The organism is Pseudomonas sp. WJP1, assembly GCF_028471945.1.
GTDB lineage: Bacteria > Pseudomonadota > Gammaproteobacteria > Pseudomonadales > Pseudomonadaceae > Aquipseudomonas.
In genome coordinates this window covers 285124-400466 of sequence record NZ_CP110128.1, presented here as the reverse complement: position 1 = coordinate 400466, position 115343 = coordinate 285124, and the positions used below count along the sequence as shown (strand labels likewise).

Annotated in this window: 105 protein-coding genes, 1 tRNA gene and 2 pseudogenes (2 of these 108 only partly in view); 52 read left to right on the top strand and 56 right to left on the bottom strand. The window is 60.1% G+C overall.

Annotation, left to right across the window (positions count from 1 at the left end; translation table 11 throughout):
• From aroB to OH720_RS01795, 7 genes are all read right to left on the bottom strand, one after another.
• A protein-coding gene (gene aroB, locus OH720_RS01825) for a 3-dehydroquinate synthase (RefSeq protein WP_180203922.1) crosses the window boundary here: on the bottom strand, positions 1-368 show its start. 733 nt of this gene lie to the left of the window's left edge; 368 of the gene's 1101 nt are visible here — the first part of the coding sequence; it begins with the start codon at positions 366-368; its stop codon lies beyond the left edge, outside the window.
• Positions 369-519: 151 nt separating this feature from the next.
• Complete coding sequence (aroK, locus tag OH720_RS01820) at positions 520-1038, bottom strand: shikimate kinase AroK (protein ID WP_032831512.1); 519 nt, start codon at positions 1036-1038, stop codon at positions 520-522.
• 4 nt (positions 1039-1042) lie between these two features.
• A complete protein-coding gene (gene pilQ, locus OH720_RS01815) occupies positions 1043-3085 on the bottom strand; it encodes a type IV pilus secretin PilQ (protein ID WP_272604331.1) in 2043 nt (680 codons plus the stop codon).
• A 13-nt stretch (positions 3086-3098) separates the two neighbouring features.
• The gene (locus tag OH720_RS01810; RefSeq protein ID WP_272604330.1) at positions 3099-3623 is read right to left on the bottom strand and encodes a pilus assembly protein PilP; all 525 of its coding nucleotides are present in this window, start codon (positions 3621-3623) and stop codon (positions 3099-3101) included.
• Positions 3623-4243: a type 4a pilus biogenesis protein PilO gene (pilO, locus tag OH720_RS01805; RefSeq protein ID WP_272604329.1), complete on the bottom strand. Its 621-nt coding sequence runs from the start codon at positions 4241-4243 to the stop codon at positions 3623-3625. The genes OH720_RS01810 and pilO overlap by 1 nt, the downstream gene beginning before the upstream one ends.
• Complete coding sequence (locus tag OH720_RS01800) at positions 4240-4806, bottom strand: PilN domain-containing protein (protein WP_272604328.1); 567 nt, start codon at positions 4804-4806, stop codon at positions 4240-4242. The genes pilO and OH720_RS01800 overlap by 4 nt, the downstream gene beginning before the upstream one ends.
• A complete protein-coding gene (locus OH720_RS01795; protein WP_272604327.1) occupies positions 4806-5867 on the bottom strand; it encodes a pilus assembly protein PilM in 1062 nt (353 codons plus the stop codon). Before OH720_RS01795 ends, OH720_RS01800 begins: the two co-directional genes overlap by 1 nt.
• Before the next feature lie 216 nt (positions 5868-6083).
• Between OH720_RS01795 and OH720_RS01790 the strand changes: the two genes are divergently transcribed.
• Complete coding sequence (locus OH720_RS01790; RefSeq protein WP_442967303.1) at positions 6084-8522, top strand: penicillin-binding protein 1A; 2439 nt, start codon at positions 6084-6086, stop codon at positions 8520-8522.
• A 239-nt stretch (positions 8523-8761) separates the two neighbouring features.
• Here OH720_RS01790 and OH720_RS01785 read toward each other — a convergent pair whose 3' ends face one another.
• The gene (locus OH720_RS01785; protein WP_272604325.1) at positions 8762-10030 is read right to left on the bottom strand and encodes a malic enzyme-like NAD(P)-binding protein; all 1269 of its coding nucleotides are present in this window, start codon (positions 10028-10030) and stop codon (positions 8762-8764) included.
• Between the two features lie 286 nt (positions 10031-10316).
• Complete coding sequence (gene rpmE / locus OH720_RS01780) at positions 10317-10535, bottom strand: 50S ribosomal protein L31 (RefSeq protein WP_008047849.1); 219 nt, start codon at positions 10533-10535, stop codon at positions 10317-10319.
• Positions 10536-10711: 176 nt separating this feature from the next.
• Here rpmE and OH720_RS01775 point away from each other — a divergent pair, with 176 nt between their 5' ends.
• From OH720_RS01775 to OH720_RS01730, 10 genes are all read left to right on the top strand, one after another.
• Positions 10712-12931: a primosomal protein N' gene (locus tag OH720_RS01775; RefSeq protein ID WP_272604324.1), complete on the top strand. Its 2220-nt coding sequence runs from the start codon at positions 10712-10714 to the stop codon at positions 12929-12931.
• A gap of 226 nt (positions 12932-13157) precedes the next feature.
• Positions 13158-14894, top strand: a complete 1737-nt coding sequence (gene argS, locus OH720_RS01770; protein ID WP_272604323.1) for an arginine--tRNA ligase — start codon at positions 13158-13160, stop codon at positions 14892-14894.
• Between the two features lies 1 nt (position 14895).
• Positions 14896-15606 (top strand): SPOR domain-containing protein, encoded by a 711-nt coding sequence (locus OH720_RS01765; RefSeq protein ID WP_008058118.1) that lies wholly within the window; start codon positions 14896-14898, stop codon positions 15604-15606.
• 232 nt (positions 15607-15838) lie between these two features.
• Positions 15839-16369, top strand: a complete 531-nt coding sequence (hslV, locus tag OH720_RS01760; RefSeq protein WP_007975582.1) for an ATP-dependent protease subunit HslV — start codon at positions 15839-15841, stop codon at positions 16367-16369.
• Between the two features lie 54 nt (positions 16370-16423).
• Positions 16424-17761, top strand: coding sequence for an HslU--HslV peptidase ATPase subunit (hslU, locus tag OH720_RS01755; RefSeq protein ID WP_272604322.1), 1338 nt, complete (start codon positions 16424-16426; stop codon positions 17759-17761).
• 153 nt (positions 17762-17914) lie between these two features.
• Complete coding sequence (locus tag OH720_RS01750) at positions 17915-18292, top strand: gamma-butyrobetaine hydroxylase-like domain-containing protein (RefSeq protein ID WP_008058116.1); 378 nt, start codon at positions 17915-17917, stop codon at positions 18290-18292.
• Between the two features lie 257 nt (positions 18293-18549).
• Positions 18550-20229, top strand: a complete 1680-nt coding sequence (gene phaC, locus OH720_RS01745) for a class II poly(R)-hydroxyalkanoic acid synthase (protein ID WP_272604321.1) — start codon at positions 18550-18552, stop codon at positions 20227-20229.
• 158 nt (positions 20230-20387) lie between these two features.
• The gene (gene phaZ / locus OH720_RS01740; protein ID WP_008058112.1) at positions 20388-21242 is read left to right on the top strand and encodes a poly(3-hydroxyalkanoate) depolymerase; all 855 of its coding nucleotides are present in this window, start codon (positions 20388-20390) and stop codon (positions 21240-21242) included.
• A gap of 128 nt (positions 21243-21370) precedes the next feature.
• Positions 21371-23053 carry a class II poly(R)-hydroxyalkanoic acid synthase gene (phaC, locus tag OH720_RS01735; RefSeq protein WP_272604320.1) on the top strand — a complete coding sequence of 561 codons (1683 nt, stop codon included), beginning with the start codon at positions 21371-21373 and terminating at the stop codon, positions 23051-23053.
• A gap of 57 nt (positions 23054-23110) precedes the next feature.
• The gene (locus OH720_RS01730) at positions 23111-23728 is read left to right on the top strand and encodes a TetR/AcrR family transcriptional regulator (RefSeq protein WP_008058109.1); all 618 of its coding nucleotides are present in this window, start codon (positions 23111-23113) and stop codon (positions 23726-23728) included.
• Between the two features lie 69 nt (positions 23729-23797).
• Here OH720_RS01730 and OH720_RS01725 read toward each other — a convergent pair whose 3' ends face one another.
• From OH720_RS01725 to OH720_RS01715, 3 genes are all read right to left on the bottom strand, one after another.
• Complete coding sequence (locus OH720_RS01725; RefSeq protein ID WP_272604319.1) at positions 23798-24643, bottom strand: phasin family protein; 846 nt, start codon at positions 24641-24643, stop codon at positions 23798-23800.
• A 10-nt stretch (positions 24644-24653) separates the two neighbouring features.
• On the bottom strand, positions 24654-25076 hold the full coding sequence (locus tag OH720_RS01720; protein WP_180203907.1) for a phasin family protein: 423 nt from the start codon (positions 25074-25076) through the stop codon (positions 24654-24656).
• Between the two features lie 243 nt (positions 25077-25319).
• Positions 25320-25595 (bottom strand): polyhydroxyalkanoic acid system family protein, encoded by a 276-nt coding sequence (locus OH720_RS01715; protein ID WP_008058103.1) that lies wholly within the window; start codon positions 25593-25595, stop codon positions 25320-25322.
• A gap of 155 nt (positions 25596-25750) precedes the next feature.
• On the opposite strand from OH720_RS01715, the gene ubiE reads away from it, so the two are divergent.
• From ubiE to OH720_RS31740, 11 genes and pseudogenes are all read left to right on the top strand, one after another.
• Positions 25751-26521 (top strand): bifunctional demethylmenaquinone methyltransferase/2-methoxy-6-polyprenyl-1,4-benzoquinol methylase UbiE, encoded by a 771-nt coding sequence (ubiE, locus tag OH720_RS01710; protein ID WP_007989286.1) that lies wholly within the window; start codon positions 25751-25753, stop codon positions 26519-26521.
• Positions 26521-27144 carry a ubiquinone biosynthesis accessory factor UbiJ gene (locus OH720_RS01705; protein ID WP_272604318.1) on the top strand — a complete coding sequence of 208 codons (624 nt, stop codon included), beginning with the start codon at positions 26521-26523 and terminating at the stop codon, positions 27142-27144. The genes ubiE and OH720_RS01705 overlap by 1 nt, the downstream gene beginning before the upstream one ends.
• A complete protein-coding gene (gene ubiB, locus OH720_RS01700) occupies positions 27141-28745 on the top strand; it encodes a ubiquinone biosynthesis regulatory protein kinase UbiB (RefSeq protein WP_272604317.1) in 1605 nt (534 codons plus the stop codon). The genes OH720_RS01705 and ubiB overlap by 4 nt, the downstream gene beginning before the upstream one ends.
• A gap of 80 nt (positions 28746-28825) precedes the next feature.
• Positions 28826-29227: a phosphoribosyl-AMP cyclohydrolase gene (gene hisI, locus OH720_RS01695; protein WP_272604316.1), complete on the top strand. Its 402-nt coding sequence runs from the start codon at positions 28826-28828 to the stop codon at positions 29225-29227.
• Entirely contained in the window at positions 29220-29552 is a 333-nt protein-coding gene (locus OH720_RS01690) for a phosphoribosyl-ATP diphosphatase (RefSeq protein WP_007899279.1), read from the top strand. Before hisI ends, OH720_RS01690 begins: the two co-directional genes overlap by 8 nt.
• 25 nt (positions 29553-29577) lie before the next feature.
• Entirely contained in the window at positions 29578-29850 is a 273-nt protein-coding gene (locus OH720_RS01685) for a twin-arginine translocase TatA/TatE family subunit (protein WP_008058096.1), read from the top strand.
• Between the two features lie 10 nt (positions 29851-29860).
• On the top strand, positions 29861-30286 hold the full coding sequence (tatB, locus tag OH720_RS01680; RefSeq protein ID WP_272604315.1) for a Sec-independent protein translocase protein TatB: 426 nt from the start codon (positions 29861-29863) through the stop codon (positions 30284-30286).
• Positions 30283-31077, top strand: coding sequence for a twin-arginine translocase subunit TatC (gene tatC, locus OH720_RS01675; protein ID WP_008058092.1), 795 nt, complete (start codon positions 30283-30285; stop codon positions 31075-31077). The genes tatB and tatC overlap by 4 nt, the downstream gene beginning before the upstream one ends.
• Positions 31074-31781: a 16S rRNA (uracil(1498)-N(3))-methyltransferase gene (locus OH720_RS01670; protein WP_008058090.1), complete on the top strand. Its 708-nt coding sequence runs from the start codon at positions 31074-31076 to the stop codon at positions 31779-31781. The genes tatC and OH720_RS01670 overlap by 4 nt, the downstream gene beginning before the upstream one ends.
• A 141-nt stretch (positions 31782-31922) precedes the next feature.
• Positions 31923-32936: pseudogene (locus OH720_RS31745) on the top strand (methyl-accepting chemotaxis protein); the annotation flags it as partial.
• 39 nt (positions 32937-32975) lie between these two features.
• Entirely contained in the window at positions 32976-33839 is an 864-nt protein-coding gene (locus OH720_RS31740) for a methyl-accepting chemotaxis protein (RefSeq protein ID WP_442967302.1), read from the top strand.
• Between the two features lie 156 nt (positions 33840-33995).
• Here OH720_RS31740 and OH720_RS01660 read toward each other — a convergent pair whose 3' ends face one another.
• From OH720_RS01660 to hutU, 16 genes are all read right to left on the bottom strand, one after another.
• Positions 33996-34730, bottom strand: a complete 735-nt coding sequence (locus tag OH720_RS01660) for an amino acid ABC transporter ATP-binding protein (protein WP_272604313.1) — start codon at positions 34728-34730, stop codon at positions 33996-33998.
• Positions 34723-35682 (bottom strand): amino acid ABC transporter permease, encoded by a 960-nt coding sequence (locus OH720_RS01655; protein ID WP_008058080.1) that lies wholly within the window; start codon positions 35680-35682, stop codon positions 34723-34725. The genes OH720_RS01660 and OH720_RS01655 overlap by 8 nt, the downstream gene beginning before the upstream one ends.
• A 131-nt stretch (positions 35683-35813) precedes the next feature.
• The gene (locus OH720_RS01650; RefSeq protein ID WP_060542934.1) at positions 35814-36611 is read right to left on the bottom strand and encodes a transporter substrate-binding domain-containing protein; all 798 of its coding nucleotides are present in this window, start codon (positions 36609-36611) and stop codon (positions 35814-35816) included.
• A gap of 202 nt (positions 36612-36813) precedes the next feature.
• Entirely contained in the window at positions 36814-39384 is a 2571-nt protein-coding gene (mdoH, locus tag OH720_RS01645; protein ID WP_272604312.1) for a glucans biosynthesis glucosyltransferase MdoH, read from the bottom strand.
• Positions 39377-41194 carry a glucan biosynthesis protein G gene (locus tag OH720_RS01640; protein ID WP_272604311.1) on the bottom strand — a complete coding sequence of 606 codons (1818 nt, stop codon included), beginning with the start codon at positions 41192-41194 and terminating at the stop codon, positions 39377-39379. Before OH720_RS01640 ends, mdoH begins: the two co-directional genes overlap by 8 nt.
• 320 nt (positions 41195-41514) lie before the next feature.
• A complete protein-coding gene (dtd, locus tag OH720_RS01635) occupies positions 41515-41952 on the bottom strand; it encodes a D-aminoacyl-tRNA deacylase (protein ID WP_272604310.1) in 438 nt (145 codons plus the stop codon).
• A complete protein-coding gene (gene pip / locus OH720_RS01630; RefSeq protein WP_272604309.1) occupies positions 41949-42920 on the bottom strand; it encodes a prolyl aminopeptidase in 972 nt (323 codons plus the stop codon). The genes dtd and pip overlap by 4 nt, the downstream gene beginning before the upstream one ends.
• A gap of 225 nt (positions 42921-43145) precedes the next feature.
• Positions 43146-43949, bottom strand: coding sequence for an N-formylglutamate deformylase (gene hutG, locus OH720_RS01625; protein WP_272604308.1), 804 nt, complete (start codon positions 43947-43949; stop codon positions 43146-43148).
• Positions 43950-43959: 10 nt separating this feature from the next.
• Entirely contained in the window at positions 43960-45165 is a 1206-nt protein-coding gene (gene hutI / locus OH720_RS01620; protein ID WP_272604307.1) for an imidazolonepropionase, read from the bottom strand.
• Positions 45166-45266: 101 nt separating this feature from the next.
• The gene (gene hutH / locus OH720_RS01615; RefSeq protein WP_272604306.1) at positions 45267-46799 is read right to left on the bottom strand and encodes a histidine ammonia-lyase; all 1533 of its coding nucleotides are present in this window, start codon (positions 46797-46799) and stop codon (positions 45267-45269) included.
• A 119-nt stretch (positions 46800-46918) separates the two neighbouring features.
• Positions 46919-48442, bottom strand: coding sequence for a histidine ammonia-lyase (hutH, locus tag OH720_RS01610; RefSeq protein ID WP_272604305.1), 1524 nt, complete (start codon positions 48440-48442; stop codon positions 46919-46921).
• Between the two features lie 142 nt (positions 48443-48584).
• Positions 48585-49415 carry a quaternary amine ABC transporter ATP-binding protein gene (locus OH720_RS01605; protein ID WP_008058063.1) on the bottom strand — a complete coding sequence of 277 codons (831 nt, stop codon included), beginning with the start codon at positions 49413-49415 and terminating at the stop codon, positions 48585-48587.
• Positions 49412-50263, bottom strand: a complete 852-nt coding sequence (locus OH720_RS01600) for an ABC transporter permease (protein ID WP_008058061.1) — start codon at positions 50261-50263, stop codon at positions 49412-49414. The genes OH720_RS01605 and OH720_RS01600 overlap by 4 nt, the downstream gene beginning before the upstream one ends.
• 70 nt (positions 50264-50333) lie before the next feature.
• Positions 50334-51302, bottom strand: a complete 969-nt coding sequence (locus OH720_RS01595) for an ABC transporter substrate-binding protein (RefSeq protein ID WP_008058059.1) — start codon at positions 51300-51302, stop codon at positions 50334-50336.
• Positions 51303-51371: 69 nt separating this feature from the next.
• Positions 51372-52844 carry a purine-cytosine permease family protein gene (locus OH720_RS01590; protein ID WP_272604304.1) on the bottom strand — a complete coding sequence of 491 codons (1473 nt, stop codon included), beginning with the start codon at positions 52842-52844 and terminating at the stop codon, positions 51372-51374.
• Between the two features lie 127 nt (positions 52845-52971).
• On the bottom strand, positions 52972-54654 hold the full coding sequence (gene hutU / locus OH720_RS01585) for a urocanate hydratase (RefSeq protein ID WP_272604303.1): 1683 nt from the start codon (positions 54652-54654) through the stop codon (positions 52972-52974).
• 478 nt (positions 54655-55132) lie between these two features.
• Here hutU and OH720_RS01580 point away from each other — a divergent pair, with 478 nt between their 5' ends.
• Complete coding sequence (locus OH720_RS01580; protein ID WP_272604302.1) at positions 55133-56116, top strand: RHS repeat-associated core domain-containing protein; 984 nt, start codon at positions 55133-55135, stop codon at positions 56114-56116.
• A 37-nt stretch (positions 56117-56153) separates the two neighbouring features.
• Here the strand turns inward: OH720_RS01580 and OH720_RS01575 are convergent, their stop codons facing one another.
• Together OH720_RS01575 and hutC are read right to left on the bottom strand one after the other, a co-directional pair.
• Positions 56154-56723, bottom strand: a complete 570-nt coding sequence (locus tag OH720_RS01575; RefSeq protein ID WP_272604301.1) for a HutD/Ves family protein — start codon at positions 56721-56723, stop codon at positions 56154-56156.
• Positions 56720-57430 carry a histidine utilization repressor gene (gene hutC, locus OH720_RS01570; RefSeq protein WP_162135916.1) on the bottom strand — a complete coding sequence of 237 codons (711 nt, stop codon included), beginning with the start codon at positions 57428-57430 and terminating at the stop codon, positions 56720-56722. Before hutC ends, OH720_RS01575 begins: the two co-directional genes overlap by 4 nt.
• Before the next feature lie 146 nt (positions 57431-57576).
• Here hutC and OH720_RS01565 point away from each other — a divergent pair, with 146 nt between their 5' ends.
• Complete coding sequence (locus tag OH720_RS01565) at positions 57577-58941, top strand: formimidoylglutamate deiminase (RefSeq protein ID WP_272604300.1); 1365 nt, start codon at positions 57577-57579, stop codon at positions 58939-58941.
• A gap of 57 nt (positions 58942-58998) precedes the next feature.
• Here the strand turns inward: OH720_RS01565 and OH720_RS01560 are convergent, their stop codons facing one another.
• Together OH720_RS01560 and OH720_RS01555 are read right to left on the bottom strand one after the other, a co-directional pair.
• Positions 58999-59568 carry a lipocalin family protein gene (locus OH720_RS01560; protein ID WP_272604299.1) on the bottom strand — a complete coding sequence of 190 codons (570 nt, stop codon included), beginning with the start codon at positions 59566-59568 and terminating at the stop codon, positions 58999-59001.
• A 31-nt stretch (positions 59569-59599) separates the two neighbouring features.
• Positions 59600-59854, bottom strand: coding sequence for a hypothetical protein (locus OH720_RS01555; protein WP_272604298.1), 255 nt, complete (start codon positions 59852-59854; stop codon positions 59600-59602).
• A 168-nt stretch (positions 59855-60022) separates the two neighbouring features.
• On the opposite strand from OH720_RS01555, the pseudogene OH720_RS31735 reads away from it, so the two are divergent.
• The 4 genes and pseudogenes from OH720_RS31735 to OH720_RS01540 all read left to right on the top strand — a co-directional run.
• Positions 60023-61120: pseudogene (locus OH720_RS31735) on the top strand (cache domain-containing protein); the annotation flags it as partial.
• Positions 61121-61261: 141 nt separating this feature from the next.
• Complete coding sequence (locus OH720_RS31730; RefSeq protein WP_370628229.1) at positions 61262-62026, top strand: methyl-accepting chemotaxis protein; 765 nt, start codon at positions 61262-61264, stop codon at positions 62024-62026.
• 210 nt (positions 62027-62236) lie between these two features.
• Entirely contained in the window at positions 62237-62509 is a 273-nt protein-coding gene (locus OH720_RS01545) for a type II toxin-antitoxin system Phd/YefM family antitoxin (RefSeq protein ID WP_272604296.1), read from the top strand.
• Complete coding sequence (locus OH720_RS01540; RefSeq protein WP_272604295.1) at positions 62506-62838, top strand: type II toxin-antitoxin system RelE/ParE family toxin; 333 nt, start codon at positions 62506-62508, stop codon at positions 62836-62838. Before OH720_RS01545 ends, OH720_RS01540 begins: the two co-directional genes overlap by 4 nt.
• 8 nt (positions 62839-62846) lie before the next feature.
• Here OH720_RS01540 and OH720_RS01535 read toward each other — a convergent pair whose 3' ends face one another.
• The 5 genes from OH720_RS01535 to OH720_RS01515 all read right to left on the bottom strand — a co-directional run bounded on the left by OH720_RS01535 (position 62847) and on the right by OH720_RS01515 (position 71809).
• Positions 62847-63449 carry a DUF924 family protein gene (locus OH720_RS01535; protein ID WP_272604294.1) on the bottom strand — a complete coding sequence of 201 codons (603 nt, stop codon included), beginning with the start codon at positions 63447-63449 and terminating at the stop codon, positions 62847-62849.
• A 3-nt stretch (positions 63450-63452) separates the two neighbouring features.
• Positions 63453-64463, bottom strand: a complete 1011-nt coding sequence (locus OH720_RS01530; RefSeq protein ID WP_180203879.1) for a class 1 fructose-bisphosphatase — start codon at positions 64461-64463, stop codon at positions 63453-63455.
• A 182-nt stretch (positions 64464-64645) separates the two neighbouring features.
• Positions 64646-66025 (bottom strand): DUF3999 domain-containing protein, encoded by a 1380-nt coding sequence (locus OH720_RS01525; RefSeq protein ID WP_272604293.1) that lies wholly within the window; start codon positions 66023-66025, stop codon positions 64646-64648.
• Positions 66022-69201 carry a DUF2339 domain-containing protein gene (locus tag OH720_RS01520; RefSeq protein WP_272604292.1) on the bottom strand — a complete coding sequence of 1060 codons (3180 nt, stop codon included), beginning with the start codon at positions 69199-69201 and terminating at the stop codon, positions 66022-66024. Before OH720_RS01520 ends, OH720_RS01525 begins: the two co-directional genes overlap by 4 nt.
• Positions 69202-69358: 157 nt before the next feature.
• Complete coding sequence (locus tag OH720_RS01515) at positions 69359-71809, bottom strand: glycogen/starch/alpha-glucan phosphorylase (protein WP_272604291.1); 2451 nt, start codon at positions 71807-71809, stop codon at positions 69359-69361.
• 256 nt (positions 71810-72065) lie between these two features.
• Here OH720_RS01515 and OH720_RS01510 point away from each other — a divergent pair, with 256 nt between their 5' ends.
• Both OH720_RS01510 and OH720_RS01505 read left to right on the top strand, forming a co-directional pair.
• On the top strand, positions 72066-72503 hold the full coding sequence (locus tag OH720_RS01510) for a YkgJ family cysteine cluster protein (RefSeq protein WP_179054087.1): 438 nt from the start codon (positions 72066-72068) through the stop codon (positions 72501-72503).
• Between the two features lie 205 nt (positions 72504-72708).
• Positions 72709-73236, top strand: coding sequence for a hypothetical protein (locus tag OH720_RS01505; protein WP_272604290.1), 528 nt, complete (start codon positions 72709-72711; stop codon positions 73234-73236).
• A gap of 125 nt (positions 73237-73361) precedes the next feature.
• Here OH720_RS01505 and typA read toward each other — a convergent pair whose 3' ends face one another.
• Positions 73362-75182, bottom strand: coding sequence for a translational GTPase TypA (typA, locus tag OH720_RS01500; protein ID WP_008058555.1), 1821 nt, complete (start codon positions 75180-75182; stop codon positions 73362-73364).
• Positions 75183-75321: 139 nt separating this feature from the next.
• Positions 75322-76776: a tRNA uracil 4-sulfurtransferase ThiI gene (gene thiI / locus OH720_RS01495; protein WP_008058553.1), complete on the bottom strand. Its 1455-nt coding sequence runs from the start codon at positions 76774-76776 to the stop codon at positions 75322-75324.
• Positions 76777-77104: 328 nt separating this feature from the next.
• On the opposite strand from thiI, the gene glnA reads away from it, so the two are divergent.
• From glnA to ntrC, 5 genes are all read left to right on the top strand, one after another.
• Positions 77105-78511 (top strand): type I glutamate--ammonia ligase, encoded by a 1407-nt coding sequence (glnA, locus tag OH720_RS01490; RefSeq protein WP_008058552.1) that lies wholly within the window; start codon positions 77105-77107, stop codon positions 78509-78511.
• Positions 78512-78687: 176 nt separating this feature from the next.
• Positions 78688-79110 carry a cupin domain-containing protein gene (locus OH720_RS01485; RefSeq protein ID WP_272604289.1) on the top strand — a complete coding sequence of 141 codons (423 nt, stop codon included), beginning with the start codon at positions 78688-78690 and terminating at the stop codon, positions 79108-79110.
• Between the two features lie 25 nt (positions 79111-79135).
• Positions 79136-79651, top strand: coding sequence for a DUF4124 domain-containing protein (locus tag OH720_RS01480; RefSeq protein WP_272604288.1), 516 nt, complete (start codon positions 79136-79138; stop codon positions 79649-79651).
• A gap of 240 nt (positions 79652-79891) precedes the next feature.
• A complete protein-coding gene (gene glnL / locus OH720_RS01475) occupies positions 79892-80977 on the top strand; it encodes a nitrogen regulation protein NR(II) (RefSeq protein ID WP_180203873.1) in 1086 nt (361 codons plus the stop codon).
• Positions 80974-82410, top strand: a complete 1437-nt coding sequence (gene ntrC, locus OH720_RS01470) for a nitrogen regulation protein NR(I) (RefSeq protein ID WP_008058546.1) — start codon at positions 80974-80976, stop codon at positions 82408-82410. The genes glnL and ntrC overlap by 4 nt, the downstream gene beginning before the upstream one ends.
• 545 nt (positions 82411-82955) lie before the next feature.
• Here the strand turns inward: ntrC and OH720_RS01465 are convergent.
• Positions 82956-83396: a hypothetical protein gene (locus tag OH720_RS01465; RefSeq protein ID WP_272604287.1), complete on the bottom strand. Its 441-nt coding sequence runs from the start codon at positions 83394-83396 to the stop codon at positions 82956-82958.
• On the opposite strand from OH720_RS01465, the gene trmL reads away from it, so the two are divergent.
• A complete protein-coding gene (gene trmL / locus OH720_RS01460; RefSeq protein ID WP_090452600.1) occupies positions 83395-83850 on the top strand; it encodes a tRNA (uridine(34)/cytosine(34)/5-carboxymethylaminomethyluridine(34)-2'-O)-methyltransferase TrmL in 456 nt (151 codons plus the stop codon). The genes OH720_RS01465 and trmL overlap by 2 nt on opposite strands.
• Positions 83851-83957: 107 nt before the next feature.
• On the opposite strand, the gene secB is transcribed toward trmL, so the two are convergent.
• From secB to OH720_RS01445, 3 genes are read right to left on the bottom strand one after another with little or no spacing between them, the layout of a single operon-like run.
• Positions 83958-84443, bottom strand: a complete 486-nt coding sequence (secB, locus tag OH720_RS01455; RefSeq protein ID WP_207260644.1) for a protein-export chaperone SecB — start codon at positions 84441-84443, stop codon at positions 83958-83960.
• Between the two features lie 42 nt (positions 84444-84485).
• Positions 84486-84740, bottom strand: a complete 255-nt coding sequence (grxC, locus tag OH720_RS01450; protein WP_008058538.1) for a glutaredoxin 3 — start codon at positions 84738-84740, stop codon at positions 84486-84488.
• Between the two features lies 1 nt (position 84741).
• Entirely contained in the window at positions 84742-85155 is a 414-nt protein-coding gene (locus OH720_RS01445; RefSeq protein WP_180203871.1) for a rhodanese-like domain-containing protein, read from the bottom strand.
• 151 nt (positions 85156-85306) lie between these two features.
• Here OH720_RS01445 and gpmI point away from each other — a divergent pair, with 151 nt between their 5' ends.
• The 5 genes from gpmI (at position 85307) to OH720_RS01420 (ending at position 91899) form a co-directional block, all read left to right on the top strand.
• Positions 85307-86836: a 2,3-bisphosphoglycerate-independent phosphoglycerate mutase gene (gene gpmI / locus OH720_RS01440; RefSeq protein WP_008058534.1), complete on the top strand. Its 1530-nt coding sequence runs from the start codon at positions 85307-85309 to the stop codon at positions 86834-86836.
• A gap of 231 nt (positions 86837-87067) precedes the next feature.
• Positions 87068-88363: a murein hydrolase activator EnvC family protein gene (locus OH720_RS01435; protein ID WP_272604286.1), complete on the top strand. Its 1296-nt coding sequence runs from the start codon at positions 87068-87070 to the stop codon at positions 88361-88363.
• Positions 88364-88397: 34 nt separating this feature from the next.
• On the top strand, positions 88398-89717 hold the full coding sequence (locus tag OH720_RS01430) for a S41 family peptidase (RefSeq protein ID WP_272604285.1): 1320 nt from the start codon (positions 88398-88400) through the stop codon (positions 89715-89717).
• Between the two features lies 1 nt (position 89718).
• Positions 89719-90486, top strand: coding sequence for a divergent polysaccharide deacetylase family protein (locus tag OH720_RS01425; RefSeq protein ID WP_272604284.1), 768 nt, complete (start codon positions 89719-89721; stop codon positions 90484-90486).
• Positions 90487-90597: 111 nt separating this feature from the next.
• Positions 90598-91899: a Vps62-related protein gene (locus OH720_RS01420; RefSeq protein WP_272604283.1), complete on the top strand. Its 1302-nt coding sequence runs from the start codon at positions 90598-90600 to the stop codon at positions 91897-91899.
• Here the strand turns inward: OH720_RS01420 and OH720_RS01415 are convergent.
• The 7 genes from OH720_RS01415 to OH720_RS01385 all read right to left on the bottom strand — a co-directional run bounded on the left by OH720_RS01415 (position 91880) and on the right by OH720_RS01385 (position 97694).
• Positions 91880-92635 carry a substrate-binding periplasmic protein gene (locus tag OH720_RS01415; protein WP_272604282.1) on the bottom strand — a complete coding sequence of 252 codons (756 nt, stop codon included), beginning with the start codon at positions 92633-92635 and terminating at the stop codon, positions 91880-91882. The genes OH720_RS01420 and OH720_RS01415 overlap by 20 nt on opposite strands.
• A 78-nt stretch (positions 92636-92713) precedes the next feature.
• Positions 92714-93484, bottom strand: coding sequence for an imidazole glycerol phosphate synthase subunit HisF (hisF, locus tag OH720_RS01410; protein WP_084318197.1), 771 nt, complete (start codon positions 93482-93484; stop codon positions 92714-92716).
• Between the two features lie 9 nt (positions 93485-93493).
• Positions 93494-94231 (bottom strand): 1-(5-phosphoribosyl)-5-[(5-phosphoribosylamino)methylideneamino]imidazole-4-carboxamide isomerase, encoded by a 738-nt coding sequence (gene hisA, locus OH720_RS01405; protein ID WP_007972753.1) that lies wholly within the window; start codon positions 94229-94231, stop codon positions 93494-93496.
• Between the two features lie 42 nt (positions 94232-94273).
• Positions 94274-94531, bottom strand: coding sequence for a DUF2164 domain-containing protein (locus tag OH720_RS01400; protein ID WP_095077943.1), 258 nt, complete (start codon positions 94529-94531; stop codon positions 94274-94276).
• Positions 94531-95169 carry an imidazole glycerol phosphate synthase subunit HisH gene (hisH, locus tag OH720_RS01395; protein WP_008058511.1) on the bottom strand — a complete coding sequence of 213 codons (639 nt, stop codon included), beginning with the start codon at positions 95167-95169 and terminating at the stop codon, positions 94531-94533. Before hisH ends, OH720_RS01400 begins: the two co-directional genes overlap by 1 nt.
• Complete coding sequence (gene hisB, locus OH720_RS01390) at positions 95169-95765, bottom strand: imidazoleglycerol-phosphate dehydratase HisB (RefSeq protein WP_180203864.1); 597 nt, start codon at positions 95763-95765, stop codon at positions 95169-95171. The genes hisH and hisB overlap by 1 nt, the downstream gene beginning before the upstream one ends.
• A gap of 264 nt (positions 95766-96029) precedes the next feature.
• Entirely contained in the window at positions 96030-97694 is a 1665-nt protein-coding gene (locus OH720_RS01385; protein WP_272604281.1) for an OFA family MFS transporter, read from the bottom strand.
• A 408-nt stretch (positions 97695-98102) separates the two neighbouring features.
• Here OH720_RS01385 and OH720_RS01380 point away from each other — a divergent pair, with 408 nt between their 5' ends.
• The 4 genes from OH720_RS01380 (at position 98103) to OH720_RS01365 (ending at position 101840) form a co-directional block, all read left to right on the top strand.
• The gene (locus OH720_RS01380) at positions 98103-100328 is read left to right on the top strand and encodes an AsmA family protein (RefSeq protein WP_272604280.1); all 2226 of its coding nucleotides are present in this window, start codon (positions 98103-98105) and stop codon (positions 100326-100328) included.
• On the top strand, positions 100325-101392 hold the full coding sequence (mutY, locus tag OH720_RS01375; protein ID WP_272604279.1) for an A/G-specific adenine glycosylase: 1068 nt from the start codon (positions 100325-100327) through the stop codon (positions 101390-101392). The genes OH720_RS01380 and mutY overlap by 4 nt, the downstream gene beginning before the upstream one ends.
• A complete protein-coding gene (locus OH720_RS01370; RefSeq protein ID WP_003220737.1) occupies positions 101389-101661 on the top strand; it encodes an oxidative damage protection protein in 273 nt (90 codons plus the stop codon). The genes mutY and OH720_RS01370 overlap by 4 nt, the downstream gene beginning before the upstream one ends.
• Before the next feature lie 103 nt (positions 101662-101764).
• Positions 101765-101840: transfer RNA gene (locus tag OH720_RS01365), tRNA-Phe, on the top strand.
• 237 nt (positions 101841-102077) lie between these two features.
• Here OH720_RS01365 and OH720_RS01360 read toward each other — a convergent pair.
• The 5 genes from OH720_RS01360 to OH720_RS01340 form a co-directional block, all read right to left on the bottom strand.
• Positions 102078-103451, bottom strand: a complete 1374-nt coding sequence (locus OH720_RS01360) for an APC family permease (RefSeq protein WP_272604278.1) — start codon at positions 103449-103451, stop codon at positions 102078-102080.
• Positions 103452-103634: 183 nt separating this feature from the next.
• Positions 103635-105017 (bottom strand): aspartate aminotransferase family protein, encoded by a 1383-nt coding sequence (locus OH720_RS01355; protein ID WP_272604277.1) that lies wholly within the window; start codon positions 105015-105017, stop codon positions 103635-103637.
• 48 nt (positions 105018-105065) lie between these two features.
• The gene (locus tag OH720_RS01350; protein WP_272606390.1) at positions 105066-105863 is read right to left on the bottom strand and encodes a helix-turn-helix transcriptional regulator; all 798 of its coding nucleotides are present in this window, start codon (positions 105861-105863) and stop codon (positions 105066-105068) included.
• A 279-nt stretch (positions 105864-106142) separates the two neighbouring features.
• On the bottom strand, positions 106143-107633 hold the full coding sequence (locus OH720_RS01345; protein WP_272604276.1) for an aldehyde dehydrogenase: 1491 nt from the start codon (positions 107631-107633) through the stop codon (positions 106143-106145).
• Between the two features lie 214 nt (positions 107634-107847).
• Positions 107848-108297 carry a carboxypeptidase regulatory-like domain-containing protein gene (locus OH720_RS01340; protein WP_272604275.1) on the bottom strand — a complete coding sequence of 150 codons (450 nt, stop codon included), beginning with the start codon at positions 108295-108297 and terminating at the stop codon, positions 107848-107850.
• 262 nt (positions 108298-108559) lie between these two features.
• Between OH720_RS01340 and OH720_RS01335 the strand changes: the two genes are divergently transcribed.
• The 4 genes from OH720_RS01335 to OH720_RS01320 all read left to right on the top strand — a co-directional run bounded on the left by OH720_RS01335 (position 108560) and on the right by OH720_RS01320 (position 111551).
• On the top strand, positions 108560-109612 hold the full coding sequence (locus tag OH720_RS01335; RefSeq protein ID WP_272604274.1) for a PDDEXK nuclease domain-containing protein: 1053 nt from the start codon (positions 108560-108562) through the stop codon (positions 109610-109612).
• A 62-nt stretch (positions 109613-109674) separates the two neighbouring features.
• Positions 109675-110637: an alpha/beta hydrolase family protein gene (locus OH720_RS01330; protein WP_272604273.1), complete on the top strand. Its 963-nt coding sequence runs from the start codon at positions 109675-109677 to the stop codon at positions 110635-110637.
• A 38-nt stretch (positions 110638-110675) separates the two neighbouring features.
• Positions 110676-111092 (top strand): hypothetical protein, encoded by a 417-nt coding sequence (locus OH720_RS01325; protein WP_272604272.1) that lies wholly within the window; start codon positions 110676-110678, stop codon positions 111090-111092.
• A 6-nt stretch (positions 111093-111098) separates the two neighbouring features.
• The gene (locus tag OH720_RS01320; RefSeq protein ID WP_272604271.1) at positions 111099-111551 is read left to right on the top strand and encodes a hypothetical protein; all 453 of its coding nucleotides are present in this window, start codon (positions 111099-111101) and stop codon (positions 111549-111551) included.
• Between the two features lie 71 nt (positions 111552-111622).
• On the opposite strand, the gene gabP is transcribed toward OH720_RS01320, so the two are convergent.
• On the bottom strand, positions 111623-113014 hold the full coding sequence (gene gabP / locus OH720_RS01315; protein ID WP_008058483.1) for a GABA permease: 1392 nt from the start codon (positions 113012-113014) through the stop codon (positions 111623-111625).
• A 563-nt stretch (positions 113015-113577) separates the two neighbouring features.
• Here gabP and OH720_RS01310 point away from each other — a divergent pair.
• The 3 genes from OH720_RS01310 to OH720_RS01300 form a co-directional block, all read left to right on the top strand.
• A complete protein-coding gene (locus tag OH720_RS01310; protein ID WP_007972784.1) occupies positions 113578-114351 on the top strand; it encodes an ABC transporter ATP-binding protein in 774 nt (257 codons plus the stop codon).
• Positions 114352-114364: 13 nt separating this feature from the next.
• Positions 114365-115111, top strand: coding sequence for an ABC transporter substrate-binding protein (locus tag OH720_RS01305; RefSeq protein WP_180203850.1), 747 nt, complete (start codon positions 114365-114367; stop codon positions 115109-115111).
• A gap of 72 nt (positions 115112-115183) precedes the next feature.
• Positions 115184-115343, top strand: the start of a protein-coding gene (locus OH720_RS01300; RefSeq protein ID WP_008058481.1) for an ABC transporter permease. Its footprint extends 536 nt past the window's final position; only the first 160 of its 696 coding nucleotides appear in the window; it begins with the start codon at positions 115184-115186; its stop codon lies off the right edge, out of view.

Below are 115343 nucleotides of genomic sequence, written 5' to 3'. Positions count from 1 at the left end.
ATGAAATCGACACCGCGCTGGTAGCAGGCAGCCGCAAAGCCGGCCATGTCGCCAATCACGCCGCCGCCCAGGGCAATCACCGTGGTGCGCCGATCGTGCCGCGCGGTCAGCAGACCGTCGAAAATCAGCTGCAGGGTTTCCCAGGTCTTGAAGGCCTCACCGTCTGGCAGCACCACGGAGATTACCGAGAACTGCGCAAGGCTGCGGGTCAGGCGTTCGAGATAGAGCGGCGCGACGGTTTCATTGGAAATGATCGCCACTTGCCGTCCGCGAATATGCGGGGCCAGCAGCTCAGGCTGGTCCAACAAACCTTCGCCAATATGAATCGGGTAGCTGCGCTCGCCTAGATCGACCTTGAGTGTCTGCATGTGTCCCCACAGTGAAGATGGAATCAGGCAACCTGCCTTGAGTTAACGAATGTCTACGGCCACCGTTGGTGTGACGCCGTTCGTCGGCCGTTCGCCACAACCTGGAGCGGTCATGGCAGGACGCCGAGGATAGCGCATTTCGTGCGACGCTTTAACGGGGCGGCAATTGCTGCAAACGCTCCAGGATGTCGAGCACGACCATACGTGGCGGGCGCTCATCGGTTTCCACCACCAGATCGGCGATTTCCCGATAAAGGGGGTCGCGGATCGCCAGCAGATCCCGCAGGGTCTTGGCCGGATCGGCAGTGCGCAACAAGGGTCGATTGCGGTCGCGGGACGTGCGGCCGACCTGCTGCTCGACGGAGGCATGCAGATAGACCACCCGTCCGCCGGCACGCAGTGCCCGACGATTGGCTTCGCGCATGACCGCGCCACCGCCCGTCGCCAGCACCACGCCGTCGTAATCGCACAGCTCGGCAATCATTGCCTGCTCGCGCTCACGAAAGCCGGGTTCGCCTTCCTTGTCGAAGATCCATGGGATATTCGCGCCCGTGCGTAATTCAATTTCCTTATCGGAATCTTTGAATGGCAAGCGCAGCTCTTTGGCCAGCAACCGGCCGATGGTGCTTTTTCCAGCCCCCATCGGTCCTACAAGTATCAAATTTCGCACAGAATCAACGACTCACAGCAATCGCCTGGTTATTCATGATACGCGGTGTGAGAAACACCAACAGCTCGGATTTTTTCTCCGAAACCACGTCACGCCGGAAAAGGCGGCCAAGATACGGCACATCGCCAAGAAATGGCACCTTATCTACAACCTTGCTTTGAGTATTTGAGAAAACACCACCAATGACGATGGTCTCGCCATCGTTGACCAGGACCTTGGCATTGACCTCGTTTTTCTTGATCGGCGGTACATCCTGGACCTTGTTCAGGTAGTCCGGCTCGTCCTTGGTAACCTTGACCTCCATGATGATCCGGTTGTCCGGCGTGATCTGCGGCGTCACCTCCAGCGACAGCGAAGCCTCCTTGAACGAGACCGACGTAGCGCCGCTGGAGCTGGCTTCCTGGTAGGGAATCTCGGTGCCTTTGAGGATCTTTGCGGTTTCCTTGTCGGAGGTGACCACCTTGGGTTGCGAGACGATTTCGCCGTTGCCGGTCTTTTCCATGGCCGACAATTCAAGGTCCAGCAAGACATTGTCCGTGATGAAGGCGATGCCGATGCCCGACGTGTTGTTGGCGACCCCCAGGTCGACGAACGGCGAGCTACCGCCGTCACTGGTGCCGTTACCGACTCCCGAAGCGCTCCAGTTGCCTTTGTTCTGTATCGAGCCACCCCAGCGCACGCCGAGGCTCTTGTCGTAGTCGACGTTGGCTTCGACGATGCGCGCCTCGATCATCACCTGGCGCACTGGAATATCCAGTTGCGCAACGATCCGCCGCAGTTCGTCGAGTCGGTCCTGGGTCTGGTAGGCAATGATGTTGTTGGTGCGCTCATCGACGGTGATCGACCCCCGTTCGTCGGCTTTCGCTTCGGCATTGGTCACCGACTGGAACAGTTTGGCGATATCGGCCGCCTTGGCGTAATTGACCTGCAACAGTTCCCGACGCAGGGGTGCCAGGTCGGCAATCTGCTTCTGTGACTCCAGCTCCTGGCGTTCACGGGCGGCAATTTCGTCGGCCGGGGCGACGAGCAGCACATTTCCCACCATGCGCTTGTCCAGGCCCTTGGTTTTCAACACCAGGTCCAGCGCCTGGTCCCAGGGTACATTCTGCAGGCGCAGGGTAATGCCCCCTTGCACCGTGTCACTGGCGACCAGATTGAGGTTGGTGAAATCGGCGATCAGCTGCAACACCGAGCGCACGTCGATGTCCTGGAAGTTCAGCGAGAGCTTTTCACCGTTGTAGGCATTGCGGCCGGCGTTGCGCTTTTGCAGATCGTCGACCGTCATCGGGCGGATGCTGACGGTCAGCTTGTTGTCGGTCTGGTAGGTCGAATAGTCGAAGGCACCATTGGGCTCAATGGTGATGGTCGCCCTGTCCCCCGTCGCACTGGCATTGACGAACTGTACCGGTGTGGCGAAATCCTTCACGTCCAGGCGCACGCGCAATGGCTCGGGCAATCGGGTCCTGGTGAAGCTGAGAATGATCTTGCCTTCGCGCTCCTGAATATCGGGCGCAATGGACGGATCCGACAAGTCGATCACGACATTGCCTTCCCCCTGGGTACCCCGCTGGAAATCCACCGCACGAATCGCCTTGCCTGCCGGTACAGCCGCACGCGCATGGGCCGGTGCCGGTACAACAGCGGCAGCCGCTCTTGGTGCAGGGCTTTTGCCACTCTGCCCGACGACCACAAACAGGTTGTTGCCTTCGACCCGGAAGTCGTAGGGGCTCAACTGGGTCAAATTGATGGTCAGCCGCGCACGATCCTTGGCCTCCACCACGGTTGCGCTGCGGGCATTGCCATTGCCCAGGTCGCGAGTCTTGCTCGCCAGCTGGCTGACGACACCGGGCAGATCCAGGGCAATCCTGGCCGGGGACTCCGTGGTGTAGCCACGGGGCGTCGGAGGTGGCTCGTCGAACACCAGCTTCAACTCGACGCGGTCCCCCGGCAACGCGGCAACATCCAGCGCCTTGAGGTTGACCGCTTGTACCATCGGCGACAACGCTATCCATAGCGATACTCCGAGGGCGGAGAAAATCCTGTTCATTGTTCGAGTTCCACTATGAATGCTCTTTCAAAGGAAGGGTCCGCGGCCGCTCCAGCCAGGCACCTTCGCCATCGGGAACGATTTCGACCACTTCGACTTGCGAGCCACTGATGGCGACTATCCGGCCGTCGTTACGCCCCAGGTAATCACCGACTTTCAGCCGATGCACCCCACCGGCGCCGCGTAGCAACGCAAAGGAGCCTGCCGCATTGGAGATCGTGCCGACCATTTCAAACTGCTCGATATTGAAACCCTCGAGGTACTGCTTGACCCGACTGGGGTCAGGCTTGACGTTGCGCGCCCCCTGCTGGCGTGCCAGATCGACTTTGACCTGCGGGACAAACGGGCTGCGCAAGTTGGCGGCGTTGTAGGTGAATGTCGGGTAAGACCGGAATGTCGGCGTTGGTTCAATCTTGCCCGGCGCCCGCAGGCGCATTTCGTTCATGTAGGCGTCCAGGTCGCTGAAATCATCGCCGCCGCCACAGCCTGCCAATACGGCGACCAATACCAGGATTAATAAACCACGCGGCGGGCTCATCAACGCAGCCCCTTGTCGTTGTAGCGGTAAGTCCTGGCCAGGATGCTCATGCGCAATTTCGATCCGTCGTCGGGGTTGACCGGCTCCAGGTCGAAATCATGCAGGGTGACGATACGCGGCAACCCGGCCACGCCACTGACGAACGTGGCCAGGTCGTGATAGGCGCCGGTAACCGTGATCTGGATCGGCAATTCGATGTAGAACGGCTGGGCGACCTCCGGCAACAGCTTGATCTCTTCAAATTCCAGGCCGCTGCCCAGCCCCGTTCGCGTGATGTCTTCCAGCAGGCCGGGGACTTCAGTGTCGCTGGGCAGTTGCCGTAGCAGCACGCCGAAGGAGTTCTCCATCGTCTTCATCTGCTGGGTGTAGAGCTCCAGATTCGCCGCCATACGGGATTTGCTGGCAAATTGCTCCTTGAGGGTCGACTCCTCCTCGCGCTTGAGTTCGAGCTGATTCGCAAGCTCGCTCGTGGAAAAGTTGTAGCCAATCGAGAGCACCAAAATCGCGACCACAACGCCCATCAGGACTTTGATCGCGGGTGGCCAGGCCCCCATGTTGTGGGTGTCCAGATCGTTGATGTCGATCCTGCGCAACCCTTCGAACCATTCGGACGGACTCATTCGCCATCCTCCACGGTCGCAGGCTGGGCCTGACGAACGGTCAACTGAAAAACGTTGGCCTGGTCCAGTTGACCCGCGGTCGTCGCCTTGACTTCGGTCAGGCTGGGCGCATCGAACCAGTCGGACGCATCCAGGTTTCGCATCAGGTCTGAAACACGGTTGTTAGATCGCGCCGCACCGGTGATGGACAAGGTATTGCCCGCCATTTTCACTTCGGTGAAATACACCCCATCAGGCAAGGTCCGCGCCAGCTGATCAAAAATTCGCCCGCTGTTCGGGCGATTGCCCTGCAGGTCCTGGATGATGCGCATGCGCTCGACCAATTGTTGACGACGGGCCTTGAGATCGCTGATCTGCTTGATCCGTTCGTCGACCACGGCGATCTGTTTGCCGATGTAATTGTTACGCGCAACCTGCCGCTCGATAGCGTTGCCGATGACCTGGTTGGCGACGAGCAATGCACCTGCCGACCCTACCAGCACACCGGCCAGCACCAGTAGAAAGCGCTTGCGCCGCTCTTCACGCCGCTCTTCGCGCCAAGGTAATAGATTGATCCGCGCCATCAGTCGAAACCCCTGAGGGCCAGCCCGCAGGCGATCATCAACGCCGGTGCATCGCTGGCCAGGGCCGCCGCGTTGACCTTGATACCCAGCGTCATGTCGCAAAACGGATTGGCCACCTGGGTTGGCGTGCCCAATTGCTGCTCGATCAACCGGTCCAGGCCGGGAACTGACGCGGTACCGCCTGCCAGCAGGATATGGTCAACCGCGTTGTATTGGCCCGAAGCGAAGAAGAACTGCAATGAACGCGACACTTGCTGCACCAGCGCCTCTCGAAATGGCTGCAACACTTCACTGACATAATCATCCGGCAAACCGCCCTGCTTCTTCGCCAGGCCGGCCTGCTCAGCGGTCAGGCCATATCGGCGCCCAATTTCCTCCGTGAGCTGGCGGCCACCGAACAATTGCTCGCGGGTGTAGATGATCCGTCCGTCATGCAGCACGCTCAGGGTGGTCATCGTGGCCCCGATATCGACCACTGCCACCAGACGCCCTTGAGCGCCACCCTGCTGACTCTCGAGCAAACCGAAAGAACGCTCCAGTGCATGGGCTTCAACGTCGACCACGCGCGCAGTCAAGCCCGCCAGCGCCAGGGCGGCCTCACGGACCTCGACGTTTTCCTTGCGACAGGCGGCGAGCAGCACATTGACCCGACCAGGATTGCGCGCTGACGCACCCTGGACTTCGAAATCGATGGCGACCTCGTCCAACGGATAAGGGATGTACTGGTCGGCCTCGATCTTGAGCTGATCTTCCATCTCGTCGTCGGTAAGGCCGGCATCCATCTCGATGGTCTTGGTGATCACCGCCGAACCGGCCACGGCCACCGCCACGCTCTTGAGGTTGGTCCTGGCCTTGACCAGCGCACGCGACAGTGCCTGGCCCACGCCATCGGGTTCGGCGATATTTTTCTCGACGACCGCACTGAAGGGCAATGGCTCGACCGCGTAGGCCTCGACCTTATAGCCATTGCCCTGGCGGCTCAGCTCCAGCAGCTTCACCGAAGTGGAGCTGATATCGATCCCCAGAAGCGACCTGGCTTTTTTATTGAAGAGTCCTAGCACTACCAATTCCCTATGACTTTCCGTGAGTTACGGACTCCATAACGGGTGTTGCGTTCAATCCACCCGTCTTGACAGCTAGCGCAAATAACGCCTTGGACGGAAAAATGCTTATAATGCCCAGCGTTTTTTCCGCTTTTTTCTCAAGCGCGGGTCGTTCTCCTTAGCCTGAACCCTGATGCCAAATTCATTTTTTGCCCTGGATGTCCAAAAGCCTTGATTCGTCTGCTGAAATTTTTCGGTTGGTCCATCGTCGCCGTATTCTGCGGACTGCTTCTGGGTCTGAGTGGGGCGTTTCTTTACCTTAGTCCCGGATTGCCGTCCGTTGAGGCACTGAGAAGCATCCAGTTGCAGATTCCTTTGCGGGTGTACAGCAGCGACAACAAGTTGATCGCAGAATTTGGCGAAATGCGCCGCACACCGATCCGTTTCGCCGACATTCCCCCCAATTTCATTAATGCGTTACTAAGTGCTGAAGACGATAACTTCGCCAACCACTACGGCGTCGATCCCAGCAGCCTGATGCGCGCCGCCACTCAACTGGTCAAAAGCGGCCATATCCAGTCCGGCGGCAGCACCATCACCATGCAGGTGGCGAAGAACTTCTTCCTGACCAGCGAACGCAGCTTCTCGCGCAAAACCACCGAAATCCTCCTGGCCCTGCAGATCGAACGGCAACTGACCAAGGACGAAATCCTTGAGCTGTACGTCAACAAGATCTATCTGGGCAACCGTGCCTACGGCATCGAAGCCGCGGCGCAGGTGTATTACGGCAAGTCGATTCGCGACATCAGCCTGGCGCAGATGGCGATGATCGCCGGCCTGCCCAAGGCGCCTTCGCGATTCAACCCGCTGGCCAACCCGGCGCGCAGCAAGGAGCGCCGTGACTGGATCCTGGGGCGCATGTACAAGCTGGGCAAAATCAGCGAAGCCGACTACACCACCGCCATCAACGAGCCACTGAACGCCAGCTATCACGTGCCGACCCCGGAAGTGAACGCGCCCTACATCGCCGAGATGGCCCGCGCTGAAATGGTTGGCCGCTATGGCAGCGATGCTTACACCGAAGGTTTCCGCGTCACCACCACGGTGCCGAGCAACCTGCAGGAAATGGCCAACACCGCCCTCCACGAAGGCTTGATGACCTATGACCAGCGTCACGGCTATCGGGGCCCCGAGTCCCGCCTGCCAGGCAAGACGCGCGAGGCGTGGGCGAACGAACTGACCAAGCAACGCACCATCAGCAGCCTTGAACCGGCCATCGTCACCCAGGTCGACAAGGGCGGCCTGCAGGTGCTGACCCGCACCGGCAGCGAACACGTTGGCTGGGACAGCATGAAATGGGCTCGCCCATTCCTGAACACCAATAGCATGGGCGCCAATCCGAAGCAGCCTTCGGATGTAGCCCAAGTCGGCGACCTGATTCGGGTGCAGCGCCAGGCGGACAATTCTCTGAAGTTCAGCCAGATCCCGCAGGCTCAGGGCGCACTGGTCTCGCTTGATCCACAAAACGGCGCCATCCGCGCGCTGGTCGGCGGTTTCGCCTTTGAGCAGAGCAACTACAACCGCGCCCTCCAGGCCAAGCGCCAGCCGGGCTCGAGCTTCAAGCCTTTTGTCTACAGCGCCGCATTGGATAATGGCTACACCGCCTCCAGCCTGGTGAACGACGCACCGATCGTGTTTGTCGACGAATACCTGGACAAGGTCTGGCGCCCGAAAAACGACACCAACACCTTCCTCGGCCCGATCCGCCTGCGTGAAGCGCTCTACAAGTCTCGCAACCTGGTTTCGATCCGCCTGCTGCAAGCGATGGGCGTTGGCAAGACCATCGACTACATCTCCCGTTTTGGCTTCAACAAGCAGGACCTGCCGCCCAACCTGTCCCTGGCCCTGGGCACCGCGACCCTGACGCCAATGGAAATCGCCACGGGCTGGAGCACCTTCGCCAACGGCGGCTACAAGATCACCCCGTACATCATCGACAAGATCGACAGCCGCAACGGCGACACGCTATTCGTTGCCAACCCGCCCAGCGTGCCGAAAGGCGGCGCCGCAACCGACGGTATCGCCGCACCCGTCGCCGAAGCCTTTACGGTCAATGCAACACCTGGCCAGGTACCGGGCGCACAAGCAGCCCCACAAACACCCGCCGTGGCTGAACGCATTGTCGATGGACGCACCACCTACATCCTCAACAGCATGCTGGAAGACGTGATCAAGCTCGGCACCGGACGCCGCGCGCTGGCACTGGGCCGCGGCGACATTGCTGGCAAGACCGGTACCACCAACGAATCCAAGGACGCCTGGTTCTCCGGTTACAACGCCGATTACGTCACCACCGTCTGGACGGGCTTCGACCAGCCCGAAAGCCTGGGTCGCAAGGAGTTTGGCGGCACCGTCGCCCTGCCGATCTGGATGAACTACATGGGCGCCGCGCTCAAAGGCCTGCCGCCACACACGCAACCAGAGCCGGAAGGCATCCTGAGCCTGCGGGTAGACCCGATCAGCGGCCGTGCAGCCACTCCAGGCACGCCAGGGGCCTACTTCGAACTCTTCAAGGTCGAAGATACGCCTCCGACGGGCAACGAGCTGGGCAACGGCAATGCGCCAGGCAGCCCGCTACCGGCAGATGAGGGCGCGCCGATCGATTTGTTCTGATCGCAGCCACATCAAAAAGCCCTGCCCTCGTGAGAAGTGCAGGGCTTTTTATTGCCTGCCAGATTCGCATTCATTTAACTGCCGCCTTCGCGGGCAAGCCCGCTCCCACAGGAATCGCATAAACCCTGTGGGAGCGGGCTTGCCCGCGAAGAGGACCACACAATCGACGCAAAACTCACAGATGCAAAAAAGCCCCGACTCTTACAAGCCGGGGCTTTCGGTTGAAGCACTACAACGGCTTAGCCGTTGAACACGTCATCCACGCTTTTGAGCGGGTAGTTCTTCGGATACGGCAGGGTTGCCACGCCGGTCTCGATCGCAGCCTTGGCCACGGCATCGGAGATCACGGTGATCAGGCGGGCGTCCATTGGTTTCGGAATGATGTACTCACGACCGAATTCCAGCGCGATGCCGCCGTAGGCGTCGCACACTTCCTGAGGCACTGGCAGCTTGGCCAGTTCGCGCAGGGCATTGGCCGCAGCCACTTTCATTTCTTCGTTGATGCGCTTGGCGCGAACGTCCAGGGCACCACGGAAGATGAACGGGAAGCCCAGAACGTTGTTGACCTGGTTCGGGTAGTCCGAACGGCCGGTGGCCATGATCACGTCGTCACGGGTGGCGTGCGCCAGCTCCGGGGAGATTTCCGGATCCGGGTTCGAGCAAGCGAACACGATCGGGTTCGGCGCCATCGACAGCAGGCCTTCAGCACTCAGCAGGTTCGGGCCGGACAGGCCAACGAACACGTCTGCGCCTTGCAGGGCGTCTGCCAGGGTGCGCTTGTCGGTCGCGTGGGCGAAGACGGCCTTGTACTGGTTCAGGTCGTCACGGCCGGAGTGGATCACACCGGTACGGTCAACCATGTAGATGTTTTCGATGTTGGCGCCCATGCTCACCAGCAATTTCATGCAGGAGATGGCGGCAGCACCGGCACCCAGGCACACGATCTTGGCTTGCGGCAGGGTTTTGCCAGCGATTTCCAGGGCATTGATCATGCCGGCCGCGGTCACGATTGCGGTGCCGTGCTGGTCGTCGTGGAATACCGGGATATCGCACTGCTCGATCAGGGCACGTTCGATCTCAAAGCACTCAGGCGCCTTGATGTCTTCCAGGTTGATGCCACCGAAAGTGATGGAGATGCGCTTGACGGTGTCGATGAAGGCTTGCGGGCTTTCGGAGTCGACTTCGATGTCGAAAACGTCGATGCCGGCGAAGCGCTTGAACAGCACGCCTTTACCTTCCATCACTGGCTTGGAGGCCAATGGGCCGAGGTTGCCCAGGCCCAGAATCGCGGTGCCATCGGAAATGACTGCAACCAGGTTGCCTTTGCCGGTGTACTTGTAGGCCAGCTCAGGATCGCGGGCGATCTCGCGTACTGGTTCAGCTACGCCGGGGCTGTAGGCCAGCGACAGGTCGCGGGCAGTAGCAGTGGCCTTGGTGAGCTCGACACTCAGCTTCCCTGGACGAGGATTGGCGTGATATTCGAGAGCGGCAGTTTTCAGATCAGACATTTTGGCATTCCGCTTTTACTGTTGGACAGACTGGTCAGCGAGGATACGCGCCTGACAAAATCCCCACAAGACTGACCGGTCACCCCTGTCAAGCGCCCCACCCTACGACTTTGGCCCAAGAGCCGCGGAACACAAGGGATAGACTGTTCACAATCCAAGTAAATAATGTCTACAATTATTTGAAAATGGCCATTGCAGCCAAATCACAGGCACAAAAAAGGCGTCCCGGGGGACGCCTTTTTCATCAGCATGGAAAAACTGCAGCGTTTTCCCAGGATGATCGGCCTTAGGCCTTTTTCGCACCGAAAGCACCGAAACGGTCTGCGAAGCGCTGAACGCGGCCGCCAGTGTCCAGAGTCTTCTGCTTACCGGTGTAGAACGGGTGGCACTCGTTGCAAACGTCGATCGCCAGGGCTTTGCCGAAGGTCGAACGGGTTTCGAACTTGTTGCCGCAGCTGCAGGTAACAGCAACTGCTGGGTATTCTGGATGGATATCAGCTTTCATGGTGTCTTCCTCGGGCTAGCGTGCCGCCACCCAACACTATTGTTGAATACCGCACGTAATTAGGCCGCGGATTCTACCAGACAATGCCAATCACGCAAGCTGTCCCTCAAACCGGTCGTCTGCTAGGCTCCCGGCCCTGAGCCTTCCTTTGTACCCGCCTATCGAGATCCCCCCGCGTGCCCGACGCCATTCTGCGCCTCGCCCTGCCTTCGCCCCTGCGCCGCCTGTTCGACTACCGGGCACCGGCCGGCGTGCTGCGTGCGCAGTTGCACCCCGGCATGCGTTTGCGGGTGCCGTTCGGCCGGAGGGAGATGATCGGAATCCTGGTGGAGGTCACCGACACCAGCGAAGTGCCGGCAGAAAAACTCAAGCCCGCCCTCGCCCTGCTTGACGCTACGCCGCCGTTGCCGCCCACGCTGTTCAAACTGTGCCTGTGGACCTCGCAGTACTATCAGCACAGCCTCGGCGACACCTTGAGCTGGGCACTGCCGGTGTTGCTGCGACAGGGCGAACTGGCCGAGGCGCGCCAGGAGCGCTTCTGGTCCGCCGCGCCGGGCGCCAGCCTCGATGACCCCCGTATCGCCCGTGCCCCGCGCCAGCGCGAAGCCCTGGCAACGCTGGCCCAGCACCCCCACGGCGTGGCCCATCAGTTGCTGAGCAAGCTGATGCTGAGCAAGGACAGCCTCGATCTGTTACTGGCCAAGGAACTGGTCCAGGTCGAAATCCGCAGACACGCCCCCGGCGCCCGACACGACCACTGGCTGGCCCAACCCGAGCTGCCACTCAACCCAGAGCAGCGGGCAGCCTATGAAGCCATTCGCTCCGGGTTCGACAGTTACCATGCGTTCCTGCTCGCCGGCGTTACCGGCAGCGGCAAGACCGAAGTGTATTTGCAGCTTATCCGCGAAACCCTGGAGGCCGGCAAGCAGGCCCTGGTGCTGATCCCGGAAATCAACCTGGGCCCGCAGACCCTGGCGCGCTTCGAGCAACGTTTCAACGCGCGCATCGCCCTGATCCACTCGGCGGTCAATGATCGCGAACGTCTCGAGGCCTGGCTTGCCGCCCGCGATGGTGAAGCCGACATCATTATCGGCACCCGCTCGGCACTGTTCACACCAATGAAAAACCCGGGCCTGATCATCATCGATGAAGAGCACGATGGTTCCTATAAACAGCAGGAAGGCTTGCGCTATCACGCACGCGATCTGGCGCTGGTCAGGGCTCGACAGGAAAACATCCCGATTGTCCTGGGCTCTGCCACACCTTCTCTGGAAAGCCTGCACAACGCCTACACCGGCCGGTATGGCCTGCTGCGGCTGAACGAGCGCGCTGGCGGTGCCAAGCAACCACGATTCCTGCGCCTGGATGTGAAAAGCCGGCCACTGGACAGCGGTATTTCCGGGCCCATGCAACAAGCCATTGGCCAGACCCTCGCCGCCGGCCAACAGGTGCTGGTATTCCTCAACCGCCGCGGCTTTGCCCCGACCCTGTTGTGCCATGACTGCGGCTGGATGTCCGAGTGCCAACGCTGCGATGCGCGCATGACCGTGCACCAGCGCCACGGCGAACTGCGCTGCCATCATTGCGGCTACGTCGAACGCGTGCCGCGCCAGTGCCCCAAGTGCAACAAGGTCGACTTGCGCCCCGTGGGGGCCGGCACCGAACGGGCCGAGGAACGCCTGGGGATCCTGTTCCCGGACTATCCGGTGCTGCGGGTCGACCGCGACAGCACCTCGCGCAAGGACGCGATGAACCAGTTGTTCGCCACCATACAGAAGGGCCAGCCATGCATCCTGGTCGGCACGCAGATGCTCGCCAAGGGCCACCACTTCCCACGGGTAACCCTGGTCTCGATCCTGGATGCGGACGGCGGGCTGTTCTCCGGCGACTTCCGCGCCAGTGAGCGCATGGCGCAACTGATTGTCCAGGTCGCCGGGCGGGCAGGCCGGGCGGAAGAGCCGGGCAAGGTGATCATCCAGACGCACCTGGCCGACCATCCGCTGCTGGTACAGTTGACCGAGCAGGGTTACTTCGCCTTTGCCGAGCAGGCCTTGAGCGAACGTCGCGCAGCCGGCCTGCCGCCGTTTGCGCATTTGGCATTGCTGCGGGCCGAGGCGCACAAGCCCGGCCAAGCCGAAGGGTTTCTAGATGAGGCCTGCAGCGAGGCCGAGCGCTTGCTCGCTGAACAGAACTTGAGCGGAATCGAACTGCTGGGGCCGGTGCCGGCACCGATGGAACGTCGGGCCGGGCGTTATCGCGCACAGTTGCTGTTGCAAGCGACGGCACGGGCGCCGCTGCACCGGCTGCTCGCCAGCTGGTTGCTGGTACTGGAGCAGATGCCGAGCGGGCGGGCGGTGCGCTGGTCATTGGATGTCGATCCGGTCGATTTGTATTGATTTTGAGATCGCTTTCGCGAGCAAGTCGAATCGTCGCACCGCCGCTCCCACATTTGAAATGCGTTCCCCTGTGGGAGCGGGCTTGCTCGCGAAGGGGCCCGATTTGTCACCGCATATCCATAACCTGCCCGCTATAGTTGGCAAGGCCGCCTCGGCAACGGATAATGCCCAGTTTTTCCACCAGCGCATTGATGCGCCGCCGCGCCTGCGGTCGAAAGAGAAGACCATGAAAGACACCATTCGCCAGCTGATCCAACAAGCCATCACCCAACTCGTCAACGAAGGTGTGTTGCCTGAAGGCCTGTCGCCGGCGATCCAGGTTGAAAACTCCCGCGACAAGAAGAACGGCGACTTCGCCAGCAACATCGCCATGATGCTGGCCAAGCCTGCGGGCATGAAGCCGCGCGACCTGGCGGAAAAAATCATCGCAGCCCTGCCAGCTGACGAAAACGTCTCCAAGACCGAAATCGCCGGCCCTGGCTTCCTGAACTTCTTCCAGAACACCGACGCCCTGGCCGCGCGCCTGGACGCCGCCCTGGCCGACGCCCACATCGGCGTGCGCAAGGCCGGCCCGGCACAGCGCACCGTGGTCGACCTGTCGGCACCGAACCTGGCCAAAGAGATGCACGTCGGCCACTTGCGCTCGACCATCATTGGCGATGGCGTAGCCCGCGTGCTGGAATTCCTCGGTGACGAAGTGATCCGGCAGAACCACGTCGGCGACTGGGGCACCCAGTTCGGCATGCTGATGGCTTACCTGCAGGAAAACCCGATCACCAGCGACGAGCTGTCGGACCTGGAAAACTTCTACCGCGCCGCCAAGGGCCGCTTTGACGAATCCGAAGAGTTCGCCGACCGCGCCCGTGGCCTGGTGGTCAAGCTGCAGGCCGGCGATCCCGATTGCCTGGCGCTGTGGACCAAGTTCAAGGACATCTCGCTGTCCCACTGCCAGAAGATCTACGAGCTGCTGAACGTCAAACTGACCATGGCCGACGTGATGGGCGAAAGCGCCTACAACGACGACCTGATCAATGTGGTCAACGACCTTAAGGCTGCCGGCATGCTGGTCGAGAGCAACGGCGCCCAGTGCGTGTTCCTCGACGAGTTCAAGAACGCCGACGGCGACCCGCTGCCGGTGATCATCGTCAAGGCTGACGGCGGCTACCTCTACGCCACCACCGACCTGGCCGCTGTGCGCTACCGCAGCGGCAAGCTCAAGGCCGACCGTGCCCTGTACTTCGTCGACCAGCGTCAGGCCCTGCACTTCCAGCAAGTGTTCGCCGTCGCCCGCAAGGCCGGCTTCGTGACGCACCCGATGGAAATGGAACACATGGGCTTCGGCACCATGAACGGCGCTGACGGTCGCCCGTTCAAGACCCGCGATGGCGGGACCGTGAAGCTCATCGACCTGCTGACCGAAGCCCAGGAGCGCGCCTACACCCTGGTCAAGGACAAGAACCCGGAGCTGGCCGAAGCCGAGCTGCGCAACATCGCCAAGGTGGTGGGCATCGGTGCGGTGAAATACGCCGACCTGTCCAAGCACCGCACCAGCGACTACAGCTTCAACTTCGACCTGATGCTGAACTTCGAAGGCAACACCGCGCCGTACCTGCTGTACGCCTACACCCGCGTGGCTGGAGTGTTCCGCAAACTCGGCAAGGACTTCAGCGAAGTAGAGGGTCAGATCGTTCTCGAAGCAGCGCACGAGCACGAACTGGCGGCGAAACTCGCGCAGTTCGGCGAAGTGCTGAACAACGTGTCCGAGAAAGGCACGCCGCACATCCTCTGCACCTACCTGTACGACGTCGCCGGCCTGTTCTCCAGCTTCTACGAGAACTGCCCGATCCTCGCCGCCGACACCCCGGAACAAATGCAGAGCCGTCTGCGCCTCGCCGCGCTGACTGGACGCACTCTCAAGCAAGGCCTGGAACTCTTGGGCCTGGAAACTCTGGAGCGTATGTAAGTTGGCTGCCAAGAAAAAACCTGCACCCAAGCGTGGCGCCAGCCGTTACCAAGCTCCAGCGAAGCAACCGATCCCGGGTTGGCTGTGGATGGCCATCGGCCTGACGGTCGGTGCTTTCATCGTATTCCTGATGAAGCTGGAGCCGGGCAAGGGCAGCGACACGGTCAAACGCGAGAAAGTCGAGCAGCAACAGAAAGCCACCAAGATCGCCGAGGCCAACAAGACCCCGCCGAGCCCGACGCAACCGGTGAAACCGAAGTACGACTTCTACACCCTGTTGCCGGAATCTGAAGTCATCGTGCCGCCGGATGCCGTGCCGGAAAAGACCCTGCCGACGCCACAAGTGCCGGCCATTCCGACCACGCCGGTTACCCCGGCGGAAGCGGCGAAGATCGATACCGCCCGCGCCCAGGCCGCCCTGGCCGGCATTACGCCGCCGCCAGCGCCACCCGTGGCCAAGGCCGCACCGGTGACCAAGTTCTTCCTGCAGGCCGGATCGTTCCGCAAGGAGGCTGACGCCGACAAGGTGCGGGCGCAGATCATTCTGCTGGGTCAGGCGGTGGCGGTTGAATCAGGGACGGTCAAGGACGAGACCTGGTATCGGGTATTGGTGGGTCCGTTCAGTAACCGTGAGCAGTTGACCACGGCACAGAAACAACTGGCCGGTGCCGGCTTCAGCAATCTGTTGTTACAACAACGCCAGAACCGTTGATTTCTTCAAGGTAACCGCGTCATCGTTCATCGCTGGCAAGCCAGCTCCCACAGGATTTGCGCAAACTCTGTGGGAGCTGGCTTGCCAGCGATGGCGTCAGAATAGACACCACCGCGCCCGCTTGCGAAAACACCGCTCGTCCCCCGCCGCGTCCTACAGTTGAAATCCACTCCACCACCCCCATATGAATGGGCATACGGCATTTTCGCCCCGCAGCGTGGAGACTCTTCCCTTGACCACCATCGTTTCAGTTCGCCGCCACGGCAAAGTCGTCATGGGCGGCGACGGCCAGGTTTCCCTTGGCAATACCGTGATGAAAGGCAACGCGAAAAAAGTTCGTCGCCTGTACCACGGCCAGGTCATTGCCGGTTTTGCCGGTGCCACCGCTGACGCCTTTACCCTCTTCGAACGCTTCGAAGGCCAACTTGAAAAGCATCAGGGCCACTTGGTACGCGCCGCTGTCGAGCTCGCCAAGGAATGGCGTACCGACCGTTCCCTGAGCCGCCTCGAAGCCATGCTCGCCGTTGCCAACAAGGACGCCTCGCTGATCATCACCGGCAACGGTGACGTGGTCGAGCCAGAAGACGGCCTGATCGCCATGGGTTCCGGCGGCGCCTATGCACAAGCCGCAGCCAGCGCACTGCTGAAAAAAACCGACCTGTCGGCCCGGGAAATCGTCGAAACCGCCCTCGGCATTGCCGGCGACATCTGCGTATTCACCAACCACACCCAGACCATTGAGGAGCAGGACTGCGCCGAGTAAGCCTGATTCGGCCCCGTGCCACGGCTCATTCTTGCTTTAGGTCCTTTGAATATTATGTCCATGACTCCCCGTGAAATCGTCCACGAACTCAATCGCCATATCATCGGCCAGGACGATGCCAAGCGCGCCGTCGCCATTGCCCTGCGCAATCGCTGGCGCCGCATGCAGCTGCCGGAAGAGCTGCGTGTTGAAGTAACGCCCAAGAACATCCTGATGATCGGCCCGACCGGTGTCGGTAAAACCGAGATCGCCCGTCGCCTGGCGAAACTGGCCAACGCGCCTTTCATCAAGGTCGAAGCCACCAAGTTCACCGAAGTCGGCTACGTCGGCCGTGACGTCGAATCGATCATTCGTGACCTGGCCGATGCCGCGATCAAGCTGCTGCGCGAACAGGAAATCGTCAAGGTACGCCACCGCGCCGAAGACGCTGCTGAAGAGCGCATCCTCGACGCCCTGCTGCCACCGGCACGCATGGGCTTCAGCAGCGACGATGCCCCGACCCAGGATTCCAACACCCGTCAGCTGTTCCGCAAGCGCCTGCGCGAAGGCCAGCTGGATGACAAGGAGATCGAAATCGAAGTCGCCGAAATGGCCGGCGTCGACATCTCCGCGCCACCGGGCATGGAAGAAATGACCAACCAGCTGCAAAGCCTGTTCGCCAACATGGGCAAGGGCAAGAAGAAAGCCCGCAAGCTCAAGGTCAAAGAAGCGCTGAAGATGGTGCGCGACGAAGAAGCCAGCCGCCTGGTCAACGATGAAGAGTTGAAGGCCAAGGCCCTGGAAGCGGTCGAGCAGCACGGCATCGTGTTCATCGACGAAATCGACAAGGTCGCCAAGCGCGGCAACTCCGGCGGCGTCGATGTGTCCCGCGAAGGCGTGCAGCGCGACTTGCTGCCGCTGATCGAAGGCTGCACCGTCAACACCAAGCTGGGCATGGTCAAGACCGACCACATCCTGTTCATCGCCTCCGGTGCCTTCCACCTGAGCAAGCCAAGTGACCTGGTGCCCGAGCTGCAAGGTCGTCTGCCGATCCGTGTCGAACTCAAGGCCCTGAGCCCGGAAGACTTCGAGCGCATCCTCAGCGAGCCCCACGCATCGCTCACCGAGCAATATTGCGCGCTGCTGAAAACCGAAGGCCTGGGTATCGAGTTCTTGCCGAGCGGTATCAAGCGCATTGCCGAGATCGCCTGGCAGGTGAACGAGAAAACCGAAAACATCGGTGCCCGTCGCCTGCACACCTTGCTTGAACGCCTGCTCGAAGAAGTATCTTTCAGCGCTGGCGACCTGGCCAGCGTGCATGACGACAAGGTGATCCAGATCGACGCCGACTACGTCAACGGCCACCTGGGCGAATTGGCGCAGAACGAAGACCTGTCCCGTTATATCCTGTAAGCCATACTTACGGTAATCGCGGCCCCTGTGGGAGCGGGCTTGCTCGCGAAAGCGGTCTGATATTCAACGTTGATGTTGAATGTCATGGCCTCTTCGCGAGCAAGCCCGCTCCCACATTGGCCTGGCGGACTGCCACAGAACGGACTTCAGGTCATGACCCAACTCCCCACCGACATCAAGCTGCACAAAGCCTCGAAAACCCTGACGCTCAAATACGCGTCCGGCGAGGAATACACCCTGCCCGCCGAGTTCCTGCGCGTGCACTCCCCCTCCGCCGAGGTCCAGGGCCACGGCAAACCCATCCTGCAATTTGGCAAGATCAACGTAGGACTGAGCAAGATAGAACCGGCCGGTCAGTACGCACTGAAGCTGACCTTCGACGATGGCCACGACAGCGGCCTGTTCACCTGGGAATACCTCTACGAACTGGGGCGGCGTCATGACGCACTCTGGGACGATTATCTTGCCGAGCTCAAGGCCGCAGGAAAAACCCGCGACCCGAACGAATCCGTCGTCAAGCTGATGCTCTAGCCTGCACCTCTTGCTCTTTAGAGGGCATTTTCTAATTCCATCTGTTTGAATGCTCGGCTTCAGGGTCGACGCCTGGCCCGCTTGCGAAAAAAATTAAACTCGGGTAACCAATGGAGCTGGCAAGTTCCCTGCAGTGCTCTCTGAACTGAAAAGCAGTGATGCAGAATTAACGGTCACCCGAGCGTAGTACCTGGCATTGGCTGTGTGACTACACAGTGGGACCAAGGTACTCGTCTCAGGGCAATGGAGCGTCGTAGATGAGTAACAAGAGTAACGATGAGTTGAAGTATCAAGCCTCGGAAAACACCCTGGGGCTCAATCCTGTCGTTGGGCTGCGTGGAAAGGATCTACTGGCTTCTGCTCGAATGGTGCTTAGGCAGGCCATCAAGCAACCGGTGCATAGCGTCAAACATGTCGCGCACTTTGGTCTTGAACTCAAGAACGTGCTGTTTGGTAAATCCGGGCTGCAACCGACCAGCGATGACCGTCGCTTCGCCGATCCGGCCTGGAGCCAGAACCCGCTCTACAAACGCTATTTGCAAACCTACCTGGCGTGGCGCAAGGAACTCCACGCCTGGATCGACGAAAGCAACCTCGGCCCCAGCGATGTGGCACGCGGGCACTTCGTGATCAACCTAATGACCGAAGCCATGGCGCCGACCAATACCGCGGCCAACCCGGCGGCAGTCAAACGCTTTTTCGAAACCGGCGGCAAGAGCCTGCTCGATGGCCTCTCGCACCTGGCCAAGGATCTGGTACACAACGGCGGCATGCCGAGCCAGGTCAACATGGGTGCGTTCGAAGTCGGCAAGAGCCTTGGCGTGACCGAAGGCGCGGTGGTGTTTCGCAACGATGTGCTGGAACTGATCCAGTACAAGCCGACCACCGAGCAGGTGCACGAACGCCCGCTGCTGGTGGTGCCGCCACAGATCAACAAGTTCTACGTTTTCGACCTGAGCCCGGACAAGAGTCTGGCGCGGTTCTGCCTGCGCAACAACGTGCAGACCTTCATCGTCAGCTGGCGCAACCCGACCAAGGAACAGCGCGAGTGGGGCCTGTCGACCTACATCGAAGCCCTCAAGGAAGCGGTTGATGTCGTTACCGCGATCACCGGCAGCAAAGACGTGAACATGCTCGGGGCCTGCTCCGGCGGCATCACCTGCACCGCGCTGCTGGGCCATTACGCAGCAATCGGCGAAAACAAGGTCAACGCCCTGACCTTGCTGGTGAGCGTGCTCGATACCACTCTCGAGAGCGACGTCGCCCTGTTCGTCAATGAACAGACCCTCGAAGCCGCCAAGCGCCACTCGTACCAGGCCGGCGTACTGGAAGGCCGCGACATGGCGAAGGTCTTCGCCTGGATGCGCCCCAACGACCTGATCTGGAACTACTGGGTCAACAATTACCTGCTGGGCAACGAACCGCCGGTGTTCGACATCCTGTTCTGGAACAACGACACCACCCGGTTGCCCGCGGCGTTCCACGGCGACCTGATCGAGTTGTTCAAAAACAACCCACTGATTCGCCCGAATGCACTGGAAGTGTGCGGCACCGCCATCGACCTCAAGCAAGTGACGGCCGACATCTTTTCCCTGGCCGGCACCAACGACCACATCACCCCGTGGAAGTCCTGCTACAAGTCGGCGCAGCTGTTTGGCGGCAACGTTGAGTTCGTGCTGTCCAGCAGCGGGCATATCCAGAGCATCCTGAACCCGCCGGGCAACCCGAAATCCCGTTACATGACCAGCACTGAAGTGGCGAACAATGCCGATGAGTGGCAAGCGAACGCCACCAAGCACACTGATTCCTGGTGGCTGCACTGGCAGGCCTGGCAGGCCCAACGCTCGGGCGAGCTGAAAAAGGCCCCGGCAAAACTGGGCAACAAGGCCTATCCGCCGGGTGAAGCGGCGCCAGGCACGTACGTGCACGAACGGTAACTGACACACCCCGCCTTCACCTGTAGGAGCGAGCCTGCTCGCGAAAAACGTGAGGACAACGCGTTAACTCAGACAGCACGCGTTATCGTTAACGTCCTTCGCGAGCAGGCTCGCTCCTACAGGGGTTCGGGGATGAATTCATAAACAGGGCCAGAAGCATGCCGCAACCGTTCATATTCCGCACCGTCGACCTGGATGGCCAGACCCTCCGCACGGCGGTGCGCCCCGGCAAGCCTCACTTGACGCCACTGCTGATTTTCAATGGCATCGGTGCCAACCTGGAGCTGGTGTTTCCGTTTGTCGCAGCGCTGGACCCGGACCTGGAAGTCATCGCCTTCGACGTGCCCGGTGTCGGCGGTTCGTCCACGCCGAATCTTCCGTATCGCTTTCCAAGCCTGGCCAAACTCACAGCACGCATGCTCGACTACCTCGATTACGGGCAAGTCAATGTGATCGGCGTGTCCTGGGGGGGTGCGCTTGCGCAACAGTTCGCCTATGACTATCCAGAGCGTTGCAAGAAGCTTGTCCTGGCAGCGACGGCAGCGGGCGCGGTGATGGTGCCGGGCAAGCCGAAAGTCTTGTGGATGATGGCCAGCCCACGGCGTTACATCCAGCCCTCCCATGTGATCCGCATTGCCCCGATGATCTACGGCGGCGCGTTCCGTCGCGACCCGACGCTGGCCGCGAGCCATGCGGCAAAGGTCCGTTCGGCAGGCAAGCTCGGTTACTACTGGCAATTGTTCGCCGGCCTCGGCTGGACCAGCATTCACTGGCTGCACAAGATCAACCAGCCGACCCTGGTCCTGGCCGGCGACGACGATCCCTTGATCCCGCTGGTCAACATGCGCTTGCTGGCCTGGCGGATTCCCAACGCCCAGTTGCACATCATCGATGACGGCCATCTGTTCCTGATTACCCGGGCCGAAGCGGTGGCACCGATCATCATGAAGTTCCTCGAGGAGGAGCGCCAGCGTGCGGTGATGCACCCGCATCCGGCGCCATTTGGTGGCTGACCGGCCCATTTTTTGTATGGCAAAGAGGGGGCGGCAGGACATCGCACCGCGCAACAACCCGTTACAGCGTCTATGGTGTTCTGGTTCGGTGTTTTGTATTTGGCCTGAAGACGAAGGAGTGTTGAGTCATGCGCGATAAACCTGCGAGGGAGTCACTACCCACTCCCGCCAAGTTCATCAATGCACAAAGTGCGATTACCGGCCTGCGCGGCCGGGATCTGGTTTCGACTTTGCGCAGTGTTGCCGCCCATGGCCTGCGCCACCCCGTGCACACCGCGCGACACGCCTTGAAACTAGGTGGTCAACTGGGTCGCGTGCTGCTGGGCGACACCCTGCATCCCACCGACCCGCAGGACCGGCGTTTCGACGACCCGGCGTGGAGTCTCAACCCCTTTTATCGTCGCAGCCTGCAGGCCTACCTGAGCTGGCAGAAGCAGGTCAAAAGCTGGATCGACGAAAGCAACATGACCCCGGATGACCGCGCCCGCGCGCACTTCGCATTCGCCCTGCTCAACGATGCCGTGTCGCCGTCCAACAGCCTGCTCAATCCGCTGGCGATCAAGGAAATCTTCAACTCCGGCGGTAACAGCCTGGTGCGCGGGATCGGCCATCTGGTCGACGACCTACTGCACAACGACGGACTACCCCGACAAGTCACCAAGCACGCATTCGAGGTCGGCAAGACCGTCGCCACCACCACCGGCGCCGTGGTGTTTCGCAACGAACTGCTGGAGCTGATCCAGTACAAGCCGATGAGCGAAAAGCAGTATTCCAAACCGCTGCTGGTGGTGCCGCCACAGATCAACAAGTACTACATTTTCGACCTCAGCCCCCACAACAGCTTCGTCCAGTTCGCGCTCAAGAACGGCCTGCAAACCTTCGTCATCAGTTGGCGTAATCCGGATATACGCCACCGCGAATGGGGCCTGTCGACCTACGTTGAAGCGGTGGAAGAAGCGATGAATGTCTGCCGGGCGATCACCGGCGCCCGCGAAGTCAACCTGATGGGCGCCTGCGCCGGCGGGCTGACCATTGCCGCCCTGCAGGGTCACCTGCAAGCCAAGCGCCAGCTGCGCCGCGTTTCCAGCGCGACGTACCTGGTGAGCCTGCTCGACAGCCAACTGGACAGCCCGGCCACGCTCTTCGCCGACGAACAGACCCTGGAAGCCGCCAAGCGCCGCTCCTACCAGAAAGGTGTGCTGGACGGCCGCGACATGGCCAAGGTCTTCGCCTGGATGCGCCCCAACGATTTGATCTGGAGCTACTTCGTCAACAACTACCTGATGGGCAAGGAGCCGCCGGCGTTCGACATCCTCTACTGGAACAACGACAACACACGCCTGCCGGCCGCCCTGCATGGCGACTTGCTGGACTTCTTCAAGCACAACCCGCTGAGCCATCCCGGTGGCCTGGAAGTGTGCGGCACCGCGATCGATCTGCAGAAGGTCACCGTCGACAGTTTCAGCGTGGCCGGCATCAACGACCACATCACGCCGTGGGACGCGGTGTATCGCTCGACCCTGCTGCTCGGTGGCGAGCGCCGCTTCGTCCTGTCCAACAGCGGTCATGTGCAGAGCATTCTCAACCCGCCGAACAATCCGAAAGCCAACTACCTCGAAGGCGCAAAACTGAGCAGCGACCCCAGGGCCTGGTACTACGACGCCAAGCCCGTCGACGGCAGCTGGTGGACGCAATGGCTGGGCTGGATTCAGGAACGCTCGGGCGCGAAAAAAGAAACACACATGGCCCTCGGCAATCAGGATTATCCACCGATGGAGGCGGCGCCCGGGACTTACGTGCGCGTGCGCTGATGTTCAACGACCACGGTCTCTACCGGCCGTGGCATGACCCGATCAAAAGAAGACTGGATGAAAACCCGCGAACGGATACTCGAATGTGCCCTGCAGTTGTTCAATGAGAAGGGCGAACCGAATGTTTCCACCATGGAAGTTGCCAACGAAATGGGCATCAGCCCGGGCAATCTGTACTACCACTTCCACGGCAAGGAACCGCTGATTCTCGGCCTGTTCGAACGTTTCCAGGCCGAACTGGCCCCGTTGCTCGATCCCCCGGCCGACGTCGAGCTGGCCCCCGAGGATTACTGGCTGTTCCTGCACCTGATCGTCGAGCGCCTGTCCCACTATCGCTTTCTGTTCCAGGACCTGTCGAACCTGGCCGGGCGCCTGCCGAAACTGGCCAAGGGTATTCGCAACCTGCTCAATGCGCTCAAGCGCACACTGGCGTCGTTGCTGGCGCGATTGAAAGCCCTGGGACAACTGGTCAGCGACACCCAGGCGCTGGGGCAACTGGTGGAGCAGATCACCCTGACACTGCTGTTCTCACTGGACTATCAGCGGATACTCGGCCGCGCAGGCGAAGTGCGCTTGGTGGTCTACCAGATCATGATGCTGGTGGCACCGCACTTGCTGCCGCCGATCAAAGCGGCGACTGAACAAATGGCGTTGCAGTACCTGGAAGAGCATTAAGATCTTTTCAAGCCTCAAACAAAAACGCCCGACCTTGGCAGGCCGGGCGTTTTTTAGAGCCCTGAACGATCAGGACTGACTGGTTGGCGTCGATGGAGCTGGCGCGGCAGTCTGGGTTACAGCAGGGGTAGGCGCAGCAGCGGAGTTCGCAGTGCTGGCCGGAGCGGCCGAAGCAACCGGCGTTGCCGGTTTGGCTGGAGCCTCTGCTGGTTTGGCGGCGGCTGCTTTTGGAGCGGCCGGTTTTTTCACTGCTGGTTTTTTCGCAGCAGCAGGTTTTGCTGCTGGCTTGGCTGCCGGTTTAGCGGCAGCGGTTTTCGCTGCAGGCTTGGCGGCGGTTTTAGCAGCTGCCGGTTTTGCCGCTGGTTTGGCGGCAGCTGGCTTGGCAGCCGCAGTTTTTGCAGCCGGTTTGGCGGCGGCTTTAGCAGCAGGTTTAGCCAATGGCTTGGCTGCAGTTTTGGCGGCCGGCTTGGCTGCCGCGGTTTTCGCCGCAACAGGCGCAACCTTGGCACCGGTGAGTTTTTCGATTTGCTTGGTCAGGGTATCGACCTTGCTGTGCAGCGCCTTGACTTCATTGCGGCTCGGCACGCCCAGGCGCGAAATGGCGCTGTTCAGGCGCTTGTCGAAAGCACCTTCGAGCTCATCCCACTTGCCCAGTGCACGATCTTTCACGCCACTGATGCGCGACTTGGCCGACGAAGCGGAGTCCTTGGCGGCATCGACAGTTTTGCCAACAGCGCTCTTGGTGAGCTTCTCGGCTTTCTCGCCGTCCTTGACCAGTGAGTCGAAGAGTTTGCTGCCGTCAGTGTCGATCTTCGAGTACACGCCCAAACCAGCCAGCCAGATCTTGCGGGAGTAGTCTTCGACTTTCCCGATCCACGAGCTGCCTTCTTTGTCAGTATTCTTTTTACCAGCCATCCCGTTCTCCTTAAGATTTACGCTCGACGCGTTCGAGCAGTGCCGTGAGCTCATCGAGCTTGGCAGAGAGTGCCTCAACGTCATGTTTAGACGGAATGCCGATACGATTCAAGGTACTTGCGACACGCGTGTCGAACGCTCTCTCGACTTTGTCGAGTTGCAGTTCGACCTTGCCTTTGAAAGTGCTCACTTCACTCTTGGCTTCATCGATCTCGGCATTGGCCGCTTCAAGCTTCTCGGCAACTACTTTTTTGCCTTTGGTTTCAACTGCTTGCCCGGCCTTGATCAACTCTTGAAAGTACTCGCTACCCTCTTGGCCGACCTTGGTGTAGGCACCCAGGCCCGCCAGCCAGATCTTGCGGGCATACGATTTGACGTCATGCAGAGCGGTCGTCGATGCGTCGATTTTTTTCTTCAAAATAACTTTTGCCATGGTGCACCTCACGCGCAGAAGGTTTGAGGAACTGCCCGGATAAGTGTCGGGCTCTGGCACAAAGTAGGGAGAAAAATTAGAAACGGCACCCTAACAACCGACATGATTCATTGGCCGCACCACAAAAAAATGTAGGAGTGAGCCTGCTCGCGATGACGGAGTGTCAGTCAACATTTAGGTCGGCTGACACTCCGTCATCGCGAGCAGGCTCACTCCTACAGGGGATGTGGTTCGACTCGGGAATCAGACGAGGGCTTTATCCAACGCCTTTTCGATTTCCGCCTTGATCATGCCGCTCATGGCCGACATCATCAGGCCCAACTCCACATCGACCTTGATCGAGTCGTCAGTGACATGCACCGCACCTTTCACACCGGAGCGCTTGAGGTTCAGGGTGTCACCGGACCACTGCGGCTCCAGGCCATACTGATCGGAAAGTTTTTGCGCCAGCTTGTCGGCCTTCTCGCGGGCCGCTTCCTTACCCAGGCCGTGGGCACGCTCAACACTAAAATGGGCCATTGAATGACTCCTGCTTTATGAATGCTTGTTCATTGAATCTTGACCGCTGCTGCGGCAAAACGTCCCGAGGGTGATCCATCTTACCTGCAGCCTTGCCAAGACAAAGCATCCCTTGGGGATTAGAATGTCGCGCATTCTCTTTTGGTGACAGCGATATGACTGATCAGCGCAAAGGCAGCGATGCCGAACCCACCACTCACTTCGGCTTCAAAAACGTTCCGGAAAGCCAGAAAGCGGAAAAAGTCGCTGAGGTTTTCCACTCGGTAGCCGCCAAGTACGACCTGATGAACGACCTCCTGTCGGGCGGCATGCACCGTCTGTGGAAGCGTTTCGCGATCGAATTGTCGGGCGTGCGCACTGGTAACCGGGTGCTTGACATCGCTGGCGGCACGGGCGACCTGACCCGCAAGTTCTCGCACCTCGTTGGCCCGACTGGCCAGGTGGTGCTGGCCGATATCAACGAATCCATGCTCAAGGTCGGCCGTGACCGCCTGCTGGACCTGGGTGTGGCCGGCAACGTCGAATTCGTCCAGGCCGATGCGGAAAAACTGCCGTTCCCGGACAACCATTTCGACTGCGTGACCATCGCCTTCGGCCTGCGCAACGTCACGCACAAGGAAGACGCCCTGCGCTCCATGCTGCGCGTGCTCAAGCCTGGTGGTCGCCTGCTGGTGCTGGAGTTCTCCAAGCCGACCAACGCGCTGATGTCCAAAGCCTACGACGCCTACTCGTTCGCCTTCATGCCGTTGATGGGCAAGCTGATCACCAACGACTCGGAAAGCTACCGCTACCTGGCCGAATCGATCCGCATGCACCCGAACCAGGAAACCCTGAAGTCGATGATGGTCGAGGCCGGTTTCGACCGCGTGACCTATCACAACATGACCGCAGGCATCGTCGCCCTGCACCGTGGCATCAAGCCCTGATGCTGCTCGCCGGCGTGCTCGCCAGCGTTGAGCTTGGCCTGAACCGGGTGCTTCGTCTCGACAGCACGGCGCTGCCGCGGCTGGCGCATCTGGCTGGCAAGGTGATTGCCGTCGATTGCCGCAGCCCGGCATTGCAAGTGTTCATCCTGCCCAGCGATGAAGGCCTGATGCTCGCTTCCCATTGGGAAACCGGCGCCGACTGCACCTTGCGTGCACCGGCCTCCAGCCTGCTGAAGCTGGCGATGAGCAAGGACAAGACGGCGGTGCTGCACGCACCTGAAGTCGAGCTCGACGGCGACAGCGGGGTGCTGCTGGAACTGGCGGCAATCCTCCAGGACCTCGAGCTGGACTGGGAGTACGAACTCTCGCGCTGGCTCGGCCCCGTCGCCACGCAACTGGTCGGCGGTCACCTGCGCAGCCGCGCCCGCTGGTATCAGCAAGGGTTCGCCAGCCTCGGCCAGAATCTGGGCGAATACCTGGCCGAAGAATCGCGCACCCTCGTCGGTCAGCGCGAAGCCGAAGCCCGATTCAGTGAACTGGACCAGATCAAACTCGATCTGGAACGCCTCGAGGCGCGTTTCGAGCGCCTTTCCCGATCCCTCGACCCAAGCGATAACGCATGAAGCTGCTTGCCGTCCGCCGTTTGTTGCGCATCCAGCGCGTCGTGATCCGCTACCGCCTCGATGACCTGCTGTTCGCCCTGCCGTTGCCCTGGTTCCTGCTGGTGCTGCGTTACGCCTTGCCGTGGCGCTGGTTTCCGCGCAAGACCCTGGACCTGAGCCGTGGCGCACGACTGCGCCTGGCGTTGCAGGACCTGGGGCCGATTTTCATCAAGTTCGGGCAGATCCTGTCCACCCGCCGCGACCTGCTGCCCGAAGACATCGCCGATGAGCTGATGATGCTGCAGGACCGCGTGCCGCCGTTCGACTCGCAAGTGTCGGTCAAGCTGATCGAAGAGCAGCTCGGCAAGAAAATCAGTGAAGTGTTCAGCCGCTTCGACGTCGAACCGCTGGCCTCGGCGTCGGTGGCCCAGGTGCATGCCGCGCAGCTGAAAACCGGCGAGGAAGTGGTGGTCAAGGTGATCCGGCCAGGCCTCAAGCCGGTGATTGCGCAAGATCTGGCGTGGCTGTTCATCCTCGCCCGCGCCGCCGAAAAGCTCTCGGCCGACGCGCGCCTGTTGCACCCGGTGGACGTGGTCCAGGACTACGAAAAAACCATCTACGACGAACTCGACCTGCTGCGCGAAGCGGCCAACGCCAGCCAGTTGAAGCGTAACTTCGACGGCTCGCCGCTGCTCTACGTGCCCCAAGTCTATTGGGACTGGTGCCGGCCGAAAGTGCTGGTGATGGAGCGCATCTACGGCATCCAGGTCACCGACCTGGCGACCCTGGCCGACCAGCGCACCGACATGAAAATGCTCGCCGAACGCGGCGTGGAGATCTTCTTCACCCAGGTGTTCCGCGACAGCTTCTTCCATGCCGACATGCACCCCGGCAACATCTTCGTCAGCACCGTGCAGCCGTGGAGCCCGCAGTACATTGCGATCGACTGCGGTATCGTCGGCAGCCTCACCCCCGAGGACCAGGATTACCTGGCGCGCAACCTGTTCGCCTTCTTCAAGCGTGATTACCGGCGTGTGGCACAGCTGCACATCGATTCGGGCTGGGTGCCGGCGGAAACCAAACTCAACGAATTCGAAGCGGCGATCCGTACGGTCTGCGAACCGATCTTTGAAAAACCGTTAAAAGATATTTCCTTCGGCCAGGTGCTGATGCGCCTGTTCCAGACCGCCCGGCGCTTCAACATGGAAGTACAGCCGCAGCTTGTCCTGCTGCAGAAAACCCTGTTGAACATCGAAGGCCTGGGCCGTCAGCTGTACCCGGACCTCGACCTGTGGAACACCGCGCAGCCCTTCCTCGAACGCTGGATGCGTGAGCGCGTCAGTCCCAAAGCCTTGTTTGGCAACGTGCAGAGCCAGATCGAACAGATCCCGCACCTGGCCAACATGACCCGTGACCTGCTCGAACGCCTGTCCCAGCCCCACGCCAGCGATCCGCCACCGCCGTGGCACCGGCGACGCGACGACTGGTTCCTGCGCCTGCTCGGTACGGCCCATCTGGCCGGTGGCGCGATCCTCGCCGCAGGCGGGCCATTGAACGATCTGGCTTACTGGCCGGCGGGCATCATGATGGCGGTCGGCTTGTATCTGGTCGTTCGCCGATAGCCAGTTGTGCTGCGCACTGGCACACTGTTTCAACGTTGAGCCCGACTAATGATGTGTCGGGCTCGCTGTCGGAGTCGAAGATGAAAAACTGGCTGGACGAGATCAAGTGGGATGCCGACGGCCTGGTGCCGGCGATTGCCCAGGACCACAAGACCGGGCGCGTCCTGATGATGGCCTGGATGAACCGCGAAGCACTGGAACTGACGGCTGCCGAGAACCGCGCCATCTACTGGTCGCGCTCGCGTGGCAAGCTGTGGCGCAAGGGCGAAGAGTCCGGCCACGTGCAGAAGCTGCATGAGATGCGCCTGGACTGCGACGCCGACGTGATCATCCTGATGGTCGAGCAAATTGGCGACATCGCCTGCCATACCGGCCGCCAGAGCTGCTTCTACCGCGTTTTCGAAAACGGCGACTGGACGACTGTCGACCCGGTCCTGAAAGATCCGCACGCCATCTATTCCGCAGGACACAAACATGAGTGACACGTTGACCCGTCTGGCCCAAGTGCTGGAAGAGCGCAAAGGCGCCGCCGCCGACAGCTCGTACGTCGCCAGCCTGTACCACAAGGGCTTGAACAAGATTCTGGAAAAAGTCGGTGAAGAGTCGGTCGAGACCATCATTGCCGCCAAGGACGCCGCCATCAGCGGCGACTGCAGCGATGTGATCTACGAAACCGCCGATTTGTGGTTCCACAGCATGGTCATGCTCGCCCAATTGGGGCAGCATCCCCAGGCTGTACTCGATGAACTGGACCGTCGCTTCGGTCTGTCCGGGCACGCCGAGAAAGCCTCGCGCCCGTCCGCCTGAATAACTATTAGAGAGGAGCAGCAGCATGGGCATTTTTGACTGGAAACACTGGGTCGTCATCCTGGTTGTCGTGGTACTGGTATTCGGTACCAAGAAACTGAAAAACCTCGGCACCGACGTCGGCGAGTCGATCAAGGGCTTTCGCAAGGCCATGAACGACGACGAAAAACCGGCCGATCCGACAGCGACTCCAGCTCAACCGGTGCCACCGGTTCAGCCACAGGCTTCTGTGAACCAGCCGCACACCATCGACGTGCAGGCACAGAAAGTCGAAGAGCCGATCCGCAAAGACTCGTGAGCACTGACTAATGTTTGGTATCAGCTTCTCTGAACTGCTGCTCGTTGGCCTCGTCGCCCTGCTGGTGCTGGGCCCCGAGCGCCTGCCGGGCGCTGCGCGCACCGCCGGCCTGTGGGTCGGGCGCCTCAAGCGCAGCTTCAATGCAATCAAACAGGAAGTTGAACGTGAAATCGGTGCCGACGAGATTCGTCGGCAACTGCACAACGAGCACATCCTGTCGCTTGAGCAGGAGGCCCGCAAGATCTTCTCGCCGACCCAGCAGCAACCGACACCTGTCGAGCCTGTGGCGGCGCAGACGATTGATGCGCCTGTCGTTGAACCTGCGCCGGTTGCCGCTGCACCTGTCGCAGCGACGCCGGTGGCCCCCGCTACACCTGCGGCTGCGCCCGTTGCGCCGGCCCCTCATGACCCAACACTGCCGCCGCGAGCCCCATGAGCGATCTTCCTGAAAACGACCAGCACATGCCGCTGGTTTCGCACCTCACCGAGTTGCGTACCCGCCTGCTGCGCTGCGTAGCGGCGATCTTCATCATCTTTGCCGGGCTGTTCGCCTTTACCCAGCAGATCTACACCTTCGTCTCGACCCCGCTGCGGGCCTACCTGCCAGCGGGCGCGACGATGATTGCCACGGATGTGTCGTCGCCGTTCCTGACGCCACTGAAGTTGACCATGATGGTGTCGCTGTTCCTGGCGATCCCGGTGATCCTGCACCAGATCTGGGGCTTCATCGCGCCAGGCCTGTACAAGCACGAGAAGCGCATCGCCGTTCCCTTGCTGTGCTCGAGCATCGTGCTGTTCTACGCCGGCATGGCATTCGCCTATTTCCTGGTGTTCCCGCTGATCTTCAAGTTCTTCGCCGCCGCCACCCCGGCCGGTGTGGAAATGATGACCGACATCACCAGCTACCTCGATTTCGTCATGACGCTGTTCTTCGCCTTCGGCGTGGCGTTCGAAATCCCGGTGGCCGTGGTGCTGCTGGTGTGGATCGGCGTGGTCGACGTCAAGTACCTGAAGAAAATCCGCCCGTACGTAATCATCGGCTGCTTCGTGGTCGGCATGATCCTGACCCCGCCAGACATTTTCTCGCAGACCCTGTTGGCCGTACCGATGTGGCTGCTGTTTGAAATCGGCATCCTGTTCGGCAGCCTGATCAGCAAGCGAGGCGAGCATCCGGACGACCAGCCTGCCGACGATAACAACGACCAGCCGCCAGCGACCCAACCGTGAACCTGCTGCTCCTTGAAGAGGCCGACTTCATTGCGGCCGACCGGGTTGTGCTGCGTGACCGGCGGTTGACCCACATGCAGGAAGTCCACCGCTGTGAAGTCGGTGACAGCATGCGGGTCGGCCGCATCGGCGGCCTGATGGGGTCGGCCGAGGTCCTGCGCCTGGACGCCAACGAGGCGGAACTGCGCGTCACCCTCGACCAGCCTCCACCCGCCAAGCTGCCGCTGACCCTGGTCCTGGCCCTGCCGCGGCCCAAAATGCTGCGCAGGGTGTTCCAGACCGTCGCGGCCATGGGTGTGCCACGGGTCGTGCTGGTAAACAGCTATCGCGTCGAGAAGAGCTTCTGGCAGACCCCGTTCCTGGAGCCCGAGGCCATTCGCGAGCAACTGATCCTTGGCCTCGAACAGGCCAGGGACAGTGTGCTGCCGCAAGTCGTGATCGAGAAACGCTTCAAGCCGTTCGTCGAGGATCGCCTGCCTGCCATTACCGAGGGCACCCTTGGCCTGGTGGGCCATCCTGGCCAGTACCCGCCCTGCCCCCGCGCCCTGACCGAGCCCGTGACCCTGGCCATCGGCCCGGAAGGTGGCTGGATCCCGTACGAGATCGACTTGTTGGGCAAATCCGGCCTGCAACCGGTGCAGCTGGGTGAGCGCATCCTGCGCGTGGAAACCGCCGTTACTGCCCTGCTGGCACGCCTCTTCTAACCCAGACACTTTCCTTTGTGGGAGCCGGCTCGCTCCCACAGGTTCATCATCTATCCGCCCATCGGGCAGCACCTACAGAACCCCACTTCTCTGCCGATACACCTCCCATGAAACCAATGTGTGGTCCAAGGGAGCTGCAGCATGTACCAATCGCTAGCCGATAAACTGGGGAACGTAAGCGTAAACCGCAAGCTGGGCGTCGGCTTCGGTCTTGTGCTGCTGCTGACGATGCTGATCACCTTCACCGGCTGGACCGGCCTGAGCGACGTTACCCGTCGCGGTGATACGCTGGGGTTCATTTCCGATATCAACGGGATGACCAAAGACCTGCGCATCGCCCGCCTGGATTACGAAATGCGCCGCGGCGAGCAAGGCCCCGGTGCCGTCAATGACTGGTTGAGCAAGCTCGAGACCAGCCTGCAAGCGGCTCGCCGGATGATCGAGCAACCCGCCGACGTGGCCATGGTCGACCAGCAACTGGCCGCCGTGAGCCAATACAAGCAAGCCTTCGCGTCCATGAACCAGATCAGCGCCAGCCGCGAAGACGCCCGCAGCAAACTGGGCGCCACCGCCGACAATGCCGTGGCCAAAGTCGCTGAAGTCGAACAATCCATGCTGCAAGGCGACAGCGTGGCGCAGTTCAACAGCGTGATCGACCTCAGCAAACTGATCCAGCAAGCGCGCTTCCAGGTGCGAGGTTACACCTACAGCGGTAAAGCCGAGGCCGAGCAGCCGGCGCTGGATGCCATCGACAACGCCCTGAAATACCTGCAAAACCTGCCGTCGAAGCTGCCGGAACAACACATCGGTAACCTGCAGCAAGCGACTGACTCGCTCAAGGCCTACCGCGCCGCGGTCAGCCAGTACCGCGATTCCCAGACCGCCAGCGCCGACGCATTCAAGCGTATGGCCACCCAGGGCGAAATCCTGCTCGAGGTCAGCCAGAAGCTCACCGCCTCACAAACGCTGGTGCGCGATACCGACGTAGCGCACGCCAAGAACATGCTGTTGCTGGCCACCGTCCTGGCCCTGGTCTTTGGCCTGTTTGCCGCTTGGGCCATCACCCGGCAGATCGTGATTCCGCTGAACCAGACCCTCAAGGCGGCCGAGCGCATCGCCGCTGGCGACCTGACCCACAACCTGCTCTCCAAGCGCCAGGACGAACTAGGCCAGCTGCAACGGGCCATCCAGAGCATGACCCAGGGCCTGCGTGAACTGATTGGCGGCATCAGCGACGGCGTTACACAAATTGCCAGCGCCGCCGAGGAACTGTCCGCCGTTACCGAACAAACCAGCGCCGGTGTCACCAACCAGAAGGTCGAAACCGACCAGGTGGCCACCGCCATGAATGAAATGACCGCCACGGTGCAGGAAGTCGCGCGCAACGCCGAGGAAGCCTCCGAAGCCGCCGTCGCCGCCGATCAACAGGCCCGCGAAGGGGACAAGGTGGTGGGCGAAGCCATCGCGCAGATCGAGCGCCTGGCCCTGGAAGTGAGTCACTCTACCGAGGCCATGGGCGAGCTCAAGCGTGAAAGCGACAAGATCGGCAGCGTGCTCGACGTGATCAAGTCCGTCGCCCAGCAAACCAACCTGCTGGCACTCAACGCGGCCATTGAAGCCGCCCGTGCCGGTGAAGCCGGACGTGGTTTCGCGGTGGTTGCCGATGAAGTGCGCAGCCTGGCGCAACGCACCCAGAAGTCCACCGAAGAGATCGAAGAGCTGATCGTCGGCCTGCAAAACGGCACGCAGCAAGTGGCAAGCATCATGGACAACAGCCGCGCCCTGACCGACAGCAGCGTGGAGCTGACCCGTCGCGCCGGCGGCTCACTGGAGAACATCACCCGCACGGTGTCGGCGATCCAGGCGATGAACCAGCAGATTGCCGCCGCTGCAGAACAGCAGAGCGCTGTCGCCGAAGAGATCAACCGTAGCGTGCTGAACGTGCGCGATGTGTCGGATCAGACGTCGGCTGCGAGTGAAGAGACGGCGGCCTCCAGCATCGAGCTGGCGCGGCTGGGGACGCATTTGCAGATGCTGGTGGGCAAGTTCAGGGTTTGAGGTGATGCGAGGTCCCAGGTTCGCTTGGGACCGAGGTGATGCAATCGCGGGCAAGCCCGCTCCCACAAGGTTCATCGGCGCACACAAGATTTGTGTTCAACACCTGAACCTGTGGGAGCGGGCTTGCCCGCGATTGCAATCTGACAGACGCTGAAGTTACAAAACCTGCCGCAAGAAGGCCTGAGCCCGCGGATCCTTCGGCGCATCGAAGAACTCCGCTGGCGAAGCGTCTTCCAGCAATTTCCCGTGATCGAAGAACAACACCCGATCCGCCACTTCCCGCGCAAAGCCCATTTCATGGGTGACGCAGACCATGGTCATGCCTTCCACGGCCAGGTTTTTCATCACATCCAGCACTTCTCCGACCATTTCCGGGTCCAGCGCCGAAGTCGGCTCATCGAACAGCATGACCTTCGGTTCCATCGCCAATGCCCGGGCAATGGCCACGCGCTGTTGCTGACCGCCGGACAGGCGCGACGGAAACTCATTGGCCTTCTGCGCGATACCGACCTTTTCAAGCAGCAACATGGCCTTGGCCTCACGCTCCTTCTTGCCGCGCTTGCGCACGACTTTCTGTGCCAGGCAGAGGTTTTCCAGCACGGTCATGTGCGGGAACAAGTTGAAATGCTGGAAGACCATGCCGACTTCGCGGCGATAAGCGTTCACGTCGGTCTTCGGGTCAGCCAGTTGCAGGCCATCGATACTCACCGAGCCCGAGTCGAACTCTTCAAGGCCATTGAGGCAGCGCAGGAAGGTCGACTTGCCGGAACCGGACGGACCGATCACTACCAGCACTTCGCCCTTGGCAACGTTGGTGGAGACGTTATCCACGGCACGCACCACCTGGCCACGGGTGTCGTAGACTTTTACCAGATCGCGGACTTCAATCACTTTGCGCGAGCCTCCGCTCAAGCCGGCTGGCGATTTTCGACAGCGGCAGGTTGATCAACAGGTACAGGCCGGCGACGCAGAACAGGATTTCGAACGGCGAGAACGAGGTGGTGATCACTTCGCGACCGCTTTTGAGCAGTTCGGTAATCGCGATCACCGACACCAGCGACGTGTCTTTCACCAGGCTGATGAACTGCCCGGCCAGGGGTGGCAGTACGCGTTTGAACGCCTGCGGCAGCACCACATGACGCATCGATTGCCCCGCGCTCAAGCCCAGGGAACGCGCGGCTTCGTTCTGGCCACGGGCAATCGACTGCACGCCGGAGCGGATGATTTCCGCCACGTAGGCGCCGGTGAACAGCGACAGTGCGGCGATCCCGGCGAACTCCCGGGACAGGTTCATCACGGTGCCGATGAAGAAGTAGAAAATGAAGATCTGTACAAGCAGCGGCGTACCGCGCACCAGCTCGACGTAGATGGTCGAGAGGTCGCGCAGGGTCGGGTTGTTCGACAGCCGGCACAGGCCTGTCGCCAGGCCGATCAACAGGCCAAGCACGCCAGACACCACCGACAGCCACAGCGTGGTCCACAGCCCCCACAGCAGCGGCCCGGCGGCCCAGTGACGGGTGACGCCAATCACATCGCCTTCGGCCACGTCATCGCCTTGGGCGACTTGCAGGCTGTTGTCATCGACAGTCAGGTGTTGCTCGTCGCCGGCGTCGTTGCGCAGAGTGACTTCAGCCTTGTCGCCCTTGCGCACCAGTTCACTGACGGTGGAGATGTCGGCGGCGCGCTGGGACTCTTCGGCGTGGTAGGCAAAGTACTGCGGTACGCGGTTCCAGCGCCATTCGTAGGACATCAGCGAGGTGGCGTAATACAACGCGCCGGCCAGGCCGATCAGCACCAGCACGGTCAGCACGTGCCAGGGCCATTGGGCTTTTTTCTGTTTCATTACAGGTTCCGGGATTTGTGTTGCCTTGGAGGGCGTCATCGCCAGCAGGCTGGCTCCCACAGGGGAATGCATTTCATTGTGGGAGCCAGCCTGCTGGCGATTGGGCGCGACGCGGTCTATCTGACCGGGCCTTACTCCATGTCCTTCTGCCAAGCGGTGTCTTTGAACCACTTGTCATGGATGCGGTCGTAGGTGCCGTCTTCGTGGATCTGGTGCAGGAAGTTGTTGATGAAGTTGATGCTGTCGTAGTCACCCTTCTTCAGCCCGAACGCCAGCGGCTCGTAGGTGAACGGCTTGTCGAGGAATACCAGCTTGCCGTTGCCGACCTTGTTCACAGCCACGACGTTGTAAGGCGCGTCGTAGATGAAGGCGTCGGCCTTGCCGTTGACTACATCGAGCACGGCTTCCTGCTCGTTGTCATAACCGTGGTACTTGGCTTTGGAGATCAGCTTTTTAGCGACCATTTCGCCGGTGGTGCCGAGCTTGGAGGTGATGCGGTAGTCAGCGGTGTTCAGGTCTTTGTAGGACTTGATCGTGCCTTCCAGCTCCTTGCGGATCAGCAGGGTCTGGCCAACCACGATGAACGGTTCGCTGAAGTTCAGGCGCAGGTTGCGTTCCTGAGTCAGGGTCATGCCGCTGCCGATCATGTCGAACTTGTCGGTCAGCAGGGCCGGGATGATGCCGTCGTAGCCGGTGGACACCAGCTCCAGCTTGACGCCCATGGCCTTGGTCATGGCCTTGAGGATGTCGACTTCGAAACCGATGATCTCGCCGCGTTTGTTGGTCATTTCGAACGGCATGTAGGTCGGGTCCATGCCGACTTTCAACGTGCCGCGCTTGACCGCGTCATCAATGGCACCGGCCTGCGCCGCGCTGACTGCAACCAATGCCGTGACGCCGACCAGCAGCATCGACAGATACTTCTTCATCTTCAAGTCCCCAAAACCATTGCGTTTGCGGCGCGAAATCGACAGTTTTCCAAGGAAAACAGACAGATACGGACACAAAGCGGTCCGGGCGCACCAATTCGGGGACGGATGCTAACGCACCTGCTCATTTGCACAAGGGTTGAGGCAGGATTTGTTGTGTTTTGACTGATCAAAAAAAACCCGCTTTCGCGGGTTTTTTTCGTTATGCCAACTGCGGCTGCACGCTCAGCGGCCTGAGCGGCAACAGCGGCGCATGCGGATCGGCCTGGACCGACTTGCGCCACGCACCCAGCCACTCGGGGTGACCTTCGCTCCACACCTGCTCATGCAGGCGAGCCAATGCCACCGGGTCGCTCAGCAGCTGCACACGTTCGTTGTTGGTCAGGCCTTCCGGCCCGACCTTCATGGCGTGCCGTACTCGCTCAACCCGCAGCCATTCGATCGGCTCGGCCTCGCGGTGACGCGAGGTTGCCAGCGAGCACGCCAGGGCGTTCTGCTGCGGATCGACCACCGAACGCACAAAGCCGTCGTTCAGCGCATGCCAGCGGTTTTCGTGGGTGTACTGGTCGGTGGCCAGCAGTGCCTGCGGCGGATTGTATTCCTCAGGGATCAGGAACAGGCTTTCGTCACGGGACTTGAGGCCCAGGCCGACACGGCTGGAAATCACCGACACCGGGATCGACAGCATCAGCGAACCGACAATCGGAACCAACCACCACAGGAAGCTCGGGTTCAGCCAGATCACCAGCAGGGCCCAGAAGAAACCCAGCAAGGTCTGCGGACCGTGGCGCTTGACCGCTTCGCTCCATGGCGTGGAGTCGTCGTCACGCTGAGGCGAGTTCCAGGTCGCGGCCCAGCCCAGGAACGCGGCGAGCACGAAACGGGTGTGGAAAATCATCCGCACCGGCGCCAGCAGCATGGAGAACAGCATCTCCAGCAGCATCGACAGCGTCACCTTGAACTTGCCACCGAACTCTTTCGCGCCCTTGGCCCAGATCAGGATGATGCTCAATAGCTTCGGCAGGAACAACAATACGATCGTGGTCGAGAACAGCGCGATCGCCTTGTCCGGGTGCCATTGTGGCCACAGCGGATAGAGCTGGCGCGGCTCGAGGAAGTATTGCGGCTCCATCAGCGTGTTGACCGCCAGCAGCGCCGTCGACAGCACGAGGAAGAAGAACCACAGCGGCGCCGACAGGTAAGACATCACGCCGGTCAGGAACACCGCACGGTGCACCGGGTGCATGCCCTTGACCAGGAACAGGCGGAAGTTCATCAGGTTGCCGTGGCACCAGCGACGGTCACGCTTGAGTTCGTCCAGCAGGTTCGGCGGCAATTCTTCATAGCTGCCCGGCAAGTCGTAGGCAATCCACACGCCCCAACCGGCACGACGCATCAGCGCGGCTTCGACGAAGTCGTGGGACAGGATCGCACCGGCGAACGCGCCTTTGCCCGGCAACGGCGCCAGGGCGCAGTGCTCGATGAACGGCTTCATGCGGATGATTGCGTTGTGGCCCCAGTAGTGGGATTCGCCCAACTGCCAGAAGTGCAGGCCGGCGGTGAACAGCGGACCGTACACGCGGGTGGCGAATTGCTGCATGCGCGCATACAGGGTGTCCATGCCCGACGCACGTGGCGCGGTCTGGATGATCCCGGCGTCCGGCGTGGCTTCCATCAGGCGTACCAGACTGGTCAGGCACTCGCCGCTCATTACCGAGTCGGCGTCGAGCACGACCATGTACTTGTAGTCACCACCCCAACGACGGCAGAAGTCGTCGAGGTTGCCGCTTTTACGTTTCACACGACGACGACGGCGGCGATAGAAGATCTTGCCGAAGCCCTTGGCTTCACGGCAGACGTCCAGCCAGGCCTGCTGTTCGGCGACGCAGATGTCGGCGTCGTTACTGTCGCTGAGGACGAAGAAGTCAAAGCGATCCAGGTCACCCGTGGCGGCTACCGACTCGAACGTTGCACGCAGACCAGCGAACACCCGAGGCACGTCTTCGTTACAGATCGGCATCACCAGAGCGGTGCGCGCATCCTTCGGAATCGGCTCGTTACCGGCGCTTTTGCCGGAGATACGGTATTTATCGTGACCGGTGAGCAACTCGAGGAAGCCCATCAGCGCGGTCCAGAAACCGGCCGAAACCCAGCAGAACAGAATCCCGAACAGGATCAGGATGCTGGTCTGCAAGGCATACGGCAGCACTTGCGTGGCGGTTTGCAGCAGCGGTTGGTGCAGGACTTCGTCAAGATCGACGAACGACCAGCCCTGGTACGGCATGATGCCTTTCATGTACCAGCCGGCGACGATGGTCTGGCCGAGCATCAGTACCAGCAGAATGTAGCGACGGATCGAACCGACCGTGCGCCAGCGCGCCGCCGGCAGCACGTTCTCATCCTTTGGCGGCTTCGGCGGGTTGGTCCGACCGGTCATACGCCGCCAGCCGCGCACCAGAATATTGGTACGCCACGGCTCCGGCACGACCTTGGTCCGACGAATCGGCGGAGTGGCCTTCAGGCAGACACGACCGCTGGCGTCGAGCGCCAGCATTTCAGCGTCCTGCAATTCCTCGGCGGTGCTCAGGGTCAGGCGTGTGCCAACCGAGGCCTGGGCGGCCTCGGTCGGTGCGTCGAACGTCTGCGACGACAGACGCTCATGCAGTTCACTGAAGGACCTGCAGCCCGCGAGTTCCGCGCGCTGCTGGTCGGTCATCGGCAGATGTGCCAGGTACTCGGACAGAGTCTCTGGCTGTACTTGAGAATTACTCATCGGCAGGCAACTGGTAGCTCCAGGTCTCGGTCAGGACTTCTTCAGTCGATGCCGATTCCGGTGTGGCTGGGACCGCGTCGGCAGCAGCAGGCTGCTTGACGTCATTGTTGTTCGCCTTGTCCTTGGCATCTGCAACTGGCTTGGCTTCGGCCTGTTTGGCCTCGGCGGCTTTCGCTTCCTTGTCCGCTTTCTCCGCCTGCTTGGCCGCTACCTTGTCGGCCTTGGCTACGGAAGAGGTGGAGGCTGGAATCGAAGTCTTGGCCAGATCGGCAGGCACGATGTTCTGCACAAGTGCCGCACGCATCTCGGTGGACTTGCTCGGGTCCTTGATCTTCATGCGCAGGGTCAGGCGCCAGCCCTTGGTTTCAGGATTGTAGCGCACGCTGTTCTCGACCAGCTCGGCGTTCTCGCCGACGCTGACCTGACTGCGCACATCCGTATCCGGTGCCAGTGCCGCCAGGGACGGACCTTCGAAGTCCACCAGATAGGCAACGCTGCCATCCGGCTGACGAATCAGGTTGGACTGTTTCACGTCGCCGGTGGATTTCAGGGTCTGACTGACCCAGGCACTGTCCGGTGCGTGCAGCGCCGCTTCGTCCATGGTCCAGTGCATGCGATAGGCGAAGTCCAGCGGCTGGCCTGGCTCCGGCATTTTTTCCGGGCTCCAGAAAGCCACGATATTGTCGTTGGTTTCGTCGGCGGTCGGAATCTCGACCAGATCGACGGTGCCCTTGCCCCAGTCGCCTTTCGGCTCGATCCAGGCGCTTGGACGCTTGTCGTAGCGGTCGTCGAGGTCTTCGTAGTGGCTGAAGTCACGGCCACGTTGCAGCAAGCCGAAGCCGCGCGGGTTCTCGACCGAGAAGTTGCTCACCGCCAGGTGTTTCGGGTTGTTCAGAGGACGCCAGATCCACTCGCCATTGCCGGCATGGATCGCCAGGCCGCTGGAATCGTGCAGCTCACGACGGTAGTTGAGGACTTTCGACGGCTGGTTGGCGCCGAACAGGAACATGCTGGTCAGTGGCGCGATGCCCAGTTTGCCGACCTTGTCACGCAGGAACATCTGCGCCTTGACGTCGACAATGGTGTCGCTGCCCGGACGCAGGGTCAGGCGATACGCACCGGTCGCCCGGGGCGAATCCAGCAGGGCGAAGATCACCAGGTGCTTGTCGCCCGGTTTCGGCTGTTGAATCCAGAACTCGCGAAAGCGCGGGAATTCTTCGCCGGACGGCAATGCAGTGTCGATCGCCATGCCGCGCGCGGACAAACCGTAGACGTGACCCTTGCCGACCACGCGGAAGTAACTCGCGCCGAGCATGGTCATGATTTCGTCTTGCTTGTCAGCCTTGTTGACCGGGTACAGGACACGGAAACCGGCGTAACCGAGTTGTTCGGTGGCCTTGGGGTCGAACTTGACGTCGCCGAAATCGAAACGACTTGGGTCGTACTTGATCTCTTCGACGGTGTTCGCCGTGATTTCGTTGATTTTCACCGGCGTATCGAAATGCATGCCCTGGTGATAGAACGACAGCTTGAACGGGGTCTTCTGATCGGCCCATTCGGCTTTTTCAGTCAGGAAACGAATTTTCTGATAGTCGGCGAATTTCATCTCGCGAAATTCGTTCGGCAGGTTACTGCGCGGAGCTTCGTACTTTTGCCCGGCCAGCTCTTTTGCCTTGACCGATACATCATCCAGACTGAATGCCCAAAGCTGGCCGGCGCTGAGCAGGCACAGCAGTGCCGAGCCCGCTACCAATGCGCTACGAAACCGTTTGGCAGTCAATTTTGGTGCGTTACAGGGACTAACAATCACGAGCAACCCTCGCCGAAAACAGATCAAAAAACCAACGGCCAGTTAAAGGGCCAGCAGGTATCCGGTACGAAAAAACCGGTCCCGCAGACCACTCTTGCCAAGTTGGCGAGCATTGTTCCGACTCCGCTGGGGCAAAATGATTCCCCAATCGGATCCGGACAAGTCTCTACCTAAGTCAAAATGGACCAACGAACGCTGATCCCCGTAGCGCGCGATTATCTAGTAGGCCGCGTTACAACGCATCAGGGGTAACAAAGTATTTATCGGGGAAAACGCCTGTTTTCAGTCGAAATGCGCTTAAAAAGATGTTTCAAGCGCTTTCAGGTCTGTAACAGGAAGGTTACCGGGCCGTCGTTGACCAGGTGCACCTGCATATCCGCGCCGAATCTACCTGATGCCACAGTGCCATGCACCTGTTTCGCTTTGCTTAATAGATAGTCGAAAAGCTCCTCGCCCAAGGCCGGAGGGGCCGCGGTCGAGAAACTCGGGCGCAAGCCGCTCTTGGTATCGGCGGCCAGGGTGAACTGCGAGACCAGCAGCAACCCGCCACCCACATCCGCCAGGGACAGATTCATCTTGCCCTCAGCGTCGCTGAACACACGATAGTTAAGCAGCTTATTGAGAAGTTTGTCGGCGCTGGCCCGCGTGTCGTCCGGCTCGACGGCGACCAGCACCAGCAACCCCTGATCGACCGCGCCGACCACCTGCCCCGCTACCTCGACCCGCGCGCCGCGCACGCGCTGCAGCAGCCCCTTCATGCTTCGTCGGGGGCCAGATCGAGCAAACGCCGCGCCATCCGATCGGCAGCACGCACCAATGCATCGGTAATCCCCGGTTCAGCGGCAGCATGACCCGCGTCACGGATGATTTGCAGTTCGCTGTTCGGCCAGGCCTGGTGCAGCTCCCAGGCGTTATCCAGCGGGCAAATCACGTCATAGCGACCATGGATGATCACGCCGGGCAGATGAGCGATTTTGTCCATGTCGCGAATCAGCTGATTGGCTTCAAGGAACGCATGGTTGGTGAAGTAGTGGCATTCGATACGAGCAATGGATAGCGCGCGCTGGGGCTCGGAAAAACGATCGACCACCAGGGGGTTCGGCCGCAGGGTCGCGGTCCGGCCTTCCCATGTGGACCAGGCCTTGGCCGCGTGCATCTGGGCGATCTGATCGTTGCCGGTCAGGCGTTTGTGGAATGCCGTGAGCAAATCGCCGCGCTCGTCCAACGGGATAGGGGCGATGTAGTCCTGCCAGTAATCGGGGAACAAGCGGCTGGCACCCGCCTGATAAAACCATTCGATTTCCTGCGGGCGGCAGAGAAAAATACCGCGCAGGATCAGCCCGTGCACACGCTCCGGATGGGTTTGCGCGTAGGCCAGCGCCAGGGTCGAACCCCAGGAACCGCCGAATAGCACCCACTTGTCGATGCCCAGGTGCTCGCGGATTCGCTCAAGGTCGGCGACGAGATCCCAGGTTGTATTGTTTTCCAGGCTGGCGTGGGGGGTGGAGCGACCGCAACCACGCTGATCGAAGGTGACGATGCGGTACAGGTTGGGATCGAAGTAGCACCGGCTCGCCGCATCACACCCGGCGCCTGGACCGCCGTGAATGAACACCACCGGCAAACCTTGCGGTGAACCGCTTTCGTCGACATACAGCGTGTGGGTCTCGTCGACGGCCAGATCGTGCCGGGCGTGGGGTTTGATCTGCGGGTACAAAGTCTGCATTGCGCACTCCGTAAGGGGTCGAGGTCATCCCTGGGGGGACTTCTATTATTCTGCCGTTGGGCATCATAAACCCGAATTACGTCATTGAGCATGCACATGTAGAGTCAGAGTTATCGTTCCCACGCTCTGCGTGGGAATGCATCCCGTGACGCTCTGCGTCACAGTGGACGCGGAGCGTCCATGGCGGCATTCCCACGCAGAGCGTGGGAACGATCAGTTGCAGGGTTACACGTTGTAATGCTTTTCGCCCCACGCCAGCAGGCCTTGCAGCAACTCCTTCAACACCACCCGCGTCGGCTCGGCCAGATCCGGCCGATAGCGGAACGGCTCGAACTCTTCCATATACGTGCACTGACCCAGCTCCAGTTGCACGGCATGAATGTTTTCTGCCGGATTGCCGTAATGCCGAGTGATGTGCCCGCCCTTGAAGCGCCCGTTCAGCACATGGCTGTAGTCCGGGTGACCGGCGCAGATCGCTTCCAGCTGAGAGGCCAGCTGCGGATCACAACTGGCGCCGTTGAAGGTACCGAGGTTGAAGTCCGGGAGCTTGCCGTCGAACAGGTGCGGGATGATCGAGCGGATCGAGTGCGCATCGAACAGCAGCGCATAGCCGAATTCAGCCTTGAGGCGCGACAGCTCCTGTTGCAGGGTGCTGTGGTACGGCGTCCAGATCTGCTCCAGATAGGTTGCACGCTCCTCCTTGGAAGGCTCCAGCCCTTCGCGGAACAACGGAATGCCGTCGAATAGTGTCGCCGGGTACAGACCGGTGGTGGCGCCAACATACAAAGGCTTGTCGTCGGACGGCCGGTTCAGGTCGATGACGAACCGCGAGTATTCGGCGGCGAGGGTGCTGGCACCCAGTTCGGCGGCGAAATCGTATAGCTGCGGGATATGCCAGTCGGTGTCCGGCAAGCTTTTCGCGTCGGGGATCAACCCGGCTTCGACTGCCGGAGTCAGGCGCACACCGGCGTGGGGCATGCTGATCAGCAGCGGCACGCGGCCTTGTTTGAAGTTCAGAACCTTATCCACAACTGCTCTCCTACAGACTTGTTTCCACGCCGTGACGCACGACGCGTTTTTCCAGGTCACCGCCCAGCCAGTAGCACAGGTCGGCCGGGCGATCGATATGCCAGGCAACGAAATCCGCGACCTTGCCCGCCTCCAGCGAACCGTGGGTAGCGGACATGCCCAATGCTGTGGCGGCATGAATCGTCGCGCCAGCCAGGGCCTCCTCCGGGGTCATGCGGAAACAGGTGCAGGCCATGTTCAACATCAAACGCAACGACAGTGCCGGTGAGGTGCCGGGGTTGAGGTCGCTGGCGATGGCGATTTTCACCCCGTGTTTGCGCAAGGCCTCCATCGGCGGCAACTGGGTCTCGCGCAGGAAGTAGAAGGCGCCGGGCAGCAGCACGGCCACCGTGCCGGACTTGGCCATGGCGATGGCGTCGTCTTCAGTCATGAATTCCAGATGATCGGCCGACAGTGCGTGGTAACGCGCCGCGAGGCTCGATCCATGCAGGGACGAGAGCTGCTCGGCGTGCAGTTTCACCGGCAGACCCAATTCCCGGGCAGTGATGAATACGCGCTCAACCTGAGCAGGGGAAAACGCCAGGTATTCGCAAAAGGCGTCCACCGCGTCCACCAGCCCTTCGGCGGCCAGGGCCGGGAGCATTTCGCTGCAGATGTGATCGATGTAATCGTCGGCGCGATCGGTGTACTCCGGGGGCAAGGCGTGAGCCGCCAGGCAGGTGCTGCGCACGCTGACCGGCAATTCGGCACCGAGGCGACGGGCTACCCGCAGCATCTTGCGTTCGTTGGCCAGGTCCAGGCCATAGCCGGATTTGATTTCGACGCTGGTGACGCCGTCGCGCATCAGGCTTTTCAGGCGCTTGGCGGCGCTGGCGAACAGTTCGTCTTCGCTGGCCGCGCGAGTAGCCCGAACGGTGCTGGCGATGCCGCCACCGCTTGCTGCAATTTCCGCGTAGCTGACGCCTTGCAGGCGCTGCTCGAATTCGCCACTGCGATTGCCGCCGAACACCGTGTGGGTGTGGCAGTCGATCAGGCCGGGCGTGACCCAGGCCCCGTTCAAATCATTGACCGCCGGGTACTCGCCGGACGGCAGCTCACTGCGCGGGCCGACCCACTCGATGTGCGCACCGGACGTCACGATGGCGGCATCCTCGATGATCGAGTAGACGCCTTGGGCCATGGTTGCGACGTGGCAGTGTTGCCAGAGGGTTTTCATCCCTTAGTCTCCACAGTATTCAAAATCGAATCGCCAGCAGGCTGGCTCCCACAGAGGTACGCATTACAACTGTGGGAGCCAGCCTGCTGGCGATGAGTCCATCACAGGCTAGGCAGCAACTTCGCCGAAACCAGCTCGTTCAAGCAACGCGAAGCCAACAGCTCGGTCGCCGCATTGATGTCCGGTGCAAAGAAGCGATCCTTCTCATAGAACGGCACTTCCTTACGCAGGATGGCGCGAGCCTTTTCCAGCTTCGGCGAAGTCTTCAGGCCATTGCGCAGGTCCAGGCCCTGAGCGGCGGCCAGCCATTCCACAGCGAGGATGCCACGGGTGTTCTCGGCCATTTCCCACAGACGCTTGCCCGCTGCCGGGGCCATGGACACGTGGTCTTCCTGGTTGGCGGACGTCGGCAGGCTGTCCACCGAATGCGGATGGGACAGCGCCTTGTTCTCGCTGGCCAGCGCCGCGGCGGTCACCTGGGCGATCATGAAGCCGGAGTTCACACCGCCATTGGCCACCAGGAACGGCGGCAGCTGCGACATGTGCTTGTCCATCATCAGCGAAATGCGACGCTCGCTCAGGGAGCCGATTTCAGCAATGGCCAAGGCCATGTTGTCAGCGGCCATGGCCACCGGCTCGGCGTGGAAGTTACCGCCGGAAATCACGTCACCTTCGGCGGCGAACACCAGCGGGTTGTCGGAGACGGCGTTGGCTTCGATCGCCAGCACTTCGGCAGCCTGGCGGAACTGGGTCAGGCAGGCGCCCATGACTTGCGGCTGGCAGCGCAGGGAGTACGGGTCCTGGACCTTTTCGCAGTTCTGGTGAGAATCGGAGACTTCACTGCGCTCGCCCAGTAGATCGCGATAAGCGGCAGCGGCATCGATCTGGCCTTTCTGGCCACGGGCGGCATGGATACGTGCATCGAATGGCGAACGCGAACCCAGCACGGCTTCGACGGTCAGGCCACCCAGGGCCAGGGCGCCAGCGAACAGGTCTTCGCCTTCAAACAGGCCACGCAGGGCAAACGCGGTGGAAACTTGCGTGCCGTTGAGCAGCGCCAGGCCTTCTTTCGCGGCCAGGGTCAGCGGGGTCAGGCCGGCGACTTTCAGCGCTTCGGTCGCTTCCATCCACTCGCCTTTGTAGCGCGCCTTGCCTTCGCCCAGCAGCACCAGCGACATGTGCGCCAACGGTGCCAGGTCGCCGGACGCACCGACCGAACCTTTGAGCGGAATGTGCGGGTAGACCTCGGCATTGATCAAAGCGATGAGCGCGTCGATCACCACACGACGGATGCCGGAGAAACCACGGCTGAGGCTGTTGACCTTGAGCACCATGACCAGGCGCACCAACGCGTCGCTGATCGGCTCGCCGACACCGGCGGCGTGGGACAGCACCAGTGAGCGCTGCAGGTTTTCCAGGTCTTCGCTGGCGATGCGGGTCGAGGCCAGCAGGCCGAATCCGGTGTTGATGCCGTAGGCGGTGCGGTTTTCGGCGAGGATCTGCTCCACGCAGGCAACGCTGGCTTCGATCTGGGCCGCGGCGCTGTGGTCGAGGGTGATTTTGACCGGTTGCTGATAAACATCACGCAGCTGGGCAAGGGTCAGTTGGCCAGGAATCAAATTAAGCGCAGTCATTTCATGCTCCTTTTGAGAGTTTGTTATTAACTACCAGACGCTCCGGAGATATCCGTTGTCCGTCGCTTCCCCCTTTTGTAAGAGGGCTGGCGCCTTGGCACGCTGGTTTTGTAGGGAAATCAGTTCAGATTCGGTAACGCCTTTTGCAACAAAGCCGGGTCTTTCAAAACGCTGGCGGCGGCGGCGATGTCCGGCGCCAGCCAGCGGTCCTGATCGTAGGCCGGGACGCGCTCACGCAATAGACGCCATGCCGCATCGGTACCGGCGCCGAAGCGCTGCTCTTTGAGAAATTCAAAGGCCTGGGCCGCCAGCAGGTACTCGATGGCGAGAATCTGCGTGCAGTTTTCCAGCGCGCGATGCAGCTTCAGCGCGGCGTTGGTGCCCATGCTCAGGTGGTCTTCCTGCAAGCCCGAAGTCACGTAGTTATCGAGCACTGCCGGTTGCGCCAGTTGGCGATTTTCCGCGCACAGCGAAGCGGCGACGTATTGCACGATCATCATCCCGGAGTTCACCCCCGGATTGGCCACCAGGAATGCCGGCAGACCGCTGACGTGCGGGTTGATCAAACGGTCCAGGCGACGCTCGGCGATGGAGCCGATTTCCGCCATGGCGATGGCCAGCAGGTCCGCCGCCAGCGCCACCGATTGCCCGTGAGGGTTGGCCTGGGACATGACCCGGAAGTTGTCCGGCGTACCCAACAGCAACGGGTTATCGGTGCAGCCGTTCAGTTCGGTTTCGACTTGCTTGATCGCGTGATCGAGCTGATCGCGAGCGGCGCCGTGCACCTGTGGAATCGAGCGGATGCTCAATGCATCCTGCGTACGAATGCCTTTGCTCTGCGCAATTACTTCACTGCCATCAAGCAGCGCGCGCAGGTTGATCCCGACTTGCTGCATACCCGGATGCGGCTTGAGCGCGATGATCTCGGCATCGAACGCAGCGATCTGCCCACGCTGGGCCTCGAAGCTCATGGCGCTGATCACGTCGGCCCATTGCAGCAGGCGCGTGGCGTCGGCAATGGCCAGGCAGCTGAGGCCGCTCATGCACGGCGTGCCATTGACCAGGCACAGACCGTCCTTGGCACCGAGCTGAACCGGTTGCAGGCCTTCTTCGGCCAGCGCCTGTTGCGCCGACACGACTTGCCCGCGATAGCTGACATTGCCGACACCCAGCAGGGCGATGCTGATGTGGGCCATGTGGGTCAGGTAACCGACCGAACCCTGGGACGGCACTTGCGGGGTGATGCCGCGATTGAGCAGCGCCAGCAAGGCTTCAACCACCCGGCGATGCACGCCGGATTTGCCTTGGGTGAAGTTGAGGATCGCCGCACACATGATTGCGCGGGTCTGCTCGTCGGCCAATGGTGCGCCAACGCCACAGGCGTGGCTGAGCAGGGTATTACGCGAGAGTTGGCTCAGTTGTTCGTCTTTGAGCGACACGTTGCACAAGGCGCCCAGGCCGGTGTTCACGCCATAGGCGCGTTCGCCGCTGGCGACGATGCGCTGGACGATCGCTTGCGCATTTTCAATGCGTGCCCAGGCCTGCGCCGACAGCTCAAGCTGTGCGCCATGGCGGGCTACGGCAACCACATCCTGCCAACGCAACGGGGCATTGGCGATAACGATTTTTTCAGCCTGGGACATCTTCAACCTCGTGCGTACAACCTGAATATTGATGCAGCTCAACCGCCGCCTTCGCGGGCAAGCCTCGCTCCTACAGGTGTGCGGTAAACCCTGTAGGAGCGAGGCTTGCCCGCGAAGGGGCCCGCCCAATCACTGCAAATCTTTAAACTACCGCCGCCCGCCGCTGCACGAACCGGTCGACATACTCATCCGCCGGCGAATGCAGGATCTCTCGTGGCGTGCCGACCTGGATCAGGCGGCCGTCCTTGAGGATCGCGATGCGGTTGCCGATGCGCACGGCCTCGTCGAGGTCGTGGGTGATGAAGACGATGGTCTTGTGCAGGGTCTTTTGCAGTTCCAGCAACTGGTCCTGCATCTCGGCACGGATCAACGGGTCGAGGGCACTGAAGGCTTCGTCCATCAGAATGATGTCGGTATCAGCCGCCAACGCCCGGGCCAGACCTACACGCTGGCGCATGCCGCCGGAGAGCTGGTGCGGGTATTTGTTTTCGTAGCCCTTGAGGCCCACGGTGTTGATCCAGTGCAGCGCGCGTTCAGCACACATCTGCTTGCTCTCGCCACGGATTTTCAAGCCGTAGGCGACGTTGTCCAGCACGCTCTTGTGCGGCAGCAGGCCAAAGCTCTGGAACACCATGCTGATCTTGCGCCGGCGAAATTCGCGCAGGGCTTCCATGTCGTATTGCAGGATGTCCACGCCATCCACCAGGATCGCGCCGCTGGTCGGGTCGATCAGGCGATTGAAGTGGCGCACCAGGGTGGATTTGCCGGAACCGGAAAGGCCCATGATCACGAAGATCTCGCCGCTGCCGATGCTCAGGGACAAATCGTTCACACCGACCACGCAGCCGGTTTCGGACAGCACCTGATCCTTGGTCTTGCCCTGGCCAACCATCGCCAGGGCATCCTTGGCGCGGTTGCCGAAAATCTTGAAGACGTTCTTGACTTCGATCTTGCTCACGGTTGCGTTGTTCATTTGCTCACCTCATGCCGTGCGCGACCATACGCCTGTGTAATGCGGTCGATCACCACTGCCAGAATCACGATCGCCAGGCCGGCTTCCAGGCCGCGTCCGACGTTGAGGGTCTGAATCCCCACCAGCACGTCTTCACCCAGGCCACGGGCACCGATCATCGAGGCGATCACCACCATCGACAGGGCCATCATGGTGGTCTGGTTGATCCCGGCCATGATGCTTGGCAGGGCCAGCGGCAATTGCACACCGAACAGTTGCTGCCAACGGTTGGCACCGAAGGCGTTGATGGCTTCCATCACTTCGCCGTCAACCTGGCGAATACCCAGGTCGGTCAGGCGGATCAGCGGTGGCGCGGCGTAGATCACGGTGGCGAAAATCGCCGGGACCTTGCCCAGGCCGAACAGCATCAGCACCGGGATCAGGTACACGAAGCTCGGCATGGTCTGCATGATGTCCAGCAACGGCATCAGCACCGAACGCAGGCGATTGCTGCGCGCCGAGAGGATGCCCAACGGGATGCCGATCAGCACCGAAATGACCGTGGCCACCATCATCAGCGCCAGGGTCTGCATCAGCTTGTCCCAGAGGCCGACCGCGCCCACCAGGAACAGCAAGCCGACGATGACCGCTGTGGTCACCACTTTGCGGGTCGCGTGCCAGGCAACGCCCGCCACGATCGCCAGCATCAGCCACCAGGGGGCCGCACGCAGCAGCCCTTCAAGATTGACGATGGCCCACAACAGGGTGTCGGAGATGCTGCGGAACACATCGCCGTAGTTGGTGACCAGCGAATCGACCCAACCGTTGACCCAGTCGGCGATGGAAAAGGTAAAGCTTTCGGGAAACATAAGAGACTCTCAATCAAGGGGTTGCGATCAAGCATCCGACTGCCGCTGCCGACAGCCGGAGAAGCCCAACCTACAAGGCCGCGTCGATTTTCTTGGCTGCGTCTTCACTTACCCAGGCGTGCCAGACTTCAGGATGTTCCTTCAAGAAGATCTTGGCCAGTTTTGGCGACTCGATCCGCTCTTTGGTCATGCGGCCCAGGTTCTGGTTCAGCAGGTCGATTGGAATGTTGACCTTATCCAGTACGGCCACCAGTTCCGGCGCCTCTTCGTGGAAAGTCTTGGACAGGCCGACCTTGATGGTCACGGTCTTGTTCACGCCGGGTTTTTCTTCGAGTTTCACGACGTCGACCTGGCCCATCAACGGCGTTGGCGACCAGTAGTAGAACAGGATCGGCTCGCCACGCTTGTAGCTCGACAGCACGGCGGCATCCAGCGCCGGGCCGGTGCCTGGGCGGAAGTTGGTGTAGGTGCTTTCCAGACCGTAGCTTTTCAGCATTTCACTGTTGTCCAGCTCACAGGTCCAGCCGGCCGGGCAGTTGTAGAACCGCCCTTTGGATGGCTCTTCGGCGTCCTTGAACACGGCAGAGTATTTACCCAGGTCAGCGATGTTTTTCAGGTCCGGGGCCTTGGGTTCCAGCTTACGCTTGGCATCGCCTTCGATCACGTAACGCGGCACGTACCAGCCTTCGATGGCGCCGACGACCGGAGCGCCGACACCGACGACCTTGCCGGCCTTCTCGGCCTTGTTCCAGACCTCGCTGCGGCCGACCCACTCTTCGGCGAACACCTGGATATCGTTGCTGCTCAGGGCGTTTTCCATGGTGATGGAGTTGCCCGGCAGGCTGTCGGTCTTGCAGTCGTAACCTTTTTCCAACACGACTTGCATCACGTCGGTCAGCAGCATGGCGCTTTCCCAGTTCAGGCCAGCGAATTTCACCGGTTTGCCCGACTCGCACCAACCCGCCGCCTGAGTGGCGCCGGCACTGGCCAGCAGGCCCATGGAAAGCAATGTGGTCAGCAGGGTCTTGTTCGATTTCATTGTAGTGACGCTCCTAATCATGAATTGGCTTACGGCAGTCAAGAGGCATCCAGCCCTGTCCACGTCCAATCAGGCCTGCGCCGCAGCGCGACCGGCCCCGCTTGTTTTAGGTTGTACAACGCTGTCCTGCTCGACCGGCAGAATCAGGTGATCAGGTACTGCTCCGTGCCATTTTTTCGCACACACGTAATACAGGGCTGCGGGAATCACCAGACCGATGATCCAGGAAATATCCACACCACCCAGGGCATTCACCAGCGGACCGGTATAGAACTTGGTGGCGATGAACGGCAGCTGCACCAGCACACCGAAAACATAGACGCTGATACCGAGGGTGTTCCAACGGCCGTAGCGACCGTTCGGATCAGCCAGCGCCGGTACGTCATAGCGCTCGCGGGTGATGCAGTAGTAGTCCACCAGGTTGATCGCACTCCAAGGAGTAAAGAACGCCAGCAGGAACAGGATGAAAGACTTGAACGCGCCGAGGAACGAGTGCTGACCAAGCAACGCCATCAGCGTCGCAGCACCGACGATGACCAGCACGAACACCAGACGCTGTAAGTGCGTTACCTTCAGGTCACCACGGAAACCGCTGATGATGGTCGCAATGCACATGAAGCTGCCGTAGGAGTTGAGCGTGGAGATGGTGACCTTGCCGAACGCAATGCTGAAATACAGCAGCGCAGCGGTGGCACCGGTACCGCCCAAACCAACGATGTAGGCCACTTCGTGGCCGGCGAATTGTCCGTTGGCCGAGGCAGCGGCAAGCACGCCGAGCATCATCGCCACCTGTGCGCCAATCACCGAACCTGCGCCAGCGGCGAAAAAGGTTTTCACCGAGGAAGTCTTGCTCGGCAGGTAGCGTGAATAGTCAGCCACGTAAGGGCCGAAGGCGATCTGCCAGGACGCCGCGAGCGACACCGCAAGCAGGAAGCTGCTCCAGCTGAAGTGGCGGATTTCCAGCAGTGCGCCAACGTCAGTCTGACTCATCAGACGGCTGAACAGGTAAACGAAGGCAATCACACCAATGACGCTGGCAACCCGGCCAATCCAGTGGATCACCCGATAACCGAGCACCGTGACCAGCACGATGACACTGGCGAAGATGAGGATACCGACGGTGTCACTGACGCCAAACAACTGGCCCAGTGCCTGTCCGGACAGCACGGTGCCCGTTGCGGTGAAGCCCAGGTACATCAGGCAGACCAGCACGATCGGGATGGCCGCGCCATAAACGCCAAACTGTACCCGGCTGGAGATCATCTGCGGCAGGCCAAGCTTCGGCCCTTGCGCCGCATGCAGCGCCATGACGCCGCCGCCGATCAGTTGACCGATCAACAGACCGATCAACGACCAGAACACGTCACCGCCCAACACCACGGCCAGGGCCCCGGTGACAATCGCGGTGATTTGCAGGTTGGCACCCATCCACAGGGTGAACTGGCTAAACAGACGACCGTGTCTTTCCGCTTCCGGGATGTAGTCGATCGAGCGTTTCTCGATCAACGGTTTGTTGCCTGCACGTTCGTTGCTGACAGCCATGGTTCAACCTCTGTGGATTGTTATTCTGGGTTGGTGTGATCCCCTGTAGGAGCGAAGCTTGCTCGCGAAGGCGTCATTTCTGACACACCGCGGTTCGCGGGCAAGCCTCGCTCCTACAGGGCAAGCATTACTTGCCAGTGATCATCGGCAGGTTCAGCCCTTGTTCCTTGGCGCAGTCGATCGCGATCTGGTAACCCGCATCAGCGTGACGCATGACGCCGGTCGCCGGGTCGTTGTGCAGCACGCGCGCGATACGCTCGGCCGCTTCATCGGTACCGTCGCAGACAATCACCATGCCCGAGTGCTGGGAGAAGCCCATGCCGACGCCGCCGCCGTGGTGCAGGGACACCCAGGTCGCGCCGCTTGCGGTGTTGAGCAGGGCGTTGAGCAGTGGCCAGTCGGACACGGCGTCGGAGCCGTCCTGCATCGACTCGGTTTCGCGGTTCGGACTCGATACCGAGCCGGAGTCCAGGTGGTCGCGACCGATCACGATTGGCGCGGACAGCTCACCGCTGCGTACCATTTCGTTGAACGCCAGGCCCAGCTTGGCGCGCAGGCCCAGACCAACCCAGCAGATACGCGCCGGCAGACCCTGGAAGCTGATGCGCTCGCGCGCCATGTCCAGCCAGTTGTGCAGGTGGGCGTCGTCCGGGATCAGCTCTTTTACCTTGGCGTCGGTCTTGTAGATGTCTTCGGCGTTACCCGACAGCGCAGCCCAACGGAACGGGCCGATGCCACGGCAGAACAACGGACGGATGTAGGCCGGTACGAAGCCTGGGAAGTCGAATGCGTTTTCCACGCCTTCTTCCTGGGCCATCTGGCGGATGTTGTTGCCGTAGTCGAAAGTCGGGATGCCCATTTTCTGGAAATCCAGCATCGCTTTAACGTGCACGGCCATCGATTGCTTGGCGGCTTTGACCACGGCAGCAGGCTCGGTCTTGGCGCGAGCGCGGTACTCTTCCCAGGTCCAGCCCGCTGGCAGGTAGCCGTTCAGTGGGTCGTGGGCGCTGGTCTGGTCGGTGACCATGTCCGGACGCACACCGCGACGGACCAGTTCCGGCAGGATTTCAGCGGCGTTACCCAGCAGGGCGATGGAAATCGCTTTGCCTTCCTTGGTGTATTTGGCGATGCGAGCCAGAGCGTCGTCGAGGTCTTTGGCTTGCTCGTCGACGTAGCGGCTGTTCAAACGGAAATCGATGCTGACCTGCTGGCATTCGATGTTCAGCGAGCAAGCGCCGGCCAGGGTTGCAGCCAGAGGTTGAGCGCCGCCCATGCCACCGAGGCCTGCGGTCAGGACCCAACGACCTTTGAGGTCATCGTTGTAGTGCTGGCGACCGGCTTCGACGAAGGTTTCGTAGGTGCCCTGGACGATGCCCTGGCTGCCGATGTAGATCCAGCTGCCGGCGGTCATCTGGCCGTACATGGCCAGGCCTTTGGCGTCGAGTTCGTTGAAGTGTTCCCAGCTGGCCCATTTTGGCACCAGGTTGGAGTTGGCGATCAGCACGCGCGGGGCATTGGCGTGAGTCTTGAACACGCCGACCGGTTTGCCGGATTGCACCAGCAGGGTCTCGTCGTCGTTCAGATTGGTTAGGCTCTCGACGATCTTGTCGTAGCATTCCCAGTTACGTGCCGCACGACCGATGCCACCGTAAACCACCAGTTCCTTAGGGTTCTCGGCGACTTCCGGGTCGAGGTTGTTCATCAGCATGCGCAGCGGCGCTTCGGTCAGCCAGCTCTTGGCGGTCAGCTTGTTACCGCGGGCAGCGCGGATTTCAACGTCACGAAACTTGGTAGTTTTATTGTCAGTCACGAAAAAGACTCCTCAGCGATCAATCCAAACCAACCCTGGCGGTGGGTAAGCCAGCCTGTGCGCATCAACGCGCCCCAAGCGAATCAGTGGACGTTGCGGGGAGTCTCGATCGACTCATACGCATACGTCTTTACTTGTACATACAAGCATATGCAATCAAGCGGCCAACTTGTTGGATGAGCATTCAAGAAAAATTCTGAAACGGCTGGAGAACGCATGGATCAAGGGTTCTGGCGGAGATGAAATTTTTCGAGGGGATTTTTTGAAGAGTGGGTGTGCTGTTACTTGAGCGTGGTTTTGCGCCACGCTGGGGCCTTAGGTAACAACCCTGGAAGAAATTGGTGCGCAAAAGGGAACGTCCGTTTTCTTCTGACCCGTGGCGGAAACTGGCTACTAGCAGTTCTGATAGTTAGCAACCCTGACCGATTGCTTTAGGCTGCCACCTCGAATCATTGTTTTTTTCGAGGCTTTAAAAGCCATGATTTCTACGTTCGAATCAAAAACTATCTTATGCCGATATCGCTATGACCCACTGGATCAGTTGGTCGAATGCACTCCTGCGACGCGTACGGCAGCTCAACGGTTCTATTTGGGCAACAGGTTAGCCACAGAAATCCATGGCCTGGGGCATCGCACAATTTTTCAGCATCGCAATTATCTGCTGGCACAACAGCAGCTTCCGTCGCTCACGGGCGCCAGCCTGTTGGGTGCAGATCAGCAGCGTTCGATAATTTCTGTACTTGAGGATCAACGACTCCCATTGATCTATACGCCATATGGCCATCACCAAGCGAATACCAACGCGAGCAGCGTACTTGCATTCAATGGTGAACGCTGTGACCCAGTAACCGGGCATTACCTGTTGGGCAATGGTTACCGCGCTTACAATCCGACGCTGATGCGATTCAATAGCCCGGACAATTTGAGCCCGTTTAGTGAAGGTGGATTGAATCCGTATACGTATTGCCTGGGAGATCCTGTCAACTACTCGGACCCAACGGGTCACCTCATTGCAGCTCTTCTCAGAACGTTAACCACAACGGCAACAGCCTTGATAGGAACGGGGACATCCTTGGCCGGGTCATTTCTAGCACGTGCACAGAACCTACACAGTGGCTGGGATAACATTGCCACTGCATCGGCGTTCACTTCAGGTGTAGCTGCCGGAATTTCCTTTAGCCCCTACGCATCATTGATTACAGATCGAATTGCTCGTCCACTTGCCCAAGCAGCTTTTTTAGCAGGAAGTACTGTACTAGCCAGAGCTATCGCACCCGTTGCCAGAGATGTTGTGAGTAACGTGATGCATGCTTCCCAAGGGCTAGCTCGCGCTGCCATCGAATCGGATCTTGCCAGACAGCTTATGCAAACCACTACCGTGCGCCGTGTCGTTGCCTATCGTCGAGGGTTTGACCTGCCGGATACTTTACCGACCAAAACAACAGCGCGCATACGGCGTTAATGAGCAAGCTGCAAGACGACGATTTCAACAAGACTGGTCAGCGTGCGGACAGCTCGATCACGCAGCAGGCGTCGTTGCTGGAAACTTCCAGCAGTCCGGTGTTACCGACAAGTTGCAAACAATCATGACGACCAAGCTGCGAAGCACTGTTACCGACCTTCACTTCCAGCGCATCGCTCACGCTGAACACCAGAACAATCCCAGCCTCACTGAAAAACCGCTGCTCGCCGCTCAACCATTGCAACCGCGCGCTGTAACGCTGCGGCGCATAAATCAGGTTGAAATCGCGGATCGGTCCACCCAGCAAGGTGCAGGACACCTGGCTCTCGCCGCTGAAGGCAAACGGATCGATGGGTAACAACGGCCGCGTGACCTGACCGTCGACCGCCAAGGTCATGCCGTCGCCCTGCAGTACGGTAATGATCCGCTCGTAACCGGCGAAGGTGGAAAAACCACCCGACTCGCCGATATCGGCAATCGACAGGCGCCAGCCGAAACCATCCAGGCCAGTGCCGGCGTCGCGGGTGATCTCTTCGGTGCTGCCGCCGCCGTTTTTCCACGGCATGCGCGGGTAATCTTTGGCGCGTAAAACTTTCAGCTCATTCATTTGTGGAACCGACCTTCCAGACGATGACGGGAACCGGGGTGGATCAAGCGAGCGGCGGTTACCGGCTGACGCCCCGACCAGGTGCGGCGACGGATCAGCAGGCACGGCTCGCCTTTTTCAATCTGCAGCAACTTGCATTCGGACGGCTCGGCCAGAATCGCCTCGACCACGTGCTCGCCTTCGGTCAGCGGCGCGACCTGGTTCAGATAGGCGTACGGCGTTTGCAGGGTGAAGTCCTGCTTGAGGTAGTCGGGCGCCACCAACGCGTTGACGAAACGGTCTTCGATTTGCACCGGAATGTCGTTTTCGAAATGCACGATCAGCGAGTGGAACACTTTCTGGCCTTCGCGCATGTCCAGCGCCAGGGCGCGTTCGGAGCCGGCGGCCTCTTCTTCAAGGGTGATCACCTTGCAGGTGTGGCGATGGCCACGGGAGGCAATTTCATCGGCGATGTTGTGCACTTCGAACAGGGCGGACTGGCTTTTCGGCTCGGCGACGAAAGTGCCAACACCTTGCATGCGCACCAACAGACCGTCGGCGGTCATCTCGCGCAAGGCGCGGTTGATGGTCATCCGGCTGAAACCCAGCTGGCTGACCAGCTCGCTTTCCGACGGAACGCGGTAGTGCGGCGGCCAGTTACCGCTGTCGATTTGCTGGGTGATCATTTGTTTGACGCGGGCGTACAAGGGCGCCGGACTGTCGCCCATGTTCGCGGCCAACGGAGAGACTGGAGGCGGAGTCGGCACGGTTAATCCTTGGTCGTTTGATTGATGTCGCTAGCTTGCCGGAGTTTACCGGGCAGGCAAACGTCTGTATATGTATATACAAATAACACACGATGGGGTGCTGAACCATGTCCGCCTTCTTTGCCGAACGCGCGCTGCTGCCTAACGGATGGGCCAACAATGTACGTCTTGAGGTCAGCGCCGATGGCGTCCTGACCCATATCCAGGCCGATTCCCATGCAGATGACGCCGAACGGTTGAGCGGTCCGCTGCTGCCAGGCATGCCGAACCTGCACTCCCACGCCTTCCAGCGGGCCATGGCCGGGCTGGCGGAAGTGGCAGGCAATCCCAATGACAGTTTCTGGACCTGGCGCGACCTGATGTATCGCCTCGTCGGAAAAATCAGCCCGGAACAACTCGGCGTCATCGCTCGCCAGCTGTACATCGAAATGCTCAAGGCCGGCTACACCTCGGTCGCGGAATTTCATTATGTGCACCATGACCACAACGGCCAGCCTTATGCCGACCCGGCTGAACTGGCCCTGCGCATCAGCCAGGCCGCCAGCGAAGCCGGTATTGGCCTGACCTTGCTGCCGGTGCTCTACAGTCATTCCGGTTTCGGTGGCCAGAGCCCGAACGACGGCCAGCGCCGCTTCATCAACAGCACCGAGAATTACCTGAAGCTGCAATCACGCCTGCAACCCCTGCTGGCCCAGGAGAAGGCCCAGTCCCTGGGTTTGTGTTTCCACTCATTGCGCGCGGTCACACCACAACAGATCAGCGAAGTGCTGGCGGCCAGCGACAAGCAATGCCCGGTGCACATTCACATCGCCGAACAGCAGAAGGAAGTCGACGACTGCCTGAGCTGGAGCGGCCGTCGTCCGCTGCAATGGCTGTATGAAAATACCGAGGTCGATCAGCGCTGGTGCCTGGTCCACGCCACCCACGCCAACCCGGAAGAAGTCACGCTGATGGCCAAGAGTCGCGCCATCGCCGGCCTGTGCCTGACCACCGAAGCCAACCTGGGCGACGGGATTTTCCCGGCAGTGGATTTTCTCGCCCAGGGCGGGCGCATGGGCATCGGTTCCGACAGCCATGTGTCGTTGAGCGTGGTGGAAGAACTGCGTTGGCTGGAATACGGACAACGCTTGCGCGATCAGCGTCGTAACCGGTTGTACGGCGCGGACCAGCCGATGGTCGGCCGCACGCTGTATGACGCAGCACTGGATGGCGGCGCACAAGCGCTGGGTCAGCCGATTGGCGCGCTGGAAGTGGGTAAGCGCGCGGATTGGCTGGTGCTGGATGGCAACGATCCGTACCTGGCGACCGCCAGTGGTGACGGGATTCTGAATCGGTGGTTGTTTGCCGGTGGCGATCGTCAGGTGCGTGATGTGCTGGTCAATGGCCAGTGGGTGGTGCGTGACGGGCGGCATGCCGGGGAAGAGGAAAGCAATCGCGCCTTCACTCAGGTCCTGCGCGAACTACTGGGCTGACCAAAACCCTGCTACTAATCGTTCCCACGCTCTGCGTGGGAACGATCATCTAAAACCTCAGTCCGAGGTCTTCGCCATCTGCGTATCCGTTGCCCGCCAGATCAGCCGCGTGGTGTCATAACCCTGCTGACGCGCCTTGCTCAGCAATTCTTCACGCACTACGCCGTTGACGGTCGGGGTACGCGCCAGCAACCACAGGTAACGACGACTCGGGTCGCCCACGATAGCAGTCTTGTAGTCATCGCTGACGTACAACACCCAGTATTCGCCCTTCGCCACGCCCGGTATCAACCTTGAAAACCAGGTATCGAATTCGACCCACAGTTTGTCGCTCTTGCCTGGCACTTGTGGATACGCCGTGCCTTTGACCTCTTCCCATTGCCACTGTGCCGTCAGGCAGCGATTCAACACCGCGACGTTACCGTCAGGCTTGAGCGTGTAGTGGGCTTCGGATTGCGCGCAGTCGCGCTGGAAGTACATCGGCATTCGCGCCAACTCGTACCAGGTACCTTGATAGCGCTTGAGATTGACACTGTTGGCGGTTTTGGGCGCCAACGGGTCCTGGCCAGAACTGGCACAACCGGCCAATACCAGGCCGGCAAAAAGCAAGATCAATAACCGCTTCATTGTTTTTCTCCCGTGGGCCTGTGGCCCCGGTTTACTTCAGGCCTTGGCCGGAAAACATCAACACTTTGTCACCGGCGAACTGCACGCTGATAAAGCTGTTCTTGTCGCCCCATGTGCAACTGGACATGCCGAGCGCGCCTGAGCAATCAGCGGGTTTACCCAACAGGGTTTCAACCTCGGCCTTGGCCATTCCTGACTCCAGCTTGGAGTAGTTTTCCTGATTGACCTTGCTGCACGCAGCCAACAACACGCAAAACGACAGCAGGGCGATGGATCGCAGCGACATGTGAAACTCCACGGACGAGGGTATTGGCATGACTGCCAAGCTGAACCTTAGAAGAGAAAACCCCAGTCTGGTTCCCTTCCCGATGGGCTATTTATCAGGCCGCTCGTCTGCCTTTGCGCGAATTTTCAAGCACTTCGTCCTGCTACCGAGTATTTCGTCGTTTTTTGCATGAAGCGCCTAATCTTTGGCGCCGTCCAGTCGACATACAGGCAACGCAAAGCCACGCCCGTGACATTTGCCCCCCTTTTGTCGACCAGATCTCCTGCGGTAGCCCATCCAATGACCAGAAACATGAAATTCAGCCACAAGATCTTGTTGGCTGCCGCCCTCGTGGTGGCTGTCGCATTCGCTTGTTTCATCCTGTTCAACGACTATCGCCAGCGCCAGACCTTGCGCAGCAGCACCGAAGCCTCGATGCAGGAACTTGGCAGCCTGACCACCAGCAACATCCAGACCTGGCTGGAAAGCCGCATGCAGTTGCTGCAATCCATGGCCCAGCAGGTCAGCGCCGACGGCAATGCCCCTGCCAGCCTGAAACGCATCATCGACCTGCCCGCCTACACCGGCAATTTCCAGCTGAGTTACTTCGGTGGCGCCGATGGCGTGATGTTCTCGGTCCCGGCGGGCAATCGCGCGGCAGACTACGACCCGCGCGCCCGCGGCTGGTACAAGGCTGCCAACAACGCACAGCAGATCATCGTCACTGAACCGTACATCGCCGCGTCTTCCGGCAAGCTGGTGATCACGGTGGCAACGCCTGTTCAGCGCCAGGGCCAGATGATTGGTGTTGCTGGCGCCGACATCGACCTGTCCAGCGTCAGTGCGATCATCAACTCGCTGAACTTCGGCGGCCACGGTCATGCCTTCATCGTGGGCGCCGACGGCAAGATCCTGATTCACCCGGACAGCAAATGGGTGCTCAAAAATCTCACCGACGCTTACCCCAATGGTGCGCCGAAAGTCAGCCCGGGCATGAAAGAAGTGGAGATCGATGGCAAAAGCCAGTTCATTTCCTTCACCCATGTCAACGGCGTGCCGTCAGCGGATTGGTACGTGGCGCTGGTGCTCGACCAGGACACCGCGTTCTCGATGCTGAGCGAATTCCGCACCTCGGCGATCATCGCCATGGTAATTGCAGTGGTGATCATCATCACGTTGCTGGGCATGCTGATCAGCGTCCTGATGCAGCCGTTGCTGACCATGGGCCGCGCCATGCACGACATCGCCGAAGGCGAAGGCGACCTGACCAAACGCCTGACCATCCACGGCCATGACGAATTTGGCGCACTGGGGCTGTCGTTCAACCGTTTCGTCGAACGCATCCACACCTCGATCAGCGAAGTGTCCTCGGCCACGGGCCAGGTCAACGAAGTGGCGCTGCGCGTGGTCGCCGCGTCCAATTCGTCGATGTTCAACTCCGACCAGCAAGCCTCGCGCACCAGCAGTGTGGCCGCCGCGATCAACCAGCTCGGCGCCGCCGCCCAGGAAATCGCCCAGAACGCCGCCCTCGCCTCACAGCATTCGAGCGATGCGCGCGCGCTGGCCGAAGAGGGCCAGCAGGTTGTGGATAAAACCATCTCGGCGATGCACCAGCTGTCGGCAAAGATCAGCGACTCGTGCGGCAACATCGAGACGCTCAACAGCAACACCGTCAACATCGGGCAGATTCTGGAAGTGATCACCAGCATCTCACAACAGACCAACCTGCTGGCGCTCAACGCGGCGATCGAAGCCGCGCGCGCCGGTGAAGCCGGACGTGGTTTTGCGGTGGTCGCCGACGAAGTGCGCAACCTCGCCCACCGCACCCAGGACTCGGCGCAGCAAGTGCAGAAGATGATCGAGGAACTGCAAGTCGGCGCCCGGGAAGCGGTAACCATCATGACCGACAGCCAGCGCCAGAGCGAAAGCAGCGTTGGCATCGCCAACCAGGCCGGCGAGCGCCTGGGCAGCGTGACCCAGCGCATCGGCGAGATCGACGGCATGAACCAGTCCGTGGCGACGGCGACGGAAGAACAGACGGCCGTGGTGGAATCGATCAACGTCGACATCACCGAGATCAACACGTTGAACCAGGAGGGTGTGGAGAACCTGCAGTCGACCTTGCGTGCGTGCGCTGATCTTGAACAGCAGGCGGCGCGGTTGAAGCAGTTGGTCGGAAGTTTCCGGATCTAAGGCGCTCTCACCGACCTCATCGCGAGCAGGCTCGCTCCCACAGTTATCTCTGGCGGACACAGATTTTGTGGCCGACAGATAATCCTGTGGGAGCGGGCTTGCCCGCGAAGACGGCATCGGTAACGCTGATGAATCACCGGTCAGCCCCCACTGACACAAGACTGAATTAAGACTAAACTCGGTCCTACTCATTCCGACGGGGGCCACGCCATGAAGCTTTCATCTCAAATCAAGCCAATCAGCTATTTGAAAAGTCATACCGCCGAAATCGTCAAAACACTCACAGAAAGCCGCGAGCCATTGGTGATCACCCAAAACGGTGAAGCGAAGCTTGTGGTCATGGATGTGAAAAGTTTTGAAGAGCAAGAAGACACAATGGCCCTTTTGAAACTTCTGGCGATGGGCAATCGTGAGATTGAGGAAGGCAAGTTTCGCGATGCCGAGGATGTTTTCTCTGACCTAGATAGGGCTGACCAGCAATGAGTTTGAAGGTCGTCATTCTTCAGTCCGCCGAAACAGACTTAAAAGAACTTCGTACTTATCTCATCAAAAATTTCTCAAGCCAGACCTGGCAAAGCACTTATTCCAACCTTAAGGCTGCCATCCGCCATTTGGCGGAGCAACCCTATTCAGGGTCGGTACCGGAAGAAATCGAGAAGCTGAATCTCAGCCAGTATCGACAAATCCTCTCAGGAATGAACAGAGTCATTTATGAGGTTCGTGAACAGACAGTCTTCGTCCATATCATTGCCGATACGCGAAAAAGCCTTCCAACGTTACTGATGAAGCGACTGCTTCAAGGCAATCCATAGGTGCGTGTTTAGAAGCGTGACCCTGGCGTGGAAAGAAACGCCAATTCCTCAGCCGTACTCTCTCGCCCCAACACCGCATTGCGATGCGGAAACCGTCCAAACTGCGCGATCACTTTCTGATGCCGCTCGGCAAAATCCAGGTAATCGGCAAACAATGCCCGATCACTCTCCGGTTGTTGCGCCACCAGATCGATGTAGCGCGAGACGCCTTCGTTCTGCACCGCGAGGTTCTCGCTGTGTTCGAACACCAGGAGGATAAACACTTGCTGAATCGGTGATAACTGCCGATCAAAATCCGCGGCAATGCCTTGGGCGACCAGTTTCTGGGCCCGCAGATCACCGGAGAAGGCTTTGGGGGTGTCGCGAAAGATCATGCGCGGGAGTTGATCGAGCAACAGTACCAGTGCCAGCCAACCTTCGGGACGTTGCATCCACTCGGTCAATCCGCCGGCCAGTGCCTGCTCGACCTGGTCCCCGAAACGCTCGCGCGCCTCGAGGTCCTGGCTGTCACGCTTGCCAAACCACAACTTGCCCTTGTCAGCCGCGATTGCCCTGGCTGTTTCGGCTGTACCGAACCACCAATCAAGCAACGGCTGCCAGGGCGCGTTCATGGTTTATTCCTTGTGGTAAGCCGTCACGCGTGCGACTTCTTCTTTGGAACCCAGGAACACCGCTACGCGCTGGTGCAGCCCTTCAGGCTGGATGTCGAGAATGCGCTGGTGACCATTGGTGGACGCGCCGCCCGCCTGCTCCACCAGGAACGACATCGGGTTGGCTTCGTACATCAGGCGCAGTTTGCCCGGCTTCGATGGCTCGCGGCTGTCGCGTGGGTACATGAACAAGCCACCACGGGTCAGGATGCGATGCACGTCGGCGACCATCGCGGCCACCCAACGCATGTTGTAGTTCTTTTTCAGCGGGCCTTCATCGCCTGCCAGCAGCTCGCCAACGTAGCGCTGAACCGGTGCTTCCCAGTGACGCTGGTTGGACGCGTTGATCGCGAATTCCTGGGTGGTTTCAGGAATGGTGATGTTTTCGTGGGTCAGTACGAAACTGCCCATTTCACGGTCCAGGGTGAAACCTTTCACGCCGTGGCCCAGGGTCAGGATCAGCATGGTCTGTGGACCATAGATCGCGTAACCGGCGGCCACTTGCTGGGTACCTGGCTGCAGGAAGGCCTTTTCATTCAAAGGCTCGTTCTGGCTCAGGTATTCGTTCGGGCAACGCAGTACCGAGAAGATGGTGCCGACCGGGGCGTTGATGTCGATGTTCGACGAACCGTCCAGCGGGTCGAATACCAACAAGTACGCGCCTTTCGGGTATTTGCCCGGGATCTGGTAGGCATTGTCCATTTCTTCGGACGCCATGCCGGCCAGGTGACCGCCCCATTCGTTGGCTTCGAGCAGGATCTCGTTGGAGATCACGTCGAGCTTCTTCTGCACTTCGCCCTGGACGTTTTCAGTGCCCATGCTGCCCAGAACGCCACCGAGGGCGCCTTTGGACACGGCGTGGTTGATCTCCTTGCAGGCACGCGCCACCACTTCGATCAGGAAGCGCAGATCGGCAGGAGTGTTGTTGCTGCGGGTCTGCTCAATCAAATAGCGACTCAAGGTAACGCGGGACATGGAAGGCTCCGGAGGAATGGGGGACTAAAAACCCGCGCAGTTTAACGCGAGTCGGGGCGCATTTCCTCCTATCAGACGTGATCGGCTCAAGAGAGTTCATGCGCGGGGTTCAGCGTAGTAGGAAATGGACTTGTTTTGTAGAAGCGGGCTTGCTCGAAAATGGTGCGCAGCGCCAGCCATTTTCAGGTGTTGGCTGGCGGCTTGCGCAGCAGACTGAACGCCATTGCCGCCAGGAACAACACGCCAAGCAGTAACACTGCCCACAGGCCAACCTTCTTCCAGTCGGTGCCCACCGATACCGGCACGGTCGATACCATCGGGGGTATCGGCGCCTCGCCATCCACCGACGCCCGGCCTAACATCGCCAGCTTGGCCGCGCTGTAATCCGGAATCAGAGTCGACAACGGCAAGCTCGCCGCCTTCACCGTCGCATTGCCCAGCGCCAACCTGTAAGGCCCGCCCCCCCGCGCCAGAAACACCAATTGCGTCGCCCGCACGGCAAACTTCAGCGTTGGCGCTTGTGCGCCCAGGCCACCGCCGCGCTCGTCCACGGTCAGCTTTAACTGTTGCACGGCATGCCCCGGCAACTGCAATTGGTTCTGCACCACATCCTCGCCACTCTGGGTCAGGCGATAGAGCAAGCCATTGTTCAATGGTTGCCACGGCAAGCTGCTGTCGCGGCGCCCAGACAGGATGACCGGCGCCAGGCTGTTGGGTTGACTCAACTCGACCTGTACTCGCTCGACGTTCAGCACCCTCGGTAACTGCCAGCTGTATTCCCCTGCCTTCACGCTACTGCCATCCAACGCATGGGACCAGACCAACGGCAGCGGCAAGCTGCGCACGCTTTGCAGCTGCGCCGATGTCAGTGTCGGTGCCGATTGCGGCGTGTCCCACAGCAAGCGCAGATAGCGGGCCGATTGCCCCGGCAGGCCGACCTCATGCTGCTCGACCCGCTCATCGGCAAACGTCAACCGCGCCAGTTGCCCCTCGCCCCAGGACTGCCAATGCTGCAAATCGTCGCTGGCTTCGATGCTGAACCGCTGGAAGCCATCACGCTCACTGGTCCAGTCGAGAACCAGCTGTTGCAACGGCGCCTTGATGGCGCTGGCGTCCAGCAGCCAGCCACGTAACGCTTCCTCCCCCACCTCCAGCTCAGTGGAAGGCTGCACCTGAACCAGGGTGCCATTGGCGTTCGCTTGCACCCGCACGTTCGGGGCATGTTCGGTGGCGTCCGCCGAGTCGTACAGCGGGAACCATTTGACGTCAGTCAGCGTGCGGTTGTCGTCAGCTTGTGCACTGGCCTGTGACAGGGCATAGGCTTGCGGTTCGCCAGCGGCGTTGAACACGCGCACGTCACTGAGGTCCGTCTGCCGTGCGCTCAACTGCACGGCCAGGGGCAGCTCAAGGCGATACCAAGGACCTTCACCGCTCACGGTCAATGGCACTTGCGTGGCGAAGTCCGTCGGTGTTTCCTGGGCCCGTGTTTCCTGGGCAGAGACAGTCAGTGCCAAGCCCATTGCAGCGATACCCAACCAGACCAGGTTCAGCTTCTGACTCAAGACGACACTCCTTGGGTTTGCGGCGCCGGTTTCTCGGGGTCCGCCACGGTTTCGACGCGCCTGGGTGGCAACGGGGCGAAATAGCCCACTACCAGCAGCAACACGCCAACGCCGATAAACGACACGATCCGCGCCAGCCCGCCACGGTTGCTCAATTCCACGAAGAACAGTTTCGCCACCACCACGCCGATCAGGGCCGCACCGATCAACCAGACCTCACGCCGGTGACGCAAATGGCCACCAATCATCAAAGCCAGTGCCATCAACGTCCAGACGATGGACAGGCCGGCCTGGACCCGCATGGATTCGAGTAAGGCCTCCAGCTCGAACGGCACGCCGCCCCAATGGTGAGCCGTGCGCATCACCAGGGTCGTGAAGAACAGGAACAGCGAAACACCGACTATCAGTTGCACAGCAGCGGCATAGCGCCTGCGGATCGCCAGTTGCGCGGCCTCGCTGCGGGACCAGGCGTAGACGCCAAACAAGGCAAACAGCAGGCCCAGATCCAGCGGGTTGACCAGCGGTACATAGGGTAAGGGCTCAGCCTTGCCATCGCTGACGATATTGGCCAGCCAGAACCAGCCCAGCATCAACAAAGCCAAAGGCGCGGCGGCATACACACGGTATTCGCTGGCGTAGGTCGACACCGGCCAAGGCCAGGCACGCGGTGCCGCCATCAGCACCAGGTACAGGCTCGGCAGTAGCGCCCAGCCCAGCCAGCGCCAGGCGTTGTACTGCTCGGACAACAGCAGCAAGCCAAAACGTAGCTCAAGGGCCAGCACACCGATCAGCAGCCAGCACCCGAGTACGTGGGCACTACTCAAGGCAGCGCTCGGCAGCATGGGCGCCAAGCGTCGCAGGGACATGAAATGCACGACGAACACCACGGCCCACAGCAACCAGCCGACGTTGGCCGCCGGATGAAATCGCGGATGCCAGGCGGCGAGCAATATCAGGCCGGCGGCCGGGATCAGCAAGGTGCAGAGCACGCCTAGCGCGGGCCACGCCAGGCGCAGCGCCAACACGGCCCAGAGCGCCACGCTGATTGCCGCGGCCGCCAGCATCAACGTGGCCTGCAGCGGCAACGGGGCAAACAGCAGCACTTCACTGACCCAAGCCAGGGCCCACCACCCCGCGCCCCACGCCAGCAATGCCCAGGACAAGCGCTGCAGGTTCACGCGATTGATCACCGTGACAGCAACGCCGATGTGCAAACGCCACGCCCCGATCAACGCGACCAGGCCCAGCATCAGCGGCGACCAGAATCCGGCATGGGCCAACGGCCGCAAGCCTTCGCTGGCCAGCGGTTCGGCCATCAGGAACAACACGGCACCCAGCAACTGAACGACCAATGCACCCAGCAGGAATGTGGCCGAGGGCAGGCGCAGAGCGACGAACAACGTCAGCAGCCCGGCCAATGCCCAACTGATTGACGTGCCATGGGCGAAAAAGAACATCGGCGCCAGCAAGTAGACGAACGTCAGACCGAGAGCGGCCAGAACCGGAGGGACATGGCGTTCCCAGGAGGAAATCTGCGCAGGCAAGGCCTTGTGCAGTTGATGGAAGCTGAACAGCAATGCGCCGCCGAGCATCAACGCCCCCAGCGGCGTGCCCTCAAGCAGGCTACTCTCGCCGCTGCGCAGTTCACCGACAAACACCAGCGCCGCGCCCGCCTGCAACAACAAGGCAAACGCTCGGGCGAACGGACGTTGCTGGCGCAGGCCCAACCAGAAAATCCCCGCGCCTTCCACCGCCCATGCCGCGCTCGTCCATCGCGCATCCAGCCCCAGGGGAATCGCCAGGCTGGTGAAGATCACACCCAGCGCCAGGCAGGTTTCCGCCAACAGCAATGCGCGTCCACCCATCAGCAAACGAGCCAGCCCCATGTAGATCATGCCAAGTGCCAGGGCGCTGAACGCGGCAGCGAACTCCAGATGCTGAACCAGGGCGAACTGCAATCCAAAGCCAACCAACGGCGGACCGAACAGCAGCGTGCCGTCGACGTAATCACCCTTGCGCGCAGACCAGCGCAACAGCGCTTCACGGCTTTCATCCTCGGGCGCGTCACCCATTTGCAGCAATTTACGTCGGGCGTACAACAAGCCGATGACCAGGTACATAGCGAAGAACAGGATCAGGAAGGGCTCGGTGCTCCACAGCAACTCTGGCGTATAGGAGCGCAAGCCCCAGGCGAACCCGATACCGAAGGTGCCGGTGAAACCGATGACATTGAGCAAGCGCCAGGCCTTGAACCAGGCGATCGCGAGGATGCCGGCGTTGAGCAAGGCGAAGTAACTGAACAGCGCGACGTGACTGCCGGCCCCCGTGGAGGCCAGCAGGGGCGCGGCGAATCCGCCCAGCGCGGCGGCGGCAGCCAGGCCCAGTGCATCCTGGGTAATGGCCAGGATCGCCGAAAACACCGTCACCGCCACCAACAGGCCAAACGCCGCCGAGGGGTCGAGCAACGGATGCAAGCGCATCGCGGCAAACACCGTCAGGTACAGCACGGCAATTGCGGCGCCTTGCAGCATCAAGGCGTAATCGTTGTTACGCGTCCGCAGCCACCAGCCAAGGCCGAGCAGCCCCAATGCAACCGCCGCGACACCGGCGTAGCGCAACTCGATCGGCACCACCATGCCCTCAGTGGCGTAGCGCAGCAGGAAGGCCAGGCCGAGGAACAGCAGCACCACACCGACCCGCAGCACGGTGTTGCCACCTAATAGCCAGGCACGCGCAGCGTTGATGGCGCGCTCGACGAGGTTTGGTTCAGGGGGATTGGCGCGTTCACGCTCGGTTGGCGCTGGTTTCCACGCATCCAGGGGCTGCGCTTGCCTGGTTTGGTTAACTTCTACGGCGACCGGTTCCAGTTCGGGCGGCAGTTCCCAGATCAGTTCCGGGGTTTCGATGGAGATTGGGGGGACCGCAATGTCCGCAACTGGAACGGCAGCGCTGCCTTCAGGCGCCTCCAGCACAGCCAGCCGTTGCTCGACCGCCCGCAGTGCAAGCTGCGCCTGTTCAAGCAGACGGCGCTGCTCGCTGGCCTGCGATCCCAGCCTGCCGATGTGAACGGCTTGACCGATACCCAGCCCGAGCAACGCACCCAGCAACGCATCGCTGAACGACTCGTCGAGTATCCAGCCCAGTACGAGGCCAATGAGCATGAACATCCATTGCATGATCCATATCCCTAAGCGCAATCCACGAAGATTAGCGCAGCCAGCTCCAAAAAGATCGCAGCCTCCGGCAGCCCTTACAAGGGCATACAAATCCCTGTAGGTGCTGCCGGAGGCTGCGATCTTTTGCTGCCGCTTGTATATCGATCCGCTGGAAGCGTTACTCCAACGCCTTCCAGATTTCCGTGGCGTACTCGCGAATCGTCCGGTCGGAAGAGAACCAGCCCATGCGCGAGGTGTTCAACACCGCCGAGCGCCACCATTGCTCGGAATCGTGCCAAAGGGCTTCGACGCGCATTTGCGCGTTCCAGTAGGAATCGAAATCGGCACAGACCAGGAAGCGGTCGTAGTCCACCAACGAATCGATCAGCCCGGTGTAACGGGATGGATCATCCGGCGAGAACACCCCGCCGCGAATGGCTTGCAATACATCGTTGAGTCGATGGGACGCAGCGATGTCCGGCACCGCGCTGAACTCGTGGTTCTGCTTGCGCGCTTCAACCTGCTGGGCACTGAGGCCAAAGATGAACATGTTCTCGACGCCGATGCGCTCGGACATCTCCACGTTGGCACCGTCCAGCGTGCCGATGGTCAATGCACCGTTGAGACCGAATTTCATGTTGCTGGTGCCCGAGGCTTCAAAGCCGGCCGTGGAGATCTGCTCGGACAGGTCCGCCGCCGGAATGATGCTCTCCGCCAGGCTGACGTTGTAATTGGGCAGGAACACCACCTTGAGCAAGCCGCGTACGGTCGGGTCGTTGTTCACCACCCGGGCGATGTCGTTGGTCAGCTTGATGATCAACTTGGCCTGGTGATAACTGGCCGCGGCTTTACCGGCGAAGATCTTCACCCGTGGTACCCAGTCGATTTCAGGTTCCGCACGGATCGCCTGGTACAGCGCCACGGTGTGCATCAGGTTGAGCAGCTGGCGCTTGTATTCGTGGATCCGCTTGACCTGCACGTCGAACATCGCCGCCGGGTTGACCGCCACCCCCAATCGCTCATGAATCAGGTAGGCCAGGGCCTTTTTGCTGTGCAGGCGCTGTTCGGCGAACGCTTTGCGGAACGCCGACTTATCGGCGAACGGTTGCAGCTCGAGCAAGCGCTCCTCGGGCTTGTCCAGCAGGTCCTGGCCGAGGGCATCGACCAGCATCGAGGTCAGCTCCGGGTTGGCCTGGTACAGCCAGCGGCGGAAAGTGATGCCGTTGGTCTTGTTGTTGATCCGTTGCGGATAAAGCTTGTGCAGCTCGGAGAACACCGTCTTGCGCATCAGTTGCGTGTGCAAGGCGGATACGCCGTTGACGCTGTGGGAGCCGAGGAACGCCAGGTTGCCCATGCGCACGCGTCGACCGTTGTCTTCCTCGATCAAGGACACCGCGCGCAACACGTCGAAATCGTGGATGCCCTTGGCCCGCAGCGAGTCGATGTGCTGGGCGTTGATCAGGTAAATGATCTGCATGTGCCGTGGCAGCATGCGCTCCATCAGGCCCACCGGCCAGGTTTCCAGCGCCTCGGGCAGCAAGGTGTGGTTGGTGTAGGAAAGCGTGTCGACCGTGACCTGCCACGCCGCATCCCATGCCACGTCGTAGACATCGACCAACTGGCGCATCAACTCGGCAACGGCAATCGAGGGGTGGGTGTCGTTGAGCTGGATCGCCGCGTGATCGCCCAGGGTCAGCACCGAGGTGTGCATGTTGCGATGGCGGCGCAGCAGGTCCTGCAGGGATGCGGCGACGAAGAAGTATTCCTGGCGCAACCGCAGTTCCTGGCCCGCCTCGGTGCTGTCTGCCGGGTACAGTACCCGCGAGATACTTTCGGCCCGGGCCACTTCGGCCACCGCCCCCAGGTGGTCACCGGCGTTGAAGCGTTCCAGGTGCAAATCTTCCATGGCCCGTGCGCGCCACAGCCGCAACGTGTTCACGCTGGCCCCGCGCCAACCGACCACCGGCGTGTCATAGGCAATGGCCCGCACGGTTTCCGCTGGATGCCAGACTTGTTTGGACTTGCCGTTCTCATCGGTCACGGTCTCGACGCCGCCGCCAAAGCCGATCGGATAAACCACTTCAGGCCGTTCGAACTCCCAAGGGTTACCGAAATCCAGCCAGTGCTCGGTCTGTTCCTGCTGCCAACCGTCGACGACGGCCTGACGGAACAAACCGTGCTCGTAACGAATGCCGTAGCCATGACCGGCGATACCCAGGGTCGACATGCTTTCCATGAAGCACGCCGCCAGTCGTCCGAGGCCACCGTTACCCAACGCCGCATCGGGCTCCAGCAGGCGGATGCGTTCAAGGTCGACGCCGAGTTCGGTCAGGGCTTCGCGTGCCACGTCGAGCAGGCCGAGATTGCTCAGGCTGTCGTAGAGCAGCCGACCGATCAGGAATTCCAGGGAGAGGTAATAAACCCGCTTCTGTCCTTTGCGGTAAATCTGCCGGGTGTGGTCCATCCAGTGCTCGACCATGTGATCGCGCGCTGCCAGGGCAATGGCTTCGAACCAGTCATGGTCAAAGGCGTGATCCGGGTCTTTGCCCACCGCGTAGGTGAGTTTGGTCAAGACGGCGTCGCGGAATGCGGCCACCTCTGCTTCGCGAACAAGTGGTTCTTGAGTCATCGATAGGACCTCGAGCGAGCTTGGAATTGTCTGAGACTAGACGGTCTGACAGACGGTATAGCCTCTGGTTCGGCAGTTTTTCCTGTTAATGCGCGTCAAGCCGGCAATGCATTGTCATGTACCTGAATCAATGCAGGGGCCGTGCCGGATTAGCGCTGCTGCTGCATGTCCGTGAAAAAAACTGGCGAAAGGTTGTTCAAAAATCCACCAGTCCCGGTATGATCGCGCGCCCTGATGCACACGCTGGTAACAACCGATGATGAAGCCGAACCTGATCGCCGCCGCGGAGATCGACCGACTCGATACCTGGGCCAAGTACTCTGCCCCAATGTGCGGCTCCTGCCTATCGAGCTGTTGCACCCTGCCGGTCGAGGTCAAGATCAAGGACCTGATCCGCATCGGCATCGTCGACGAGTTCGAACGCGGCGACCCGCCAAAGAACATCGCCAAGCGCCTGCAGAAGGAAGGGATCGTCGAGCGCTACAACCAGAAATCCGAGATCTTCACCCTCCAGCGCATGAGCAACAACGATTGCCTGTACCTGGATCGTAAGAGCCGTCTGTGCACTATTTATGAAAAGCGCCCGGATACGTGCCGCAACCACCCGAAAATCGGCCCACGGCCGGGGTATTGCGCGTACAAGCCGAAGGAAGTGGAGCGCGAGCGGAATTCGCGGAGTATCGAGCGGTTCTGATCAAGGCCCGGCTTTCGGGCCAACAGCACCGGCGCCAAGGACGTTTGGCGAAAAGGTTTTCAGCCTTTTGGTTTATTCCGACATGCCTGGGTAACGCGATCCGATGCGCCTGGAGCGATTTCCTATGGTTCGCCAAGCTTTCACCGACAGAAAAGGTCAGTCATAAACACTAGCGTGGAGCATCACTCCCTCAGAGAAGATGCTCATGCGTTATTTAAAAGTGACAGCCCAGGATCGTAGCGGTAACGGAAAAGCCGATGCCGTCTTGCTGCATTTCCACGATGGCCCGGCCAATCTGGTACGCGAAGCTTTTGCGGTGGATATGTCCGCCGATGGCAGGATTGAGTTTGGTTTCGCGGGTGATATCAACAGCGACGGAAAGCAGAATTTCCAGGACCAACTGCTTTTGACGGCCTTCGCCGAGGTTTTCCTGCAACTTAACTGGTTCAATGCAGGAAATAATTGGGAACGTTATCTGAAGATTGCCGCAATGGACCATCACAAGGATGGCTCTCCCAATATCGTCACGCTTCAATTCAGTGAAGACGATGGCACGCTCTGCACCCCCATTCGGATTCAACGCGCCACTGCCTATGACAGGGACAATGATGGCGGCCTGCACTCCTTCACCAATGTGGATGTGAACCGCGACGGAGTATCCAATAAGGCGGACAACGTGTTGCTACGCAAAGTAGCCGAAGCCTTTATCGCCTTCCGATGGTTCGATGCTTGATTCAGCCTGCGGGCGTCACGCCAATCTTCACCCAGCCGCCACGCAATCTGCAGCGCAAGTCCTTAAATGCAAAAACGCCCCCGGCCTTTCGACCGGGGGCGTTTTCATTCAGCCTGGGCTAAATCTTATGCCTTGGCTTTCTTGGCAGCGCGGGTACGCTCGCTTTCGTCCAGGATCTTCTTGCGAAGACGGATGGACTTAGGAGTCACTTCGCACAGCTCGTCGTCCTGGATGAATTCCAGAGCCTGTTCCAGGGTGAAGCGAACAGGTGGAACCAGGGCGATGGTTTCGTCTTTACCCGAAGCACGCATGTTGTCGAGCTTCTTGCCCTTGGTAGGGTTGACGCCCAGGTCGTTGTCACGGCTGTTCAGACCAACGATCTGACCGTTGTAGATTTCCTGACCGTGTTCAACGAACAGCTTGCCACGCGCCTGCAGGGTTTCCAGGGAGTAGGTCAGTGCCTTGCCGGTTTCAACCGAAACCAGAACGCCGTTCTGACGGCCGGACATGTCGCCGGACTTCATCACGTCGTAACGGTCGAAGATCGAGGTCAGGATGCCAGCACCGTTGGTCAGGGTCAGGAACTGGTTACGGAAACCGATCAGACCGCGAGCAGGGATGTTGTATTCCAGACGTACACGGCCCTTGCCATCCGGCACCATGTTGGTCAGGTCGCCTTTACGCAGGCCCATCTCTTCCATCACCTTGCCTTGGGATTCTTCCGGCAGGTCGATGGTCACGTTTTCGTAAGGTTCGTGCTTCACGCCGTCAACCAGACGGATGATCACTTCCGGACGGCCTACAGCCATTTCGAAGCCTTCGCGACGCATGGTTTCGATCAGTACCGAGAGGTGCAGCTCACCACGGCCGGAAACCTTGAACTTGTCAGCCGAGTCGCCTTCTTCAACGCGCAGTGCAACGTTGTAAAGCAGCTCTTTGTCCAGACGTTCCTTGATGTTACGGGAAGTCACGAACTTGCCTTCTTTACCGCAGAATGGCGAGTCGTTTACCTGGAAGGTCATGGAAACGGTTGGCTCGTCGACGGTCAGCGGCTTCATCGCTTCGACGTTGTCCGGGGTGCACAGGGTGTCGGAGATGAACAGCGATTCCATACCGCTGATGCACACGATGTCGCCTGCAGCAGCTTCTTCAACGTCTACACGGTGCAGACCGTGGTGACCCATCAGCTTCAGGATACGACCGTTACGCTTCTTGCCATCGGCGCCGATAGCCACAACCGGGGTGTTCGGCTTGACGCGACCACGAGCGATACGGCCAACACCGATAACACCCAGGAAGCTGTTGTAGTCCAGTGCGGAGATCTGCATCTGGAACGGACCGTCACGGTCAACAGCCGGCGCTGGTACGTTGTCGACGATCGACTGGTACAGCGGGGTCATGTCTTCAGCCATTTCGTTGTGGTCCAGACCGGCAATACCGTTCAGGGCCGAGGCGTAGACGACTTTGAAGTCGAGCTGTTCTTCGGTGGCACCCAGGTTGTCGAACAGGTCGAAGATCTGGTCCAGAACCCAGTCCGGACGCGCGCCTGGACGGTCAACCTTGTTGATGCACACGATCGGACGCAGGCCGGCTTCGAAAGCCTTCTTGGTCACGAAACGGGTTTGCGGCATAGGGCCGTCTTGAGCGTCAACCAGCAGCAGAACGGAGTCAACCATCGACATTACGCGTTCTACTTCGCCGCCGAAGTCGGCGTGGCCCGGGGTGTCCACGATGTTGATGTGGTAGCCGTTCCAGTTGATGGCGGTGTTTTTCGCCAGGATGGTAATACCGCGCTCTTTTTCCTGGTCGTTGGAGTCCATCACGCGCTCGTCGTTGAGCTCGTTGCGCTCCAGGGTGCCGGATTGACGCAGGAGTTTGTCTACCAGGGTGGTTTTACCATGGTCAACGTGGGCAATGATGGCGATGTTGCGTAGATTTTCGATCACTTGTGTATCTCGATCAGAGGATTCGGTGTGCTGACAAGTCTTGGCAGCGATTTACAGTAGAGTCAGGCCTTGCCGTTACAGCTTGACGGCGGCGTCGGGGGGCCGGTGACGCAAGCCACAGGCAAACAGCCCCGGGCACTTAGCTCGGTCGATAAACGCGCACATTGGCATGTCCCTCACTGAGCAAATGGTGGGCATGCAGGCGACTCATCACGCCTTTGTCGCAATAAAGCAGGTACTGGCGAGTAGGGTCCAGTTCCTTGAAACGAGCGTTCAGTGCATAAAACGGCATCGTTTGTACCTCGATGCCAGCAAGGTCCAGCGGGTCGTCTTCAGCGGCATCCGGGTGACGGATGTCGATGACGATCTGACCGGCCAGCGCTTCGCTGACTTCTTCAATCTGCAGGTCCTGGCCCAATTCGTCGATCACGCGATCGATCGGTACCAGTTTGGCGTTCTCGAGCGCACGCTCAAGGACTGCCATGTCGAATTCTTTCTCTTCGTGCTCCACGCGATGGCGCTTGGCAGCGGTCTTGGGGTTCACCGAGATGACCCCGCAGTACTCCGGCATGTGCCTGGCGAAGTCGGCGGTGCCGATTTCGTTGGCCGTGTCGATGATGTCCTGCTTGTGGCTGGCAATCAGCGGGCGCAAGACCAGTTTGTCGGTCACGCAATCGATCACCGACAGGTTCGGCAACGTCTGGCTCGACACCTGGGAGATCGCCTCACCGGTCACCAGCGCTTCGATGTGCAGTCGATCGGCAATTTGGGAGGAAGCGCGCAACATCATACGCTTCAATACTACGCCCATATGACTGTTATCGACTTTGCCGAGAATTTCTCCCAGCACTTCTTCGAACGGCACACTGACAAATAACACGCGTTGCGAGCTGCCGTACTTCTTCCAGATGAAATGCGCGACTTCCATGACGCCCAATTCGTGGGCACGTCCACCCAGGTTAAAGAAGCAGAAATGCGCCATCAGGCCGCGGCGCATGATCTGGTAGGCCGCAACGGTGGAATCGAAGCCACCGGACATCAGCACCAACGTCTGTTCCAGCGCACCCAGCGGATAACCGCCGATACCGTTGTGCTGACTGTGGATCACGAACAACCGTTGGTCGCGAACTTCGATGCGAACTTCGATTTCAGGCTTTTTCAGGTCGATTCCGGCGGCACCGCACTGACGGCGCAACTGGCTGCCGACATATTTTTCGATGTCTATGGAGCTAAATGGGTGCTTGCCGGCGCGTTTGCAACGTACCGAGAAAATCTTCCCGGCCAGTGCATCACCGTAGTGCTGCTTGCACTTCTCGACGATGTCATCGAAGTCACCCAGCGGGTACTCGTCGATTTGCAGGAAGTGCGCGATGCCCGGCATGCAGCTCAGGCGCTCGCCCATCTCCTTCAGGGCCTTGGGGTCGCTGACGCGGGTCTCCAGCTCGAGATTGTCCCACACGCCGTTCACCACCACAGCCGGGTCCAGGTCACGGAGCACGGCACGGATGTTCTTGGCCAACTGGCGGATGAAACGCATCCGTACCGGGCGGCTCTTGATGGTGATCTCTGGAAAGACTTTTACGATTAATTTCATGGAAACAGCGCGCGCAAGGCCTGCCGAAAAAGGGGGGCGCGGATTATAGCGGAAATTGCTCAAGGTTTAACCAGTTAATGTGCAGAAGGTTTTGCACGCACCAAAACAGGTCATATTTCGATTTCAGCGCCACATTAAGGGGCGCATTTTTCTGCTTTAAAGCCTTTTGCACCTCTATAAGCGTGAATTTGGGGCAAAAAACCCATGGTGGGGCACTGGCATGCAATTTGCTCCCTTGTGAGGCAGGTTGCCTTGGCAGAGTATTCGCGCCGGCATCACAAACATTTAAGGGCATCCACTACCAGCCCTAATCCACCCGGAGGACACTATGTCGAAGTCGGTTCAACTCATCAAAGATCATGACGTCAAGTGGATTGATCTGCGCTTCACAGACACCAAGGGCACTCAGCACCACGTGACCATGCCGGCTCGCGATGCGCTGGACGATGACTTCTTTGAAGTCGGCAAAATGTTCGACGGCTCCTCCATCGCTGGCTGGAAAGGCATCGAAGCCTCCGACATGATCCTGCTGCCGGACGACTCCACCGCTGTTCTGGACCCGTTCACCGAAGAGCCGACCCTGATCCTGGTCTGCGACATCATCGAACCTTCGAGCATGCAAGGCTACGACCGCGACCCACGTGCGATCGCCAAGCGCGCCGAAGAGCACCTGAAATCCACCGGTATCGGTGACACCGTGTTCGCCGGTCCAGAGCCAGAGTTCTTCATCTTCGACCAAGTGAAGTTCAAGTCCGACATTTCCGGCTCCATGTTCAAGATCTACTCCGAACAAGGTTCCTGGATGTCCGACCAGGACATCGAAGGCGGCAACAAAGGCCACCGTCCAGGCGTCAAAGGTGGCTACTTCCCGGTTCCGCCGTTCGACCACGACCACGAAATCCGTACCTCCATGTGCAACGCACTGGAAGAAATGGGCCTGACCGTCGAAGTTCACCACCACGAAGTGGCAACTGCCGGCCAGAACGAAATCGGCGTCAAGTTCAACACCCTGGTGAAGAAAGCCGACGAGACCCAAACCCTGAAGTACGTCGTGCACAACGTTGCCGATGCCTACGGCCGTACCGCTACCTTCATGCCTAAGCCTCTGTACGGCGACAACGGCTCGGGTATGCACGTACACATGTCGATCTGGAAAGAAGGCAAGAACACCTTCGCTGGCGAAGGTTATGCCGGCCTGTCCGATACCGCCCTGTACTTCATCGGCGGCATCATCAAGCACGGTAAGGCCCTGAACGGCTTCACCAACCCGGCAACCAACTCCTACAAGCGCCTGGTTCCAGGCTTCGAAGCTCCGGTAATGCTGGCCTACTCGGCTCGTAACCGCTCGGCTTCGATCCGTATTCCTTACGTGTCGAGCCCGAAAGCCCGCCGTATCGAAGCACGCTTCCCGGATCCGGCTGCCAACCCGTACCTGTGCTTCGCTGCACTGCTGATGGCTGGCCTGGACGGCATCCAGAACAAGATCCACCCTGGCGACGCAGCTGACAAAAACCTGTACGACCTGCCGCCTGAAGAGGCGAAAGAGATCCCACAAGTTTGCGGCAGCCTGAAAGAAGCCCTGGAAGAGCTGGACAAAGGTCGTGCGTTCCTGACCAAAGGCGGCGTTTTCAGCGACGACTTCATCGACGCTTACATCGCCCTGAAAAGCGAAGAAGAAATCAAGGTACGTACCTTCGTACACCCACTGGAATACGAGCTGTACTACAGCTGCTAATCCGGTAGCGCCTGCGCAAGCGGCGTGACAAAGAGGCCTCCTTCGGGAGGCCTTTTTTTGTAGGCAACGTCTCACGCAAACAGTCCATGTTTCCCCGGGCATTCCCGGCAACGTCCGGCTTAAAAAAATATGAGCGCCCCGTAGCCTGTACCGTCTTGAACTCAAAGGACGGAAACATGAAGCGATCCATGCTCACCCCCCTAATTACCGCCCTCGTCGCCCTCGCCTTGCAGGGCTGTAGCAACTCCGCGTCCCCAACAGCGATCGAACGCAAAGTCCTGTTGCAAAGCAGCAGATCCTGGGACGACACGCCTTACACTCACTACCCTTACGCCGAACCTGAACTGTCAGTGCTTAAGCTGAAGATCCCGGCCAATACGCAACTTCCATGGCATACCCACGTCATGCCAAATGCGGCGTATATCCTCAGCGGCGAGCTGACGATAGAAAGCAAGGACAGTGGTCAGATCCGGCGCGTCAAACAAGGCGAAGCCGTGGCCGAAATGGTCAATATCACCCACCGCGGAGTCACCGGTGAGGAACCGGTAGAACTTATCGTGTTCTATGCTGGCAGCGAGGGTATTCCTTTGTCGGAGTAATTTTTGCTGCTCACAGGGAGCCTGAATGCGGCCACTCTTATTGTTCCTGGGGCTGTTATCAGGCTTTCCTGCAATGGCCCAGATCTACAAGTACACCGATGCTGCCGGCAACACGGCGTACAGCAATCAACCACCCGATGGCGTTAGCGCCCAGGCGGTTGATTTGCCACCTTTGAACCGTATCGAGCGCCAACCGCCCAGCGAACCTGCTCCGCCCACCCCCATCAACAGCCGCGAGCAGATAAACAGTGCCTACGAGGTTCTTGAGCTGACAGGCCTGCCCAACGAAGGGGCCTTGCGCGCCAACAACGGCACCTTCACCGTCAACGTGCTGATCAAACCGCGCCTACAAGGCTCGCACCTGTTCAGGCTTTTACTGGATGGGCAACCCTATGGCCAGCCAGGCAACGTACCGATCCTGCAGCTGGTGAACATCGATCGCGGCTTGCACAGCGTCGCCGTGCAAGTGATCGACGGCGAAACAGTCGTACAGCAGAGCCCCACGGTGACCTTTACCTTGCAGCGAGTGCACAAGCGCTGAAGGACTTGCGCTTGTTTTAGCCTCGTTTGATTTTTCGCACTATATTGGTGCGATTGGTTGCACCGCGTTCAAATTCCAACCCATTTTGGTTCGAAAGTACCCGAACAATCTGGCAAAGCGCCACGCAATCGAGCGTCAAACGCCCGTTTCAGCGCTTAAACGCTTCTTTTCAGAGCCTTGGTTTGGTTTTTGCAGTTTGCTCGCATCAGCTCTTTATTCATGCGCCAAAAGAGGTCCTGAATGACCATCAGCGACGCACTACACCGCTTGCTGCTCGACAACCTGACCACCGCCACCATCCTGCTCAACGCCGAACTGCGCCTTGAGTACATGAACCCCGCGGCGGAGATGCTCCTGGCCATCAGCGGCCAGCGCAGCCATGGGCAGTTCATCAGCGAGCTGTTTACCGAATCCACCGAGGCGCTGAATTCGTTGCGCCAGGCGGTACAGCAGGCGCATCCCTTTACCAAGCGCGAAGCGATGCTTACCGCACTTACCGGCCAGACCCTCACGGTCGATTACGCGGTAACGCCGATCCTTTCAGGCGGAGACACATTGCTGCTGCTCGAAGTCCACCCCCGCGACCGTTTGTTGCGCATCACCAAGGAAGAAGCGCAGCTTTCAAAGCAGGAAACCAGCAAGATGCTGGTGCGCGGCCTGGCTCACGAAATCAAGAATCCGCTGGGCGGTATTCGCGGCGCGGCACAGCTGCTGGCCCGCGAGCTGCCGGAAGAAAGCCTGCGCGATTACACCAATGTCATCATTGAAGAGGCCGACCGCCTGCGCAACCTGGTCGATCGCATGCTCGGCTCGAACAAACTGCCATCGCTGGCCATGTGCAACATCCACGAGGTGCTGGAACGCGTCTGCCATCTGGTCGAGGCCGAAAGCCAGGGCTGCATCACTTTGGTGCGCGACTACGACCCGAGTATTCCAGACGTCCTGATCGATCGCGAACAAATGATCCAGGCCGTGCTGAACATCGTGCGCAATGCGATGCAGGCCATCAGCAGCCAGAATGAGCTGCGCCTGGGCCGCATCAGCCTGCGCACCCGCGCCATGCGCCAGTTCACCATCGGCCACGTGCGCCATCGCCTGGTGACCAAGATCGAAATCATCGACAACGGACCGGGCATTCCTGCGGATCTTCAGGAAACCATCTTTTTCCCCATGGTCAGCGGCCGTCCGGACGGTACCGGGCTGGGCCTGGCCATTACCCAGAACATCATCAGCCAGCACCAGGGCTTGATCGAATGTGACAGCCACCCCGGCCACACCACCTTCTCGATCTTTCTGCCACTGGAACAAGGAGCCACATCGACATGAGCCGTAGTGAAACCGTGTGGATCGTCGATGACGACCGTTCTATCCGCTGGGTCCTGGAAAAAGCCTTGCAGCAGGAAGGCATGACCACGCAAAGCTTCGACAGCGCCGATGGCGTGATGAGCCGCCTGGCGCGCCAGCAGCCGGACGTGATCATCTCCGACATCCGCATGCCCGGTGCGAGCGGCCTGGACCTTCTGGCGCGGATTCGCGAGCAACACCCCCGGCTGCCAGTGATCATCATGACCGCGCACTCCGATCTGGACAGCGCTGTCGCGTCCTATCAGGGCGGCGCCTTTGAATACCTGCCCAAGCCGTTCGATGTCGACGAAGCGGTCTCCCTGGTCAAGCGCGCGAATCAGCACGCTCAGGAACAACAAGGCCTGGAAGTCCCGGTCGCACTGACCCGCACCCCGGAAATCATCGGCGAAGCGCCAGCGATGCAGGAAGTGTTTCGCGCCATCGGGCGCTTGAGCCACTCCAACATCACCGTACTGATCAACGGCGAATCCGGCACCGGTAAAGAACTGGTGGCCCACGCCCTGCACCGCCACAGCCCGCGGGCCGCTTCACCGTTCATTGCATTGAACATGGCGGCGATCCCGAAAGACCTGATGGAATCCGAGCTGTTCGGCCACGAAAAAGGTGCGTTCACCGGTGCCGCCAACCTGCGTCGCGGGCGATTCGAGCAGGCGGACGGGGGCACGCTGTTCCTCGACGAAATCGGCGACATGCCGGCGGACACCCAGACTCGTTTGCTGCGGGTACTGGCTGATGGCGAGTTCTACCGTGTCGGTGGTCACGTCCCGGTCAAGGTGGACGTGCGGATCATCGCCGCCACGCACCAGAACCTTGAAACCCTGGTGAATGCCGGGAAATTCCGGGAAGACTTGTTCCACCGTCTCAACGTGATCCGCATCCACATACCGCGCCTGTCGGACCGTCGCGAAGACATCCCGACCCTGGCCAAGCACTTCCTCGGCCGTGCAGCGCAGGAGCTGGCGGTCGAGCCGAAATTGCTGAAAAACGAAACCGAGGAATACCTGAAAAACCTGCCATGGCCGGGCAACGTGCGCCAGCTGGAGAACACGTGCCGCTGGATCACCGTGATGGCCTCGGGTCGCGAAGTGCATATCGGCGACCTGCCACCGGAACTGCTGAGCCTGCCTCAGGATTCGGCCCCGGTGACCAACTGGGAACAGGCATTGCGCCAATGGGCCGACCAGGCGCTGGCTCGCGGCCAGTCCAGCCTGCTGGACAGCGCCGTGCCGACCTTCGAGCGGATCATGATCGAAACCGCCCTCAAGCACACCGCCGGCCGCCGCCGCGATGCCGCCGTGTTGCTGGGCTGGGGGCGCAATACCCTGACGCGCAAGATCAAGGAGCTGGGGATGAAGGTAGATGGTGGGGATGATGATGAGGGGGATGAGGGTTAATCAGCCTTGATTCTTCACTGACCGTCACACCCAATTCGCGAGCAGGCTCGCTCCCACAGTGGATTTGTAGTGTTCTCACTAACGCTACCGAACCTTGTGGGAGCGAGCCTGCTCGCGAAGCTTTTTGGGCTGCCGTGCACCGCCTGAATGCACCGTGAACCGCAATCGCGCACGGCAACTGATCCAAAACCCCGCTTGTATTCGTAATCGAACCCCTATCGAAAAAACACGAAAGCCCCGGATTACGGGGCTTTCAGCTTTTCCACGCGACTTTCTGTTTCAACTTGTTAAAACCTGGCACGCCCCCTGCAGTAGTCCCATCAGTGATTCAGATCACTACCCAGTTTCGGGGACCTTGGTACAGGCAGGCCGGGGATTCCCTCTTTACACCGGGCTCACACCGCACAAGCGACGAGCCCTCCCGTTTTGGGGTCCTTGGTACAGGCAGGCCGGGGATTCCCTCTTTACACCGGGCTCACACCGCACAAGCGATGAGCCCTCCCGTTTTGGGGACCTTGGTACAGGCAGGCCGGGGATTCCCTCTTTTATTGCTCCCGGAGATGGATCTCCAGCCGCCAGCGGTCATCGACCTCGCTACCGGCCCACTCACCCTGAAGGGGGCGGGCCGCCACCAGCGTCAGCAACAATCCCCCGTCACTCAATCGCGTTCGCCAGTTCACATCCTTGCCGTTGAGCTTGAGCTGGCCTTTTTGCGCCTTGCCCTGCGCTTCGAACAACAGCGCGACACTGCCTTCCACGATCTCGCCGTGGGTCTTGGGCTCATTGTTGAACCACACCACCAACCCGTCGTCCGTCACTTCGATCTGCTGCAATTCGCTGGGGTCGGGGGTGGTCAGGCGACCGATCATCAACCCTACCATCACCCCCACGATTGCCAGCGAAGCCATCACACGCGGGAATAGTTTCGAACGAGGGTCGGCTTGCGGCGTAGAATGCCGCTCATCTCTACCTTCGGAGCCGTGCATGTTTCACGTCATCCTTTTCCAACCAGAAATTCCGCCGAACACCGGCAACGTTATCAGGCTGTGCGCCAACAGTGGCTGCCACCTGCATTTGATCGAACCGCTGGGCTTCGAGATGGACGACAAGCGCCTGCGCCGGGCGGGCCTCGACTACCACGAGTATGCCACTCTGCAACGCCATGCGGACCTGGCCAGCTGCCTGGAAAGCCTCGGTCATCCCCGTTTGTTCGCCTTCACCACCAAGGGCTCGCGGCCGTTTCACGACGCCAGTTTCGCCCCTGGCGATGCATTCCTGTTCGGCCCGGAAAGCCGTGGCCTGCCAGCCGAGGTGCTCGACGCCCTGCCCGGCGAACAACGCCTGCGCCTGCCAATGCGCGAAGGCTGCCGCAGCCTGAACCTGTCCAACACCGTGGCCGTCGCCGTGTACGAAGCCTGGCGGCAGAACGACTTCAAATAGTCCGAAATCATTTTCGCCTGACAGAAACAATCGCGGGCAAGCCCGCTCCCACAGGTTTTGCACAATCCTGTGGGAGCGGGCTTGCCCGCGATTTTCAGCAGCGCAGATTATTGAACGGTCGGAGTCTCGCCCGCCGCCTGCATGCGTTGCAGCTCTTGCGCGTACAGGGCGTCGAAGTTCACCGGAGCCAGCATCAGGGCCGGGAACGAGCCGCGGGTCACCAGGCTGTCCAGCGCTTCGCGAGCGTACGGGAACAGGATGTTCGGGCAGAACGCGCCCAGGGTGTGGCTCATCGAAGCGTCGTCCAGGTTCTTGATCAGGAAGATACCGGCCTGCTGCACTTCGGCGATGAACGCCACTTCTTCACCGTTCTTGACGGTGACCGACAGGGTCAGTACGACTTCGTGGAAGTCGTTTTCCAACGCCTTTTGACGGGTGTTCAGATCCAGACCGACACTCGGCTCCCACTGCTGGCGGAAGATCGCCGGGCTTTTCGGGGCTTCGAAGGACAAGTCACGTACGTAGATGCGCTGCAAGGAGAATTGCGGTGCGGTTTCTTCTTCGCTAGCTGCAGTGTTCTGTTGGTCAGTCATCTCAGATCCTTTCTGATCTTGGGCTTTTATAGGGTATGGAATTCAGGCCTTGAGCAGCGCATCGAGCTTGCCGGCGCGTTCCAGGGCAAACAAATCATCACAACCGCCAACGTGGGTGCTGCCGATCCAGATCTGCGGCACGGATGTACGTCCGGCCTTCTGAGCCATTGCGGCACGCACCTGCGGCTTGCCATCGACCTTGATCTCTTCGAAGGCCACACCTTTGTTCTCGAGCAGGTACTTGGCTCGGGAGCAATAAGGGCAGTAATCGCTGGAATAGACGACGACGTTACTCATATCACTTCACCAGTGGCAGATTGTCGGCTTTCCAGCTGGAAACACCACCGGACAGCTTGGCGGCGGTGAAGCCGGCCTTCACCAGTTCACGAGCGTGGGTACCGGCGGTCTGGCCCATGGCATCGACCAGGATGATGGTCTTGGCCTTGTGCTTTTCCAGTTCGCCAACGCGAGCAGCCAGTTTGTCGTGGGGAATGTTCAACGCGCCTACAATGTGGCCGGCGGCAAAGTCCTTGGTCGGACGAATGTCGATCACCACGCCGGCGTCTTTGTTGACCAGGCCAGTCAGTTCGCCGGTGCTCAGGCTACGGCCGCCGCCCTGCATCTGATAGGCAATCAGCAACGCCAGCAGTACGACGAAGATACCGACGAGGATGTAGTGGTTAGTGGCAAATTCAATCAGGTGAGCAACCATCGAAGGAGGTTCCAGGGCGTTAAAATGTCGGCCAGTATACACAGCCACTATGGTGGGCCAAACCCCGTCCGGCGGTGACGTGGCCGGAACTTCGCTTTAAACTGCCACTCCCTTTTCCATCGCCCTCTTTTCTCAGCCACGAGTGGACTCCATGACTACCACGCCTAAACCTTTGGTCCTGATCATTCTCGACGGCTTCGGTCACAGTGAGAGCCCTGAATCCAATGCCATCTTTGCGGCCAAGAAGCCCGTACTGGACCGTTTATGGGCCACCGTGCCCAACGGCCTGATTTCGGGCAGCGGCATGGACGTCGGCCTGCCTGACGGCCAGATGGGCAACTCCGAAGTCGGCCACATGAACCTCGGTGCTGGCCGCGTGGTGTATCAGGATTTCACCCGCGTGACCAAATCGATCCGCGACGGCGAGTTCTTCGAGAACCCGACCATCTGCGCTGCTGTGGACAAAGCCGTCGCTGCCGGCAAAGCCGTGCACTTCATGGGACTTCTGTCCGATGGTGGCGTGCACAGCCACCAGGATCACCTGGTCGCCATGGCCGAACTGGCTGCCAAGCGCGGCGCCGAAAAAATCTACCTGCACGCCTTCCTCGACGGCCGCGATACTCCGCCGAAAAGCGCGCAATCGTCGATCGAACTACTGGACGCTACCTTCCAGGCGCTGGGCAAAGGCCGGATCGCCAGCCTCATCGGTCGTTACTTCGCCATGGATCGCGACAACCGTTGGGACCGCGTATCCCAGGCCTACAACCTGATCGTCGACGGCAATGGCGAATTCAACGCCGCCACCGCCCAGGAAGGCCTGCAAGCCGCCTACGAGCGTGGCGAGAGCGACGAGTTCGTCAAGGCCACCTCCATCGGCGAGCCCGTTAAAGTAGAAGACGGCGACGCCGTGGTGTTCATGAACTTCCGCGCCGACCGCGCCCGTGAACTGACCCGAGTCTTCGTCGAGGACGACTTCAAGGACTTCGAGCGTGCCCGTCAGCCAAAACTGGCCGGTTTCGTCATGCTGACCCAATACGCCGCCAGCATTCCCGCACCATCGGCCTTCGCCGCCGGCAGCCTGGAAAACGTGCTGGGCGACTACCTGGCGAAAAACGGCAAGACCCAGCTGCGCATCGCTGAAACCGAAAAATACGCCCACGTGACCTTCTTCTTCTCTGGCGGTCGTGAAGAACCGTTCCCGGGCGAAGAACGCATCCTGATCCCGTCGCCGAAAGTCGCCACCTATGACTTGCAACCGGAAATGAGCGCGCCGGAAGTCACCGACCGCATCGTCGACGCCATCGACAACCAGCGTTACGACGTGATCGTGGTCAACTACGCCAACGGCGACATGGTCGGCCACAGCGGCGTGTTCGAGGCGGCGGTCAAGGCCGTTGAGTGCCTTGACCAGTGCGTCGGCCGTATCGTCGAGGCGCTGGAGAAAGTCGGCGGCGAAGCCCTGATCACCGCGGACCACGGCAACGTCGAGCAAATGTCCGACGAGACCACGGGCCAGGCGCACACCGCGCACACCACCGAGCCGGTGCCGTTCATCTATGTCGGCAAGCGCGACCTGAAGGTTCGTGAAGGCGGCGTGCTGGCGGATGTGGCACCGACCATGCTGAAGCTGCTGGGCCTGGAACAACCGGCGGAAATGACCGGGACTTCGATTCTGGTGTAACCCGGCTACACCAAACACCGCAATCCCCTGTAGGAGTGAGCCTGCTCGCGATTGCAATCCAACAGTCAATATCGATGTTGAATGTTAGGACGCCATCGCGAGCAGGCTCGCTCCTACAGTGGGTTTGCGTGGTTTTTCGGGCCAGTTATCACACAGCCCCAATTGGGCGTTTTTTTTGCAGCGTGGGGCGGGCATACTAGGGCGTCCCTTTCCCTGGTGTCGCCTGCCTCTATGCTTCGCGTCCTGATAGCCCTTGCCCTGACCTGCCTGCTCCTACCGGCCTTCGCCGATGAGCGCGCGCAAACCCAGCAACAGTTGGACGCCACGCGTCAGGACATTGCCGAGTTGAAAAAACTGCTGGGCAAGCTGCAGGAAGAAAAATCCGGCGTGCAGAAAGACCTCAAGGGTACCGAGACCGAGATGGGCAAGCTCGAGAAGCAGGTCGACGCCCTGCAAAAAGAGCTGAAGAAAAGCGAAACCGAGTTGCAGCGACTCGATGCGGAGAAAAAAAAACTCCAGAGCGCGCGCACTGAACAGCAGCGACTGATCGCCATCCAGGCCCGCGCGGCTTACCAGAACGGCCGCCAGGAGTACTTGAAACTGCTGCTCAACCAGCAGAATCCCGAGAAGTTCGCCCGCACGCTCACCTATTACGACTACCTGAGCCAGGCCCGCCTGGAGCAGCTGAAGAATTTCAACGAAACCCTGCGCCAGCTGGCCAATGTCGAAAAAGACATCGGCCTGCAGCAGGCGCAATTGCTGGTGCAGCAAAGTAGCCTCGAAACCCAGCGTGGCGAACTCGAAAAGGTTCGCCAGGAGCGCCAGCAAGTCCTGGCCAAGCTCAACGACGACGTGAAGGCCCGCGACCAGAAACTGGCAGCCCGCGAGCAGGATCAGGCAGACCTGTCTAAAGTCCTTAAAACCATTGAAGAAACCCTGGCCCGCCAGGCCCGTGAGGCAGAGGAAGCGCGGCAAAAAGCGCTGATCGCCCAGCAGGAAGCCGAAAAAAAGCGTTTACGTGAGGCCCAGGCGCTGGCAGAAGCCAACGATGACGCCCCACGCAAACCGGTTAAATCGACACCCGGCCCAATGGTTTCAAGTTCAGGCGAAACCTTTGGTGGCGCATTTGCGTCAACTCGCGGAAAACTTCCCTGGCCTGTCGATGGTCGACTGTTGGCGCGCTTCGGTGAAAGCCGTGGCGACGACGCCCGCACCAAGTGGGACGGCGTAATGATCGGCGCTTCTGCCGGCAGTACGGTGCATGCGGTGCATGGCGGTCGAGTGGTGTTCGCCGACTGGTTGCGCGGCGCCGGGCTGCTGGTGATTCTCGACCACGGTAACGGTTTCTTGAGTCTCTATGGTCACAACCAGACACTGCTCAAGTCTGCGGGTGACGTGGTAAAAGCCGGTGAATCCATCTCCACTGTCGGTAACAGTGGCGGGCAGGACACACCAGCGCTGTACTTTGCTATTCGTCAGCAGGGTCACCCGAGTGATCCGGCGCAATGGTGCCGCGCGCAAGGATAGGCGCTGAGTCACCTACATTAGGAGTTCGTTCGACATGCTGTATTTGTCCCGTCTTACCTCGCTGGCCCTGGCGATTGCCCTGGTGATCGGCGCGCCTCTGGCGTTTGCCGCTCAACCGGCCCCGGCAGTCGCGCCTGCGGGCTCTGCCGCGACCACCAGAGCGCCATTGCCGCTGGAAGAGTTGCGCACCTTTGCCGAGGTCATGGATCGGATCAAGGCTGCCTATGTCGAACCGGTTGACGACAAGACCCTGCTGGAAAACGCGATCAAGGGCATGCTCAGCAACCTTGACCCGCACTCCGCGTACCTCGGACCTGAAGACTTCGCTGAACTGCAGGAAAGCACCAGCGGCGAATTCGGCGGCCTGGGCATCGAAGTCGGCGCCGAGGACGGCTTCATCAAAGTGGTGTCGCCGATCGATGACACACCGGCCTCCAAGGCTGGCATCCAGGCGGGCGACTTCATCGTCAAAATCAATGGCCAACCCACCCGCGGCCAGAGCATGACCGAAGCCGTGGACAAGATGCGCGGCAAGATCGGCCAGAAAATCACCCTGACCCTGGTACGTGACGGCGGCACGCCGTTCGATGTGACCCTGGCCCGCGCCATCATTCAGGTGAAGAGCGTGAAGAGCCAGCTGCTCGAATCAGGCTATGGCTACATCCGCATCACCCAGTTCCAGGTCAAGACCGGCGAAGAAGTGTCCAAGGCCCTGGCAAAGCTGCGCAAGGACAACGGCAAGAAACTCAACGGCATCATCCTCGACCTGCGCAACAACCCGGGCGGTGTGCTGCAAGCGGCGGTGGAAGTGGTCGACCACTTCATCACCAAGGGCCTGATCGTCTACACCAAGGGCCGCATCGCCAACTCCGAATTGCGTTTCTCTGCCACCGGCAAGGACGAAAGCGAAGCCGTGCCAATGGTCACGCTGATCAACGGCGGCAGCGCCTCGGCCTCGGAAATCGTCGCCGGCGCCCTGCAGGACCAGAAACGCGCGGTGGTCATGGGTACGCCGAGTTTCGGCAAAGGCTCGGTGCAAACCGTACTGCCCCTGAACAACGACCGCGCCCTGAAGATCACCACGGCGCTGTACTACACGCCAAACGGCCGCTCGATCCAGGCCCAGGGCATCATCCCGGACATCGAAGTGCGCAAGGCCAAGATCACCAACGAGCAAGACGGCGACTACTTCAAGGAAGCCGATTTGCAGGGTCACCTGGGCAACGGCAACGGCGGCGCCGACAAGCCGACCAGTTCCGGCGGCAAGACCAAGCCGATGCCGCAGGACGACGATTACCAACTGGCCCAGGCCCTGAGCCTGCTCAAAGGGCTGAGCATCACGTCCGGCCGCTGAGATGCTTTTGCGGGTAGTCCTGGGGTTGCTGTGTTACCTGGCGGGTGTTGTGCACGCAGCGCCCGCCCCTCAAAAGGCCTATATCAGCCTGATCATCGATGACCTGGGGCAGAGCCTGCCCCGGGATCGCCAGGTGCTGGCCCTGCCCGGCCCGGTCACCACGGCAATCATGCCCGACACCCCTCACGCCACCGAATTCGCCCGCGAAGCCCATCGCGCCGGCAAGATCGTCATCTTGCACATGCCCATGGATCCGGCCACCGGACCATTCGCCTGGCATCCCGACTTGCCCATCGAAGAGCTTGAAAAACGCCTGAACGCGGCGTTCAAGGTCGTGCCCTACACCGCCGGCATCAATAACCACATGGGCAGCCGCATGACCGCTCAACCGGCCGCGATGGCCTGGTTGATGGCCGACTTGCAGCGTCGACACAAGTTCTTCGTCGACAGCCGCACCAGCGCCCAGACCGTGGCCGCGCAGCAAGCCCAGAAGACCGCACTGGCCAGTGTTTCCCGGGATGTATTCCTGGATGACGAGCGCACTGAAGCGGCCATCTTCACGCAACTGCAGACGGCAATCAGCCTGGCGCGAAAACAGGGCTCGGCGGTGATGATCGGGCATCCTTACCCGCAGACATTGACGGTGCTGGAGCGCGAGTTGCCGAAACTGAAGGCTCAGGGAATCGAGTGGATTGATATCAGGCAGATGATCAGCGTGCGCGGCAATCGCGCCATGGTCGCTCATGGTAAAGACGGCGTTTATCGGTAATAACCGGCTCGAAGTCGATAAATAGTTACCGCCAGATACCCACCTCCATTCTGGATAGTGAACAACAGGTTGCGACTCCCTCTGTCGCATTCTCATCTATCTGGAATCAATATGAACACCCAAGACAGCACCCCATTAGCCGCAAGACGAATCGAATCCATAAAGCACGATAACCTGCTCATCAACTTTACCACCGAGTTCCGCCGCACCTGGGACAGCACCGGCTCGAAATCGAAACCCGCAGCGTTCTGGCGACCGAGTCCCGCTCCTGATTTGCTGCCAGGGTTTTTCCCGCTGGGTGACGTCGTTGCCTCCGGACTCGACAACATCAACGAGAAAAGGATGGTGATGGTTGTCTGCGAGGGCGAACTGTCGAGCGATAGCGGCAAGGAACCAGCTCTGCGTGCGCCCATCGACTTTGAACAAGTCTGGAGCGATGCCGGTTCAGGCGCCAGGGCAAACTGCACGATATGGCAACCAATCGCTCCAAGTGGCTACGTGGCATTGGGGCAGTTGTGCTCCAACGGCCGCGACAAGCCTTTGCCAAGTGACATACGTTGCGTACGCAGAGACCTGGTAGCCCCGTCATTCATCAGCGACCTGATCTGGGACGACAAGGGCAGCGGTGCCAGGCAGGCCTTCAGTGCGTGGGGTATCTATCCACCGGACACCGCAGCCGGGGAAATCCTTTGTGCACCTGGCACCTTTATCGGGGTGGGCTCCCATACAAAACCTGTAACACACATCACGGCTTACGCCTTACGGATGCCGATTCCCCTGGACATCCAGCCCTCACCCGTAGCTCCAGAACTCACGGGAAACGAACAGCCGCTACTTTTTGAGTCGGGCAAGATCACTCAGACGGCTAAACTCCCCTGGTTCACCGTAAAAGATCCCAGTCTCAGGCCTTTTGAGCAATTACGCACATCACCTTTCTACATGCTGGAAAGAACTGACCAATATGTACTTGTGGGATATGGCAAAAACGATAGCGGCGCACGCCAGACCTATCATTGGCCTGCACGCCGCCCTCAGAGCATGGCGAATGCGGATGTGTTTTCACGCATCACTTCTATTTCGATCGATGGGCAGTGGCCCAAGGGTGCGCCCTCCTTATTCACCGCAAGGTTGAGCACCAGCTTTGCGCTGGTCGATGCATCCGGCGGCTGGGGAGGCCCAACACACGTGGAGGTCGCCGTAGTAGCTGCAAAGAACAAAGCCGTTGCGGCCTATGAGTTGCAAAGCACCTTCAGATTGCTGCGGGAAAACAAGACTCAAGTGCCCTGCGAACTCTATTACATCGATGGCAATAGCCTGCACTTGACCGAATATCCACCGGAACAGGAGACTGAAGTAATCACGCCCTCTGTGCCGGAAACAGACTCGCGAACGCCTACAAATACCGCCCCATGATCTCGTCAACCACACCGTCCTTGCGCATCTGATCCAGCGCTGCCTGCAACTTGGCGACGGTCGCCTGCGGCACATCCCTGTTCAGCGCCAGGTACAGTTCGGCGCTGTTGAAACGCAACACGGTCTTGAGTCCGTTTACCCCGTCCTGGCGCGCCAGATAGCGCCCGGCGGGGTCGCCGGTAGCCCACAGGTCGATCTGGCCATTGACCAGTTTCTTCGCATTATCCTGATCGCGCAGCACCACGATTGGCTTCAGGCCCTGCTTGGCGAGCGTCTCGGCAATCGCATCGCCCTTGTAGGCACCAATCCTGTACTTGCGCGCGTCCTCCAGGGTGTCGAGGGAGATTTTGCTGTCAGCCTTGGCCAGCATGATCCAGTCGTCCGGCCCGATCGGTCCGACCCACTTGAAAAGCCGCTCGCGGTCCGGCAAACGCGCCATCACGAAGGCTCCGTAACCGGGGTTTTCCAGTGCGAGTTTATAGACCCGCTCCCAAGGGAAACGCAGGGTCAGGCTATAGGTGACGTTGGCGCGCTTGAACATCTCGCGAACGATATCAACGGCGATACCATTGATGTTCTCGTCCTGAGCGAAGTTCTTGCCGTTCTTGGCCATGTTGTATGGCGGGAAGTTTTCCGTCAGCAACACCAGTTCCGTGGCGGAGTTGTCTGCGGCGCGTGCGCTACTGATGAGCAACAGGGAAGCGCTGGCGAGGACAAGAAGAATGCGTTTAAACATGTCTGGCTACCGAAATCCATGGCGTACTCAAGAGTGCCCTGAGCCCGCCATGATGTCCACTGGCCTGCACTGGTTTGTTCAGCGCATCACAATTCCGCGATGGGCCATGTAGGCTTTGGCTTCCTGCACGGTGTATTCGCCAAAGTGGAAAATACTCGCCGCCAACACCGCGCTGGCGTGACCTTCGAGAATGCCATCGGCCAAGTGCTGCAGGTTGCCGACACCGCCGGAAGCGATCACCGGAATACCCAGCGCATCGCTGATGGCACGGGTTACACCGAGGTCGAAGCCGTTTTTCATGCCGTCCTGATCCATGCTGGTCAGGAGGATTTCACCGGCACCCAAGCCCTCCATCTTCTTCGCCCATTCGACCGCGTCGAGGCCGGTAGGCTTGCGACCGCCGTGGGTGAAGATTTCCCAGCGCGGGATTTCGCCAGGTCCCGAGACCTTCTTCGCATCGATGGCAACCACGATGCATTGCGAACCGAAGTGCTGCGCCGCTTCGCCGACGAATTCCGGGTTGAACACCGCCGCTGTGTTGATCGAGACCTTGTCCGCACCGGCATTGAGCAGGTTGCGGATGTCCTGCACGGTGCGCACGCCACCACCTACGGTGAGCGGGATGAACACCTGGCTGGCCATGCGCTCGACGGTATGCAGCGTGGTATCGCGACCGTCGACGCTGGCGGTGATGTCGAGGAAAGTAATCTCGTCGGCACCCTGCTCGTCATAGCGACGGGCGATCTCCACCGGGTCGCCTGCATCGCGGATGTTCTCGAACTTCACACCTTTGACGACCCGGCCGTTGTCCACGTCCAGGCAAGGGATGATGCGTTTGGCCAGCGCCATGGTCAGTCCTCAGCCTTTGTACGAATCGCAGAAAGCTTGCGCTTCAGCGACGTCGAGGGTGCCTTCGTAGATCGCGCGACCGGTGATCGCACCGATGATGCCTGGCGCCTTGGCGTCGAGCAGCGTCTTGATGTCACCCAGGTTGTGGATGCCACCGGAAGCGATCACCGGGATCTTCGTGGCAGCAGCCAGCGCAGCGGTGAACGGTACGTTGCAACCCTGCATCATGCCGTCTTTGGCAATGTCGGTATAAACGATGGCGGACACGCCGTCGGCCTCAAACTGCTTGGCCAGGTCGATCACCTGGATGGTGCTGATTTCAGCCCAGCCGTCGGTAGCGACGAAACCGTCCTTGGCGTCCAGTCCGACAATCACCTTGCCCGGGAACGCGCGGCAGGCTTCGGCGACGAAGGCCGGATCTTTCACGGCCTTGGTGCCGATGATCACGTAGCTCACGCCCGCTTTGACGTAGTGCTCGATGGTTTCCAGCGAACGAATGCCGCCGCCGATCTGGATCGGCAGGTTCGGGTAGCGCTTGGCAATCGCAGTGACCACTTCGCCGTTGACCGGCTGGCCTTCGAACGCGCCGTTCAGGTCGACCAGATGCAGACGACGGCAACCGCCCTCCACCCACTTGGCTGCCATGCTCACCGGGTCATCGGAGAACACTGTGGAATCTTCCATGCGGCCCTGGCGCAGACGAACACAGGCACCGTCTTTAAGATCGATAGCGGGAATAATCAGCATCTGGCAAACCTTCAAATTCGAATGTTCAGCTTGGCTCGGAAATCAGTTTTTCTCGAGCGCCCACAGGTCGCTTTCGATGCTTTCGAACCTCTCCTTGAGGTGCGTCTGCACATCGAAAATCGCCCTGTTGTAATAGTGCGGAGCAATTTCGCGGGTAAACAGCTCAAGGATTTCGGCCGCTTCGAACGAACCCAGGTCCAGTTCGAAGCGATCCTCCATGAAGCGCTTGATCTTGCGATTGGCCTCACTCTCCTGTTCAGGCGTGAGGGTCAGGATCGGCGGCTTCTTCTTGACGGCCATTACCAGCGACCGTCCCACGCGGCGAAATTCTGCAGCAACTGCAGGCCATGGGTATGGCTTTTCTCCGGATGGAACTGCACCGCGAAACGCGAGCCTTCGGCCAGCGCCGCGGCAAAATCGACCCCGTAGTGACCGCCACCGACCACCTGCCGCGCATTGCCGGCGGCGATGTAGTAGCTGTGCACGAAGTAGAACCGCGCCATGTCCGGGATATCGTGCCACAGCGGGTGACTCACCTTCTGCTGCACTTCGTTCCAGCCCATGTGCGGGACTTTCAGGTGCTCGCCATCCTCGACAAGATCCTTGCCGAAGAACTTCACCTGACCCGGGAACAGGCCGATGCAGTCGACGCCGTCGTTCTCTTCGCTGTGCTCGAGCAAGGCTTGCATGCCCACGCAGATGCCGAGGAACGGACGATCCTGGCTGACTTCACGCACCAGCGAATCGAACCCCAGGCGACGGATTTCCGCCATGCAATCGCGGATCGCGCCAACACCGGGAAACACCACCCGGTCGGCTTCGCGAATCACGTTCGCATCGCTGGTGATCAGGACCTTGCCGGCACCGACGTGCTCGAGGGCCTTGGCCACCGAGTGCAGGTTGCCCATGCCGTAATCGATAACCGCGACTGTCTGCATTACAGGACGCCCTTGGTCGATGGCATTTGCCCGGCCATGCGGTCATCGAGCTCCACAGCCATGCGCAGCGCGCGGCCGAAAGCCTTGAACACGGTTTCGATCTGGTGGTGGGTATTGGTGCCGCGCAGGTTGTCGATGTGCAGGCTGACGAGTGCGTGGTTGACGAAGCCCTGGAAGAATTCCTGGAAAAGGTCGACGTCAAAGCCGCGGCCCACGTTGGCGCGGGTGTAGGGCACGTGCATCTGCAGGCCTGGCCGGCCGGAGAAGTCGATGACCACCCGGGACAGCGCTTCGTCCAACGGGACATAGGCATGGCCGTAGCGACGGATGCCTTTCTTGTCGCCGATGGCCTTGGCAAATGCCTGACCGAGGGTGATGCCCACGTCTTCCACCATGTGGTGGTCGTCGATGTGCAGGTCGCCCTTGCCGACGATATCCAGGTCGATCAGCCCGTGACGGGCGATCTGGTCCAGCATGTGCTCAAGAAAAGGTACACCGATATCAAATCGGGCCTTTCCGGTGCCATCCAGGTTAATCGAGGCTTTGATCTGGGTTTCCAGAGTGTCGCGCTCGACTGACGCCATACGTTCGGCCATCACCAGCTCCGCAAAATCATTGGGCGAAAAAGGCAACCATTATAGGGGCGCGGGCGCGAAACAGAAACACGGGAGGTGATATCGCTGACGGATAGAATCCCCAGTCGTCGGGGATAGACATGTCCATACAAGCCATTTGCACACACACCACAAAACAACTGTAGGAGTGAGCCTGCTCGCGATGGGCCCTCACATTCAACATTTCTGTCGACTGTCAGACCGCTTTCGCGAGCCGGCTCACTCCTACAGGGGTAAAGCGTTTACTTAGTGAAAGAGTACTGCAGTCTTCTGCAAGGTCACCCAGACCCCCCACGCCAACGGAATACCCACCACTAGCCATGCAGCCACCGCCAGCGGCTTGGTGCCGGCATCGGCTTTCCACTCCAGCACGGTGCTGCTGTCAGCCCCTTTGTCGTGGCCCAGCGCCTGCTCGGCAGCCAGCTCGGCGTCGGTCATGAAGTACTTGTCGGCCACCGGGCGCACCAGCAGGTTGCAGATGAAGCCCAGCACCAGCAGGCCCGCCAGGATGTACAGCGTGATGTCGTAAGCCGCCGCACGTTCAACGCCGATGCTCAGCTGATATTCACGCAGATAGTTCACCAGCACCGGGCCCAACACGCCCGCCGCCGCCCACGCCGTCAGCAGGCGACCGTGGATCGCGCCAACCATTTGCGTGCCGAACAGGTCCGCCAGGTAAGCGGGGACTGTGGCAAAACCACCGCCGTACATCGACAGGATGATGCAGAACGCCGCCACGAACAGCGCGACACTGCCCAGGTGCCCAAGGTTCGGGATCAGTCCGTACAGGGCAAAGCCCAGGGCGAAGAACACGAAGTAGGTGTTTTTGCGGCCCAGGTAATCCGAGAACGAAGCCCAGAAGAAACGCCCGCCGATGTTGAACAGGCTCAGCAAACCGGTGAACCCTGCAGCGATGGCGGCAATCGAAGCCAGTTGCCCGGCGTCCAGCTGACCAAATGTCAGGTCATTGCCCAGCAGTTTGCCGGCAAAAACCTCCTGCAACAGTGGCGATGCCATGCCGAGAATGCCGATACCCGCCGAAACGTTCAGGCACAACACCAGCCATACCAGGCGGAATTGCGGCGTTTTCCAAGCGACATTCACGTGCACGTGACGGTGGGTGATCATCGCGTTCGAGGCTTTTTTCGCCGGTGCCGTCCAGCCTTCAGGTTTCCAGCCGGTAGGCGGCACACGATAGGACAACGCGCCGCCGATCATGAACACGAAGTAGATCGCAGCCATGACCAGGAAGCTCTGCCACACGCCGACACTGGTTGGCGAGGCAAAATGGCTCATCAACGCCGCCGCCAGTGGCGCACCGACCATCGCGCCCCCGCCGAAACCCATGATCGCCATGCCGGTCGCCATGCCGCGCTTGTCCGGGAACCACTTGATCAGTGTCGACACCGGCGAGATGTAGCCCAGGCCCAAACCGATGCCACCAATGACCCCGGAGCCGATCCACATCAGCCAGATCTGGTGGGTATAGACCCCCAGCGCGGAAATCAGCAGGCCGCCGCACCAGCACAGCGCCGAGACGACACCCGCCTTGCGTGGCCCGGCGTGCTCCAGCCAGCCACCCCAGATGGCCGCAGAGCAACCCAGGAAGATGAAGAACAGGGTGTAGATCCAGCCGAGCATCGAAATCGGCCAGTCGCATTGCGAAGAAAAAACTTGGGCGATGAAGCTCATGTCCGGCGCGCAAGCCACTGGCGCGGTGATGCCCAGCGCTTTGGACAGCGGCAACCAGAACACCGAGAAGCCGTACGCCATGCCGATGCACAGATGGATGGCCAGCGCGGCCGGTGGCACCAGCCAACGGTTGAAACCGGGCCTGGCGATGATGCGTTCCTTGGAAAGGAACGCGGGCTGGCCGGCTTGAAGGCCGTCCGCCGTGATGCTCGTGGTCATTGTTTACCCCCCAATTGTCGGTAGTGTTCGCCAGCCACTCTTCACCCTCAGCCTTAATGCACGCAGACATGACTGTTTTTTAGCGAAAAGCTCGTTTTTCCTGCGACATCACGTCACAGAGGGACGGACGAACGGGTGCAGGGTAGCATTTGCCAGCAGCCGAAAAACCAAACTGACATCACGTTTTCGAAGTTGTCTGTTTTCGTACCACCCAAAGGAACCTCCGTTCCGATCATTGTCGAACTCCTTAACAACTCTTCTTCCGTACAGATCCTGATTACACGTAGGAAAAATCCCTTTTTGCCTGGATGCCCGTTGCTCTGCCCTTGTGATCTGCCCGGTCGGTCGCCGCGGAGCGCTATACTCCCCGGCTAAATTTCGAATTCGACTAACTACAAGGACTCGCCCATGAAAGCGTTCGGCAAAATCCTGGGTCTGGTACTTCTCGGGCTGTTGCTGATCGTAGTGGCGCTGGGCTTTGCCCTGACCCACCTCTTCGATCCCAACGACTACAAAGACGAGATACGCCAGATTGCCCGCGACAAGGCCCACATCGAGCTGACGCTCAATGGCGATATCGGCTGGAGCCTGTTCCCTTGGCTGGGCCTGGAACTGCACGATGCGGCAGTCGCCACCCTGGCCAAGCCCGCCGAACCGTTCGCCGACCTGCAGATGCTCGGCCTGTCGGTTCGCGTGCTGCCATTGCTGCGCCGTGAAGTGCAGATGAGCGATGTGCGCGTCGAAGGCCTGAACCTGCGCCTGAACCGCGACAAGGACGGCCACGGCAACTGGGAAGACATCGGCAAGGTGCCCAAGCCTGCAACCACGGCCACGCCGGCCGACTCCACCAGTGAACCCGAGCCGACAACCACCGCCCAGGCGGAAAAACCGGCCCAGCCCATTCGCCTGGACATCGACAGCCTGACCGTCAACAACGCCCGCGTTGAATACAGCGACGAAAAAACCGGCAAGCAATTCAGCGCCGAAAGCATCCAGCTCAGTACTGGCCCGGTGCACGACTCCACCAATATCCCGGTCAAGCTCACCGCATTCCTGGGCACCAACCAGCCGGTTCTGCGGGTGCGCACCGAGCTCAACGGCGAATTGCGTTTCGAGCGCGCGCTGCAGCGCTACAAGCTCGAAGACATGAAGTTGTCCGGTGAAGTCGCCGGCGATCCGTTGCAAGGTAAGACCGTGACCTTTGCCGCCCAGGGGCAGTTGCTGCTGGACAAGGCTGCCAACGTCGCCGAATGGACCGGGATCAAGGTCTCCGCCAACCAACTGCGAGCGCTGGGTGAGCTGAAGGTCAATGACCTCGACAAGACCCCGCAGGTTAACGGCGGCCTGTCGATTGCCCAGTTCGACCTGGCGAAATTCGTCGACAGCATCGGCCAGAAACTCCCGGCGATGGCCGAAGGCAGCCTGGGCAAGGTCGAACTGGCCACGCGCCTGGCCGGCACGCCCACAAGTCTCACGCTCGATGACATCAACCTGAAAGTCGACGACAGCACCTTCACCGGTCGTATCGCCGTCGAGGACTTCGCCAAGCAATCTCTGCGCGCCACCCTCAAGGCTGACACCTTCAACGTCGACCGTTACCTGGCACCGAAGTCGGCCGAGGCCAACAGCGCCAAGCAAGTGCGCCAAGCCGAAGTCGCCAGCACCGAAGCCGATGCCATGGCCGGGGCCGGCAGCACACCGCTGCCGCAATCCCCAACCAAGGAAGCCTGGAGCAACGAACGCCTGCTGCCGGTGGAACGCCTGAACAAGCTGGATGTAGACGCCGACCTGACCTTCGGCCAGTTGACCCTGGAAAAACTGCCGATCCAGAACGCCGTACTCAAGGCCAACGGCCAGGGTGGCTTGTTGACGCTGTCCAGCCTGAGCGGTGACCTGTACGAGGGCAACTTCGAAGCCAAAGGCACCCTCGATGTGCGCCAACAGGCGCCGGTGTTGAATATGCAGACGCAGATCAGCCGGGTGCCAGCGGAAAAAATCCTCGAAAGCCAGGGCAAGGAACCACCGGTCAAGGGCCTGGTAACACTCAACAGCACCCTCACCGGTAGCGGCAACAGCCAGAAGGCGCTGATCGAAACCCTGAACGGCAACGCCAGTTTCGCCATCAACAATGGCGTGCTGCTCAATGCCAACCTCGAACAGCAGTTGTGCAAAGGCATCGCCACGCTCAACCGCAAGGAGCTCAGCGGCGAGCCACGGGGCAAGGACACACCGTTCCAGGAGCTCAAGGGCAACCTGACCTTGCGTAACGGTGTCGCGAGCAACCCGGACCTGAAAGTGCGCATCCCGGGCATGACCGTCAACGGCGACGGCGACGTGGACCTGCGCGTCCTGGGCATGGATTACCGCGTGGGCATCATTGTCGAAGGCGACAAGAGCGACATGCCGGATCCGGCCTGCCAGGTGGGCGAGAAATTTGTCGGCATCCAGTGGCCGTTGCGCTGCCGCGGTCCGCTGGAGCTGGGCGCCAAGGCCTGCCGCCTGGACAACGAACGCATGGGCCAGGTCGCGAGCAAACTGGCGGGCGAGCGCATCAGCGAAAAAATCGACGAGAAACTGGGCGACAAGGTCAGCCCGGAACTCAAGGACGCACTCAAGGGGCTGTTCAAGCGATGAAAGCCGAGCAGTTTTCAACGGCGGTGCTGGAGTGGTTCGACCGCCACGGCCGCCACGATTTGCCCTGGCAACAGGGCATCACCCCTTATCGGGTGTGGGTCTCGGAAATCATGTTGCAGCAAACCCAGGTCAACACCGTGCTGAATTACTTCGACCGGTTCATGGCTTCGCTGCCGACAGTCGAAGCCCTGGCGGCGGCGCCCGAGGACGAAGTGCTGCACCTTTGGACTGGCCTGGGGTACTACACCCGCGCGCGCAATCTGCAGAAAACCGCGAAGATCGTCGTCGAGCAGTACGGTGGTGAATTTCCCCGGGACGTGGAAAAACTCACCGACCTGCCCGGCATCGGCCTGTCCACGGCCGGTGCGATCGCCAGCATCAGCATGGGCCTGCGCGCGCCCATCCTCGACGGCAACGTCAAACGCGTGCTGGCGCGCTTTACCGCACAAGAGGGCTACCCAGGCGAGCCGAAGGTCGCCAAACAGCTTTGGGCGAACGCTGAGCGCTTTACCCCGCACGATCGGGTCAACGCCTACACCCAGGCAATGATGGACCTGGGCGCCACGCTCTGCACCCGCAGCAAGCCGAGCTGCCTGCTCTGCCCGCTGGAAAAGGGCTGTGAAGCGCACATGCTCGGCCTGGAAACCCGCTACCCGATTCCCAAGCCACGCAAAGCCATCCCGCAGAAACGCACGCTGATGCCGATGCTCGCCAATGCCGAAGGTGCGATCCTGCTTTACCGCCGCCCATCCACGGGCCTGTGGGGTGGTTTATGGAGCTTGCCGGAACTCGATGACCTCGACGACCTGCAACACCTCGCCTCGCAGCACTCGCTGGCGCTGGGCAACCAGCAGGCACTGCCGAGCCTGGTGCACACCTTCAGCCATTTCCAGTTATCCATCGAACCCTGGCTGGTTCAGGTCCAGGAGGCCGGCCATCACGTGGCCGAGGCCGACTGGCTCTGGTATAACCTCGCCACCCCGCCGCGCCTGGGCCTTGCCGCCCCGGTCAAGACCTTGCTCGAACGCGCGGCCGCCGTATTGAACGCAGGAGAGTCGTCATGACCCGCACCATCATGTGCCGCAAGTACAAAGAAGAATTGCCCGCCCTGGAGCGCGCTCCATTCCCGGGTGCCAAAGGCCAGGACATTTTTGACCACGTCTCGGCCAAGGCCTGGGCCGACTGGCAAAAACACCAGACCCTGCTGATCAACGAAAAGCGCTTGAACATGATGAACGCCGAAGACCGTAAATATCTTCAGGGCGAGATGGACAAGTACTTCTCCGGCGAGGATTACGCCAAGGCCGAAGGCTACGTGCCGCCTGCCGAGTAAGCCCGTAAAATCGGGGGTCGGATCGTAAGCGACGGTAATAATTAAATTTTTTTTGATAACTTGCTTGACGACCCCCTGAAAAACCCGTTTAATGCGCCCCGTTGCCCAGATAGCTCAGTCGGTAGAGCAGGGGATTGAAAATCCCCGTGTCGGCGGTTCGATTCCGTCTCTGGGCACCACCTTTCGTTTTCAGGTGATGCCAAGCACACCTGAAAGCACACAAAAAACCCGCCTAGTGCGGGTTTTTTGCTTTCTACGCTTCGTTCCCTTCCAAGCCCAAACCCATGTGAGCAGATCCCGCCCGATCTGGAAATCTGCTTGCCCGCGATAAGCCCCCCCGTGAAAGCCTGGTGGGCGATCACAGGGGGCGTCCCCGCCTCAGCGGCCGGAAACGCTGCGCACTGTCATACCACTGATCACTCCGCCATCTGCAACTCCGGCAGCTTCATTCGGAACCCACGGGTAACGCCCAGCAAACAAATGAGCCCCAGGCCCATCCAGCACAGGCCAATCATGAACGACATGCTGGACAGGCTGGTCCACAGCCAAATGGTGCTGAGGAACCCCAGGGCCGGCACCGCGCCGTATAACAGGCCATTGCGCAGGCCGCGCAGCTTCTGGTCGACCAGGTAATGCTTGATGACTGCCAGATTCACCGCCGAGAACGCGAAGAGCGCACCGAAGCTGATCATGTTGGCGACGGTATCCAGGGTGATGAACAGGGCAATCAGCGAGAACAGGCTGACCAGCATGATCGCGGTGGCCGGCACCCGTTTCTTCGACACCAGCCTGCCGAACACCCGGGGCAGCGCGCCGTCCCGGCCCATGGCGAACAGCACCCGGGAGACGCTGGCCTGGGAGACCATCGCCGAGGCAAAACATCCGGCCACGTAAGTGGCGGTAAAGGCGGTCACCAGCAGCTCACCCCCCACGCGGCGCATGACGTCCAGCGACGCAGAGTCCGGGTCGGCAAAGGTGTTCCATTCCGGATAAACCATTTGCGCGAAATACGAAACGAGGACAAACAGCAGGCCACCGAGCAGGCTCACCACCATGATGGCGAGGGGGATGAGACGCCGTGGGTTGGGTGTCTCCTCGGCCATGGTCGACACGGCGTCAAAGCCGAGGAAGGACAGACACAGGACCGCCGCGCCGGTCATGATCAGCGGGACGCTGAAGCCCTCATGGTGAAAGGGTGCGAGCAGCGAAACCGGCTCGGACTGATCCCCCAGGTTGTGGATCGACAAGGCAACGAACACCACGATGAAGACCAACTGGACAACCACGAGCAGCAAGTTGACCCGGGTGATGGATTCGATGCCGATCAGGTTGAGGAAGGTCACCAGCGCAATGGAGCCGACCACCCACACCGCAGCGGGAACCGCGGGGAAGTACTCGGACATGTAGATGCCGATCAGCAGATAACTGAGCAGCGGCAGGAAGATATAGTCCAGCAACAAGGTCCAGCCGGCCATAAAGCCAAAGTAGGTACCGAAGGCCTTTCGCGTATAGGAGTACACCGATCCCGAATACGGATGCGCCTGCACCATGCGTCCGTAGCTGTAGGCGGTCAGCAGCATGGCGGCGAGGGTCAGCAGGTAGGCGGTAGGCAGGTGACCCTTGGTCATCTGGGTCACCAGGCCATAGGTGGTGAACACCGCCAGCGGAACCATGTACGCCAGGCCGAAGAGGACCAGCCCGGTAAGCCCGAGGGATTGTCGAAACTTGCCAGGCGAATCCGCCGAGGAATGATGGGAAGGAGTATCGGCCACGCTTGTTGTTGTAATCATTGCTGACTCCTGAAAATTTGAATGCAGGACGCTGCGGTATCCGAAGAACGGACACCGTTAGTGAATGATCTGCTGAAGGGTGGGCTGCCCGATTTCCGGCAGCCTCAGTTCAATCGATATGCATGCAGGGCGGTGTAACGCTGTCGATCACCACCCCGTGCATGGGTTGGCCCACAGATGACTTCAGAGCTTTCCCGCGATCCGTGCAGTGCGGTCGACCGCGATGCGGGTCTTTTCAACCAGCTCGTCCAGCTCGGCGCGCGTTGCCACAAGCGCCGGCGCCATGATCATGCGGCCCAGGGTCGAGCGAATGATCACACCCTCTTCAAAACCAAAGGTGCGGCACTGCCAGGCCAGGTCGTTTTCGTTGGCGAAGCGCTTGCGCGTAGCCTTGTCCTCGGCGAACTGCAAGGCCGCGACCAGGCCCGCGCCCTGGATCTCGCCGATCATCGGGTGGTTGCCGAACACCTCGCGCAGAAGCTGCTGCAAGTACGGCCCGGTATCCTCCTTCACCTGGCGCACGATGCCTTCATCACGCAGCGCCTTGAGGTTGGCGAGCGCCACCGCGGCCGCCACCGGGTGCCCGGAATAAGTCAGGCCGTGGGCGAAAACGCCGCCCTGCTCCACCAGCGCATCGGCAATGCGCTTGCCCAGCACCAGGCCACCCATCGGCACGTAGCCGGAGGTCAGGCCCTTGGCGATCGACAGGGTGTCCGGCTCGAAACCGAAGTACTGGTGGGCGAACCACTCGCCCGTGCGACCGAAGCCACCGATCACTTCATCGGCACACAGCAGCACATCGTATTGGCGGCAGATGCGCTGGATTTCCGGCCAGTAGCTCTCAGGCGGGAAGATCATGCCACCAGCACCCTGGAAAGGCTCGGCGATAAAGCCCGCGACATTTTCGGCGCCCAGTTCAAGAATCTTCTCTTCCAGCTGCAAGGCACAGCGACGACCGAACTCGGCCGGGGTCAGTTCGCCGCCCTGGGCAAACCAGTAAGGCTCATCGATGTGCGCGACGTCCGGAATGGGGCCACCCATCTCGTGCATGAACTTCATCCCGCCCAGCGCAGTGGCCGCCAGGGTCGAGCCGTGATAACCGTTCCAGCGGCCGATCATGATCTTCTTCTGTGGCTTGCCGACGACCTGCCAGTAACGGCGAACGGTACGGATCAGCACCTCGTTCGCTTCGGAGCCGGAGTTGGTGTAAATGACGTGGCTGTAGTGGCCAGGCAGGAGGCTGAACAGCAGCTCGGACAGCTCGATCACCGCTGGGTGGGTGGTGTGGAAGAACATGTTGTAGTACGGCAACTGGTCCATCTGCGCAGCAGCCGCCGCGGTCAGGTCCTTGCGACCATAGCCAAGCTGGGTGCACCACAGGCCCGACATGCCGTCCAGGTAACGCTTGTCGTCGTTGTCCCAGAGATACAGTCTCTCGCCGCGTACCATCACTCGAGGACCTTCGGCATTGAGCGCTTTTTGATCCACGAACGCGTGGATATGGTGGGCTGCATCGGACTTCTGATAATCCTGAGTCTGCCGTTTCGGTTCGAAGGGTGCATTCATGGCTTTTTTCTCTTTTGTTGGTAGTCACGCGAGGGGTAGCAAGTCCGCTCAGCGGCTCTTGCTCATGTAGCTTTCAAGCGGGTCTTTGCTGAGCACGCCCTGGGCTTCGGCCAACGAATCGATGAACAGTGAGAACAACTCCGATTGCGTGCCGATGTCGAGCTTGCAGTAGACGTTCTTGCGGTGAGACTTGATGGTGTCCTCCGATACCCCGAGGCGCTCGGCCAGGGAGCGGGTCGAATGGCCACGCAGGATCAGTTGGGCGATTCGGCATTCGCGCTCGGTCAGGATCGACGAGCCGAAGTTATCCAGTGCCGAGTGGATGCGCTGCTCCAGCAGGTTTTCGAAGCGGACGCCGCGCGTGTCCAGGCCAACAAAATGCTTTCTCAGCAAGGTCAGGACCCAAGGGGCGATGCACTTGAACTGCTGCGTCGTGGCGGCGTCCAGTTTTTCCGTGAACGCCAGTGAGACCGCCAGGCTCAGCCCGGGAGACAACTGCAGGATGTAGTTCAACTCATCCTGCAGGTGCGAGTGGCGATAGAACGACTGGTAGTACTCGCTGAGTTCGAAGTGGTCGGGAGCGACCTCGGCGAGGTCGTAGCAACCGGAGCTGAAACCTTCCACACAGGCGCCGTAGAACGGGTCGAGCAGATAGAACCCGGACAGGTACTGGCGCACATTGCCTTGCGGCAGCCACGGCCCATCAAGCTCGAACAGCGCGCTGGGCATGCCGCCATGCGGATACTGGTACAGCGTCGTCGCCTGGATGGGCCAGATACAGCCCAGGGTTTCGAACAGCGTCGCGGTGAATCCCGGTTGACCGATACTCTCGGTCACCTTGGCCATCTGTTCGAACCATTGCGCAGAAACAAACCGGTCGTTTTCCACTTCAAAGACTCGCCAAAAGAACGGTTGGGAGCGACACAAGGTTTACTGGTGCCGGGGTTGAAATGATGTTCCCACGCTCGCAAAAGTGCCGATATCACCCGTTAGGGTGAGTCGACCAAAGGGTGTCGGATGATCGCCCCAGCTGCCCCACAAGCAGGAAAAGCACGCCACTCCGGGGAGTGCGTGCAGATGGTTTTTTCCCTGCCACGCCTTGCGACGTGGCCGATGGAAGCGACGTTAACGGAGCTGGAACCAGGTGGTTTTAAGTTGCGTGTACTTGTCGAACGCATGCAGGGAAAGGTCGCGCCCGAAGCCGGACTGCTTGCCACCACCGAAAGGAATGGCGACGTCCAGTGCGTCCATGGTGTTGACCGAGACAGTCCCGGCCTTCAATGCCCGGGCCACACGATGAGCGCGGTTCAGGTCATCGCTCCAGACTGACGCGGCCAGACCGTAGATGCTGTCGTTGGCCAGCTGGATAGCCTCCTCTTCGGAGTCGAAGGCGCTGATGGCTAACACTGGACCGAAAATCTCATCTCGCGCCAGGCGCATATTTTTATTCACGCCAGCGAAAATCGTCGGCTGGATGAAGTTCGAAGAGCCATTGATCGTCACGCTGTCGCCGCCTGCCAGGAGTTTCGCGCCTTCACCCCGTGCTTGCTCGATTGCCTGCATGATGCGGGCGGCTTGCTCGCTGTCCACGATCGCACCAGCCCTGCTTTCAGGGTTCAGCGGATCACCGGGCATCCAGTCCCGAGCCTTGGCAATCAGGCGCTCGACGAACTCGTCGTGGATAGAACGTTGCACGTAGAGCCGGGAGTTGGCCGAGCAGACCTCGCCCTGGTTGAAGAAAATGCCGAACGCGGCCTTTTCCGCAGCCAGATCCAGGTCCTGGCAATCTTCGAAAACCAGGTTCGGGCTCTTGCCGCCGCACTCCAACCAGACCTGCTTGAGGTTGGACTGCGCCGAGTACTGCATGAAGTACTTGCCGACCTGGGTCGAGCCGGTGAACACCAGGCAGTCCACATCCGGATGCAGCCCCAGGGCCTTGCCGGCGCTTTCGCCCAGGCCCGGAACAACATTCAATACTCCTTTCGGAATGCCGGCCTCGAGCGCCAATTGACCCAGGCGCAAGGCAGAGAATGGCGATTGCTCAGCGGGCTTGAGAACCACGCTATTGCCCGCGGCCAATGCCGGGGCGAGCTTCCAGGCAGCCATGTCCAGCGGGAAATTCCACGGCACCACGGCGGCAACCACCCCCAAGGCCTCTCGCGTGATGGTGGCGAGGGCATTGCGCGCGGTAGGCGCGACCTGGTCGTAGACTTTGTCCACGGCTTCACCGTACCAGGCGAACACACTGGCCGCGCCAGGCACATCGATGTTGTAGGCATCCATGACCGGCTTGCCCATGCTCAGCGAGTCGAGCAGTGCCAGCTCCTCGCGGTTGGCCAGGAGCAGTTCGGAGAGCCTGATCAGGATTTTCTTGCGTTCCACCGGGGCCATGCGGGCCCACGCCCCTTCTTCGAACGCCTGGCGAGCCGAGCGTACCGCGAGGTTCACTTCCTCCTCGCCGCATGCGGCGACACAGGCCAGCAATTGGTTGGTCGCCGGATTGATCACCTCAAACGTCGCACCCGAGGCGCACGCGACCTGCTGCCCTTCGATCAAGGCATTTTCAATGAATGTTTGGCGGGCAGCCCGCTGCTGCCAGTAGTTGAGATCGAGCACACGCTACTCCCATGCCGACCGCCGATACGGTCAGTTTTTATTGGTTTCGCAGGATGGTGCTCTACTCTCGCGGCGAGGAAAAATAGTAAAAATGTGCTCGGTTCCCAAGAAAAAACTGGGTAGCCGCTAACACGCGGCGCTCCGCAAACAGCCGTAAAGGCAGCTGTTTGCGGATCTCAGAGTTGACGAAATCACCTCGCGTCTTACGACACGGCTAAGTATCACTCCAGTGAAATACCAGATTGCGTGCAGCCCCCGCACCAACATCCGCGGTATCGCGTCGCTCCTGACCAGCACGCGTTGCAACGACCGTGTACTTGCCAGGAGGTAGCTGGACGTAAACCAGTGGACCCGCCTCAGTCAGGGTCAACACGCTTTTCCCTTGCGCGTTTTGAATGGCTACATTGACATCCGGAATGTATTCATTCCCGGCACCGACAGAGAATGTCATATGCAGGTTGTAACCCGTGGTTTGCTGGATTGCCTTGGCCTCATCCTCACCGATACCGCCGGACAGGTAGGTAATTCCGTTTTGTTCTTGCCGTTGGACCTGCACACCCGAAGTGTCGACCGGCTCGAGGCTGGCGGCCTGTCCCATGACCGGAAACATCGACACGCCGATAGCGACAACAAAGGGCAGGAACAGTGTCTGCACGTACTTCATGATGACGCCTCCCGGGCTCCGCGGAACCCAATCGTTACTTAACTTTTGATTTCGGGCGCGGGCGTCATGTTTTAGAACGATTTGTACTTGAAGGCACTACGAAACGTACTACATGCATCGTTCCATGAGCCTTCACTGCTATCAGCCAGGTCCTTCCCACTAAACCGGCAGATCCTGCGGATTTCTCAGAGGGGCCCTGCATCATCAACCCATCGTCTCTTGCCATTCTCTTCTGCCTGTTCAACCTGCTGCGGAAGACTTCATGAGCGCCCTCATACCCGATGACACACAAGACCCACAAATCACCTCACTGCTTGGCGATCTGGGTGAGTTGATTCGCCAGGCACGGCAGAAAGTGTTGCGCGCGGTCGATACCATTCAAGTGCAAACCTGCTGGCAGATTGGTCGGTATATTGTCGAGTTCGAGCAGGAAGGGGCTCGGCGTGCGGGCTATGGAAAACAATTGCTTCCGACCTTGGCCAAGGTACTGACCGCGGAATTTGGCAAGGGCTTTGACGCCTCCAACCTTCGTTACATGCGCCTGTTCTATCAAGCGTTCCCAATTTGTGACGCACTGCGTCACGAATTGAGCTGGACCCATTACCGCAGGCTGTTAAGAGTCGACAACGAAAACGCACGCCTCTGGTACATGAACGAGTCTGCTACCCAGAACTGGTCAAGCCGAGCGCTGGAGCGCCAGATCAACACCCTGTACTACGAACGCCTTTTGACGAGCCGCGACCGCTGTGCCGTTCAGCAGGAAGCAACCACCAATATCCAGCAAATGAAGGCCAGCCCTCGGGATTTCATCCGAGACCCGGTTGTGCTGGAGTTCCTTGGTCTGCCCAGCGCCAGCAGGCTTCAGGAAAGCGAGATCGAACAGGCACTGATCGAACAATTGCAGGGTTTCCTGCTCGAACTGGGCAAAGGCTTTGCCTTCATCGCCCGTCAGCAGCGCATCAGCACCGACAGCAAGGACTTCTACATCGATCTGGTCTTTTACAACTACCTGCTCAAATGCTTCGTCATCTTCGATATCAAGCGTGGTGAACTGACCCATCAGGATGTGGGCCAGATGGACATGTACGTACGTATGTACGACGACCTCAAGCGCGGAGAAGAAGACAGCCCTACCGTTGGTATCATTCTCTGCGCGCAAAAGGATGAGTCCGTCGTGCGTTACTCAGTGCTGGAGGGCAACGAACAATTGTTTGCCAGCAAATACCAACTGGTACTGCCGAGCGAGGAAGAGTTACGTGCAGAACTGGATCGAGAGCGGGCGGTACTTGAAGAGCGGCTTCATCAGGACCCGTGATGGATTGTTCATACGCGGTACGAGGACTATTGTTGGCAGCTACCCGCAAAGGTCCGACGCCAATGAATTTGCAGGACACCCCCTCACTCGCCCCGACTCAAATCGAACTGCCGCTGACAGCTGGCACTTCCGGCGAACCATTCAAGCAACCTGCCGCCGATGGTTTCATCCTCGGCGGCTTCACCTGGCGGCATGCGCGGCAGGACACTTCCCGAGCAGTGGTCATCATCAACGCCGCCACATCGGTCCGCTGCCGACACTACTCGCGCTTCGCCGATTACCTGTTTACCAACGGCTTCGATGTCATCACCTATGACTATCGCGGTATCGGTGAGTCGCGCCCGGCATCGATCAAAGGATTGCAGGCGTCATGGTCCGACTGGGGGGCCCTGGACTTCGAGGCGATGCTCAAGCGCGCACAGCGTGAGTTTCCCGGCCAGCCGATCGATGTGGTCGGCCACAGTTTTGGCGGTTGTGCAGCGGGCCTGGGAGCGTCCGGACAACTCATCCGACATTTGGTGACGGTCGGTGCGCAGTTCGCTTACTGGCGCGACTATAACCCCGCCCAGCGCTGGCGGATGTTTGGCAAGTGGCACGTGGTGATGCCGCTGGTGACGAGGCTATACGGCTACTTCCCCGGCAAACGCCTCGGTTGGCTGGAAGACACCCCAGCCGGTGTCGTCCACGACTGGAGCACGCCCACCGCTCGCTACGAAAAGCGCCCCAGCGGTCAGGACAGCCATGTCAGGAACTTCGCTGCAGTCACCGCGAATACCCTGGCCATCAGCATCAGCGACGATCCCTACGGCACAATCCCGGCCATCGAGCGCCTGCTCGGCTACTTCACCGGCAGCAAAAACACCCACCTGCGCATTAGCCCCGAAGACATCGGCGAGCAAGAAGTTGGACATTTCGCCTTTTTTCGCAGCGCATACCAAGCCACACTATGGCCCATTGCACTGTCCTGGCTGCAAAACGGCGAGCTGGCCCCCGGCACACCCGGGCGCACAGTGCCACGCAACTGAGCCACCAGCCCTTTTCAACGAATTACGGAACGACGCCCATGGCCTCCGCCAACAAGCAGCAAAAACGCGCCTCCCGCGCCAAGGCCAAGGCCAAGCAGAACCGCACGCAACGGGCCGCCGCGCCGGTGGAGCTGGACCCGAACGACGATCGCATCGACTTCGAATCGGTGGACCTGACCGAACTGTTCAAGAAAATGATCGACGCCGAGAAGATCAGCCAGCAAGCCATGTGCACGGCGTTCCTCGAAGACCCGCTGCTGGAACTGGTGTACGAGCAGGAAGGCGAAGAAGGCGCGATGGACTTCATCCTCGCGGCGCTGATCGAATATCGCCAGTGGTCCACCGAAACCGATGAAGCCGGCGCCCTGGCGTGGATCGAATCCCCATCCTTCCAGGCTGACTACGTGGCGGCGTCCGACGCCATCGCGGCACAAACCCAACAGAAACCGAACTGAGTTCCCATGGCCTCCCTGAACAAGCAACAGAAACGCGCCAAACGCGCAAAAGCCAAAGCCAAGCAGATCAATATCCACGGCAGAAAACCTGCCGCACTGGACGATGACCTGGGCGAAATCGGCGAGCCGATCCCGGAATACACCCTGGCGATGTTCAGCAAAATGCGCGACGCGGAAGCTGTCAGCCGCAGTGAAATGCTCTCCGTGCTGCTGACGAATCTCGCCTTCATCATCATCGACCATCCAGAACTGCTGGACATGGAAAACGCCGACGACGAAGGCATGGCCGCCACCCACCTGGCCGCCGACATGCTGATCGACTACCGCATGTGGGCCGACGGCATGGACCGCGAGGCCGCCCAGGAATGGCTGACCGACCCGCAGTTCATTACCGACTTCGGCGATGCGCTAGACGTCTACCGCCAGACGCTGGACGCGCCGGAAGAAAAAGCCGAGTAAGGATTACCGCTCAAATAAAAACGGCCGCTTGTCATCACTGACAGCGGCCGTTTTGCGTTACGCGGTATGAATCAGTTCAACACCACCGCGCCACTTTTTTCCAGCTTGCGACGGCGAGCTACCAGCAAGCCAGCAGCCACCACCAACACACTGAGCAGGCCAGTCGCGAGGATTTCCACGCGATGAGCTTCCTGGAACAGCATGATGGTCAGGGCACCGACGATGAATGCGATCACCGCGTAGGTCAGACCCGGGAACAACCACATGCTGAACACGATTTTCTCACCGCGAGCCATACGCTGCTTGCGCATGCGCAGTTGCGAGATCGCAATTACCAGGTACACCAGCAGTGCAATGGCGCCGGAGCTGGCCAACAGGAACTCGAACACCGCAGCCGGAGCCACGTAGTTGGCGAAAGTTGCCAGGAACGCTGCACCCGTGGACAGCATTACCGCCCAGTAAGGCGTGCCACTTTTGTTGGTGCGGGTGGACATGGCCGGTGCATCACCGCGCTTGCCCAGGGAGAACAACATGCGCGACGAGGTGTAGAGCGCCGAGTTCAGGCAGCTGGTAACAGCAACCAGAACCACGATGTCGACAATCATCTTGGCGTTAGGGATGCCCATGCGCTCAAGCACGGTCTGGTAGGAACCCAGGCTGGCCAAGACAGGATCGTTCCAAGGCACCAGGGCCACGACGATGAAGATCGAAACGAGGTAGAACAAGCCGATCCGCCAGATCACCGAGTTGGTGGCCTTGGAGATTTGCTTGCCTGGGTTCTTCGATTCCGCGGCCGCGATGGTCACGATCTCGGTGCCCATGAAGGAGAACATGGTGGTCAGGATGGCACCCAGTACCGCGCCCATGCCATTTGGCAGGAAGCCTTGGGTGTCGAACAGGTGCGAAACGCCGCTGACCTGGCTGCCCGGCAGGAAGCCGAAGATCGCCATGAGGCCTAGAACAATGAAGCCGATGATCGCCAATACTTTGACCAGAGCGAACCAGAACTCGAATTCACCGTAGTTCTTCACGCTGAACAGGTTGGTCACGGTCAGCAGCATGGTGATGACCAGGGCGAAAGCCCAGATGTCCACTCCTGGGAACCAGGCATGCAGAATGGTTGCGGCGGCGTTTGCCTCCAGCGGGATCACGAGAACCCAGAACCACCAGTACAGCCAGCCGATGGTAAAACCGGCCCAGTGACCGATCGCGCGATCGGCGTATGTCGAGAAGGAGCCTGTGTCCGGCGAAGCAATAGCCATTTCACCGAGCATGCGCATTACCAACACCACCAGCATTCCGGCGGCGGCGTAAGCCAGGAGCACGGCCGGGCCTGCTGCAGCGATGGCGTGGCCCGAGCCAACGAACAGGCCGGCGCCGATAACCCCGGCGATCGACAGCATGGTGACATGCCGTGGTTTGAGCCCCTGTTCGAGGCCGTTGGAGCTTTGGGTACTGCTCATTGAAACTACCTTTGTAAGGAAAAGCGAATGCGTGCATCCCGCCTGTGTTCCTTCTTGTAAAAAGAAACAAACGGAGCGTTCCGGAATCTGCACGCAATATTTGCGCCAAAATGTTTCAAAACCGTCTAGCTCGGGAACTTCGCCCTGACGGAACAGAGATCGCAAGCCATTGATATTAATGGCACTTTGCCAGAACGTTACCCTGCGACTCACTTTATGAACGAACCAGCGCCCCGGAAACACACACAAAAATCCCTCGACGCACGATAAAAGGGCGTATCCGCCACCTTTGGCCCGTTAGCGCTTCCAACCCCCCGCCAAAGCTGGCAACATCGCGCCCTTTTTTACGCGACAGCCACCGCGCTTTTATATGAAAGCAGGGTTCAAACGGCTGTTCGGTTGTTGATGGGGCGACAGTCTGCTGTGCCGATGCGACAACCTGCCACATACCACCCGTTTACTGCCCGTAGCGCTGTTGGCTGCCCTTGAAACGCTATGCTAGCTTGGCCGCCTCGCCAGGAAGGCCACCAACAGCAGGAGCGAATACACAATGAGGAACGCACATGGCTGAGGCCACGCCCGCGCTTGAAATCCGCAACTTGCACAAACGCTACGGCTCGCTGGAGGTACTTAAAGGTATCTCGCTGACCGCCCGCGACGGCGACGTGATCTCGATCCTCGGCTCCTCCGGTTCCGGCAAGTCCACGTTCCTGCGCTGCATCAACCTGCTGGAAAACCCGCACCAGGGCCAGATCCTGGTGGCCGGCGAAGAACTCAAGCTCAAGGCCGCGAAGAACGGCGAACTGGTCGCTGCCGACGGCAAGCAGATCAATCGCCTGCGCAGCGAAATCGGTTTTGTGTTTCAAAACTTTAACCTGTGGCCACACATGAGCGTGCTCGACAACATCATCGAGGCCCCGCGCCGCGTGCTCGGCCAGAGCAAGGCAGAAGCCATCGAAGTTGCCGAAGCCCTGCTGGCCAAGGTCGGCATCGCCGACAAGCGCCACGCCTACCCGGCGCAATTGTCCGGCGGCCAGCAACAACGCGCGGCCATCGCCCGCACCCTGGCCATGCAGCCTAAAGTCATCCTGTTTGACGAGCCCACTTCCGCGCTTGACCCGGAAATGGTCCAGGAAGTACTTAATGTCATCCGCGCACTGGCCGAAGAAGGTCGCACCATGCTGCTGGTCACCCATGAGATGGGCTTCGCCCGTCAGGTCTCCAGCGAAGTGGTGTTCCTCCACCAGGGCCTGGTAGAAGAGCAAGGATCGCCTCAGCAGGTGTTTGAAAACCCGCTTTCGGCGCGCTGCAAACAATTCATGTCCAGCAACCGCTAACGGAGCTAACCGCATGCGCAATTACAAGAAGGTCTTCCTGGCCGCCGCCGTTACCCTGGCGTTCAGCGCCGGTGCCATGGCCGAAACCCTGAAGATGGGCATCGAAGCGGCCTACCCGCCGTTCAACAATAAAGATGCCAGTGGCAATGTCGTCGGCTTCGACAAGGAAATCGGCGACGCCCTGTGCGCCAAGATGAAAGTCGAGTGCACCGTCGTGACCTCCGACTGGGACGGCATCATCCCGGCCCTGAACGCCAAGAAGTTCGACTTCCTGATCTCCTCGATGTCGATCACCGACGAGCGCAAGCAAGCGGTGGACTTCACCGACCCGTACTACTCCAACAAGCTGCAGTTCATCGCCAAGAAAGACGTCGACTTCAAGACCGACAAGGATTCGCTGAAGGGCAAAGTGATCGGCGCCCAGCGTGCAACCCTGGCCGGTACCTGGCTTGAAGACAACATGGAAGGCGTTGAAGTCAAACTCTACGACACCCAGGAAAACGCTTACCTCGACCTGACTTCCGGTCGCCTGGACGGCATCCTGGCCGACAAGTACGTCAACTACGAGTGGCTGAAAAGCGACGCCGGCAAGTCCTATGAATTCAAGGGCGACCCGGTGGAAGAAAGCGACAAGATCGGTATTGCCGTGCGTAAAAACGACCCGATCCGCGAAAAGCTGAACATCGCGCTCAAGGAAATCGTTGCCGACGGCACCTACAAGAAGATCAACGACAAGTACTTCCCGTTCAGCATCTATTGATACTGACCTGCCTGACCGGCGCCTGATGGCGCCGGTTCACGGTATTGCCTGCCGCGATTTGAAAAGAAATCCATGATTATCGACCTCTACGGATTCGGCCCGGCGCTCGCCGCTGGCGCGCTGATGACTGTGAAACTGGCACTCTCGGCCCTGTGCCTGGGGCTGGTGCTCGGTCTGCTCGGCGCCTTGGCCAAGACTTCCCCGTACAAGCCGTTGCAATGGCTTGGCGGCA

What these genes read in the sequence shown, in the direction of transcription:
- hutH (WP_272604306.1), bottom strand. Translation starts at nt 46,799, where the DNA reads ATGACTGCGCTTAATTTGATTCCTGGCCAACTGACCCTTGCCCAGCTG.
- trmL (WP_090452600.1), top strand. Translation starts at nt 83,395, where the DNA reads ATGTTTCACGTCATCCTTTTCCAACCAGAAATTCCGCCGAACACCGGC.
- OH720_RS01565 (WP_272604300.1), top strand. Translation starts at nt 57,577, where the DNA reads ATGTCCGCCTTCTTTGCCGAACGCGCGCTGCTGCCTAACGGATGGGCC.
- hisA (WP_007972753.1), bottom strand. Translation starts at nt 94,231, where the DNA reads ATGCTGATTATTCCCGCTATCGATCTTAAAGACGGTGCCTGTGTTCGT.
- OH720_RS01485 (WP_272604289.1), top strand. Translation starts at nt 78,688, where the DNA reads ATGAAGCGATCCATGCTCACCCCCCTAATTACCGCCCTCGTCGCCCTC.
- OH720_RS01590 (WP_272604304.1), bottom strand. Translation starts at nt 52,844, where the DNA reads ATGGCTGTCAGCAACGAACGTGCAGGCAACAAACCGTTGATCGAGAAA.
- OH720_RS01535 (WP_272604294.1), bottom strand. Translation starts at nt 63,449, where the DNA reads ATGAACGCGCCCTGGCAGCCGTTGCTTGATTGGTGGTTCGGTACAGCC.
- OH720_RS01480 (WP_272604288.1), top strand. Translation starts at nt 79,136, where the DNA reads ATGCGGCCACTCTTATTGTTCCTGGGGCTGTTATCAGGCTTTCCTGCA.
- hslU (WP_272604322.1), top strand. Translation starts at nt 16,424, where the DNA reads ATGTCCATGACTCCCCGTGAAATCGTCCACGAACTCAATCGCCATATC.
- phaC (WP_272604320.1), top strand. Translation starts at nt 21,371, where the DNA reads ATGCGCGATAAACCTGCGAGGGAGTCACTACCCACTCCCGCCAAGTTC.
- OH720_RS01370 (WP_003220737.1), top strand. Translation starts at nt 101,389, where the DNA reads ATGACCCGCACCATCATGTGCCGCAAGTACAAAGAAGAATTGCCCGCC.
- OH720_RS01725 (WP_272604319.1), bottom strand. Translation starts at nt 24,643, where the DNA reads ATGGCTGGTAAAAAGAATACTGACAAAGAAGGCAGCTCGTGGATCGGG.
- hisI (WP_272604316.1), top strand. Translation starts at nt 28,826, where the DNA reads ATGAAAAACTGGCTGGACGAGATCAAGTGGGATGCCGACGGCCTGGTG.
- OH720_RS01595 (WP_008058059.1), bottom strand. Translation starts at nt 51,302, where the DNA reads ATGAAATCGAACAAGACCCTGCTGACCACATTGCTTTCCATGGGCCTG.
- OH720_RS01400 (WP_095077943.1), bottom strand. Translation starts at nt 94,531, where the DNA reads ATGGCCGTCAAGAAGAAGCCGCCGATCCTGACCCTCACGCCTGAACAG.
- ntrC (WP_008058546.1), top strand. Translation starts at nt 80,974, where the DNA reads ATGAGCCGTAGTGAAACCGTGTGGATCGTCGATGACGACCGTTCTATC.
- OH720_RS01310 (WP_007972784.1), top strand. Translation starts at nt 113,578, where the DNA reads ATGGCTGAGGCCACGCCCGCGCTTGAAATCCGCAACTTGCACAAACGC.
- OH720_RS01655 (WP_008058080.1), bottom strand. Translation starts at nt 35,682, where the DNA reads ATGAAACAGAAAAAAGCCCAATGGCCCTGGCACGTGCTGACCGTGCTG.
- OH720_RS01800 (WP_272604328.1), bottom strand. Translation starts at nt 4,806, where the DNA reads ATGGCGCGGATCAATCTATTACCTTGGCGCGAAGAGCGGCGTGAAGAG.
- ubiB (WP_272604317.1), top strand. Translation starts at nt 27,141, where the DNA reads ATGAAGCTGCTTGCCGTCCGCCGTTTGTTGCGCATCCAGCGCGTCGTG.
- OH720_RS01335 (WP_272604274.1), top strand. Translation starts at nt 108,560, where the DNA reads ATGAGCGCCCTCATACCCGATGACACACAAGACCCACAAATCACCTCA.
- OH720_RS01510 (WP_179054087.1), top strand. Translation starts at nt 72,066, where the DNA reads ATGATGAAGCCGAACCTGATCGCCGCCGCGGAGATCGACCGACTCGAT.
- gpmI (WP_008058534.1), top strand. Translation starts at nt 85,307, where the DNA reads ATGACTACCACGCCTAAACCTTTGGTCCTGATCATTCTCGACGGCTTC.
- hisH (WP_008058511.1), bottom strand. Translation starts at nt 95,169, where the DNA reads ATGCAGACAGTCGCGGTTATCGATTACGGCATGGGCAACCTGCACTCG.
- OH720_RS01415 (WP_272604282.1), bottom strand. Translation starts at nt 92,635, where the DNA reads ATGTTTAAACGCATTCTTCTTGTCCTCGCCAGCGCTTCCCTGTTGCTC.
- OH720_RS01420 (WP_272604283.1), top strand. Translation starts at nt 90,598, where the DNA reads ATGAACACCCAAGACAGCACCCCATTAGCCGCAAGACGAATCGAATCC.
- OH720_RS01650 (WP_060542934.1), bottom strand. Translation starts at nt 36,611, where the DNA reads ATGAAGAAGTATCTGTCGATGCTGCTGGTCGGCGTCACGGCATTGGTT.
- OH720_RS31730 (WP_370628229.1), top strand. Translation starts at nt 61,262, where the DNA reads ATGTTCAACTCCGACCAGCAAGCCTCGCGCACCAGCAGTGTGGCCGCC.
- OH720_RS01750 (WP_008058116.1), top strand. Translation starts at nt 17,915, where the DNA reads ATGACCCAACTCCCCACCGACATCAAGCTGCACAAAGCCTCGAAAACC.
- OH720_RS01355 (WP_272604277.1), bottom strand. Translation starts at nt 105,017, where the DNA reads ATGAATGCACCCTTCGAACCGAAACGGCAGACTCAGGATTATCAGAAG.
- OH720_RS01305 (WP_180203850.1), top strand. Translation starts at nt 114,365, where the DNA reads ATGCGCAATTACAAGAAGGTCTTCCTGGCCGCCGCCGTTACCCTGGCG.
- OH720_RS01425 (WP_272604284.1), top strand. Translation starts at nt 89,719, where the DNA reads ATGCTTTTGCGGGTAGTCCTGGGGTTGCTGTGTTACCTGGCGGGTGTT.
- hisB (WP_180203864.1), bottom strand. Translation starts at nt 95,765, where the DNA reads ATGGCCGAACGTATGGCGTCAGTCGAGCGCGACACTCTGGAAACCCAG.
- dtd (WP_272604310.1), bottom strand. Translation starts at nt 41,952, where the DNA reads ATGAAGGGGCTGCTGCAGCGCGTGCGCGGCGCGCGGGTCGAGGTAGCG.
- tatB (WP_272604315.1), top strand. Translation starts at nt 29,861, where the DNA reads ATGTTTGGTATCAGCTTCTCTGAACTGCTGCTCGTTGGCCTCGTCGCC.
- pip (WP_272604309.1), bottom strand. Translation starts at nt 42,920, where the DNA reads ATGCAGACTTTGTACCCGCAGATCAAACCCCACGCCCGGCACGATCTG.
- phaC (WP_272604321.1), top strand. Translation starts at nt 18,550, where the DNA reads ATGAGTAACAAGAGTAACGATGAGTTGAAGTATCAAGCCTCGGAAAAC.
- OH720_RS01520 (WP_272604292.1), bottom strand. Translation starts at nt 69,201, where the DNA reads ATGCAATGGATGTTCATGCTCATTGGCCTCGTACTGGGCTGGATACTC.
- OH720_RS01325 (WP_272604272.1), top strand. Translation starts at nt 110,676, where the DNA reads ATGGCCTCCGCCAACAAGCAGCAAAAACGCGCCTCCCGCGCCAAGGCC.
- hisF (WP_084318197.1), bottom strand. Translation starts at nt 93,484, where the DNA reads ATGGCGCTGGCCAAACGCATCATCCCTTGCCTGGACGTGGACAACGGC.
- mutY (WP_272604279.1), top strand. Translation starts at nt 100,325, where the DNA reads ATGAAAGCCGAGCAGTTTTCAACGGCGGTGCTGGAGTGGTTCGACCGC.
- pilO (WP_272604329.1), bottom strand. Translation starts at nt 4,243, where the DNA reads ATGAGTCCGTCCGAATGGTTCGAAGGGTTGCGCAGGATCGACATCAAC.
- rpmE (WP_008047849.1), bottom strand. Translation starts at nt 10,535, where the DNA reads ATGAAAGCTGATATCCATCCAGAATACCCAGCAGTTGCTGTTACCTGC.
- hutC (WP_162135916.1), bottom strand. Translation starts at nt 57,430, where the DNA reads ATGGGCGACAGTCCGGCGCCCTTGTACGCCCGCGTCAAACAAATGATC.
- OH720_RS01350 (WP_272606390.1), bottom strand. Translation starts at nt 105,863, where the DNA reads ATGGCCAAGGTGACCGAGAGTATCGGTCAACCGGGATTCACCGCGACG.
- glnL (WP_180203873.1), top strand. Translation starts at nt 79,892, where the DNA reads ATGACCATCAGCGACGCACTACACCGCTTGCTGCTCGACAACCTGACC.
- OH720_RS01330 (WP_272604273.1), top strand. Translation starts at nt 109,675, where the DNA reads ATGAATTTGCAGGACACCCCCTCACTCGCCCCGACTCAAATCGAACTG.
- OH720_RS01600 (WP_008058061.1), bottom strand. Translation starts at nt 50,263, where the DNA reads ATGTTTCCCGAAAGCTTTACCTTTTCCATCGCCGACTGGGTCAACGGT.
- ubiE (WP_007989286.1), top strand. Translation starts at nt 25,751, where the DNA reads ATGACTGATCAGCGCAAAGGCAGCGATGCCGAACCCACCACTCACTTC.
- OH720_RS01705 (WP_272604318.1), top strand. Translation starts at nt 26,521, where the DNA reads ATGCTGCTCGCCGGCGTGCTCGCCAGCGTTGAGCTTGGCCTGAACCGG.
- grxC (WP_008058538.1), bottom strand. Translation starts at nt 84,740, where the DNA reads ATGAGTAACGTCGTCGTCTATTCCAGCGATTACTGCCCTTATTGCTCC.
- OH720_RS01340 (WP_272604275.1), bottom strand. Translation starts at nt 108,297, where the DNA reads ATGAAGTACGTGCAGACACTGTTCCTGCCCTTTGTTGTCGCTATCGGC.
- glnA (WP_008058552.1), top strand. Translation starts at nt 77,105, where the DNA reads ATGTCGAAGTCGGTTCAACTCATCAAAGATCATGACGTCAAGTGGATT.
- hutI (WP_272604307.1), bottom strand. Translation starts at nt 45,165, where the DNA reads ATGAAAACCCTCTGGCAACACTGCCACGTCGCAACCATGGCCCAAGGC.
- OH720_RS01360 (WP_272604278.1), bottom strand. Translation starts at nt 103,451, where the DNA reads ATGATTACAACAACAAGCGTGGCCGATACTCCTTCCCATCATTCCTCG.
- OH720_RS01560 (WP_272604299.1), bottom strand. Translation starts at nt 59,568, where the DNA reads ATGAAGCGGTTATTGATCTTGCTTTTTGCCGGCCTGGTATTGGCCGGT.
- OH720_RS01435 (WP_272604286.1), top strand. Translation starts at nt 87,068, where the DNA reads ATGCTTCGCGTCCTGATAGCCCTTGCCCTGACCTGCCTGCTCCTACCG.
- OH720_RS01540 (WP_272604295.1), top strand. Translation starts at nt 62,506, where the DNA reads ATGAGTTTGAAGGTCGTCATTCTTCAGTCCGCCGAAACAGACTTAAAA.
- tatC (WP_008058092.1), top strand. Translation starts at nt 30,283, where the DNA reads ATGAGCGATCTTCCTGAAAACGACCAGCACATGCCGCTGGTTTCGCAC.
- OH720_RS01465 (WP_272604287.1), bottom strand. Translation starts at nt 83,396, where the DNA reads ATGCACGGCTCCGAAGGTAGAGATGAGCGGCATTCTACGCCGCAAGCC.
- hutH (WP_272604305.1), bottom strand. Translation starts at nt 48,442, where the DNA reads ATGTCCCAGGCTGAAAAAATCGTTATCGCCAATGCCCCGTTGCGTTGG.
- OH720_RS01530 (WP_180203879.1), bottom strand. Translation starts at nt 64,463, where the DNA reads ATGTCCCGCGTTACCTTGAGTCGCTATTTGATTGAGCAGACCCGCAGC.
- phaZ (WP_008058112.1), top strand. Translation starts at nt 20,388, where the DNA reads ATGCCGCAACCGTTCATATTCCGCACCGTCGACCTGGATGGCCAGACC.
- OH720_RS01380 (WP_272604280.1), top strand. Translation starts at nt 98,103, where the DNA reads ATGAAAGCGTTCGGCAAAATCCTGGGTCTGGTACTTCTCGGGCTGTTG.
- OH720_RS01505 (WP_272604290.1), top strand. Translation starts at nt 72,709, where the DNA reads ATGCGTTATTTAAAAGTGACAGCCCAGGATCGTAGCGGTAACGGAAAA.
- OH720_RS01810 (WP_272604330.1), bottom strand. Translation starts at nt 3,623, where the DNA reads ATGAGCCCGCCGCGTGGTTTATTAATCCTGGTATTGGTCGCCGTATTG.
- OH720_RS01430 (WP_272604285.1), top strand. Translation starts at nt 88,398, where the DNA reads ATGCTGTATTTGTCCCGTCTTACCTCGCTGGCCCTGGCGATTGCCCTG.
- OH720_RS01555 (WP_272604298.1), bottom strand. Translation starts at nt 59,854, where the DNA reads ATGTCGCTGCGATCCATCGCCCTGCTGTCGTTTTGCGTGTTGTTGGCT.
- OH720_RS01515 (WP_272604291.1), bottom strand. Translation starts at nt 71,809, where the DNA reads ATGACTCAAGAACCACTTGTTCGCGAAGCAGAGGTGGCCGCATTCCGC.
- argS (WP_272604323.1), top strand. Translation starts at nt 13,158, where the DNA reads ATGAAAGACACCATTCGCCAGCTGATCCAACAAGCCATCACCCAACTC.
- OH720_RS01580 (WP_272604302.1), top strand. Translation starts at nt 55,133, where the DNA reads ATGATTTCTACGTTCGAATCAAAAACTATCTTATGCCGATATCGCTAT.
- secB (WP_207260644.1), bottom strand. Translation starts at nt 84,443, where the DNA reads ATGACTGACCAACAGAACACTGCAGCTAGCGAAGAAGAAACCGCACCG.
- OH720_RS01320 (WP_272604271.1), top strand. Translation starts at nt 111,099, where the DNA reads ATGGCCTCCCTGAACAAGCAACAGAAACGCGCCAAACGCGCAAAAGCC.
- OH720_RS01730 (WP_008058109.1), top strand. Translation starts at nt 23,111, where the DNA reads ATGAAAACCCGCGAACGGATACTCGAATGTGCCCTGCAGTTGTTCAAT.
- OH720_RS31740 (WP_442967302.1), top strand. Translation starts at nt 32,976, where the DNA reads ATGACCCAGGGCCTGCGTGAACTGATTGGCGGCATCAGCGACGGCGTT.
- OH720_RS01785 (WP_272604325.1), bottom strand. Translation starts at nt 10,030, where the DNA reads ATGTCTGATCTGAAAACTGCCGCTCTCGAATATCACGCCAATCCTCGT.
- OH720_RS01445 (WP_180203871.1), bottom strand. Translation starts at nt 85,155, where the DNA reads ATGGTTGCTCACCTGATTGAATTTGCCACTAACCACTACATCCTCGTC.
- thiI (WP_008058553.1), bottom strand. Translation starts at nt 76,776, where the DNA reads ATGAAATTAATCGTAAAAGTCTTTCCAGAGATCACCATCAAGAGCCGC.
- OH720_RS01715 (WP_008058103.1), bottom strand. Translation starts at nt 25,595, where the DNA reads ATGGCCCATTTTAGTGTTGAGCGTGCCCACGGCCTGGGTAAGGAAGCG.
- mdoH (WP_272604312.1), bottom strand. Translation starts at nt 39,384, where the DNA reads ATGAGTAATTCTCAAGTACAGCCAGAGACTCTGTCCGAGTACCTGGCA.
- OH720_RS01690 (WP_007899279.1), top strand. Translation starts at nt 29,220, where the DNA reads ATGAGTGACACGTTGACCCGTCTGGCCCAAGTGCTGGAAGAGCGCAAA.
- OH720_RS01545 (WP_272604296.1), top strand. Translation starts at nt 62,237, where the DNA reads ATGAAGCTTTCATCTCAAATCAAGCCAATCAGCTATTTGAAAAGTCAT.
- OH720_RS01605 (WP_008058063.1), bottom strand. Translation starts at nt 49,415, where the DNA reads ATGAACAACGCAACCGTGAGCAAGATCGAAGTCAAGAACGTCTTCAAG.
- OH720_RS01575 (WP_272604301.1), bottom strand. Translation starts at nt 56,723, where the DNA reads ATGAATGAGCTGAAAGTTTTACGCGCCAAAGATTACCCGCGCATGCCG.
- pilQ (WP_272604331.1), bottom strand. Translation starts at nt 3,085, where the DNA reads ATGAACAGGATTTTCTCCGCCCTCGGAGTATCGCTATGGATAGCGTTG.
- OH720_RS01720 (WP_180203907.1), bottom strand. Translation starts at nt 25,076, where the DNA reads ATGGCAAAAGTTATTTTGAAGAAAAAAATCGACGCATCGACGACCGCT.
- OH720_RS01385 (WP_272604281.1), bottom strand. Translation starts at nt 97,694, where the DNA reads ATGACCACGAGCATCACGGCGGACGGCCTTCAAGCCGGCCAGCCCGCG.
- gabP (WP_008058483.1), bottom strand. Translation starts at nt 113,014, where the DNA reads ATGAGCAGTACCCAAAGCTCCAACGGCCTCGAACAGGGGCTCAAACCA.
- OH720_RS01685 (WP_008058096.1), top strand. Translation starts at nt 29,578, where the DNA reads ATGGGCATTTTTGACTGGAAACACTGGGTCGTCATCCTGGTTGTCGTG.